Below are 115,343 nucleotides of genomic sequence, written 5' to 3' on the forward strand. Positions count from 1 at the left end.
TGGCGGGGTAGTCGTGGTCGCAAGTTTTTTGAACAATGAGTGCTTGTATAAACAGCAAAGTTTCGACTACAATGCACATAAATTTCGAAACGAAACTTATGTGAATATTAGATGACAAAACGAAACACGCAACAGCGCCGACATACCATCGTCTCACGTGTAAATAGTGAGGGAGAGGTGAGTGTTGACGCTTTAGCAAGCGAGTTTGCAACATCAGAAGTTACGATTCGAAAGGATTTAACCGCGCTGGAAAAAAGCGGATTGCTACTGCGTCGATATGGTGGTGCCGTGGCGCTACCAAAAGAAATTGTGGCGACCGACACCGATAAACAGGATCCGCAGCGCAAAGTGGCCATTGCCAAAGCCGCAGCGGCACTTATCCGTGATCACAACCGTATCATTATCGACAGTGGTCGAACAACGGCTGCGATGATCCCTGAGCTTGCCAACAAACGCGGATTAGTGGTGATGACCAATGCGATCAACATCGCCAATCGACTCCTGTCGTTGGAAAATGAACCTACCTTATTGATGACCGGCGGCACGTGGGACCCCCACTCTGAGTCGTTTCAAGGCCAAGTTGCCGAACAGGTGCTACGCTCTTATGACTTCGATCAGCTATTTATTGGCGCCGACGGCATTGACGTGGCACGTGGTACAACAACGTTTAACGAATTAATTGGTTTGAGTAAGGTGATGTCAGAGTCTGCCAGAGAAGTCATTGTGCTGGTGGAGTCTGAAAAAATTGGTCGCAAAATACCGAATTTAGAGCTGCCTTGGCAGCAAGTCACGACCTTGATCACCGACAACACCTTGGCGTTAGACATGCGTCAAGCGATCGAGGCCCATGGCGTAAACGTGATCTGTGCAGAGATCACACAAGATTAAACACACAAACGTGCAAAAAATGGAGAGATTATGTGTGGAATCGTAGGAGCTGTGGCAGAGCGCCCAGTTAACCGAATCTTAATTGAAGGTTTAAAACGTTTAGAATACCGTGGATATGATTCAGCAGGTGTTGCGTTAAGCGATGCTGGCACTTTGAATACCGTTAAAGCGGTCGGTAAAGTGGCTAACCTTGAAAGCGCATTGGACAGCGCAAACGTAAAAGGCACAACTGGTATTGCACACACACGTTGGGCAACACATGGTGGTGTAACCGAAGCGAACGCTCACCCACATTTATCAAATGAGCAAATCGCGCTCGTTCATAATGGCATCATTGAAAACCACGAAGCACTGCGCGTTGCACTGCGTGATGATGGTTATACGTTCTTATCGGATACAGATACAGAAGTGATGGTGCACTTAATTCACCAACTACGCCAACAGCACAAAACATTGTTAGAAGCTGTTCAAGCTGCGACGAAACAGTTAGAAGGTGCGTACGGTACGGTTGTTTTTGATAAAGAAAACGACAACGAGATCATCGTCGCGCGCTCTGGTAGCCCTTTGGTTATTGGTTTAGGCCTAGGCGAAAACTTTATTGCTTCTGATCAGTTGGCACTTTTACCTGTAACGCGTAGCTTTATCTTCTTGGAAGAAGGCGACGTTGCACGTATTACACGTGATACGGTTGAAATCTTTGACGTTGACGGTAACCCGGTTGAGCGTGAAGTCGTTGAGTCAAACATCACGCAAGATGCTTCCGGTAAAGGTGAATACCGCCACTACATGCTAAAAGAGATTTACGAGCAACCACTGGCGGTACGTAATACGCTAGAAGGCCGCCTTGAAAATGACAAAGTGGCGATTGACGCGTTTGGTGACAGCGCCAATCAAATCTTCAAAGATGTGAAACATGTTCAAATCATTGCATGTGGTACGTCGTATCACTCAGGCATGGTTGCGCGCTACTGGCTTGAGCAATTTGCTGGTGTGAGTTGTAATGTAGAAATCGCGTCAGAGTTCCGCTATCGTGAGTCGTTCGTTCATGAAAATAGCCTATTAGTGACAATTTCACAGTCAGGTGAAACTGCAGATACACTGGCTGCGCTTCGTCTTGCCAAAGAGCAGGGCTACATGGCTTCAATGACCATTTGTAATGTCCCTGGTTCATCGTTAGTCCGCGAGTCAGATTTGGCATTTATGACCAAGGCTGGTGCAGAGATTGGGGTTGCGTCAACCAAAGCGTTTACTACTCAACTAGTTGGTTTATTAATGCTAACGGCTTCGATCGCGCAAGAGAAAGGCCGTGATCAGAGTGCCATTGTTAATGCTATTAAGACGCTACCAAACAAGCTGGAAGAAGCACTCAGCATGGCCGATGGCATTGAAGCATTGGCTGAAGAGTTTGCCGACAAGCATCACTCGCTCTTTTTAGGTCGTGGTTCTCAATACCCAATTGCAATGGAAGGTGCGTTGAAGCTGAAAGAGATCTCTTATATTCACGCAGAAGCTTATGCGGCGGGTGAATTAAAGCACGGTCCTTTGGCACTGATTGACGCAGATATGCCTATCATTGTTGTGGCGCCCAACAACGAACTGCTTGAAAAGCTCAAGTCAAACGTTGAAGAAGTACGTGCGCGTGGCGGCATTATTTATGTCTTCGCTGACAAAGACTCTGCATTCTCATCAGACGACACAATGCGTGTTATGAATGTGAACCACGTCGAAGACATCATTGCGCCAGTTGTCTATACAATCCCATTACAGCTACTGTCATACTACGTTGCTGTGATTAAAGGCACTGATGTTGACCAACCACGTAACCTAGCGAAATCGGTAACGGTTGAGTAAGTGGATTGCACGAACATAAAAAGTTGTGGCTTAGGAATAAAGATTCATACTAAGTATTAAAGTGTCATCCTAAGTAATAAAGTTTCATACTAAAATAAACTGAAAAGCCGACAAAAAGTCGGCTTTTTAATAATCTCTTACAGGTAGTCGAAGAGCATTTGTCTGTTCTTGAGTAGAAAATTGTAATACCTGTTTTTATTCTGGCCGGATTCCTCATCGCTTTTGTCAATGAGCCACTGACTACACAACAACCAGATTAATGCACCTCTCTCGGTTAATATAATTTCGTCTTGATTATCTGCCATCCCATAGTCTCGTCTTACAGAGGCTTTTAGATCATCATTTAAGCTAGGGTGCAATTCTAATAGAAGCGGAAGCATCGTGTTCCACTTTACGTCATGAGCTAATAGCTCATATGGCTGCGCATCTTTTTCGACAACATTAAGGTTAATATTACAAGCTCGAGCGAAGTTGAAATTCTTAAAGCTATAGCTATTACTAGATCTATCGTAAGCTCTAAAAAGCCAGTTTTTACCGTCTGATATTAGAGTTAAAGGGACTAATTCTCTGCAGCTATGGTTGCAACTATTCGCGGAGATATATTCGCAATTAATGGCTTGCTGGTTAAACATAGCTCTGGTGATTTTTGACACCTGATCAATGTTTAATTGTTCTGGCACTTTCCCGACTCGTGCATAATTTAATATTGGCTTACCTATTAACCTGTTTTTGTTAAAGCCGTGCGAAAGCATTCCTAAAGCAGTGTCAGCATCCATAGCTATAATAGGCTCATAGGAGTCTTCACAGATCACATTAACCTTCCTGCTCCTATCATATTGCATATTATTTGGTTTTAGCTTGTGATACAGAGATAAAAGTCTTGAAGATGAAGCTTCTGCTAAGTTGAAAGCTTCGGCCAAGTCCGTTCTTTGTATCGAGCCTGTAAATCGAAGTTTAAAGTCTACAAATGCTAGACGCTCTGCATTCGACCCATATTCTTCACTCAATTTAGCGTAGTCATAAGTTGTTGCCATAACACTTTCACTCTTATTTTTTTAATGATATTAGCAGTAGTTTTCATGAATTACACGAATCATTTTGATATGTGATATTTGTTTTTATATAAAAAAGCAGAGATCATTATTTGATCTTTCATAAACACAGGTGTAGTATGTATTTTGTTCGATAGCGAACATGTTTTAATCATTACAATTAATTGGAGGTAAAAATGGCAAAAAATGCACCTTATGGCGATGGTAAGAGAATTGGTGCTGTAAAAGAGCGTTCTCAATTCCAGACTCCGTCAGGACTATGGGCAAAAAGAGATACAAATACAGGAAGAATCATGGATGTAAAAATGGATGGAGAACCATTTAAGGGGGTGAGAAGAGAGAAGAAGTGAAAGACCTATCGAAATAGGTCTCCATACAAATTGGCAGTTCAGGGCGGCCACCCTGTTCTAATTTTATAGAAAACAACCAATGTCCTTGACTATAAATCTAACTTATATGATTCGTCAAGGGCTGTGGTCCCAGGAAAAATTATGAGTAAAAACGATTCTAAGAAAGAATCATCAGAAGACGTTGAGTATATATACAGACCTTATGTAACTACCCCATAAGCTGAAACAGTTCATAAGTAGAATTTTCCATTAACTAAAATAGGAAAATTTACGATGAGAAAAAGTAAGTTCACCGAAACCCAAATTGTCGGCATGATAAAAGAAGTAGAGTCAGGTTAAGACGTAAAGGAAAGCGCCGTGTACCAACGAGAACACCTGAACCATTAACTGCACCAACACAACATAATGAGTCGTGGTCAATGGATTTTATGAGTGATGCGTTAAGCTATGGGCATCGTTTTAGAACATTTAATGTACTCGATGACTTCAATCGACAAGCATTAGCCATTGAAGTTGATACCAGTTTAACGGCTGAAAGGTTTATTAGGACACTAAAACAGCTCATTGCTTGGCGCGGTAAACCAAAGCAAATTAGAGTAGATAACGGCCCTGAATTTACCTCAACTGCACTGGACTCTTGGACAGTGGAAAACAACATCAAGTTGGAATTTATAAAATCTGGCAGCCTTTATCAAAATGGCTTTGCGGAAAGGTTTAACCGAAGCTATCGTGAAGAGGTATTAGATTTATACTTGTTTGAGTCACTACAAGAAGTACATGACACCACAGATAAGTGATTAGATACTTATAATTATGAGCGGCCTCATGATTCACTTGGCTATATGACACCAATTGGTTATCTTGAGGCTGCATAAAGTTCTACGAAAGTGCTGTACTAAATTGGGTGGAGTTACACAGGAGCACTATAAATAATCACAGTTCAATGAAAAGGATAGCTTTAGTCTAACAATAAATCCTGCTATTTCCCCTCAAAAACACCTTATGGGGAGACAAATTTGTCCTCACCTCTATTATCATAGTATGTACTGTTCCTATTCGTCTAATTGGCGATTAGTCTGATTAGCAATACGTCTACTTTGGTAGTCAACTGAGTCCTCATGAGTAGAGACATAAAGATCTATACTATCGAGATCATAAGGTCCCCACCTCAAGGCATAAACGTCTCCCCTATAAAGGTTACATGTCATAATTATTGTGCTGTAATTATGACATGATTCAAGTGGAGCGACGTACATGTCTACAGCAAAAACAAAAGAAATTACAGCAGAAAAAGCTGTTCAAACAAATGAAAAAAAATGGGGAAAAACTCTTATGGAATCTGGATGGACTGCCTTTCCCAGTATTATTTTGGAAAAGCAGCATGCTCTAGGTTTAAGCGCCATGGACGTTAATATCATATTGTACTTGTCTACCTTCTGGTGGGAAGCGGAAAATAAGCCTCATCCATCGAAAAAAACTATAGCTGAAGCGTTGAATGTAGATCCGAGAACTATTCAAAGAAGGATTTCAGCTTTAGAGAAGGCGGGATTTATACGTCGAGAATATAGGCCCGATAAAGACAAGGGAAATAAATCAAATATTTATCATTTTGATGGGTTGATCAGTGAGGCAGAACCATTTGCTCTTGAGAAAATCGAGGCTAATAAAGCCAGGGCGGAAGAGGCAAAAGCTCGCAGAACAAGGAAGAAACCGAAGAAAACAGTATTTACTGCAATAGATGGCGGTAAATCTGACTAAATAAATCGAGTGCTATATGTGGGAAAGTTGAAAATTTTGGTGTTTTAGCTGGTTGGACCACTTAGGTGTAAATGTGTGTTATATTATAAGTTGGGCGCTATATTTATTTCAGTGTTTTCGTTGTGTTAAAATCGTGGTAGAATAATCATATATAAGAGAATTTTGCATATTGAGGAGTTATATAAGTAAGGATGATTTTATAAGAAGAAATTAATTGTCGTGAGGGAGCGCCTCGACCTATGCCCTGATATTGCATATTGGCGTATGCATTGGGAAAGGCCGAGAAGCTGAGCATTTCTATGCGGCGGAATTGCACGCAGAGAGACACTGTTTATTTGACACCATTCAGTATATCTCCTGCACAGCTTTAGCGCAATCATGTGTATTTATACAGGAGATGTACCTATGCTTATGTGTAGCTACCCTATGCCTGTGCGTGTACGAGAGTACAAGCGTTTCCGTTATGGACGCTGGGAAATTGTATGTTCACACTGTCGGAGCCTGCCTAACGGCTAAGGCTTACTATGGGAGCTGCTCTTTAAATAGAGTGGCTTTCATTCTATCGTATTTTCTTTATGCCTTTACCTATGCCTATGACGTTTAGTTGTGCTTATGAAGCAGAACCGCCAGGGGAAACATAGGCAGTTTGCGATTTGGCATGCCAAATTGAGTCACTTTCAAATTATTTATAAAGTGCTTTTAAAATACTTTATAAGTACTTTAGAAGTTTAATTAATCTTATTTAATGGGTGATTCATAAAGTGATCACCGAAAGTCTTTATTAGAGCTTTATTCTTTGAGTTTTTTATTTTTGCAGAGACGTCTTTGTAGTCTCTGTACACAACTTCATATTGTTTTGTGTTTTCCTTAGCTGTATTTAGCTTCGTGATTGCTTCATCTGAAAACGTACTTGATGTCCAGAATTCAAAAACTAGATGTCGATCTCTCCAATCTGGATGGGCCAGGGCAAAGGCTCGAAATATTGGTACCTGTTCAGTGAGCCAGTATTTGGCATCTTCACCAGATACTTGTTTGTTAAATCCATATCCTTTTCCCTCGATGAACCTGACTTCCCGATGGTTGGAGCATATAACATCAGCTTCTTTGATTCCTTTTGGGGTTTGGCAAAGTCGATTCAGCTCTACAGGGTTAGAATACTCAGATCGCATAGTTTCAGCTATTATGTATTCAAATAACGCCCCCCTTAACCTACTAGCGGCACCTTCAATTTTTCCCAATAAGTTGAATATGATATCGATTTTTTCAGGCTCAATAGAGCGGATAGCAACCTCTGAAAGTATGTCCGTTAGTTCTTTTAAGCCTCGTGCTGTTTCGTTATCAAAAATTACTGAGGTCGTTGAGGGAGAAATACCTTGTGACTTAAGTTTCTTGAATGCTGCATCGCTGAAAGAGTGGGCAAAAAAGAAGCAGAGTTGCTTACCCACATTTTTTAAACCTCTAAGTGCGTTTAGCTTTTGTAAAAATGGAGCAATTCCAGACTCGCTAACTTCATGATTAAGCAGAATGTCACATACAACAAACCCTGGGTTGGGTTTTGAGCTGTTGTTCGGGAAAGTTACAAGAGGGCTTAGATAAGATGGGCCTGCCAAGTCCCAGGCTGTGGTGCTTACCGTAGGGTTTTTTTCCAAGGAACGAACAGAAACTTGGTTGTATGAGATAAATCCAAGTTTTCGCATCCAGCTTTTAACCCCACGAAGAACAAGTTCTTCGGTAAATAACCTTGCTTTCATTGCCGGTATTAATGTTTCAACATGATTTACATGAAGCCCTAGGTATATGCAGGGTCCTATGCCTTCGACGTGTATTTCTTTAAATAGATTTGCAGACTTTAATTTATTGAGTACAACTTCTGCCGCTAGATGTTTCTTTTGTCTAATGGGAGCGCCGCAGGCTATTTCAAAATGGCGCCTTGGCATAATGCCGCCCCTTTCCTTCAATGCTGTTATAGCAAAACCATAGGCAGAGTTAGTTGACAGTAAAGCTAGTTCGAGGCGAACCCAATACAAATTGCTACCGGCTTGTTCCTTTAGAAAAAGGAACTTGGCTCGTCTCGGAAATGACAGGTCTAATCGTAAAATGTCCTCGCCAGCTCTGGACACTCTTTGTCTAGCAGCGTCCGGAGTTAGCTCCAACGTGTTAACTAGGTACTCAGTTATTTCAGAGCTCAAAGCAGGTCCGGATTTTTTTAGGTATTTATGAACCAAGTTATTCATGTCACACTGCGCTATATATACAAGATAAATTCATAATGGGCCCAAAAAAAAGGTCGAGTGAACAGCCCTTTAAAATTGGGTGATACAGAGGTGTTCTTTTTTGTCTTTAACTAAGAGTGTCACAGTCGCCGGGAAAAGGCTATAAAATATGCCTGTAGAGAGCGGGAAATCCACATTGGCATACCAAATTGAGAAGAAAGCAAATGAGTATAATGACACTTGAAAAGTACTTTTAAAGTGCTTTGAATGCTTTAACCTCTTTGCGATTTTTGCTTCTCTATGGCTATTATCGCTTGCAGCCTTATGAAAACCGCAACTGGAACCCCAACGGCTGATCTGCTTCTTATATTAACTTATATCCAGCGTAAGAGAACATGCGAGTTGAGGTACAAAAGTGCGTAACTTAAGAACGGGTACTGAAATAGTACTGTTTATTTGTAGAGAATCACTTCTTTCTTGGCTTTGGTTCATTTCTGCGTACAGTAAGTAGTTTGTTACGCGGGGTGATAATTGTATATTGCAAAGGAGTAGTTATGGGGAAGAGTGCTTTCTCGTATTGTAGAATTCTGACTGGTATCCAACATCGAGATTTGGTTTGATCCAATTGATGGGATAGTTGAGAAGTTTGAGAGAGTTTTCTCAGGTTGTGGTAAGAGAAAGGGCTTTTTGTTGAGGAAGCTGTGAATCAATTGAGATTACTGACTTCTCTCAGGATTCATAAATACAAAAATTAATTCATGGGGCTAACAAGGACGCGTATGTGAAATAAACGCAGATCATATAGCAGATAACATAATAGTTATGTTAGAAGGTGGAGGGTTAGTAGCATTCATAAATCAAGATTTTGATTTGGAAGATTGGTTTGAGAACTTTTGGCTGATAATTGAGAAACAGTTGAGAGTATGACTCTCATTAAAAGCTGTTAATAGGCGAAAGTGAGATAGAAAATACCCTTAATATATTTACTGTACTTGCCTAGAAGGTCCCTTTGTGGCACATATGCGAATGTCAGTATGATACTTTATTACTCGAAATTTATTTAAACTAATCGGTAAACATGCACTCAGTATGAAGTTTTATTTTTGGAATTATTGAACCTTAACACAAGTTCAATACCTTCAGTGCAAGCTGGTATGAAACTATATTCCTCACCCACAAAAGTTTGTGGCTTAGAAATTAAGATTTACCGACAAAAAAGGCGCGATAGCGCCTTTTTTAATGGGTCACTATTGGCGCTGTTATCAGGCTTTGTGTTACTGGCCATGAGTGTGTCGGTGTTGAGCAATCGCTTTTGGTTTATGAAGTTTGTTAAAGCACTCATTTATTTAGACGCTCAGCTCAGGTTCCTTTTGATGGCGTATACAAGCAGCGTATGCCCAGTTGATATGTGTATGCTGGTAAACACAGTGCGGTGTCCGCTTGCATCTGTAGTTCATTCGTGGGCTGCAACCAAGTGGATGTGGTAGCGTATTTTGCCTTAAAAATTAGGGCTGCTGCGGTAAACTTTCAGTTGTCAAAAATGAAATGGCCCAACCTAAAGTTGGGCACACTAAATGGCGACTGTTAATTAAGACTTTTTACAGCGAAATAGCACAAATGGCGCCCAGTGCTTACCTGAAAGCTGTTCGAGTTCGATACGTTCAACGACATCAATACTCTCAAAACCAGCCTCACGCAATACACTGATGTAGGTCTGTTTATCCCAGTGGGTGTCTATGATTTTAAACACATTGCCATCGGGTAAGTCCAAATATACCGGCCGTTTATCACCATCCTGGTACTCAACATCAGCGTCACCATTTTTAAAGTTACTGAACTTTACCCCAGTTGAGTCAGGGTTGGTGTCTAAGATATAGAAGTAACCGCCACTTTGTATGGCTCTATGTGCTTCTTTGGCGATTTTTAATAACTCTGCTTTTTCATCGTTATTAATAAATACGTAGCAACACACAGCGGCATTAAAGCTGGCATCATCAAACGGCAGTTCGCCAGATGTCACCTGCTGATAGCGAGAGTTTCCTCTATCAGCATGTGTACTGGCTTTGTCAATCATCACATTGGAGATATCAACCCCTGTGACCTGCTCGATACCGCGCGCAACAAGTCGACGTGATACTTTGCCACCACCACAGCCGTAGTCTAGGACACTTATTTGCGTGCCAAGTCGCGCAATTAGGTCATCGATGAGGGGTTGGTATCCCAATTGGTTTTCCAAATAATCATCATAGAAATCAAATTGATGAGATACTTCCTCAATCATCCAATCAGTGCTCATATCAAAGCTCCTTCTTGTTCACAAACGACGGCTTTGTTGGTATGTCGATTCGTTAAAAATAGGCGGTGGAAAGGGTGAAGCTGGTTCATTAGCTCAGTATCAATAGGGCATTGCTGACGTATATAGGTGTTGGCTTTAAACAAACGTAAAATGTCTCGCCAATAGTCGTCTAACGCAACCGCATTGATGTCATGCAATGACATATGACCACTTCGGATCTGTTTTTCATACTCAAGTACAGACGTGATGACGCCAAAGTCCGAACGAGGCATGACAGGCAGTGACTGCTCAGATAACATGTTCTGAGCACTGTTTTGTAGCAATGACGCGACTTTCTCAAGGTTATTTTCGTAGATATGGATCGAACCGACTTGGTGCGTATACGTGCCAACGTCACAACCGATGAGTGATGCGATAAACTCTTGGACAAAGGTAAACGAGAAAATGTCACTAAGCATACCAACATACGCATCATTGGCACGCATGTAGCCCACCATATGCAGTTTGTTCTCTCGCAGCAATAACTGCAATCCGAGGGTGCAAGATACGTCTATATTATGCTTGTAAATGTCTTCATCTGCGCTAAAAATCTGCAAAAATGTGCGTTTACTGTCTGCGTCATCGTTTTTTAAAATATCGACAACACGGGCAATTTGGTTGAGGTTTTGAGTGCCAAAATGCAGCAGTTTTTTACCGTACCCAGTGCCAGGCAGCGTTGCGCCATCAGCTGAAAATCGGGCCATGGATGGGGCATACCATTGAATAAAGTCCAAGTCATTTTTACCGGACAAGTACCACAAAGCTTCAGCGTAGTTAAAAATGATATTTTGCCGCCTTTGTGGGTGATAACAGAATCGATTTTTCGGGTTGTCGAGCTTGCCACAAAACCCTAAAATTTCTCTCTCAGCAAACCCTCTTGGGCTATTTTCAAACTCGTACAGATTGTAGACTTCATCTAACGTGTTTAAATAAAGCTGATTTAAGTTGTTATACCGCTTCTGCATGACGCTGCGACTCCAGCTCTTCGATCAAGGCTTCGACTTGTTTTACGTCTACACCTTTTGCTTTGTTATAGCGCAACTCTTTAACAGTTGATATTTCGCCAAGACCTTGTACCAAGTAGGCGTATTCTTCACCTTCCTCCAATAGCAGGATCATTGGCTTTTTCATCGCAGACGCCCAACCAAGCTCAATATGTGTGCCGGGAGATGCTGGTGCTCCAGGAAACGCGACAAAATAGTCACACTTTGCAATTTCGTCGTAATCAATCTTGGTACACTGTGCTGGCGTCATAAACTCTCTTCCCCAGCTTTCACGTTTATGTGCGCAATGTACAGACCAATTTTGCTGTTCAAAGTGGTCGATAATATCTGAAAATTGTGCAATGTGTGCCTCAGACATGACTTGCGTTTCTTTTGATACAAGTGCCTTAAACGGCCCTGCTAAAAACATTTTTTTCATAAGTGTCCTTTTATATTTTTTAGGTTAAATTAGTTCTTTACTCGTTGGGTGATTATTTTTGCTGCGCGTTTTGCAACATCCCCCACATGCTCAATCAGTGCGGTTTGCCCTGACATGATCTGTGCCATAGACATCCACTGGCAATCCATCGCATCGTCAGACGCAATGGCATCACCAGATTCGTAGCGGCACAGTACCGCGATCAAAATAAAATGGTGGTGCTCACCGCTGGGATCAAATTCATTGACCTCGATAACATCGAACGTCTGTTCCGGAGAGCCTTGAATCTGCGTTTCTTCAAAGAGTTCTCTGCGCGCTGCATCATGCAGCGATTCTCCGGGGTTAACGGATCCTCCGGGGTAACCCCAGCCGTATTTTTGGGGCTCCTTTGCTCGTTGTACCAATAACAGTTCATCGCCTCGGTAGGTGACAGCCAGTGCGGCAACGGCTGGTACTTTCAATGTTCCGTTTGCTTTGTCCATATTCTTAGTGCCTGCTCTTATCAAATAAGTGAACAAGGAAGTTTAGCCCATTGCGACCAGCGCGATCTCTCCTGGCCAATTGCGTCGTAGCGCATCTGCGGCACGCCATGCTCTAATGCCCGAGCGACAACACATTACGGCTCTGGACGTATGGTTTGGTGGCACGCAACCTTGCTCAAAGTCTTGTACTGCTGCGCGCTTAGCATGAGGTGTGATTGGCAAGCTAGCCTCTTGTTCATTTCTGAGTTCAACCACATAGTCATGCTCACGAATATCTTCGTGGCTGATAAATGAAAAGGCGGCGTGCTGAGGCTCTGGTGCACCGTCAAATCTAAAGCTGCTCATTGCAAATGAATCGAGCGGTACATTCACGAGCATACCCAGCACCGAAGGCGATGCATCGAGCAACACATTTAATGCCATGTGTGCTTGCAATGATCCTATCACCCCCACTACAGGGCCCAAAACACCAGCGCTGGCACACGTGGCTGTGTTGTTGGGAAGTGCAGGGAAAAGAGCACGCAGTGACGGTGCACCGCCACAAAAACCGCCCACATAACCGGTCACTCCCAGCGCCGAGGCACTGATAAACGGTGTATTTAATTCACAGCAAAGGTCGGATAAGGTGTAGCTGACCGCATAGCTATCAGCGCAGTCGAGTACCACATCAGCTTGTGATACCCAGTCACGCGCGTTACTTGGTGTCAGCCTGACGTCATGTGCCGTGACAGTTATGTCTTGATTTAACGCCGTTAATACCTGTTTTGCACTCTGTGCTTTCGATTTGCCTTGCATATGCTCTGAATAAAGAGGCTGGCGATGAAGGTTGGAGCATTCAATAACGTCATGATCAACAACAATGATATGGCCGATGCCGGCACCTGCTAAGTATTGCAATACTGGGCAACCAAGCCCGCCGGCCCCCACAACCAGTACCGTTGCTTGTGTGAGGCGCGTTTGTCCTTGCTCGCCCACTTGCGGCAGTATCATTTGTCTGTCGTAGCGACTCATACGGTTTCTCCTGTCGCCGTCAGCCACTGCTTAACACGTTGCTCTGGGTTATCATGCAATAGGATGTCGGTGACAACGGCAACGCTGTCTGCCCCTGCAGCTAAAACACTGGGCGCAAGTTCAGCTTTCATGCCACCGATCGCGACAAGTGGGATATCTCCCACTGCTTTTTTCCACTGTGTAACACGTGACAACCCCTGGGGGGCCCACTTCATTTTCTTTAAAATGGTAGGGTATACAGGACCTAGCGCAATATAGGTTGGATTAAGATCCAGCGCAGTTTGCAACTCGGTTTCATCATGGCTGCTGATACCGAGTCTGACGCCGGATCGTGTGATGATATCTAAATCAGCGGCCTGCAGATCTTCTTGGCCTAAATGAATGTAATCACATCCCAACTCAAGCGCCAATGCCCAATGATCATTAATAATCAGGTCACAGTTGTGGTCTTGGCAGATTTGTTGCGCGGCGATAATCTCTGCTTTCAATTGGGCAGAAGAGGCTTCTTTTATACGTAGTTGGATCTGTTTTGCCCCAAGAGGCACAATACGTTCAATCCAATTTGCACTGTCAACGATTGGGTAAAAAGTACTTAAACTCATACTAAATATGCCTTACCGAGCACCGGCGTAGATGGCTCTGCCATGTCTCGTTTTTCTATTGGGCCTGCTTCATATGCGCTTCTGCCGGCCTCAATCGCTTGCGCAAACGCGCCTGCCATTTTCGCCGGATCTCCCGCTTTTGCGACTGCGGTGTTTAATAAAATCATGTCGTAACCCAATTCCATGGCTTGTGCGGCATGAGAAGGCAAGCCTATCCCTGCATCAATCACCAAAGGCACATCAGGAAAGTGTGCGCGCAGTGTACGTAGTCCGTATGGATTATTGAGTCCTCGCCCAGACCCTATGGGCGCCCCCCAAGGCATCAATACTTCGCAGCCAACGTCCAGTAATTTACCCGCAACAGATAAATCTTCTGTACAGTAGGGGAATACTTTGAATCCATCTTGGACTAGCAGCCTTGCTGCATCGACTAACGCATAAACATCGGGTTGAAGGGTGTCTTGTTCGCCAATCACCTCTAACTTTATCCAATCTGTTTTAAACACTTCTCGCGCCATATGCGCTGTGGTCACGGCCTCTTTCACCGTGTGGCAGCCTGCGGTATTGGGTAGCACATGGACATTTAAACTTTGGATCATTTGCCAAAAATGTTGCCCAGCAAGGCTATCACCAGATTCGCGGCGCAGCGACACCGTCACAATTTGTGTGTTCGATGTTTTGACTGATTCTGCCAGCGATGCCGGTGATGGATATTGAGATGTACCTAGCATAAGCCTGCTTTGCAGGGCAGTACCATACATATTCAGCATCTTATCCCCCTTGCATCGGCGCAAGTACTTCGACTTTGTCGCCTTCTTTTAATTGTATTTGTTGACGATTTGGCTCACTGACGAAGTGTCCATTTAGTGCGGTCACAATGACTTTATTTTGATAGCCCAGCTCATGTAACACATCTTGTAGTCCCTCGGTGTGTACTACTTTGGGCTCACCATTAATAACAATATTCATCCATTAACTCCGGTATTTGGTATCCTTCAAAAATGGCATTGGCTGCTACACGCGCCATTACTGGTGCAAGTAAAAAACCGTGCCGATACATGCCATTGACGGTCAAGACTTTGCCCCGCCAATTTACTTTAGGTAGGTTGTTCAAATATGCAGGACGTGCATCAACCCCAATTTCTACAATTTCAGCTTCGCTAAAAGCTGGGTGCAAGGCAAAGGCTGAACCCAGCATCTCAAAGACTGAACGTGCTGAAACGCGAGTGCGCTCCGTGTTTTCTATCATGGTCGCTCCGACCATAAATAACCCATTACCACGCGGCACGACATATAAAGGGATCCGTGGGTGGAGTAAGCGAATAGAGCGCTGCAATGTGACATCACGACTGCGAAGCAACAGCATTTCCCCTTTCACCCCTCTAAGTTCAGGAATAGCATCCTGTGCAGCAAGGCCCGTGCAGTCAACAACACACTCAAATCCACTCAAGGTGCCAGGCTCGACTTCACAGTTAAATTTAAAAATGACACCTGCGCTCACTAATTGATCAAACAGTGACAAGATGGATTTTCTGGGGTCTATATGCGCTTCTTCGGGAAAAAATAAACCTTGAGAAAATCGCTCACCCAAATCAGGCTCGAGTTGCGCGATCTCTTGCGCTCCCACGCTTTGGTAGTCTGTGGTTCTTTTGGCGAAGGTGCGAAGCTCACTTAAATCGCGATCCAATGCAAAAACCAACGTGCCATTTTCTTGCACTTGTGCTGTATGGGTTTTCCACCATGACTTTGCATGTTGGCCCAATTTTACAACGCTGGATTCTGCGGTTTCTCCTTCACACCATGGTGCCAGCATGCCCCCGGCCCACCAAGAACAGGCTTGCTCACCAATCGACGGGCCTTTTTCGTAGATCGTCACCTTGGCACCTCTGGCCACAAATTCAGTGGCACATGTCAAACCCGCAACACCTGCACCGATAATTGCAATGTTCATGTTTACTCCTGCCACTGACGATAAAAGTGGTGAACGGGACCATGACCATGGCCAATTGCGAGTTCATCTGACTGTTGGATCGCGCTATATAGGTATGACTTTGCTTGTTCTACCGCCTTTTTTAGAGGCACTCCTTGGCTTATCAAGGCTGTAATCGCAGAAGAGAGAGTACATCCGGTACCGTGTGTATTGTTTGTTTTGATCCGTTGAGCACTCAGCTTAAAAGGCGCCTCATGGCGGTTCATCAATACATCGATACAGGTTTGAGAGGCTAAATGGCCTCCTTTCATTAATACCGCTTTGACGCCTAAATCTAATAGGGCTTGCCCTTGTTGAGTAATTTCGTCTTCTGTATTGGCTTCGGGTTGGCCAAGTAACACAGCAGCTTCTGGCAGGTTTGGGGTGAGTAAGGTTGCCAGTGGTAAAAGTTCACTTTTTAATGTGGCAACGGCCTCATTTTGCAATAACAAGTCGCCTGATTTGGCGACCATGACAGGGTCCAATATGATCGGAACATTGCGCCCTTGCAAACATGACGCAACGGTGGCAATGATCTCAGATGAACTGAGCATGCCTATTTTAACTGCATCGACTTGAATGTCATCGAAAACGGCATCTATCTGTGCTTTTACGATGTCTCTAGGTATGTCATGTACAGCACTGACGGTTTGCGTGTTTTGGGCTGTAATGGCTGTTAAAACGCTGGTGGCGTAAGTGCCCAGTGCAGAAAATGTCTTGATATCAGCTTGAATGCCAGCACCACCGCCACTGTCGGAACCTGCAATCGTTAAGGCGACCGAAGCACGACTATTTACCGAATCAACGGCTGCATTCGTCTCTTGAATAACCATAAAACGCTCTAACCCTCCTTGGGTTGTTTATATTGGAGCTTGCACTAAAAATCATAATGATCTTTGTTTTAATTATTTATAATTTAACAATTAACCCTGGTGGTGCAATATTCTAATTTTACTAAGTTATTGCCAATCAATGTATTGGCGTGATATAAAAAACGGTATCTTTTGTACTCATTAGTCAATGAATAGGTAATTTAATTTTTATTATAATAGACGGTTTTTCTTTCTATAAGTTTAACAGTACTTTAATTTTATAATAAAATAAATACTTTGTTATTTAGTAAAATTAAAAAGTGAAAGGATATGTCTAGCTACACAAGCTCACAGGTGCAACATCAATGGGACCAAAAAATATCGGGTATATTTTTGGCCATCTTGGCCACCTGTTTATACGCAACCAAAGGCATATTTGTAAAACTCATGTATAGCTTAGGCGTAGATACAGTTAGCGTCATGGCCTTGAGGACGCTAATTGCATTCCCTATTTATTTGTTTATCGGTGTGTGGCTTTATAAACGCTTGGCGCCTGCTAACCCCCACGCTCTAAAGCAAACTTGGTTGCACTGTGCCGCCGTTGGTGTCTTTGGCTATTACTTAGCAACCTATTTGGATTTGCAAGGCTTAAATTATATGAGTGCACAGCTGTCTGGCCTGGTATCATTTGCGTACCCAACATTTGTTGTTTTACTCAATCGGTTTCTGTTTAAAGTGCCGGTTACGCCAATCATGATTGTGTCCCTAATAATGACTTACTGTGGCATCTTTACCTTGTTTTCTCACGAGCTCACGCTAGAGGGGGATAATGTCATATTGGGCTTGGCTTTGGGGTTATCAGGGGCAGCCTGTTTTGCGGGGTATATGTTATTTAGCAAACCGATTACGGCTAAAATATCCAGTGGCTTGTTCACGAGTATCGCGATGAGTGCGGCGAGTCTGTTTATTTTTATACACTTCCTATCTTCTGGGAGTTGGTACACGTTAACGATCACCCCGCAGGTTGCGATTTTGTCTGTTTGCATGGCAATCGGTTGTACCATTGCACCTTCCTATTTGATTGCTGAGGCAATCAAGCGTGTGGGAGCCAATAATACCGCATTGCTGGGTGGGCTTGGTCCAGTTATGACCGCTGTGATGGCGATTTTAATCTTGAGTGAGTCATTTACCTCTGCGCACTTGGTAGGTATGTTATTGGTGATTTTTGCTATCATATTAGATCCTGTCAAAACATACTTCTTTGGGAAAGCCAAAAAGTAATTGCGCCTTCATGACCTCTGCTCAAATTAGGGGAGCGGTATTGATTGGGCATTAAAATAGTCCTGCCTAACCGGTTTTAATAAAGAATCAAAGTTGCGCTTTATTTTTGCAGTGTTTAATTTCTATTATTGAGTCGTGGAGTTATTAAGGGGGTAAGTCAGCATGATTAAGTTTTAATTGCAAATTTTTGAATTTATATAAAATAAAACTCATGATTCCACAGTGCTTAAACGTAACATTAATCTATAACTTTAATATTATTTTTATACGTTTCTTGTGTCTTTTTATTTAAAAAATCGCAGTATAATATGCCGCAGTAGTGGTATGTTCAGTATGTATGCCTGACAACGAGAGGTGAAAGGCGCCATATTGCCCCTTTCACTTTATGGCTAGGCTAGGATGTTCCAACCTCGTGTTTTGGTCTAACCGCGAATTAATTGCGCCAATGAATGGTTACTGTGAAGTTTGATAGACGCGTGTTTCTGGTACGGCAGGTATCTCGAGAGATGTATTGTGGGCAGTCATTATTAACTGCGGGGTTATTGACGCGTGCGCGTAACTCCATTTCAATGTCTTTCAAAAATTGACCGTTGGCCACTGCCGTTGTATCTATGTTGTTTAGTGGAATGCCAGAACCTCTGCGGTTGCCACCACCGCGTTTTAGGGTGGAATCAAACTTGTTGGTTGGGCCCATAAAACCCATCAGTATTTCGTAGTCTGCAACTAAGACCGCTTCTTGGAAAGTGTAATCAACACTGATCGAGTTTATCTTAGCATTCGCCGGTACGTTGTAATGGGTGATGCAATTGCTGAAGGGGAGTCTTGGTTTTGGCTGCGTGCTAGTCCAAGGGTTGGGGTAAAATCCATCCGTGTATGGAATGGTGACATTATAGGTTACTCGATTACCGTGGCCATAATCACCCGGTAAAAAGTTACCGTCTTCTTTGACAAGGTTTAATTTACATTCCCCTTGGCCAGCCAGTGCTGATGCTGATACAAACAGAGATAATGCAAGTGCGGTCAATCTATATGCTTTTTTCATCGTAATGTTTCCTTTTACAAATTAATGTTTATTTTCAGTTGCTTAGAGTTTTCTTTTATCTTTCTTGCGCCATCGCCTAACGCGCCGTGAGACCTTTCTAACATAACCTAAAAAATTGCCTTAGCAAGCAGTGAGATCAATAAAAATCAAAATTTAAAAAACAATTTACTAACATTGTAGGGGAGAGGTTATTTAGGTTGATAATACGCGTATGTGCTTCGTTTTATTTTTGGTATTCACAGCAATCAACTTGAATTTTGCATGTATAGCGATGTATAAAAAACAACCTAACCTAGGCGGGAACGCGTAAATACATGGAAATAAATTAAGGAAAAAGTATGAAATTAGCATTGAGTAAGAAAAAAATAAAAGCACTGTCGAATGATACTATGCGCATGCCGTCGGGTGTGACGCCAAAAGTTGCCGGTGGTGCATATACTGAAGAAACGTGTGCCAGTAATTGCAATAACTGTGGTGGCGGCACCACCAACCGCACGGGTGGTAATTATACGTGTTACACGTGCCGAGTGACCGATGCTTGCCCTACAGCGCTTTGCTAAGAGTTCGCAAATATAAAAAGGGTTGGATAGAGCCAACCCTTAACAACAATATGGATTAAAAAGCACGATATTGGTTAGTCTGTCTGCGTTAATTTTGTTGTTGCTAATCCGGTCACATTAAGGACATCTTGCCAGCTCACATATTTAAAGTTTTGAGGCTCATCAGGTAAGCGATTTCGACCATCTTGGATGACTAACAAGCCGTTTGGATAGTCTTTCGAACGTAACGTGGTAGAGAGTGCCAGTCCATCGGTTTCCGATGAACCGTCAATCCCGTTAAATCCATCTAATCCCACACGAAAGCCAGCGAGGTGATTGTATGGTGGTGTTGCTTGGTAAAGTTGATAGCTGTTGTTGCCTTGACTCGACACAATGAGGATGGGGGACGCACTATGGGACAAGGCAAGGCCCTCCACATCATCCACTAAGTGTGTGCCAACTGTGGCGATAGAATGTGGCTGGCTGTTGTCCGCAGGGTTCAAACTGGTGACCCAAATACCCACATCTTCTTCTCCAATAAACAGACGTTCGTGTACATCATCTGCCACACAGCCCTCAGGTTGTGAGCCTAATTGAATTTTACGTACCACGGGGGCAACTAAATTACTGTTATTTGCTTGCACTTCGTATTGCAGTGTCAGGCCGTCTTTGTTGTTTGCAAACACGTAATGTTTACCTTGGTAGGTGGCCATACAAAGACCGTAAATTCCGGTCAATTGAGCTGGTGTAGTGCCTAAGCGCCTAACCTGACCATCGGCTTCTATACCGTAAAATGCCAAGCTATCATCATCACGTTTACTGGCTGTCACTAAACTGATGATGCGCCCTTGCCAGTTAAAACCAGTGCGTACATCGACGTTATTGAGTCGCCCATCTTCAAATTTTTGTAGCAGGTTTCCCTGTAAGTCATAAACTTGAAGCCCCTGTTTTTTGTGTGTGCCTAGCACTCGTGACTGTTCTGGGTCAGTTGGGTGAACCCAGATCGCAGGGTCATCCATGGCGTCCCCAAACTGCTCAGCAGGCTGACTCTGTGCAATTGGACGGACTACTTTTAACTTGGGGCTTTGAGCGACAGAGTTGAGTTTTACCTGCGTGACGCCATAATGACCCGTTTCTTCACTCGTAAAACTCAGTTGCACACTGTGCTGGTTTGCTGTGTGCGTTAAGTTCAACATCGTTGCGGTCAGCCCTGTTAACGCATAGCTTTTGGCGGGTTGCCAGCTATCTACTTTTTCTGGGGCATCCCAGTAAAGTAATTTGTCACCGCTTTCAAGCAGCGCGAATAGTTCGCCAGAATCGCTGGTGGCAAGGCTTGAAGCTGGCTCTGCTTGTTCACCATAGGGGGCAACTAAAGAGACAGGGTAATACTCTGGGTTGTCTTCAATGCGTGCAGGGTAGCGCCAAATACCAAGTGGTTCACTGACATAGAGGAAACCTCGATTTGGGTCTACTGCGCACGAATCGGCATCATAAGGTAGAGCTAGTTCACGCAGTAATAATGGCGTTGCCAACCAGCTTTGCTGCTGACGCAGTAACCATTGCTCTGCTCGGCCGCGACCATCAGACAAAAAGATGGACAGTGTTTCATTTGCTGGGTCGGCAAACAAGCAAAGATTGTCTACCAGTAACCCTGTTTGTGAGAGCGAAAATTGTGGCGTCAGTGTGGCTGTTTCGGCGTTCAATGTGCCGATAAACACGCTGTCATTGCTGGCTTCTAGTGCTGCGTACAGCCACTGATGGGTACTGATCGGACTGAGCCGCACTTGCTTGAATTCGCCTTTTTGTTGTGACTTTCGCGTATCGCCTTGATGTAAGCTCAGCCCTATTTTTTCAGATACCACCAAAACTTGCTCCGCATTGGGTACTTGCCAGCTATCTACGGTGCCAGCGGTCGATGTTGTGATCGACAGTGACAGCGATTGCGATGTTTGAGTTGGTTGAATATCGTGACTTTGGCAGGCACCCAATGTGCCCACCAAGCCAAGCATCAGCGCCGTTTTATATAATTGTGATTTATTCATAGTTAAATTCCGACATAACTAAAATTCATTTTGAAAATACAACCTCCGTTTCCACACTGCGCATGCTGACGTGAGCTTGGCGTCTGTTTTCAAACCGACAGAGTGTAAATCTGTGAGCGTATGTATCTGCTGAGAGGCTACCTTAGAAACCCTGTGTTGCAGTTTTATTTCAACGTGTAGAGGTGTGGTATTAGGGCGCGCATTTTAGCGTCAGTTCGAACCATTTCTCTGCATGTTATGAGCTAATTTGTCGTGAACACTCGGGTACTAACGGAGCTAAGGGCGGCTGTGTAACGCACAAAAGCAGAGATCATCAAAGGAATACGAGCAGAGGCCGAGCCATTTTGTCTGGGTCTAAATAGCTCATACATTAAACGCTTCGCGCCTTAAAAGTGTCATAAAGCACGTCTACGATGTGGACATGACCAGATTATTCCGCAAACAAAAACAGCATGTTGTCAGTTTATCTGCCACTTTGATCGCGGGTGTGTTACTGACGCTACTCGCTTTTATCATTGGTGATTTAGCGCCAATGCATGACATCGATTGGATGGATGTCGCCGGCGAAGCGGCCGCCACAATCATGGCAGCCATTTGGTTTGTGTTACTGATGTTATGCCGTCCCAGAGGCTGGGTAACGATATTATTACTCATAGGGTCTGGTACTTATTGGCTAACAACTTGGCTAGATTTGCTAGATGAACTTCTTGCTTATCCACCAGACAACCGCTTACTTGCCTGGCTTGAATCCTTGCCAGCCCCCATCAGTATGTTCTTACTCACTTGGGGGCTAGTCGTTTGGTTTAATGAGCAGCAAGCCGTGAATCGTCAGCTTAAGCAGCGAGAGCATTTTCATCGCGAACATAGCCTTATTGATCCCGTGACACAGTTATATAGTTTGCGTTATTTATTAGTACAGCTCAGTCGCGAGGCGCTACTGCATGATAAGCGAGATCAACCGTTATCCGTGATGATGGTCGATATTGATGGCTTTGCTCACTACAACCGAATACACGGTCCGCGCCAAGGCGATCAAGCCTTAAATGCGGTTGCTGCGGCCCTTGAAGTGGCCTTGAGAGAGACCGACCTTGCGTGTCGCTATACCAGCGATCGATTTATTGTACTACTGCCAGATACGCCACCGCACGAAGTGAGCGTATTCAGTCAATTGATTGAAGATTGCTGCAATAACGCTTTAAAAGGTAAGTTAAATGTCACGACCGTACAGCTAACACGGCAAAAAGCCGAGCCAGAGCAAGCTTTGTTTGAGCGTTTAAATCAATTATTGGCCAGTGCTAAGCGCAGCCATTCCCATCCAGAGGTCGCCTGATGCTTCGTAGTTTCGCGTGTCTAAATGACAAACGCATGCCCGCACACTTCCTCATCACTATGTTGGAATTGGCTGAGCAATATCGTGTTGAACCAGAGTGGCTACTGCGAGGCTCTCAGTTATTTTTGGATGATTTGGCGTTTCCGGCGGCACAAGTTGCGCCTGAGCAGGCACTTTATGTGCTTAAAAAACTGAAAAGAGAGCTTGCCGATCAGCCACAGCTGGCGATGGAGTTAGGTCAACGCATTGCCAGCGGTCATGGTCATGTGTTATTTGATCTGTGGCGTTATGCCCCCAATCTAAACGAGGCCCTTGCAGCATGGGCAAGGTCGCAAAATCATATCGAAACACTGCTGCAACTCAATGTGCAGCGCCATCAGGGTGAAATTTATATTCGGCTGACCGAATCAGCATCTTTAAGCACACAGCAAAGAAGCGTATTTGAACTGGCACTGTCTGCATGCCGCTTGTTGCTCAAGGAGCAATTGGGGGCGCAGACTTGGCTCAAAGTTGAGCTCCCGTGGGCACAGCCGAGTCATAACTTTCATTACCCGGTTTACCTTGGTGAGCATATTGAGTTTAATGCGCCGCGTTGTGCCATTATTCTTTCTGAGCAGGTGTTGTATCAACCTTTTAAAGAGGCCAGTGCACTGCGCTTTGCACAAACTAAGCGCGCCGTTAAATTGCACCGCCAAGCACCGTGTTTGTTACAAGCGCATCTGCGTAGATTGATTCGACGCCGCCTGAGCGATCCTTGGAACTTAGACATGACAGCACGCTCTTTGGGGATGAGTCCAGCTACGTTAAAGCGACGTCTTAAGCAAGATGGTACTCATTTCAAATTATTGGTTGATGAAGTGAAAGGGCAAGAAGCACTGCACTTAATGGCGCTAAACCAATGGAATAACAGTCAACTTGCCAGCACGATGGCTTTTTCTGACGAGCACAGTTTTCGTAGGGCTTTTAAGCGTTGGACAGGGGCGGTGCCGAGTGCTTTTCGTTGTAACTAATTTACAGTTTTAATTGTATATACAAGAAGCTAAGTGCATATAACTATTTAGATTCATTGACATTCGAATAGGCTATTTCAGAAATCACTTCAGGTGTTACTTCGTCTAAATCCCCCAGTTTATCAAGAATTTCACACACTTCGCGTGAAGATTGATTCAGCGCCTCTATGACTTCCTCTCCTAAGTCATGTTTCAGGTTTGGTGAATGGTTGATAATTAAGAAATTGCTTTGTAAATTCCGCACCAGATGATTAACGCCAGAAATGGTCTCTCTATATACCGAGATTTTTTCTAGCTCTTTTTCTAACGCAGTATGTTTGATGAGCTCGTTAAAATACTTAATGGTGAGTAAAGCGCAGGACCAAATGGCGAGGAGCGCAATACCACGGTTAAACAGCACCTTCCAGAGTTCTCCACCACTGGGGGAGCTGAAATAAGCAATAACTGTGAATAATGAACAGAGCACGGCCAAAATTAACGTGAATCTTATGTTTTTGGCCCACAAAGAGATCAGAATTGGAATGATATGGGGGACGCCGCCCGCAACCCCCAACGGAATATGTGAGTCGACAGCAAAAACAACGCACATGGCCAAAATAGAGATCAGCATCACGAGGTTACTATTAGCATGTTGAGTGGTCATTTTTGACATCTTTCCTTACAGATTTTTGCCATAGCAGGCGCGACAGCACAACACGCAATGAGAAACTTGAATGACTATGGTGAATCGAGTGGTGTTATTAGACATGTTAGCTTAATTCTAGAGCGATGGTGGATAATTGGTGTAATGTGAGAGGCATAGTGAGGTTTGCAAGCAACACTTCTTAGCATGAAAATAGGCAGAGGCTTTGTAATTCAGCAATGTTTGAGCGTGTATTGATTAATGCCAAAAGCATAACTGACAGTGATATGAGCCAGTATGCACTGGCTCGTTAAATATTAAGTGTTACTTTCTTGACTCAAGTGCATAGGGATCTATGGGTTTCCACGGGCCTGCCCCCATCACTGCATCACATTGTGTTTGGCATAGTTTGATGTGCTTTTGTTGCTTTGTTTTAGATGACTTCTGACACAAAATTTTCTTCATATTAGTTCCTTGATATTTTCCTTTGTGTAACTCATTAATATGCAATATTTATATTCTAGAAATTAAAAAATGACTACTAAGTAAGCTGCTTATTTTTCACCTTTAAGATCAGCATCGTTAGCAACAGACGACGGGCTATGGCCATTAATGCATAGCCATATATCTCATCGGTGTCGTAGAGAAACGTCAGTGAGTGCCAGCCCAATGCATTTCTTAATGCATTTTCAATTAAGGCCAAAACATTCACAACCCCTGCGGCTATAAAAAGCCAATGAAACAAGCCATCAAAGTCTGTGAGTATGATTTTACTAGAGCTTGAGAACAAAAGAGAAATTTGAACTCTAAACATAAACAACAAAACAGCTAGTAAATTTATTAAGATCTGCAACCAAAAAACAATAGTGCCAATAGGTAGCTATTGTCTTGTTGCCCTAAATCTATTACCCCAGTTGCAAATAGACTATATTCAGCCACCGCTATAAAAGCGATCATGAGCGAGATATGGCATATGCTTGGCTCTCTGTTTATTGCACCAAAAACAAATCTTTGGCGCCACGATGCATAACCTAATCAATGTGCCACTCCCCAAATAAGCGCGACGACGATTGTCATTAAAATTAATATCATATTCATTTGTTTTTCGCGTGAGCGATTTGCATGCTCGCCTTCTTCACTGGGTTTGGCAAATAAGTAATTACAGATAAATGCGAACAAAATGAGCAGAGCGACCTGTAGCCAACCAAATGACAGTGTCATGCCAGAAATGACCAAGCTTACCGCCATGCTGATGGCGGCAAAGTACTTGGCTTTTTTGGGCACTATGCGCCGTGTTTGCCAGTTGCTGAGGGTTTTACCAAACTTTGGGTGTGTGAGTAGCCAGTTTTCAAGTTTGTTGGATGATTGAGAAAAGCACCACAGTGCGATAATCAAAAAGACCGTGGTTGGCATCACCGGCAAGATGGCCCCAATGAAGGCCAAACCAAGCGAAAAAAAGCCACCCAGTAGGTAGCTATATTTTACAGCAGTACGCTTTAAATTATGCGGCATGGGGGCTCGGAGCTTGTGTGTAGCTCAGCTCAACCAGCTGATTGGCAAATTTAAAGGCGGCTTGTGCGCCCGCTAACATGGCTTGCTCTTGTTGCTCATTAAGCGGCGCATCTTCAATGCCCTGCATAAACTGACGCCAGTGATAGCCTCTGCCGATATCTGAGCCCGCTAAAAAGCGTGCGCCAAACTCACCATTTAGCCCTAGTTTTTCAGCCTCTTTGGCGAGCACGGCCGCGCCAAGCTTAGAGCCTTCGATAACGTATAACCAGCCTAAACTTTCATATTGAGATGCGGTGATGGTTTCGAGATTTTGAATCGGCTCTGGGTGCGATAGTTCGAGGTCTTGAAAGTCTAAAGTGAGTTGTTGAGTACGATCTCTGGCTGCTAAGTCCGGAATCAGTTCGGCTAACTTTACATCTTGATACAGAGACTCGACATGTTTTATGAGGTGGTAGTGGTAATGCAAAAACTGACCATAGTTTGCTTTACTCTCAAACGGCGATTGCGCCATGATTTTTTTATCAAGTTGATCGTGCACACTGGATGTTGAGGTTCTCAGTTTGCTCATTCTAGGGTAGTTGGCGGCTCTTAAATTACTCATCTGTTTTAAAACTCGTTGGCTTTTATAAATAAGAACGAACGAGTTTTGAAAACCCTCAAAGTATTCTTGAAATAAATCCCCAATAGGGTCAATGACAAGGCATTTATTTCTTAATAAAGAAGGCAATAGGAACCGCCATCGTAATGGGGTTACCCTCTATGCTATCTGGTGGGGGAGGCAATGGTTGAGCACGTTTAACCAAAGCGACCGCTTCTTTATCGAGTGCCGTGATACCGCTGGCCTTGTATAAGCTCACACTGAGCACTTCGCCTTGGCGATTAATACTAAATTTAACCCAAGGGGCGCCTTGTTGTGCCCGTATTTTGGCGCTGCGCGGATAGCGTTTTTTGCGCTCTAAATGAGCCTGAACTCGCCCTTTCCACACCATTTGAGTTTGAATATGGCTGTTACTATGGGCCCCCTTATGCGCTGTTGAGGTATTTTGTGTCGCTTTTTGCGGGGCACTGTCTGGCTGACTTGCCTGGCTGCTTGTTTGACTTTCTGACGGGCGTTTTTTCGTGGTCACTTTGGCCGGATTGACTTCCTCGGGCTGACTTTTAACTTCGGTAGGTTTGGGAGTCTCTTTTTTAGGCTCTTTTGGTTTTGGCTTCTCGCTAGGTTTGGCAACCTTCACTTTGGACTGCGTGTGCTTTATCGGTTTAATCGTCGCTTTAGGCTGTGCCTCTGGGGGTGTTTGTGGCGCAACTTGCTGCGGCTGGGCAGCTGTTGAAGCCTGTTGTTCAGGACCGACAGGTTGCTTGCTTGGTTCATATTTTGAGGCGGCAACAATACTGACTTCAAATGCGTTAGGGCTGGAGGCTGGTGGTGGCGTCAGAGATTGCGGTGCTTGCCACATCAGCACCGCTGCAATTGCGATATGCAGCGCGAATGCGGCGAGGAGCGCAAGCACCCATTTTCTACGAGCGTGCTTGCGTGTGGTGTGGTTTGGACCTGCGAGAAGGCTCATTGGGCGGTGTCTACCTGCTCAGTGCCGACGAGGGCTACTTTGTTATATCCTGCGGTTGCCAACTGATTCATCAGTTCGATAAAGTCGCCATAAGGTACTGCTTTGTCGGCGCGGATCATGATGGTTTTGTTTTTTTCAATCCCTTGGTTTTGCAAGGTATTTATCAGCTGTGATTGAGCCAGCTTGATATCATCCCCCAGTGTTAAAGAGAGATCTTTTTGCAAAGTGAGGTATATTGGTTTGTCTTCTTGCGGTTTTGCCTCCTCAGCAATCGCGGGCAGATTGACAGGCACATTGACCGTTGCAAGCGGTGCGGCAACCATAAAAATAATCAGCAATACCAGCATGACATCGATAAAGGGGGTGACATTGATTTCATGTTGTTCACTGGGCACCGATGGATTTTGATTTGTGCTTGAAAAGGCCATTAGCTTGCTGCCTTCATCTTAGTTTGGCCTTTGCAGGTGTCTGGCGTCAGTTGGCTAGAGAGCGCTTTAGCATGGGGGTGATCGCGGTCCAAATCACGGCTAATAAGCACCATAAGCGCAGTCACAATATCGGCGGTTTGAGCTGTGTAGCTGGCAATCGAGCGTGAAAAGTGGTTGTAGATCACCACCGCTGGAATAGCCGCAACTAACCCTATGGCAGTGGCGAGTAGTGCTTCGGCAATACCCGGCGCAACAACCGCCAAGTTGGTTGTTTGCGTTTTGGCGATGCCAATAAAGCTATTCATGATCCCCCACACGGTGCCGAATAGGCCGACAAAGGGGGCGACCGAACCAATGGTTGCGAGTACACCAGTGCCTTGGTTCATATTTGCACTTAGGGCGGCTTGAACACGCTCTAATCGAGCAATAATACGTTCCTTGAGGCCTTCATCTGAAACTGCACCGGCAGCTGAAAGTTCTAGCTCGTGTTTGGTCGCGTGTACTAACAGCATGACCTCGTGTTCCGTGCTTGCGGTGGCCTGATCGGCATCACTAAAGCTTTGGCTATTTACAAGGTGAGTAAGCAGTTGATGGGCGCTATTTTTGGCCTTGGTAATTTGAATGGTTTTGTATAGCCAAATCCCCCATGTGGCAACGGATGCCAACAACAACCCTATCATTACGCTTTTAACAATAATATCCGCAGCTAGATACATCCCCCAAGGAGACAGATCATGGCCAGAAAAAGCGCTTTCTGTCTCGCCTGCAAGTGCTGGAGTCGCTGCGAGTAAACTCACTAGTAAAAACCACAGAGAGGGACGAAGAGGCATGGGTAACTCCTAAAGAAAGGTGGTATTGATTTTTTATTATATAAAATCAATGTTTTAAATTTTTGTGCTGGTTTTACTGATGCTCGACAGTAGATAATTTTACAGCTTCTACCTTTATAGACGGGTGAGATCCGTAAACCCGTAAAAGAAAATGAAAATATTTTTAAAAGAATAAATTATTAGAATTTACGCTTTAAATGAGATTGAATATCATTTACACTTTTGCGATTTCCAGCATACAGTACGGGTAGAACACTTTTGTCTAGTAACACCTCAAACAGTTTAAATAGCTTATACCAAGCGCACTACGAGTGGTTGGTAAAGTGGATCGCGCGCCGTACTCAAAACTGGGGAGACGCACAAGATTTAGCGCAAGACACCTTCGTCAAACTATTAGGTCGACCTGATAAGACCGAAGGGATTAAAAGTACCAAAGCATGGCTTGCCAAAATTGCTGACAACCTCGTTATTGATCAAGCGCGTCGTCAAATTTTAGAAAGAAACTATTTAGCCATGTTGGCGAACATGCCAGAAGCGATGGCCCCGTCAGCTGAACAAAAGTGGGAAACACTGGAACTGCTGGATCAGATCGATAAACTATTAAATGGGCTAAAACCAAAAGAAAAGCTCGCCTTTTTAATGGTGCGCTTAGAAGGCTTAGCATACAAAGAAGTGGCGAAGCAGCTCGGTGTCAGTTTGTCTTCTACCGAAAAGTATGTCGCCAAGGCGATGATGACTTGTTACATGAATACCTATGGTTTGGATGAGTAAGCGCGATGAATTCAAGTCAACGTTCCTCCGTCGCGATACCCGAAGAGGTGGTCCGCCAAGCAATTGCGTGGCGTATTAAGCTGGAATCTGGCGGCCAAGATGGCGCAACTTTACAAGCTTGCGAGCGCTGGCGTTTGGCTCAACCAGAGCATGAACTGGCTTGGCAAAGGCTCTGTAATTTAGACTCGACGTTTAACAAGGTTGCCCAAGCCGCCCCAACACTTGCCAAACAAACCATCATGGAAACCGACTCTGAGTTAGAGAGTCTGTCTCGCCGACACGCTTTAAAAAATATGGGTGGATCCCTGTGTGGCATATTGGCTGTAAGCTGGATATCGTACGAGCAAGGTTGGCTCGATCCTATCTATGCCGATCATGTTACGGATGGCCGTAAAGCGTTGGTCAAGCTTGCTGATAGCAGTCAGCTGTGGCTCAATCAGCGCTCTAGTGTGCAAGTTGAATTTACCGATACCAAGCGTGCAATCAAGGCTGCGAGGGGCGAAATACATCTGACGGCGGCGTCCGACCACCGGCCTTTTGAAGTGACCGTGAGCCAAGGTGTACTCAAAACCCAGCAAGCGACGTTCAATCTCAGAGAAGAAGATGATTACTCACTGTTGCAAGTGGATGACGGTGAAGTATGGATGCATGCTAATAGCGGCTATTCACGTCAGATCAATGCTGGTGAGGTGGTAAAGCTTGCTGATTTGGCAGCAAACAGCATGAATGCTGAGCGGTTTGATTACAGTGCTTGGGTCGATGGCGTGTTGTCAGTCAGAGATATTCCACTTAAAACCTTGTTATTAGAGTTGTCTCGTTACCGAACGGGACTGCTTCGCAGCGACCCCACGCTTGAAAATCATGTGATCTCCGGTGTATTTCAACTCAATGACCACGACCTTATTTTAAAAACACTCGCACGTACCGTGGACGCTGAACTTCAATATCGCACGCGTTTTTGGGTACAACTTAAAGCAAAATCAATCGCTTAATTCCAAATTTCCGGTATTTCTAAACCCTCAAAATACTTAAATGATAATAAATTTCATTTTTCTTTACGGGTTTTGAGGGTTGGTTCGGCTTTATAAGTGAGAAACAAAAAACTGGAACCAAAACGCAATGCATAATCGCACTAATTTACCTTTTGTCCCAACTGTATTAGCGGTGGCTTTAAATTGTATTTGTTTACCTGCCTACGCCAGCGATGCTGTGATGGCACCAAACGCAATCGAGTTTCAGCTGCCAGCGGGTAAGTTAGGCGATGTGCTCAATATGTACTCTCGTCAGGCGCGTGTGACGCTATCTTTTGAAGAGCACCTTGTAGAAGGGGTGACGGTACCAGCGATATCAGGCGTATTTGATAGCCAAACAATGTTGCTGACGTTATTGAGCAACACCAATTTACAGGCGATCCCTGTGGGGGCAGGCGCGTGGATCATTCAAGCCAGTTCCAGTAAAGATGTGATGACACTCGACACCATTCAGGTGCAAACACACAGCGACAGTGCGAAAGCCAAAACCTATCAAAGTTCATCGTCAGTGAATGTGGTAACGCGCGAAAATATTGAGCGATTTAGAGGCACCAGTATCGGTGATATCTTTCAGGGTGTGGCAGGTGTACTAGTGAGTGAAAATCGAAACTCCGGCGGTCTGGACATCAATATTCGCGGTATGCAGGGACAGGGGCGAGTGCCTGTTGTGGTTGATGGCAGCCGGCAGGAGACCACGGTTTATCGTGGTTACGCTGGCGTGTCTAGTCGTAGCTATATTGACCCAGATCTGATTGGTTCTATGCAAATTAATAAAGGGCCAACCATGTCGGCAGCGGGCACCGGCGCAACAGGCGGTCTAGTGACGGTTAAAACGCTGCGTGCGGATGACATTGTCAAAGAGGGTGAGCTCAGTGGTTTTAGAGCGCGTGTAAGTGGCATTGGCAATAGCAGTGTACAGCCACAGCCGGGCACTTATGCTGGCTACTACTTACCCCATAAGGTATATATTACAGACTGCCGATTTGAGAACAGTGTTAACTGTCCAGAAAACCGCAAATTGCCAGAGCGCTTTGCGCCTGTTGAAGGCATGGATAGGCCTGGTCTATTTGACTTTTCGAGCTATGCGGGCAGCTTTGCTGGGGCACAGCGTTTTGATTGGGGCGATCTGGTGATTGCCTATGCGAAGCGTAAACAAGGCAACTATTATGCGGGCACAAATGGCCCAGCGCCGACGCTGACTTATAGCGAACCTAAACAGGCGGCTTGGTATAAGGAGACGACGGTCGAAAGAGATGGGGTGTCGCGATTTCGCGCAGGAGAGCGCATTCCCAATACCAATTTTGAGAGCACGTCATGGCTGGTGAGTTCAACCGTATTGATGCCTGCAGATCAGAGTTTAGAGTTGAGCTATATTCGCTACAACAGTGAGTATGGTGAGATGATGCCATCGCAAGTGAAATCGTTTGGCCAATCGAGGCAGTGGCTAAACAGTGAGGTGCTTAACCAAACCTTTACCTTGGCTTATGGGTGGCAGCCTGTAGATCTCGACAATATAGATTTGGCAGCCAATCTGTGGCATACCAACTCTGTGACAGATCTAAATACCCCGGGCGTTGGATCAGTTGACCTTGAAAGCAACACGGCGAGAACCGATGATTATCAGCGTTTAGGCGCAGATGTCTCTAACACTATGCTGTTCTATCCAATGGGTGAATTAAAATGGCAATACGGTATTGCTGCCCAGTGGGAAGAGGTGGACACCAATACGCCGGCTTCAGAGGGATTTTACGCAGGTTCAAGAAGCGGTAATAAAGATGAGTATAGCGCGTTTTCCAACCTGACTTGGCGGCCATGGCAAGATTGGATCTTTGAAGCGGGACTGCGTTACGTCCGTTTTTCATCAAAAGACAACAACCCCCTACCACTGGCAAAAGGCAATGCAGCATGCATTTCGGATGGGGCTGACGGCTGCTTACCAGTTTACTACCGTAATAAGGACTCCGGTGGTGCGCCAATGGTGTCTGCGACCTGGGCCTTTGCCAAAAACACTCAAGTCTATTTGCGTTATGCCGAGGCGCTCAGAATGCCCAGCTTGTTTGAAAATACCTCTGGGTTTTCTGTCAGCCCTGCGCTCGATATTCCGCTTAAGGCTGAGCGCGCTTTAAATAGAGAAATCGGGATTAATTACTTTAATGAAAACACGTTCGATGCGGGTCATGTTTTTGGTGCAAAGTTGGCGCTATTTAGCAACCATGTAGATGATTACTTAACGCGAACACAGCGTAATGCCTTCGAAGAAAAACGCAGTGCGTTAGATGAATTTCGCCTGAGAAATATTGATAGCGTTGATTTAAATGGCGTGGAAATCAATCTGAGCTATGACGCAACTGATTGGATATTTGAATTCAGTGGTACCCATTACGGTAAAATAGAGGTATGTAACAAGGGAAGCTTTGTACGATACCACTGTACCGACTGGGGTATACCAAACAGCTACTTCAACAATATGGTGCCCCCTAAGTGGCACGCGAGTGCGCACGTTGGCTACAAATTGCTTGAGCAAAAACTTGAACTTGGCCTGCGCGGTACGTTAATGGGTAAACGAAATCCGATTCCAAAGTACAACGATGATTTTGGTTTTCTGGAGCCCGTGGAATGGCACAGTTACCGCGTCATTGACTTTTACACTCGATACAAATTTAACGACATGATGTCTGTGGACCTCACCTTAGACAATATCACCGATCGTTACTATTTAGATGCCCTGAGTTTAGGTTTAGTGCCTGCTCCTGGCAGAACCGCAAAACTCAGCTTAACGCTCGCGTTTTAGACCAATCCAACTCTGAACAACGGAGAATCGCATGAATCGTGCTCTCAGTATTTTGGCTGCATTAGGGGTGTCAGTCACACTCACTGCCTGTGGTGGCAGTTCTGATAACAATACTACAACCCCAACGACTACGCCTACAGCACCAACGACGCCATCAACAGGCACAGGCACTACGACCGAAAAGCCAGTGGCAGCAATTAATGTTACATCGAGCGAAGGCAATTCATTCTCTGTTGAGCAAGGGGATGTCACCGTCACACTCAGTGGCGCAGAAAGTAAAGGCAGTGCAGACAGTACATTAACGTACGACTGGGAAATCACAACTTTACCGCCGTTTAGCAAAGCGGTGCTAACTAGCGAGAGTGATGTAGATACACACTTTACGGCGGATCTACCCGGTGACTATGTGGTTCGCCTGATAGTTAAAGACGGTGAAAAAGAGAGTGAAGCGTCAACTGTTCAGTTTACTGCAACAAATACAAAGCCCGTTGCGGTGACAAAAACCAGCTATGAAGAGCCTCTTGGTACCACTACAGTCGATTTAGATGCCAGCAACAGTATCTTGCCGACCGGTGCTGAAGGCGCATTAACCTACAGCTGGATCTTAGTAGAAAAGCCACAAGACAGTGCTGCAAAGCTGAATGATAGCGATCAAGCACACGCTAAGCTGGACGTTGATGTCGTTGGTGAATACAAGATGCAGCTGGTCGTAAGCTTTGGAGATAATCGTGCTGAGCCAGTGGATGTGGTGGTAAAAATATATACTGCCAATGTTGCCCCTGTGGCCAAAGTGGAAGACTTAACCATCACACTAGGTCAACAAGCTGTGTTAGATGCTGGCGAAAGCTTCGACGCTGAAGGTGAAGCATTGCAATACCGCTGGCAGTGGGCGTACAGCCCGGTTGAACCTGATAATGTGCCATTGCCTGCGCTAGAAGGTGACAAAACCAGTACATTAAAATTCACGCCAGTGGCAGCGGGCGAATATGCCTTGACTATGTTTGTGTTTGATGGCGACAAAAAGAGCGATATAGCCGACGTTAAAGTAACCGTTGAAAAAGATCCTGACACCACTACCAATGCTGCACCAATCGGTATGCTGCAGGCGACGGGTTACTACCCGTCATACAGTATTGGTGAGCAAGAAGTGGGTTTAAGGGCTGAGTTCAACTTTATTGGTTATGATCCAGAAGCCGATGACATTTCTATCGTTGATGCCGAGCTTATTCAAAAACCTGAAGGCAGCACGGTTGAATTGGTGGATATTGGATCATGGAAACCGCTTGGCAAAAAGATCCAAAAGTTGGATGTAGAAGGGACCTATGTTGTCCGTATGACGGTGACTGATGGTGTCAATCAAATTACCAAAGAAGCGTCAATGGAAGCTAAAATTGGTAACGTAAATGGTCAGCCTTCAACCCGTGGGGTCGATGCCCAATCGAAATCGGTGATTGTCGGTAACGACCTAGTTTTTGATGCGTCGAGTAAAGATCCAAACAATGACCCAATGACATTCCATTGGGAGTTAGTAGATAAGCCGGACGGCAGCAATGCGATAATTGAAGCTGTGATTGAGCCAGAAAGCCAAGAGTACCGCCGTGCTAAAGTAAAAACAGATGTGCCGGGTTCTTACACCGCGCGTTTGATTGTTGAAGATGACCGTGGCTTGATGGCGAAGTCATATTCACAAGACACTGGGTTTGCGAAAGTGGCGAATACCGTACCTGAGATCCGCTCCGTGGTTTGGGCAAGGAGTTGGGGCAGATTGAGCCAAGGCGAAAACTATTATCAAATCTTGCCATGTATGTCGTTGCTACATCGCCCAGTGATTGTGGATGCTGATGGCGACGAAGTACATTGGCACCAAGAGCTAGTGAGCACACCGGCAAGCGGTGGTACGTTTACCAGCTACCCAGACAAAGCGGATTGCCCAGATAGCCGAGGCCAAGTATTTAGCAAGCCGGGCACTTACGTATTCCGTTACTACGCGACTGACTTAATCAATGACGCCGAGAACTACGACTTTGTGGTTAATGTCGACTCTATGGAAGATGCCAAAGGGGTGAGATTGCGTAGCCTAAACGCAGATGGTGAGAGCCTATGGCACCCATTACCGTACGAGAACAAACCGCCTTTCGCCAGCGACTTTTACTCTAGCTCTAAACCGTATTTAGAAGAAGGCGCTACACAGTGGTCCATGACAGCAGTAGACGGTGATTACACCATCGAGAATGTCAAAGTAAGCCACATTAATGGTGGGTTAGACGATTTAACACCGCGCTTTGAAGGGTTGAGTGAAGGCTTAGTGATTGCCAAAGGGGATGCATTAAACTTCCAGACCATCTACCCGAAAGTACCGTGTATCCGTACGGATGACAAAGCGGAAGGTTTCCATTTCTCGTTTAACATTAAAGAGATCCCAGAAGTGACCTTCGTACTAGAAAACTGGCGTGCTGCGAATGATGGCATTCTGAGTGAATGGCGTGAATGTGAGGCAGGCGAGCTAAAATAAGTTCAACGCCTGACAATTAAAAATTTGTATTTGCAAAGCCCTACAAGCTCTTTAGCTTGCAGGGCTTTTTTAATGTTTTGCGGTACTGCTGTCACTTAATACCGCTTGTATAGCCGCTAGCATAGGTTGTGCTATTTGCTCGCTATAACCTGCTTGTGCATAGGTGATTTTGCCTTGTTTATCGATCACCATGGTATAGGGGAGGCCGGGCTTGTTGAGTGTGTTGTATAAGGCATGTTTTTTATCAAACACAAACTCCAGTTGCAGGCCTTTATTCTCAAATTGTTTCACAAGTTTTTTGTATGTGCGTCTTGTTTGTCTGAGCGTGCCCTCTTCTCGGGTATTAACGACGATAATACGCATCTTATCTGTGCCCAGCTTACGTTGCAGTCCCTCTAGTAACGGCAATATTTTTTTGCAATACGGGCACCAAGAAGCTCAAAAAGTAACGACCGTTGGGGTATCAAGGCTACGAACAACCGGCGTCCCTTGTTTGTTTAGGCCAATGATTTGTTCGCTGCCAAAGTGTGTTATTGCGGCTTGTGTGGAGGCTGTGAAGCACAGTGCCCACAGTAGTAAAAGGAATTTATTTAACATGTACTTTTATCCTGTTTATGCGCCATGACAAAGAAAGCTGCGCCCTATTAATGAATAAACGTAGTTTATTTGAAGAGATAACAGCCGTGACAGCTTCTAGCTCTGAAAGTTAAGCGCGTGCGCTTAAATTAAGTTGTCTATACAAGAGTGCTGAAGGGGGGTTTTGACCTTCAGCCATGGAGGTTGCTCGTCATTTTTGAACTTTGTATCCCCCCTAATCCTTAAACATATCACGCTAATTTTAATACTTTGCGATCAAAACCACGCTCAGCGCTAAGCATTTTGTGCACAACCGTGTATATCCTTATTGGGAACTAAAAAGTAAACAACATGTAAAGGAAACAAAATGAAATCGATTTATCTAAGCGCCATCTCTTTGGTTGTTGGGTTAGGGTGTAGTCAGGTATACGCGCTAAGTTGTGATGGCGTAAATGTCTACCCAAATTGGCCGCAACTGGATTGGCAGGGTAAACCAAGTCATGCCAATACGGGTGACAAAATGCAGCATGATAATAAGCTTTATCAGGCGAATTGGTGGACCAAATCTGAGCCCGGCAGCAATGCATCATGGCAATACCTAGGGCGGTGCAGTGATGGCACGCAAGTATCCCCGATTGAAAAGTATGGCCGTTTAAAGGTGTGCGGTACAGGGCTGTGTAGTGAACACAACGCGCGCATTCAGCTGCGAGGCATGAGCAGCCATGGATTGCAGTGGTATGGGCTTGGTAAGTGTATGACGGATGTGAGCTTAGATGTTTTAGCATATGATTGGCAGGCCGATATTGTGCGTTTGAGTTTGTATGTACAAGAAGGCGGCTATGAAAATGATCCTGTAGGGTTCACTGCGCAAATGAATACCCTCATTGAAAAAGCTAGCCAGCGAGGAATGTATGTCTTGGTGGATTGGCATCAACTGAACCCAGGCGATCCAAATTTTAATTTGGAGTTAGCCAAACAGTTTTTCACTGACATTGTCGCCAGTAATAAACATCGCACAAACGTCATTTATGATATTGCCAACGAGCCAAACAATGTTGAGTGGCCACAGATCCGCCACTATGCAGAGCAAGTCATTCCGGTCATCAGAAACATCCAGCCCGATGCCTTGATTTTACTGGGCACACACGGCTGGTCTACGTTTGGTGCGTCTTCAGGGGGCAGTGTGCAAGATGTGCTCAACGATCCGGTGAGATTCGACAACATTATGTATACCTTTCATTTTTATGCGGCCTCACATACCGCATACTACCGCACGGTGCTAGACGAAGCATCAGACGTCTTGCCCGTGTTTGTAAGTGAGTGGGGTACGCAAAACTATGATGGTGATGGCCCCAATGATTTTGTGAGTGCGCAGCAATACATTGATCTAATGGCACGAAAGAAAATCAGTTGGACAAACTGGAATTACTCGGACGATTTTCGCAGTGGTGCCGTATTCAAGCGGGGTGCCTGTTCAAGTCAAAACTTTGCTGATAGTCAGCTTAAAGAGGCGGGGGCGTGGGTAAAAGCACGGATCGGTGAAGGTAGATAAATAAAGTCATTAAATTTGGGCATATTTGCAATAGCGTGGGGACACCGTAAATATGCCTTGTATCGCACCACGGTGATGAAAGTCATTTTACATGAGTATTGCACAAAATATCGTCTACCTTTTTAGAGTAAAAAGCCAAATAAAGGCGATATTTTCCCTTAATTGGGTATAAGAAAAAAGTTTTAGTTATTTATTTTAGTGTTTTCATTTATTTAACTAGAAAATAATGATTTTTTCTGTAAGAGTGTGGGCTGTAAATTATTTACAGTCGTATAAGTTGTGTTGAATAAAATATAGTGGTGCAGTGATGTTACAAGCAATTGCTCGATACGTATCTAGTCATATGACTACCGTTGTGTTACTACCGTGCTTACTGCTAGGAGCGGTAATTTTTTATGATGTATCAGTGTCGGCGAAGCGGATGAATGACGCCTATGATGCAGAATATAATGCGTTTTTAAGTCATGCCGTGCTGAGCGTGATCCATGAAACGCAAAAGGAGCGCGGGGCATCCGCAGGCTTTATCGGTTCAAATGGGGTTAAGTTCAAAGGCAACTTACGCCAACAGCGTAGCCAAACCGATAGGCTGTTAGCTTCGTTAAAAGAAAAACAAAAACATTGGGATTTGATGCCCGAAATGGCCAAAGAGCTCGATGAATTTGAGCGTAAGTTCAGCCGCCTAGCCACGGTGCGTGGGCAAGTTGACAACCTGTCTATCCCCCTCTCTGAAGCGCTAAAGTACTACACCGATATTAATCTCAAAGCGCTGCATATCGTGATCACCGCATCGCGATTAAGTAACGATCACACCATCGCCTCAGAGTTGGTGGCCATTTATAATTTTTCTAGTGCGAAAGAGTCGGCGGGCATAGAGCGGGCGGTATTGTCGAACGTGTTTAGTCGAGATAGCTTCACACCTGCGCTTAAAGAAAAATACGTGGCGCTGATAACCAAACAACACGTGTATCTTGAGGAAGCTCTGGAAGCCTCGCCTTTGGTTATGAAACGGATGTTTGAACGAGCATTGGACAACCCGTCTATGCGTGAAGTTGAGCGATTTCGTCGGGGTGTAGTCGATAAGGACGCTGGGTTTGGCCTCGATGCGGAGGCGTGGTTCAGAGCGGCAACAGATCGCATCAATGTGTTAAAAGAAGCAGAAGAACAAGCACTCAACCTGGTGGATGAAACCGCGATCAAAATTCAGCAACAGGCAGTACTTGTACTCGTCATTGAGCTGATGATTTTGGTGATCGGGCTGGTGGTTACCGCCGCATTATTCTTTGCGATTCGACTGCGTCGTCGTCAGTCGAGCATGATTGCTGAGGGTATTGATATCGCGCGCTTACATAAAAACTTGGGCCATGAGATAGATGTGATCTCCAAAGATGATTTAGGCAGTTCTGCCTTGAACATTAATAACTTAACGAAGCAATTTGAAGATGACTTGGTGGAGTTTGCTCGGGTATCGGCGCAGATTGCAGGATCGTCTCAAGAAACGGCAGCGGCTATCCAGCAGAGTCAAGAAAACTTAATAAGCCAGCAAACGGGTATACAGACGATAGCGTCGGCATCTGAGCAGATGAGCGCCAATATTCAAGTGATAGCAAACTCAATGAATGAAAATGCCGCAGCGGCTAAAACCGTCACGCAGGAGTCTTTACAAGGACAGCAAGTGGTTGCGGATGCGGTGCAGGTTATCCAGCAGGCGTCCGATGATATGGCGCGTTCTGCAACCACTGTCGATGCGTTAAACGAGCGCGTGGGCAGCATTTCGTCTATGGTTGAGATGATCAAGAGTATCGCAGAGCAAACTAACTTATTGGCATTGAATGCCGCGATTGAGGCTGCTCGAGCGGGTGAGCAGGGCAGAGGTTTTGCGGTGGTTGCTGATGAGGTGCGCAGTTTGGCCAGTCGGACCCAAAAATCTACAGAAGAAATTTCCGCATTGGTTTCAGAGCTGCAAACAAGTTCATCCGAAGCATCGAGTGTGATCACCCAAGGCAAAGAAAATGCGCTGGAAGCGGCTGAGCGCGCTGAGGCTATTAAACAAGCGCTGGAGCAAATAGTGGAGCAGGCGCAGCAAGTAGAACTCGTGACAGAGTCGGTCTCGAGTAATACTCAGCAGCAAAGCAATGCCATTGATGAAGTGAGCCAGAATATTACTGCGATTTTTCAAAAAGCGACAGAAAACGTCACCGGTGCCGAGCAGATCAGCGTGGCTGCGACCGACATTGCGAGCGCAGCCAAAGTAATGGACAAACTGATTTCGCAATACTCGGTCAGTCAAGCGGGTCGCTAATGGGGTGTGTAGACAAAGCGGTCATTGATCCCTTTACACTGATCGTGTTTTAGGCGTGGCGCGTAACAAGTAAAAAAGCACACAGGCACTGGTTATGCAACACGCCATTACTCCCAAAAAATTGCTCAACAGCAAATGGACATCCGTGAGTCCAAAGGATAAAGAGAAGCACTTTATCGTGACTGGCGTTGAATTTGACGAAGAGGGTCGCGTTGTCGAATGTGTTATTGAAGCGGTGATGACTCAACGTGAACAGGATATAAATTGGCGCGATCTGAAAGATCCTAAAGTATGGAAAATGGGCTGGAAATAGCTGTTCGTAAAATGGCTTGTGGATACCCTCGCGCAGTTTGTCACCGGCAATCAATTGGCTTCAACTCAAAAGTATGTCGCCATGGTGAATGTCTCAGTGCCGGGGATGCCCATGCACGTAAGCTGCTGTGTAAATGTGTTATCCAGCTCAGTCAATGCTGCGCTCGAGCAAAACGCAAAAAAATAAACACCCCGTGGTTTGAATAGGCGTTTCGAGCCTCACTACCTGCCAATGAAATGCACTGGGCATCCTGCATCTTTATAGGTTAAGGCGCATCAGCGTTTTGCTGTTTTTTTGTATTGGTTAGGTGTCAGCGAGGTATGCTTTTTAAATGCGGTATAAAATGCTGATTTAGAGTTAAAGCCGACCGCCATCGCAATATCAAGGACCGTTCTATCGGTACTTTGCAAATAGTTCGTTGCCTCGTCGATGCGATATTTATTTACGTAGTCAAAAAAGCGTACTCCCAGTGTTTCGTTTAGTGTTTGGGAAATATAATTGGGGGAAGTGTGGATGTGTTTGGCAAGTTTGGGCAATGAAAGGGCTGCATCCAAGTAGAGTTTATCAACTTGCATCGCCTGCTCTATTTTTTGACCAATGCGGATCGCTTGCTCGGTACTCAATGCGCTGCGGCGATATTTTTGTTCATCATCGGCTTGATTGCCCTCGGGGTCATTGAGTGATTCTGGATTGCAACAGGCCGTTGTCGGCGTATACAACTCAGCGAAACCTGGCTTCTGTCTCAGCCCCCAAAGAGCCAAGCTGTAAACGACGACTAATTGCATGAGCGGGTAAATTCGGTCATCAAAATGAATGGGTGCAAAGACGTTATCGAGTACTAGGTTTACGGCGGTAAAGAGCCAAGCGCCTCCGACACACAGCAATAACCAACTTAACCAACGCAACTCTTTTTGTTCTGTAGAGGCAAATACATCTTGCAACTGGCCGCGATAGGTCCTCAATCGTTCGATGATTTTGATGATATAAAATGCAGATTGCAGCACCCATCCCAGCACGCTGATAAACGTCAATATCAACAAACAGTAAATGCTGTAACGGATTAATTTGGGTGCTTGCTCAATGACATCGAGTTGCTCTGTGACTAATATGGCGTTGATGTAGTGTGTGGGCAAAAAAAAGGCACTGAGCGCAATGGTGCAACCAAAGAGTGCGGGTAAAAAATGCGTGAACTCTGATTGTTTTAGCTGCCAGGGTGTTTGGCTCGTGAGCCCTTTGGTGTAAAGCCATAAACTGGGTGAGATCAACAATAACGCCGGTAAAGCGAGCAGTAAACTGGTGACCTGAAATTGCGGCAACAAGTGTTGCATAGTTGGTAAACATATCACGGTGCCAATGGAAAGTAAGCAGAGGCTAAGTAGCCCGTGCACTTGTCTATTTTGTGTGCGTAATAATAGCAGGTGTGTGCTAAACAAGATGATACAGAGCGTAGCTATATTGAGCGCAAAGAGTATCGGCTGCGCATTTATCATAATCTTCCCCTTGCATCGGTTTAAAAAAATAAGATTTAATATCAGTAATTTACTTTTTTATTGTTTGCTATTTGCCCATTTCTACATGCTCAAATAGGTCCTTGCCAATAGTGATGGACGATTTTTTTAGGTGGATGCTCATACTCAACTCACATGTTATTAATCAACACAAAGAGTAAAAAATGACAGCACCTTTGCAGCATACTAAACAAGGCATTAAATTCAACTGGCCGGCCGTGATCAGCCTGTTGATACTCACTGCAATTCCAGGTATACCCGCAATTATTATTGTTATTCTGGTGCTTTTGGGCAGCGGGGCCGTTGCTGGTGTCTCGGAGGCCATCAATGCACAGTACTTTTTAACGCCTGCTGCCATACTGACACATGGTATTGCTGGTGGACTGTTCTTTTTAACAATGCCTTGGCAATTCTCAGATCGTATCAGAGCATACCACCTTCGTTGGCATCAAATAACGGGTCGGGTGGCGGTAATGTCAGGATGCGTGATGGCCTTGTCGGGGGTGTGGATGCACTTAATGCTTTCTCCCCATGATCTCGGAAGCCGGTTTATGTCTCTGATCATTTTAAGTGTGGCGATTTGTGGCGCGTTTATTGTGGCTGTGGTTCAAGTTATAAAGGGGCGCATAGAGCAACATCGAGCATGGATGATGCGGGCGGTGGCATTGGCCCTCGCGGCAATTACACCTATTTTCACTGGTGCAGTATTACAGCTCGTATTTAGTGCATGGACAGGCGGGAGTGAAATCTTGGCGGCGTTACATCATGACTACGATCGACTCATTGCGATGGCTGTCAATTTAGTGGTGGTGGAGTGGATGTTACGGACAAAGCTACGCTCTGCGAGGGAAAACTCGGTGCTGGCACAATGAGGGGATTTTTATTTTCAAAAATATATTGAAACTGATTTAGCATTAAAAGTTATTATCAAAAGTTTGCTAACAACATAGAGTATCTTTTCAGTAGATATAATCATGAGACAGCACGTGAGGGTGACCATGAAAAAGACGATTTTAATTACCGGTTCGACGGATGGTATAGGGCTTGCGACAGCAGTTACCTTACTGGAAAATGGTCATCGAGTGCTGCTTCATGGCCGTAATCAAAGTAAGTTAGACAAAGTGTCTGATGCGTTAAGGGCACAGTTTGGACAGCGTGCTGTGTTTAGTTATTGCGCCGATTTATCCTCTGCAAAAGCCGTGTACATGTTGGCAAAAGCCGTGCGAGACGAGCACCCGCATTTGGATGTACTGATAAATAATGCCGGTGTGTTTAACCTTGAGCAACCTCGTTCGGTTGATAATTTAGATGTACGGTTTATGGTGAATACCATAGCCCCTTTTATATTGACACAAGAATTACTCATATGCCTCACGCCTCACGGTAGAGTCGTGAATCTCTCGTCGGCGGCACAGGCCCCCTTTAATGCCGATGAATTGAGTGCATTGAGCACCCTGTCTGATAGTGCGGTGTACGCCAAAAGCAAGCTGGCGCTGACGATGTGGTCTCAGTCACTGGGTGAAAAGTACAAAGAGACAGGCCCGATGATTGTCGCGGTAAATCCGAAATCATTTTTAGCGAGTAAAATGGTCCATGAAGCCTATGGCATGCAAGGTGGCAATCTTCAGCAGGGGGCTGATATTGTCGTATCAGCGGCGCTTTGTGCGTCTTTCTCTGATGCGGGTGGGCGCTATTTTGACAATGATATCGGGCGCTTTACCACACCTCACAATGCTGCGTCAGACACGGCGCGGATGGATGAGCTGATTGCAGTATTAAATGCCTTGTTTACCAAGTTAAGGGAGCAATCTCACTCCCAATAGGGCACATCCCCGATATACGCTTTAAGATAATCGATAAATACACGTACTTTGGGCGCGAGCAAGCGTGAGTTAGGATACACAGCCCAAAGCGCCGTGTCGTTCACCAAGGGACTATCTTTGAGCACTTGAACGAGTTTACCTTCTTGTAGCGCTTGGTAGGCGCACCACATCGAGCAAAGTGTGATCCCCATGCCTCTGATACAGGCATCTCTGATTGCCTCTCCATTGTCTATTTGCAATCCATTACTGGGTCGAAATTTGATATTACCCTCAGCGTTGGCAAACACCCAGTGCTCAATCCCTGTAAGGTTAATCGTAGGGTGAGCGTGGAGGGTTTGTGGTGAGCTGGGCAACCCATGCGTGGCAATATATTCAGGGGAAGCGCATAAAATACGCGTGTCACTGGCCAATTTACTGGCCACTAATGTTGAATCGCTCAGCGCAGCATTGCGAATCGCAATATCAAACCCACCTTCTACCATGTCGACGATGGTATCGCTCAAACGAAGATCAATATTTAAATCAGGGTAAAGCTGCGTAAACTCGGCCAGCGCTGGCACGATATGCATTCGCCCAAAAGAGGCGGGGGCGGTTATCCTCAATGTCCCCTGAGGTGTGTGGCTACCAGCCCCAATGGCGGCCTTCGCGCCTTCAATGCTTTCCAGTACAGACTCGGCATGCGGCAAAAAAGCCAGTCCTTCTTCGGTCAGTGATACTTTACGCGTTGTGCGATATAGCAGTTTAGTGCCCAATGTTTCTTCTAATTTATTGATATGGGCACTGGCAACCGCGGCGGAGAGCCCCAATTCCTTGCCAGCTAAACTGATATTATGTGTGGCGGCGATGCGTGTAAATAGCTTTAAGTGTGCGATGTTCATTATCAATAAAATCTTAAAACTGATTGTTATTTTTTGGGTATTATCAAAACTATAGCTGGAAAATATACTTAATCCAATCAATCAGTGAGGATTAAATCATGAAAGCAATGACGATAAATGCATTTGGTGGCAGCGACGTATTCACCGAAACTGAGGTAGAAAAACCAGCAGTAAAAGCAGGCCATGTCTTGATAAAGGTAATGGCAAGTAGTGTGAATACGGTCGACACGATGATCCGCGAAATGGGCCCTGCACTGCCACTTTCTCCTGCCTTACCTGCGATATTGGGCATGGACTTTGCTGGCGTCATTGAGTCTGTGGGCGACGGTGTCGATGGGTATCAAATTGGTGATGAAGTGTATGGGTGTGCAGGTGGCCTGGCTGATCTACCTGGTACGCTGAGTGAATTTATGCTCGCAGATGCAAACTTAATTGCGCACAAGCCAAAGCGCTTGAGTATGGCACAAGCGGCAGCACTTCCTTTGGTGGGGATCACCGCTTATGAAGGGTTGCAGCGTGCAGGTATCTCTCATGGCCAAACTGTGCTAGTGCACGGAGGGGCTGGAGGTGTGGGCCATGTTGCGTTGCAGTTAGCGAAGTATTTTGGTGGGGATGTTTACGCAACAGGCAGTAAAGATGCGCAATTGGCATTGATAAACAAACTTGGTGCGACACCGATTAATTATCAAACAGAGTCTGTGGCTGATTATGTGACGACGCACACGGATGGAGTTGGGTTCGATGTCGTCTATGACTCTGTCGGTGGGAAGAATTTGCTTAACTCATTTGACGCAGCAGCATTAAATGGTCATGTGGCGACGACGGTGTCGTTGGCAGAGATTGATTTATCAGTGGCGCATTTTAAGGGGTTGTCACTGCATGTTGTGTTTATGTTGATCCCAATGCTACATAACGTGAAACGCGCAGAACATCACAAGATCCTAGCCTCGATGGCCTCCATTGTAGATGCAGGCCATTTGACGCCTATTTTAGATGACAGCACCTTGGCTTTTTCAGAGATTGGTCAGGCACACGATCGGCTTGCCAGTGGTCAGGCGATGGGTAAGGTGGTGGTGAGTAACACATGGTAGTGAACTCGGTCATCACCTGACAGGTTTAGAATATTGCATAGATCAAAATAGGTGCGCTTTTTAGGCACTGCCGCTATTATAAATTTATGGTTCTAAGTTTATGAGTTGTCAGTGTCTTTTTATTTGTTATCACTATTATTGATTTTTGCATTATTTGGCGTGGCATCGACCTACTTATTGCGCTTTATGTACAGTTATTGGATCCAAAAGCGCTTGGTCTTAAAGTATTTAGGGCTGGCAGGTCTGTGTGTTGTTTGCGTCGTACCATTGGTGGTACTGAACTACTTTTTAGCTGGGTAGACAGTAGCCTTTTGGCTACTGTCTGGGAGACTATTTCAATACAATAGATTGGCAGGTATTGCTAATACACAGAGCTTGGATAGGTAACACAGGCTCGCATATTTCACTGGCAATGGCATTTCGGTTGTTGGCTTTTTCAACGGCAGTAATACGTTGGGCTGCGCGCGCAACGTGCTCTTCATCGACATTGCGAGACGAATATACTAAGTATTTACTTGGCCCACCACAGGTCAGACGCTCACCAACAGCGATGACTTTGCATTGGAAACTGGCATCGCAGCCTTTGTTTGCAATCAATTGTTCAAGTGAATTGTTGCCTTCACTTTGTTGCGGTTGTGTTTCTGTGTAAGTGGCTTCGCACCCAGCTAACAGCATAAGTGATAAGCCAACAAGCGTACCGGCCTTTCGCTTCATCGATAATCCCTAGTTGGTGATTTATTTGTGCCTTCTAGTTTAACACAAGTATTTTCAACACATTGTGTTGCAGGCTGACGTAAATGTTCACAAATGCTGATCATACCGTGTTTGGCATTATATTGTGCCTCGCTATCGGTGAGTTTTTTAGCCAGTTTATAGACTTTTTCTTGGTCCGCTGTTTTGGTGGAAAACACCAAGTAGCTAGAAGGGCCGCCACAAGCGCGGCTCCCTACCGGAATAGCCTGACACTGACTATGACTATCACAGCTTTTATCTTTGGTGATAAAATCTAAATATGCGTGTTGATTTTTAATCGTGGCTTCGTCAATAGCATCTTGGTCATATTTGGCGATGGGTTCTGCTTTAGTCACCATTTTGGCTGGTGTGGGTTTGCTCATCCCTACATCATGACGCGTTGCAGACTTGGTTTGCAGCGAGGCTGGTGCAATAGGCTTTTTGCTTGGCGTGGCTTGTTGTTGTGGTTTTTCAGGCTGCGTTTGCGATTGTGTTTGCTCTGAGCCGGCTTCTGTACTGGAACATCCTGATATTATCACTAGGCTAGCTAGTGTTAGCTTAAGTGCGTTCATAATCTATCCTGTTTTTTTTACACAGTGTGCCGCGCTTTTACCTCAGATACAAGGGAAAGCGCTTAAGGGTATGCGAACAGATCTTTGACAAAATCTGCACAAATTATATTAACTTAGTACGTTGGCACTGCTCACCTTTATTGTCGCTGAATGGCGTGATGAGCAGCATATTTGTGTTGTTTCGTTCACATACCCTTTAAGATTAGAGCGCTTTTGGTTTACAGGCCACCTTCTGTGAGTTTTTGCGGATCAAGTAAGGTTTTAAGTGCTTGCTCACTGAGGTCGGTATTTTCGGCGGCGACTTCGATGATTGGACGCCCTTCTTTGTATGCCAGCTTGGCAATGGCTGCGGCTTTTTCATATCCGATCACCGGATTCAAGGCTGTTACTAAAATAGGGTTACGAGACAGTGCCTGTTGAATACTTTGTTCATTAACCTTAAATGTTGCGATGGCTTTGTCAGCAACCAGACGAGAAATGTTCGCCAATAGTTCAATACTTTGCAATATGTTGTAAGCAATGACCGGCAGCATCACATTGAGTTCAAAGTTGCCCGACTGACCCCCTACAGTAATCGTTGCATCGTTGCCAATCACTTGCGCGCTCACCATAGCGGCGGCCTCTGGGATCACAGGGTTCACTTTACCAGGCATTATCGATGAACCAGGCTGCAGTGCTTGCAATTCAATTTCAGACAATCCTGCAAGTGGGCCCGAGTTCATCCAGCGCAGATCGTTGGCGATTTTCATATTGGCAACCGCTAAGGTCTTAAGTTGGCCAGATAACGCAACAATGGCATCTTGAGAGCCAATGTTATAGAAGAAGTTTGGGCTCGGGTTGAATCGAATTCCCACATTGCTACTGAGGTAACCATTAAAGGTTGCGGCAAATTGTTTATCGGCATTTACGCCAGTGCCAACAGCCGTGCCTCCTTGGCCCAGTTGATAGACCTTATCAAGAGAAGCCAAGATGCCTTCGTAGGCTGAGTCCACTTGTTGTTGCCAGCTGCTCAGTGTTTGCGAAAAGGTCACCGGCATCGCATCCATTAAATGGGTGCGCCCAGTCTTGACGTGATGGCCCACTTCTTTGCTTTTTTTCTCAATGGTTTGTGATAGGTGTTTCAGTGCCGGTAGCAACTCATAAACCGCAGAGGTTGCGCTGCTGACGTGAATGGCGGTTGGGATCACATCATTGGAGCTCTGGCCCATATTGACATCATCATTTGGGTGGATCGAGAGGCCACTTTGTTGGCTTGCTAACGTGGCGATCACTTCATTGGCATTCATATTTGAGCTGGTGCCTGAGCCGGTTTGAAACACGTCAACAGGAAACTGATCTAAATGCGCACCGTCAATCAAAGCCTGACACGCTGTGGTAATGGCTTTTGCTTTGTCTTTGTCTAGATGACCCAATTCTGCATTGGCTTCTGCTGCGGCTTGTTTGATGTATGCAAGCGCACGAATGAAGCTGACTGGCATGTTAAGCCCACTAACGGGGAAGTTGTTAACGGCACGTTGTGTCTGCGCTTGGTAAAGTGCGGTTTCGGGAACTTCTAAAGTGCCCATGCTATCAGATGCGGTACGGTAAGTGGTCATACTGACTCCTAATTAAAAGGATTGAATTCGTGACTAATGATCCGAGCTTCTCGCTCTAGGCGATAAAAAGGCGCCATAGAACGATGTTGTTTTTTATAAAATCGTTTTAATGCGAGAAGGGGCTTATGGAGTTGCTCAAAACATTGCTGCCGGAAGCTCTGATGAGTCAAAGGGTCCGCGATGTGATTAAGCAATTCAAAAAAGACACGTCGTAAATAGAGCTCTTGCAATAACACGCAGGGCTTTCTCTCGTACCACTTGGCCAAATTAAAACCGTCCTCAATAAACTGCGCCACATAAACGGGAGCATCTAAATGAGGTCTTTGGCATTTTGTATCTAAGCGAGGCTGAAATTGGCAAAGTACTTGAGGTGTAACCATAGCGCATTATATTTTAGTGTAACGATAATTATTATCATTACACTAAAATAGGAGATTAGCAACCCTTGCTGACGGGATCGTATTTGCTTGGCGAGAACTCAGTTATAACCGAGAATAAATTGCTCTGTGGTTTGTTCTTTCTCTTGTTCTTTGCTGCTGAGTAAGTCTGCAACCTCTTGCTGGTACGTAGGTTCTGATTCTGGTGTGTTGGACTCAGGAATATGGCCAAGACTTAAATTAGGCATATGTGTCACTTTAGAATACTTCATGGTGGTATCTCCAATTAAGGTATTTGAACGGGCTATACATAAATACTTATAGCCAATACCAAAGTTTTTTGCATACCATATACCAAAATTTTTTTCTTTTTAATTATCAAGTTAATAATTAATTATTACCGATAAAAGTTTGCATTATTCACAGAAAGTTGCATCAATTAGGCGCGTATTTGATCAATTTAGGTGCAAAATGACAAAACCCTTCTCCCAAGCATGTGAAAACAATAAAGATCCCATATTGCAAAAACTGCGTCCGTTCTTTGCTGACGCTGCATATGTGTTGGAAATAGGCTCTGGTACAGGACAGCATGCAGTGCACTTCGCAGCATCGATGCCGTCTCTTCAGTGGCAAACTTCTGATTTGGCGCACAACCACGATGGGATTACCTGTTGGTGTAAAGAAGCCAGCCTCAGTAATTTGAAATTGCCGCTTGTTCTGGATCTCAATATGGCGCACTGGCCCATCACGGAAGTACCTGCAATATATACTGCAAATACGTTGCACATTGTGTCGACAAGACTGGTGGCACGCTTTTTCACTGGGGTGTCGCAACACTTAGCGCCGCATGGCAAATTAGCGATCTATGGACCGTTTAATTATCACGGTCAGTTTACGTCCCAGAGTAACGCCCAGTTTGATACTTTTTTAAAAACACGAGACCCTGACAGCGGTATTAGAGATATTGAATGGATATGTGAATTGGCTGCAGCAGCAGAGCTGACATTGGTGACCGATCACGCGATGCCAGCGAATAATCGTTTATTGTTCTTTAAACGGCAGTAGGGCTTGGCATTGTTGATAATACTGTGCCAGTTGGGCGCGTTCGGTATGGATGAACTCAGCAACCGCTTGCTTAAATAGCGGATGAACAAGGGTATGATATGAGTGAGTATACACAGGCTCAAACCCACGTAATAGCTTATGCTCACCTTGCGCCCCTGCATCAAACCGCTGCAAGCCCTGGAAGATCGCGTACTCTATGCCCTGGTAGTAACATAATTCAAAATGTAAGTGCTCACTTTCTTCTAGTGCGCCCCAATATCTGCCATACAGTGTGTTTTCGTCTATTAAGTATAAACTGGCGGCGATGAAGGCGCTGGGATCATGTTGATGGTTAGCCCGATAAGCGCAGCATAAGGCGGTATTGTCCGGTAAATTGGCAAACAGCAAGGTAAAAAACTGTTGGGTTAAATAACCATTATGCCCCGAACGCTTGCGATAAGTTTGGCAGTAACAAAGGTAAAACTGGGCAATTACTTCAGGCGTAATTTGCGCTTTATGTAGCCACCGGATTTGCAAGTTGCTGTGATTCACTTGGGCACGCTCTTTTTTGATCATTTTTCGCTTACGTGCTTTTAATGATACTAGAAATGCATCGAAATCGGCGTAGTTGCGGTTATGCCAGTGAAATTGGACGCCATGGCGTTTCATCAACTGCTCGGCCGGCCAGTCCTCATTGTTGTGGGGAAAATTAATATGAAATCCAGACCAGCTATGTTGGGACGCTGCGTCGTTGAGCACTGTTAAAATATACTGATGTAGTGTGTCGGTTGGCGTTTGACACAGCAACCGAGAGCCCACAACAGGGGTAAAGGGTACTGCACTGAGCCATTTCGGGTAATACGTTATATTGTGGCGTTCATAGGCTTCCGCCCATGCCCAATCAAATACGTATTCACCATAAGAATGGCTCTTTAGGTAGCCTGGTAAAATGGCAATCGGCCTAGCTTTACCTGTTTGATATATCACCAAATGATGAGGCTGCCATCCCGAGTGGCCACCTACCGAGCGGCTTTGCTCTAATGCATCGAGCCATTCATAACTGGTGAACAGCGCGGTGCCTGCCAATTGTTGCCAATCAGATTTAGGGACTTTCGCGACGGCATCGATAAATCGGTGCTCAAAATCATGACTTGTCAATATGGGACTCCAAAAACGCCATTAGTTGCGCGCGAAGGCCTGCGTAATCTGGGTTAAAGGTGACGCGTGCCAATGGTTGGTGCATTGCTTTGTTGTTGTCATGGTGCTCGCCAAAGGTGATATTTGGGGCTGTTTTACAAACCTTAAAGGCCGCCTCGTTTTCAAAGTAACTACCGCAGTGGCGGTAACTACCGTGTCTACCGTAATAAGGGTGGTTTTGCGGTAGCAGTAAGCCTACATGTGACATATCAACGACATTTTCTAGCTGACTGATTTGCGTCACGTTGATACGCTCGTCAACTGCCATACCATTTTGTGAGTAGAGCCGTAAATCGATAGGGGCGGTGTGGTTTTTGGCCCACCGGTTAAGTAAACGCAGCGTTGCTTGACTGTTTATGGTGGCATCAACATCACTCATGATGGTTAATATTGGCAGATCATCCGGCAGCGTCGTATCCATCATTTCAACCATCACATTATGTACCAGTGCAGCGGCAGCAAGCGGGAACGACTCATATTTGGCGAAGTCTAAATCAGCGTCTTGATCAAGCCAGTCCATCCATGGTACCCAATCTACCCATTGTGCCATCCAACTTTTTTTATTATGTGATGCTGTCGCTGGGGCAACTAAAACCAAGGCTGTCAGGTTTTTCGGCTGAGTGTGAGCAACCTCAATGGTGGCCAGTGCTGCACCGGTTGAAAACCCCATAATCGCAAACTGCTTAAAGTCGGCGGCTGTACGGGCAATGGCATATTGCACATGTGTGTGCCAGTCTTTATTACTCACCCTTCGCAGGTCATCTGCTGCTGTGGCATGACCAGGCAGCAGCATGGAGCGCACATTGAAACCTTGTCTATACAAGTCATTTGCAATGGCATTGAAAATGTAAGGAGAATCTGTGAGGCCGTGGATCAACAGCACGGCCTTTTCATTATTTGCCTGTCGCATCTGATAGGGGGCAAGGTGATCGACAACCCTTGTAGCATCGTGTTGCATATTCACCAAGCCAGGTAATGGGCAAGGCAGCTGAGCGCGTTTGTTGCGTGCAGAGATTAAAGCTCTGGACTTTTTGACATACTGCGCAAAGGTCAGGTTATCGCTGACTGTGATGCTCACATCGCCGAGATCATGGGCGACACGATACTCACCAGACTGTTTACCTTCAATAAATAGCTGGTGGTTAGCTGGCAGTGTTGTGCAATCTTGTGCTGTGGCCCCTGCTGCACTGACAATTGCAATTAAGCCGATGAATTTTTTGAGCATAATTTTGCGTAGTAATCTAAACATGCTCCTAGCTTATCGCGATCAAGGGGTTTTGCAAGGTGGCTGTTAAAGCCGATGGCAATTGCATATGCTTTATCCTCAGGCATGACATCAGCAGTTAATGCGACAATGGGTAAGCGACTTTGGTCATGCGTTTGGCGAATCGTGGAGGTGGCTTGATAACCATCTAGCACCGGCATTTGGCAGTCCATCAACACTAAGTCAAATTGCTGTTCTTGAATACGTGCCACGGCTTGTTGGCCATTTGGGACCAATTGATAGTGCACGTTAAATGAGTCCAACATGGATTTAATGACAATTTGGTTAACCGGGTTATCCTCCGCCACTAAAATGTTGAGTTTACTGATGCGTTCAAGATCAAATTGCGGAATCTGTGCATTGGATGCATCGCCAAACGGGCATCGTAAGTTAAAGCTAAACTGGCTTCCTGCCCCCGGTGTACTGTTGACACTCAGGGTCCCTGACATTAATTCGCACAACTCTTTGCAAATGGCCAGTCCTAACCCGGTGCCGCCATAGCGTCGCGATGTCGAACTATCTGCTTGAGAAAACGGTGCAAAAACCCGTTGTAATTGGCTTTGCTCGATACCAATTCCAGTGTCGGTGACACTAAATTGTACGCGGTAATCTGAGGCACTTTCGACTATTTCACAATGCAGTGAAACTTGGCCTGATTCGGTGAACTTAATGGCATTGCTGCATAGATTAATAAGTATTTGTTCAATGCGTAATTCATCCCCTTTTAACCATACGGCATGCGCAACATTGGTATGGAGTTTCCAGCTGAGGTTTTTCGCTTGTGCACTTGTGGCAAAGAGACTATCCATGCGTTTAAGTAAGTCTTGAAGGTTAAAGTTATGATGGGCTAGTTGCAGCTTATTCGACTCAATTTTTGTGATGTCGAGAATATCATTGACCAAGTGAAGCAGTGTCTTGGCGGCCATATTGATATTGTTGACGTAGCCTTGCAAGACATCTAACGACTCTGTGGTGCGTGTCAATGAAGCAAATCCAATTACGGCATTGAGCGGCGTGCGAATTTCGTGGCTCATATTGGCAAGAAAGCGACTTTTTGCCTTATTTGCTTGTTGCGCATCTTGTAAGGCTTGGTTTAATGACTCGGTACGTTTTGCCACTAAGTGATTGAGGGCATTGTTTTGATAATTATACAGCAGCACAATAAAAGTGATTAACGCACAAATACTGAGTTGCAAGGTCAATAGCCAAATTGTTTGTTGATGATTCAGTGCACTGATGAAGCTATCTTTAATCGCCAGCGTGAGTCGCCATGTTTGGCCTGCAAATTGGATCTGTGTGTAATAATGGGTATTAGCATGGTACGGTTTTTGTGTCGTATCGTGATTGCTAAAAAAGGGGATGTCGCTGTTGCCATCAAAGAAGGCTAAGTCATAGTTGTTGGCCTGTGTGGTTTTTAATACCGAGTTCAGTAGTACATCGGTTTGTACCACACCCATGGCATATCCGGTAATGTCAGCATGGCTATCTTGCTGCCCAGAACTTGGTTGAAATACAGGTGAAAACAACACATAAGCGGATTGAGCTGGCGTCGTCTGGATTAATTTGACGACATTAGTGGCGCGGGGTTGCAAGATGATTTCAGGGTCTTCCAGCGCAGCTTTGCGATTCGCTCGCGAGTAAACATTAAACCCCAACGAGGTGAAATTCTCCGCTTGAGGGGATACGTATTTGACGATAACGAGGGGATCGGTTGGATTCAGGGGGACTCCTTTGATTTTTACTTCATTTCGGTAAAGCTGATCAAGCGCAACTTGCATCTGTTGAAGCTGTGATTGTGCAGCTCTTTGTCCCCAAGAAAGCGCAAATAAAAAGGGGTAGCGTTGACGCTGCTGCTCGGCAACTTGTTGAAACTTGTTTGAGTCAAATTCTGGTAACGACTGCAATTTAGCAGCCATCCCTTGTACCGCTAACATACTGAGATTGACGTGGCGCAACACTAAGTTTTCAATGATGTTGATTTCGCGCTGAGCTTCTCGTTTTGCCGCATTCAAATTGCCTAAGTTATACAAGTGGGTGGTCGCTGTGACCGACATAAATAATATGGCACAGGTCGCAAACATAATGCGCTTGTGTTGATAGGGGCGCTGAGCAAAGACGGTTAAGTTGAGTAGCATCAATAGCAGGGGGGTAAAGATCAAAATACCCAAACTATCACCTAACCACCATGCTATGACGTTTTGCCAGTGTTGTGAAAAGGCATACAGAGGATTAAATAGGCTCAGTGAGAGCATTCCGATATTGGCCGACACGAGATTAACCAAAATACCCACCAGTAACACATAGTAGGCAATGTACTTCCGAGAGCGCATTAACAGTGGATCACCCAGCCAGAGACGCATTAAGTAACCACCTATCATGCCCTGCAGAACCGCGCCTGTTGCGACAATGATGACTTGTAAAACATCGGTGTAATTGTTAATCGGCGCTTGAAAGCCAAAATAGGTGGTCCAATTGAAAAGCACTGATGCGCCAAATATGGCTGGGGCAAATCGCCAACCCCAGAGGCTGCACCCAATTAACGCGATGCCAGCAGGTAACCAAATTGGCAATACTTGATTTTGAAAGGCGAATGATGTGAAGAGCTTACCAAACCCAAAATAACCCAAAGTCAGTAGGACATAGGCGGCAAAATTATGGGCGGGTGAGCGAAATTGAACTTGCATGAATTAATGGCCTTTCAAGGTCATAACGGCACTCCACGTTTATTGAAGGTCTGCTTTAATACGATGGTTGACTCAACCGCCGCGATATAGTCTAAATTCGCCAAACTATGCTTCACAAAGTGCTCATAGCTCGGTAAGTCAGCTGCGATAATTTCGAGCAAATAATCATGACTACCAGAGACCACAGAGCAGCTGCGCACTTCTTTTAGTACATCCACATGTTGTTCAAAACACTCTGCAGCTTGTACAGAGTTTTTGGTGAGACGGATAAATGCATAAACTAGAACTGAATAGCCTACCGCTTGCGGTGAGATATCTGCATGATACCCCAAAATCACGCCATCTTGCTGGAGTTTTTTAACTCGTCTTAGGCACGGTGTATCGGACAAGCTGGCTTGCTCAGCCAAGGCGGCATTGCTCAAGCGCGCATTGTTTTGTAGTGCGCTTAGCAAAATACGATCTTTGTTATCGATATCAGGCATATTAGTTAAATCTGCTACTTTTAAGAATAAAAAATTGATAATCCACTCATTGAGTTTAATGATTAATCAATAATTGGCAAATATCCCTCTTGCACTTTTGTTAGTATGACAATGATGTATTTTTTAGGATTTTGACAATGACGCAACTAACAAAAGATTTTGATATCTGGATAAGAAATGATTTTGTCGAACTCAATGATCAGCTAGAAGCGCTCTATCGCACCCAGTCTGATCGTGCCAATGTTGAAGGGGTCGGTGACGACATAAAACAACAATTGTTGCGACAAGGCGAGCAGTATATTGAAGCGTTGCTCGCTGAAGGAAACACCGACGAAGGCTTTGACAGTGCATTTGATTTGCTTGGGAATGTTGGATTGTATATGGCAGCCTGTCGTCGACATGAAATTACAGAGCCCAGCAGGGAGCGATGTTCGCCTTTAAAGGCCGCGTCGGCCTTGGCGATGCACATTGGTTCTTCCATTGGGGTAACGCCGCGCTTTGCTACTGCACACCTCACCACGCATAATACCGCTATTGACGGGGTATACAAACGCTTTACCAGCGACCCCGCAGAACAACTTTTTATCGACTATAACACCCGTGGCATTTTAGCCTACAAACGGGCGGCAGAAGCTTTGCTAAAAATACAGCCGCTCGGTATCTCGCACCCAATGACCCCCATGTTATTTGAGGAGGTCAAGCGTGCGTTACTTGATGTGATTGGCTCTAATCAAGTGTTGTTTAAAAAATTGGATACTGCGTCATTTTTCTATGTCGTGCGACCTTATTACAAACCATATCGAGTCGGTAAAGAGGTCTATCGGGGGGCCAATGCAGGGGACTTTGCTGGGATTAATGTCATCGATATGATGCTGGGGCTATGCCGTGCCAATGACGTCGACTATGCACAGATTTTGGTCGAAAAATTACTGTATATGATGCCTGAAGATCAGGCGACGCTGCGTGAGTGCATGCGTTTGCCTAATCTTATGGATGCATTTTTAGAGGCGCAGACCGCTCGCGATCAGACTTGGTATCAGGATGCCCTGCGTGTTTTTTTGCAAGCATGCAAGTTGCACGGGGATACGGCTATCCAACACCACAATCAACTGGTTGAAAAATATATTTGTTACCCTGCTAAGTCGATGGCCAGTACTCATCTAGACAAAGTCACCGCCAGCGGTCCACCACTTGAGGTGTTACTCGAACAATTAGCCACACTCAGGGATAAACGCGCTGCGGCAAAACGAGATGATCTGGACACTCGGTTTGAGGACATTCAACAACTGAGAAGCACGTTATACGAGCGAGGTAGCTATGAAAGCGAGTGACTTTCACTTACCAACGCAAGATTATCTGCTGAGTCATTCTGTAGGCCGCATGATGAAAACGGCGCAGCGTGACTTTGACAACCAATTTATGGCGCCATGGCAGCAGCTAAATCAAGAGCCTTGGGCGCAGTGGTTAGAAGGTGTTGAACGCTTTCGCACTGCCTTGGCGAATTTACTAGGCAGTCAGGCTAGCCATTTTTGCCCACAGACCAACTTGTCTAGTGGATTGACCAAATGGCTGATGAGTTTGCCACAGTGTCATCAACGCCGGGTTAAGGTCCTGTTGAGTGAACATGATTTCCCGAGTATGGGGTTTGTACTACAACGGGCCATGAGTGAGGTTGAATTAACCTTTATCCCAGACACGGAAGATATGAGCTGTTTCGACACTTGGCAGCGTTATGTCACAGCTGAGCATGATTTGGTGTTCATTAGTCATGTTTATTCAAATACAGGCCAACAAGCACCTGTACAGCCGATCATTGAGCATGCTAAGAGGTTAGGATGTCGGGTTGTGGTAGATATTGCGCAAGCTGCGGGTATTTTACCCATTGATTTGCATCAGTGGCAGGCTGACTGTGTAGTTGGCTCAAGTGTAAAATGGCTGTGTGGTGGCCCAGGTGCAGGGTTTCTATGGGTTAATCCTGAGCACATTACACAATATCAGCCTAAGGATGTCGGTTGGTTTTCACATCAAGATCCGTTTGAGTTTGACATACATCACTTTGCGCCGCACGACAGTGCACTGCGCTTTTGGGGGGGGACACCATCGGTAGCACCCTATATTTTAGCGGGCCATAGTATCGGGGCGTTTGCACAAGTGGGCATTGAGGAGGTGAGAGCCCACAATATAAAATTGCTGGAGGAAATATGGCAAGGGTTAACACCTTGGTGCGTCTCACCAAGGAAACCAGAGCACTGTTCTGGCACCGCCATTATTAATCCTGGTGAGCAGCTGCCTGCATGCATTCAGGCCTTGCAAAATGCAGGGATTGCGGTGGATGCGAGAAAGTATGGGATACGCGTCTCTCCGCACATTTATAACGACCGTGCGCAAATACTGCGCTTCATTGATGTTGTGCAGCGTTTCGTCGATTAGGGTGATTGGATTATTTAACCAAGCCTAGCGCCCGTTTGGTTTTGGCTTTGACGGAGCGCCAATGTGTGACTGGCACACTGGGAGCAAGTGATTCTAACTTGGTGAAGTTGACATCGTGAAAATCAATTTCACCTTGATGGGCCAAAATAATGGTTTTGGGGTGTAGGTTTTTCACTAACTCGAGGGAATGACGGTATCGATTGGGATAAAACACCGGATAAGGGGGAATAAACTGCCCCCTCACTTTGACAAATAAGTCAGCAACATAAATACAATTGCGTTTCTGATGGTAGAGGGACAAGTCCCGGTCAGTGTGTCCTGGCGTATACCTTGCTTGCCAGTCTTCAAAGCCTGGTAACACATCGCCGTCTTCAATGTAAAAGTCTGCATGCAGCTTACGCGCATACCACAGATTCTTGCGTACTTTCTTCTTTCTACCAGCAACCCACAATGCCAAAATCATGTCAGACCAATGCATCAACATGCCATCTAACCCACTATACCAGTGACCAGCAATATTGGCAGTGGCGATCTGTGCCCCTGTTTTCTTTCTAATTAGATGTGCGCCGCCGGCATGATCTGGGTGCATATGGGTGACAACGACTAATTTTAAATCAGCCAATGGACGCCTAAGCGTATCAGTAATAAAGCAACAAATGGTCTCCACATCTGCTCTACAACAGCCATCAAGTAACAGGATTTTGTCAGGGTATTCAACTAAATAAATTTGTTGAATGTAACCTTCTAGGAAGTGGATTTGCATGGTTGTCTTTGCTGGTATAGGTTCATAATTATTATTGTTAACACATCTGACCAGTTGTTGGGAAGAGAAAAATGTTGCCGCAGAGACTTCAGAGGACACGTTAAAGCGAGAAGAAGAAGATTTTAGGCATAAAAAAACCGTCCAAAGGACGGTTTCTTCACAAAGAACTGGCGGAGGGGGAGGGATTCGAACCCTCGATAGGGCTACAAACCCTATACTCCCTTAGCAGGGGAGCGCCTTCAGCCACTCGGCCACCTCTCCGACGCAAAACTTTTTAAAATGGCGGAGAGATAGGGATTTGAACCCTAGATACGCTATTAACGTATGCCGGTTTTCAAGACCGGTGCTTTCAACCACTCAGCCATCTCTCCATGGGCACAGATAATACTTATCGAATTGGGTGCTGTAAATAGTTTTTTAATCGTTTGCTGAAAATTTAAACAAAAAACCGAAGTTATTGAATTTTTTGCCCGAAATTTATACTTTTTGATAATCTAAGAAGGAAATGCAAGCGCGTTGTACGCTATTGGGGCGTGCATGTGGCATCGATTCATGATGCCACATGGTAGAAGTCAACAGATTTACTTATGCATGACCACATAGCTTAATTGTAAAGATTGACCAATTTTGCTCAACCATCTCATCCATTGAACACGTGGGGCTGGGATGTTTTTTAAGGTTGGGTTAGTCGTGGTTTGCGTGTTGCTGCACGCAGCAGCTGTATTAAGCATATCGCTGTCTCCTAAGACGAATTGTTGATTGGTTACATGGTTATTTTGCATGCATTTTGCACAAAATTAAAACGATAAAAATTGCTGTCGTGGCATTAGAAAATCTAATGAATTTGCTTTTTGTTTAGATTTTTTATTGATTTAATGAATAGTTATTCACCTTGCGTTCGTTGCCTTTAATGCTTTTTTTGTATTTTATTTTATCTAGTGAATATTTATTCAGATAATATTATTTTGGGGTTTTTGTTTGTTAGTCATTTATAGACCGCAACGCGGGAAAAAGTTTTCGGCCCATGCCCAGTGGCTGAAGTTAGAAGCAAAAAAGCATGCTATTCAGCTGTACTGGTACGCCACTTCCGGCCATTTTGAAACAGATCTTGAGCGACTTAAGCATCTCGCTTCGCGATCTACGCAGGTGGTTGTGCTAGGAGGAGATGGCACACTCAATTTAGCGGTGAATGCCATTGCCGGTACCGACGTTGTGCTGTCACTATTGCCGTGTGGGACAGGGAATGACTTTAGCCGACAGTTTGGTTATTCCAGTCGGCACTGGCGCGATACCATATTTTCAGGCAAAGCACGTAAAATTGATGTGGGCCAAGTCGGCCATCGCTATTTCATTAATATAGCTGGCATCGGCTTTAACGCGGACGTGGTATCAACAATGGGTGGGAAGAAGCCCTTTGGAAAACTGAGTTATGGTTTAACTGGGGCGTTAAAGTTGGTCCGATACAAAGGGGTGGTGATTGATTATGGGCACGGCTCACACGCTACGATGATGTGTCTTTTTAGTAATGGCCGTCATTTTGCTGCTGGTTTAACACCTGCGCCAAATGCCAGCATCGATGATGGTATGCTGCAAGTAATGACCATCTCGATGGTTGCTTGGTATAAAAGGTTAGTGTGCTTTACACTGATGTTGTTTGGACTGCATACTCGCCTGCCTTGGGTAACGGTACAACAGTGCCAACAACTAGAAGTGAAAACGCCTGGCCTACCTGTTGAAGCCGATGGCGATTTAATTGCAACAACCCCAGTTAATGTGCGGTGCAAAGCGGCGTTGTTGCAATTTAAAGTCCTTAATTCGCCTTGATGGGGTGTGGTGTAGGGCGTCGTATAAATTTGGTAACAACGTGTTTTGGTAGCAATACTAGCAAGTTGCCGAGGCAAATTAACCCAAATCCGATGAAAGTGTTGGCTTGCCAAGTAAACCCCTCAAACCATGTGCTAAGCAAGACTGCCACGACAGGAAATAGTACGATGATGTAGCTGGCACGCTCTGGTCCTATGTTCTTCAGCAATGAAAAGTAGCATGCGAACGCAATCACGGTGCCAAAAATGGCCAAATAGAGTAACGAGCTCCAGTAGCTTATGTCCGCGTGAACGACGAATGACAGTGGGCTAAATAACACGTATATCCCGAGTAGCAGACTACTATAGAGCATCCCCCATGCATTCCCCTCAAGCACACCAATTGCGCGATTAGAGTTTCGAATACTGACCATATTGCCCAATGACGCGATAAAAGTGCCCGTGAGTGCGAGTACTAGGCCAACAAAGGTAGCAGATGAAAAACTCGCGGCATTGAGGTCTTGCCAAAATAGTGCAACGATACCAGATACCCCGAGTAGCGCACCAAAATAGGTTTTTAATGCAATGGGCTTGGCAAAGAACAGTCGGGTATTCAAGATATTTAGCACCAACATAAATGAGAACGCTATCGATGCCATTGCAGAGGTAAGGCTGCCTTGTGCCCAGTAGAGTAAGAGATAGTTCAATCCAAAATTACCGACAGCTAATAACATGAAAAAGCCATGATCAGCCCAAGTAAACTGCATCATAGGTCGCTTTTGCCAGATCACAAATCCCCACATACACAGTGCTGAAATAGCAAAACGGTAAAACAGAGATACCACCTCATTAACTTGGCCTAGTTGAAATTCGATTGCCAGCCAAGTTGAGCCCCAGATAAGAACCGTAACGATGTATAGCAGCCAGTTTCTCATGGTTGTTCCTTTATTAATTGACGTGATTATTGCAGCGAATAGCAGTTTACTCCGTTGTTCTGTGTATAATAGACACAGAAAAATGATTTTTTGACCTATACAGATTTCGATTGGAGACAGTGATGCATCATGGCCAATTCCTTTATCAGCAGGTGATAGATGTGATCAATGAAATGGTGACCAATGAACTGTTGACGCCCGGTTCAAAGTTGCCTTCATTGCGAAAATTAGCGCAACAACTTTCGGTCAGTATTCCGACGGTCAAGCAAGCCTACTATCAGCTAGAGGCGCAAGGGCGTATTTATTCCAAAGAAAAGTCAGGATACTTTTTATCTGATCAGGAAAAGAGTGCCTTACCCAAACGTTGCAAGTTGTCTGTTGCACCCACAGAAGTCAACAAACAAACCCTGATAGAGCAAGTTTATGAAGGCATTCACTCTCCTCATTGTGCGCCTTTTGGTATCGCAAATCCGGTGGCAGCGATGAGCAATGAGCGTGTACTCGCGAAAATGATGCGCCACGCACTCAAGCAGGCGGGTAGTCAAATTTTGGAATATGGTGCGATGGATGGGTTGGAGCGATTGAAGCGACAAATTGCACAGCGTTATTTACATATGGGCATGTCGGTTTCAATGGATGACATTGTCATTACCAACGGAGCACAAGAGGCATTGGCGATCGCGTTACAGTGTGTGACCAAACCGGGTGAAGTTGTCGCCATCGAATCGCCCTGTTACTTCGGGATTATAGAATTAATTGAAAATCTAGGACTGCGAGCATTGGAGATCCCGGTATGCCCGGACGATGGCTTGTGGCTTGAAGATCTAGAAAAAGCACTGAATGATCATGATGTGCGCGCTTGTATTTGTTCAACCAGTATCAATAACCCACTGGGTAGCGTTATGCCAGAGTATAGACGTCAGCTGTTGTTGGATATCTTAGTGGCAAAGGGAGTGACCCTAATTGAAGATGATGTGTACGGTGATCTGCATTTTTCTAAACATCGTGGCAAGCCCGCGCAATATTATGCATCCGCGGGGCAGGTGATCACCTGTGATTCCTTTTCAAAAACAGCGGCACCTAGCTACCGAGTTGGTTGGATACTTGCCCCCGGTTTTGCGGCACAAGCGCGGCGCTTTAAACGCGCGTTGAGTTGTTCCTCATCTTTGATTAATCAATGGGTATTAGCGGATTACCTTGCATCTGGAGACTATGAAAGACACTTGCGCAAATTACGACAGCGATTAATGGAAAACAAACAGAAAATGCTCACATGCATTCGTACCTTTTTCCCTAAAGACGTCCGCGTGAGCGATCCGGGTGGGGGCTGTGTCGTGTGGCTCGAGCTTGGTTCTAATGTGGATGGGGGCATGTTGTTTAAGCTCGCCATGGCACAGGGCATCAGTATTACGCCAGGGAAATTATTTAGTGTGTCTGAGCGCTTTCTGAACTGTGTTCGCATCAGTTATGGTTTACCATGGAATGATGAAGTCGAAGCGCATATAAAACAGCTAGGGACTCTTGTTGCAACGTTGAAAAGTGGTGAGCAAGATGTTGCCGATCACCACTAAGTTGGTTGGAAACATTGTCTATTCAGCGCTATAGCGCATGAGACGATAGCCCGAGACTGCTGGAATGGCTTGTGATAGCGTAGACTCTTGTAACGCGATTTGCTCAAAATTATGACACAGTGCAGTCGCTTGTTGCTCAAGGCGCTCGGCCTGTGCGGTGACTTTTTCTTCTATTTGTTGGCCCATTTGCGCCATACGCTGTTCAAATGAGGACATATCACCATTGGCATTGGTCATTTCAGAACCAATTGTGACAAGCAGCGAGCCAATGGATTGAAACATAGCACTTTTTACGGCATCTTCCATGCGTGATTCAAACTGATGCTCAAAGTGCTCGCTAAATTCATGGAATGTTTGCTCTCCCATAACAAAACTTCCTTGTTGATAAAATGTGCCCTGTATCTCACGGCTCAGTTCATCCAGCACCATTGATAAGTTGTCGAGGCCTTGTAAGTTAAAGGTCGTGGCAACCTCATTGAGTGCCACCTCTGCGACTTCAATGGCATCCGTAGCCATGGTTGCTACTTTCGGCAGTTCTACGCGCAGTGTGTCTGCATAGCGTATGAGCGCGCGTTGCTGGTGTGCGTCGACGTCAATAGGCTCACCATTTATAAAAGCGTGTCCAGTTGCATCAATGGTCAGAGCGTGATCATTCGGGGTTGTAATCGCCACTTCGTTTGGTGTTATTGCGACATTATTCTTGAATTCAATTTGGCAAGTGTCGTTTGAAAAAGAAAGACCATGGTCAGAGTGTGCCAAAACCGAGGTTGACGACAAAAGGGCGGTGATGAGTAGCGCGTTTTTCATTGTAGGTTCCTTATTCGCTGATGACGTTTAAGGTAAATCAAATAAGATGCCAAAATTAATAGTTTAAACTAATCAATGGTTTAGGTTTTATGAACGTATTTCAACGATATTCTGAATCAGCCCTTTGCCTAATAGTTGGCTATATTGGCTAACTATTAGCCTAATCAATTTAATAAATCGTGACGATAAAAATCATTCACTGTCCAAGTCGCTAATTTAAGGCTAAATAACGTATGTGTATTAACGCGATGATGACAGGCGAGTGTGTGAGTTGTGGTTTGCATTGTGTGCGTAAAAAAGTGGAAATTTTGTCCGCGCTGGGGTGGCACAGTTTACGTTGAATAGGAGTTTCTCATGGGTAAAACATATTCCTATGATCCATTGGACGATGAATACCAAGATGACTTTGGTACATTAGGTGATAAGGATACCAATACGCAGCGACAAAAAGTGCGAAAGAAATTAGATGAGTATCTAGAGCAAAAACGTTTGAGACGTAATTTAGGAGAGGACGATTTTGATTACTTTGACGATTAGTTATCATCGTCGTAAGTAGAGAGCATCATGGCGTATTAAGTGCTCTCTACATGATTTTTCCTGTTGTCGCAAAGTTGTATTAATCTTTGAAGGAGTTGTGGCAGTCTTTACAACCTTTTGCCCAGTTTCTAAACGCTTTACCTATGATTTTTTTGTCTCCAGACTCAGAGGCTTTTGCTAACGCCTCTGCATATTTTGCAAAGTCAGCAGCCTTTTTGTCGAAGGTTGCTCTGTCGCTCCAAATGGCCGGTAGTGCACTGGTGTCACCTTTATCTGACCCAGAAATAAATGCTTCCCAAGGCATCTTTGAGAGTTGAGCTGCATTGTGCGCTCGTTCTGCAAAGCGTTTTGCATCAAACGGCACCTTGCCTTTTAACATGTCACCCATATCACCAATTTGATAACGAATAAGTTGGAAACTCGCTTTACGATATTCAATTGCATCTTCACTGTCTTCAAACATCGTGCTTGCGTGTGTCTGACAGCTCATCCCTACCAGCAGTGCTATAAATGTTAATGACTTCTTCATAATTGCCCCTAAAAATAAAAAATTCACTACCTTTGTAAGGGTTTCTATATGAATTAGCAAGGGAAATGGGGTTAACAAATGGTAATAAAAATTAGGTCAGTAATTTGAATGTTGCACATATGGGTCCAAATAGACACGCCATTTACAGTTAATTTAATTTATGTTCATTTACTTTCTTTTACATTGACTTTTGTTTATTTAAAACAATGGTTTATGTATTTGTTAAAAGTAAAACTGAAATATTTGTAACTTTATTGTATTTCTATTATTGCAATTAACCATGTAGTCACATTATATTGATGAATGATTCTACTCTCTAAATATAAATAAACACCAAATTAAACAACAAGTCCTAGGGGAAACTATGGCCAAGTATTCATTTAAAGCGACAGCGGTAGCTATGGCTGTCTCAGGTGCTCTTACAGCAGCATCGGCAAGTGCTGCAACATTAGAGACCAATACACGTTTAGTTAACACACAAGCAACTAAAGTAGAGCAATCAGCTAAGCAAGAACATAGAGCTGAGGCATTTCTAGTTGTACTTAAGCAAGAAACTGCAGCGGACCTAATGGCTCGCGGCAACTACTCTACAAATGATGCACGTGAGACAGTTGCTTCTGTAGAAGCGATTCAATCAACGGTTAAACGTGAGTTTGCGCAGTTAAACGCAGACATTAACGTTGTTGGTTCAACTAAATTACTTGCATCAACACTTATTGTTGAAGCATCAGATGCTGCACTAGAGCAAATTAAGCAAAACGCAAATGTTGCTCGCGTACTACCTCTTTATGATTACGAGCTACATGTTGCTGACGCAAATGATTACATTAAGGGCGCGCCTGTAAACTTGGCGGGTTTCACTGGTAAAGGTCAAAAAGTAGCAGTATTAGATACTGGTATTGACTATACACACAAAGTATTCAACCCAGACGCAGGTACAAAAGAAGCGTATGAAGCAGCTCAGGCAGATCCAAGAGCTGTTGAATGGCCACAAGGTCAAGTGAAAGGCGGTTACGACTTTATGCGTAACGACCCGGATCCAATTGAAAGCGATCCTAATTTCCCAGATCCAACAAGCCCAGATGACGGTGCGTCTTCGCACGGTACATCGGTATCTCACTCAGTAACAGGTATTGCACCAGATGTTGAGCTTTATGTTTACTCTGTATGTGGTGGTGGTTGTCCATTCGCTGCACAGCTAGGTGCACTAGAAGCGGCAATGGATCCGAATGGCGATGGTGATATCAGTGACCGTGTAGACGTTATCAACATGTCTCTTGGTGGCGAATTTGGTTCTACAGATCGTGTAGACGGCACTCAATTCCTAATTCATCAAGCTGTGAAAATGGGCACTAACGTCGTTATTTCAGCTGGTAACGATGGTAACCACCCATTCCGTATCGGCGGACCAAGCACAACACCTAACGCATTATCTGTTGGTGCAATGGGTCACCCTACAATTAACGAGTTGTACGCATTGGGTACTATCGATGGCAAGTCTGTTGAAGTTGGTACGGCTGGTTTCGGTCCACAAGACCCGTTCTCATTCTCTAATGCAGATACTGAGCTTGTATACCCTGATGCAAACCAAAATGGCTGTGAAGCGTTTGGTGACGATGTAGACTTCACTGACAAAGCTGTACTTATCGACCGTGGTGCGTGTGCGTTCGTAACTAAAGCGCTAAATGCACAAGCGAAAGGTGCTAAGTATGTCATCATCGCTAACAACGTAGCTGGTGGTGCACCTGGTCTTGGTGGTACAAGTGACGAAGTGACAGTACCAACTATCTCAGTGACACTAGACGATGGCGCAGCACTTAAAGCGACATTAGCGGCAGGTCAACAACCAGTATTTACATTTGGTATTGAGTCTCACCTAGCTATCGACACAGTTGCTGACTTCTCTTCACGTGGTCCTTCAATGGATGGTCTACTGAAGCCAGAAATTACTGCACCTGGTGTTAACATTCAGGTTGCGGCGACTGGTACTCAAGATCAGCTAGCTGGTGCTACGGGTACTTCTTTCTCAGGTCCAATCACAGCGGGTGCTGTTGCACTTGTTCGTGAAGCTCGTCCTGAACTAAGTGCTGCACAAGTTAAAGCAGTACTAATGAATACAGCAAACCTAGATGTATTCATGGAGCCAAAATCAATTAATGCAGACGCTGAATTAGCGCCAATCAGCTTAATTGGTGCAGGTCTTGTTGACGTTGAAAAAGCAGTTGCATCACAAACTGTTGCGTGGGTACACCACGGTGATTACGATACAACACAAGCTGCACTTTCATTTGGTTTTGACGTATTAGAAGAAACAACAACTTACACTAAAGTTGTCTTTGTTAAGAACTTCTCTACTGACGAAAAAACGTATAACCTTCGTACAGCAGATCGTTATGCAAGCGATACAGCGCTTGGCGCAACAAGCTGGGAAATCCCTGCTTCTGTAACGGTTGGCGCAGGTCAAACGGCTTCTTTCGAAGTTAAACTAACTATTGACCCAAGCAAGCTTCCTGAGTGGAGCCTGGCTAACCCACAAAACGCAAATGACCTTGCTGCACGTGCAGCGTCACTAACGCTTTCTGAGCTAGATGGTGCGTTAATCTTTGACGACCAATCTACAGCGGATACTGATCACGACATTCACATGGTATACCACGTTCTACCTCGTGCAAACGAAGGTGTAGAAGTGACAGTACTTGAAGAAGGCGACAAGCGTATCCAAGTAACGAACAACGGTTTCACAACGTTCAATGTTGTTACTGATCAACTTGTAGCTGTAGGCCAAGAAGTATCTGCAGAAGACAAGCAGTTCAATATCCTAAGCACTTCATTCAACGTATACGGCAGCAGCACGTGTGATTCTGGCGCATTCTTCACAGCGTCAATGGCGCTACGTGACGAGCTAACAATGCACCGTCAAGCTGGTTACCGTATGACGCTAGATATTAACTACGATGGCGTATATGACTACTTCTTACAAAACTACAGCGATGTAGGTCGTAGCGCAGCTGTTATCGGTCGTGCACGTACACTAAGTGGTCCAATCGTAGATGGTGAAGACCAATGGAGATTCCTAAGTGCAATGTTCCACGAAGGTGGTACTAACACAATCACATTCTCTGGTTGTACTGACTTAATCGGTCTTGATACTTCTAACCTTGGTGATGACATCATGATCCAAGCACAAGCAGGTATCGGTAACTACCAGTCTGGTATCTTCGAAGTAACAGACACAGTAACGGGCCATACAACATTCGCAACGGCACCTGCGTCTCTAGTTGATGCAGACGGTAACGCGGTTGAGTCTCTAGCTCCAGGTGCATCTGCGTTTGTAGATAGCTACAAGCCATTTGCATTAGCTTCAGATGACCAAATCCTAGCGAACATCACTGCTGACATGTTACCTGCAGTAGTAGTACCAGTCATTGCTGATGCTGACCTAGAAGTATCTGAAGACGCACCAGTTGGTCATGTAATTGGTCAACTAGCGTTAACTGAGCAAGAAGGTGGCGCAGCACTATCTGCATTTGAGGTAGTTGCACAGTCTCATGATGGCATCGCAGTATCTAGAACAGGTGAAGTAACTGTTTCTGAAGCAGGTGCACCTGATTATGACGCTGGTGTTATGTCTGTAGAGCTAACAGTGGTTGCTTACGATGCGAAGGGCTTCAAGTCAGAAGCAACAAATATCATCGTTGACGTAATGAATGCGGTTGACGAAGAAGCAGAGAAAACGCCAGTTGTTGCTGATGGCCAAGAGTTCGACGTGGCTGAAAACGCAGAAGCAGGCACTGTCATTGGTATGCTTGAGTTCATGGACCAAGATAACAATGTTGCTTCGTTCAAAGTTGAAGGCTCAAGTGTTGTAGCTATCGATGCTGAAGGTAAAATCACGGTTGCTGGTGAAGTTGACTTCGACCAAGGTGCTTCTTTTGAAGTATCAGTAACAGCGGTTGATGCTGATGGCCATGAGTCAAAAGCTGTATCAGTTGTATTCAACGTTGAAGAAGACGAGCTAGAAGGCAAGCCGATGATTGAAGAAGGTCAAAGCTTCAACATCGAAGAAAACAGCCCAGTAGGTACTGCGATTGGTACAATTGCATTCTCAGACTTCGATAACGACGTTACTGAGTTTGTTATTACTGGTACTTCACTTGTATCTGTTAATGCAGAAGGTCAACTTTCTGTTGCTGGTAACCTAGACTTCGAATTTGACCGTCAGTTCAGCTTCGACATCATGGCGAAAGACGCGAAAGGCAAGTACTCAGAAAAAGTACGTGTTGAAATTCGTCTAATCGATGTTCAAGAAGACAATGGCGATGACGATGACTCAGGTTCATTAGCTTGGTTGACGCTACTTGCTGCGCCATTTGCTGCACTACGTCGCCGTAAGCAAAAATAATTTAGCGAATACGCTATAAAAGATAAAAACACCGGCAGTTGCCGGTGTTTTTTTATGTCTAAAACTTAGAGCATGAGCGTCACTGGAGGTTATTTTTTCATTGTCGGCGTGAGATTTTGAGACCACGTGTTGTGTTTTGGACAGGGCGGCGCCCGATGGGGGGCCGCGTGACAAGCGTACTCATGGAGAGCGAAAAACGGTTTGCTTGACTATGGTATGTCTAAATTGCCAGACTGACTTGTTTACCGAGCATTGTGCGCTGGCGTGCCTATCCATGAGCGTTGTAAGGCTTTGTTCGGTTATCCTATATCTTTAAAGATCATGCCTCGTCTCATACTACGCGTTGCTAACATAACTTCCGCAAGGAGTGACACAAAAGCACCAATGAGGAGTAACATTGCAGCGATAAAGCAACTAGATACAGTAATGCCCAATGGCCAAGTGTAGAGATGGGAGACAAACAACAACACCACCACTGCACATACCATGAGGGCACTCAGTACGCTCATGCTAAAAGCGATATGAATACAGCGGGAGCGTTTCAGTAGTGCACGCATTTCTTGGGTGAGTGTAAAATGTAACGTTTCCTCATTGTTGGCATTGAGTTTTCTATCAAGCAATCGGGCTCTGTCGGTGATGCGTGCAAGGCGATTTGACAGTACGCCTAAAAAAGCAGCAATCCCCGTTAGCAAAAAGACCGGCGCCACGGCTGTTTGGATCACTTTTGCCATGGTGAGTATGTTCACGACATCTGAAGTTAATTCCACGTTACTTGCTCAATAATGTTTTCAGTTTCACCAATGAGAGTTTTAACCACTCAGTTGTTTTCATCAAGTAGAATGAGCCGAGGTATCCCTTTATTGGCGTATTGGTTATAAATATGCCGGTTTTCATCGGCAATAAGAGGAAATTCAATACGGTAATTTTTTGCAAACTCACCGAGTGTTTCCGCATTTTCTTCTCGTCCAATCGCCAAAATAGTTAGGTCTTTGCTGTGTATGAGCGCGGACTGATTTAACGCGCGAAATGTGCGCTTTGAATCAGTGCACCATGTCGCAAATAAAATGATCAATTTATTGCCTGGAGTGTTTGCTAAATCGATAGAGTGACCAGAAATATCCTTAAATTGAGTGTGTTTAAAAGTGTCTCCGCTACTGATATAGGTGTCATAGTTGGGAGTAGAGACGATTGACTCAGTCGTACCGCATGCAGACAGTGACAGGCCAATTGCACTTATTAGTGCAATTTTTGTGTGGCGTGTGATCATTGTTATTTTCCTTGTGTTAGGCTGGCACTATTTACGCGTATTTTGTAGTTCAAGGCAAGCTTTGTTATGTACGTAGAGTGAGCAAGGCTTATCTTAAGATTATGGTCTATTTGAGTATTTTTTTTAGTGCGTTGATATCTGCGACGCTATTACCTGCATCATCTGAGCTGCTACTGTCAGGTATGATTGCGCAACAGGTGGGATCGGTCTTTATTTTGTGGCTGTGTGCGACAATGGGTAATGTGCTGGGGAGTTGCGTGAATTATTATCTAGGCACTCGAGTGGAGGTGTTAAGTCATTACCGTTGGTTTCCCGTTTCTGAACATAGCTTGGCAAAAGCAAGACGACACTATCAACGGTTTGGTCCATGGAGTTTATTGTTTGCGTGGCTACCTATTGTGGGTGATCCACTGACCTTAGCGGCGGGCATTTTTAACGTGCGACTGAGTGTATTTTTATTGTTGGTAACGCTCGGCAAAGGGCTACGGTATGCCTTGGTTATTGCGTTGGCAATGGGGTTATTTTAGTACGACGAATCCATCGGTTCGTCGTACTAGTGAACTACTGATTCAGTGCTTTTGTCCATTCGAGCGTGAGTGACACTGAATCGGCGAAGCGCAGTGCATGAGGCTTATCAACACGCACTCTCGCAAAGCTGACATCTGGATGTTTGTGGCACTGTGCTAAGACGTCTGCGACTAGCTTCTCCAATAGTAAAAAATGCCCATCCTCAACCAGTTTTATCACTGCTTTGGTGATGGTTTTATAATTGAGGGCATGGTCGACTTCATCCTGCTGCAAGCATTCGGTATCAGCCGGGTAGTGGATTTCAATATTGATGACCACATCTTGTTTCTTTTCACGCTCCTCTTCATTAAATCCAATAAAGGTTCTTAATCTAAGGTTGGTGATATTGATGATCGCGTTATGCATCATGGCATATCCTTGCAATTTAGCCGTTTTTTACCAGTTGTAAAAACTCGTTTCTTGTTTTCGCATCTTCTCTAAAGTTGCCCAGCATGACGGATGTGCGCATCTGGGAATTTTGTTTTTCAACACCGCGCATCATCATACACATATGTTTGGCTTCTACGATTACGCCAACACCGCGAGCGCCAGTGACCTCTTCAACCGCCTTTGCGATTTGATGTGTCAACTGCTCTTGAATTTGAAAGCGACGAGCAAACATGTCAACGATGCGAGCAAACTTAGATAAGCCTAACACCTTACCATTGGGAATGTAAGCAATATGACAGCGACCGACAAAGGGCAGTAAATGGTGCTCACACATTGAGTACAGCTCGATATCTTGGATCAATACCATGTCATCTGCATCGGAAGTAAAGACGGCATTGTTGGTGATTTCAGACAGTGTCTGTCGATAACCTTGGGTTAAATATTCCATCGCTTTGGCTGCGCGTTTTGGCGTGTCTAATAAGCCTTCCCTATCAATGTCTTCACCAACCGCGTTGATGATCTGTTTATAACTGTTCTTTAATTCATCATGCATAATATGACTCGCAATTCATTGTGAGAGCACTAGACAGCGGTTGATTTGCTGCCGCACTCCAATATTTACTTTAAGTGTCTGCCGCCATCGACGGCAAGTGTTCTACCTGTTATATAGCTGCTGTTTAGTAAAAGCTCTATACTGGAAATCACTTCTTGGCACCCAGGTTCTATGCCCATCAAGGATTTTTTGAGGGTCTTTTCTCTGTAGGCTGCGTCATCGTGCTCGTTAAATATAATTAATGAGGGCGCGATTGAGTTAACTTTAATATGTGGGGCATACTTGGCTGCGAAAGAGCGGCTTAAGTTATCCAGTGCGGCTTTACTGGCTGCATAAGCGATGTGTTTCGGGCTGCCTTTTTCTGCCACATAGTCGGTTATATGAATGATATCGCTCACGTTAGAACAAGCCTCAAGCAAAGGTGCTAAGGCTAAATTCAATAGATAAGGTACTTTTGCGTGGATACGCATCATATTGTCAAATAGCGCGCTGTGATCAGGGTTGAGCTTTTCACAGTCCCAGCTTGATGCGTTGTGGATCACTGCACGCAACTGTGGTGTATGGGCTTTAACTTGTTCTGCCAGCAACGAGACTGCATTTGGGTGATCAAAATCGATCTGAATACAGTGAGCACCTTGTGCTTCGAGTGTTGCAACCGCATCATGCTTTGTTCTGTATGTGATGATGACCGGAATATCTCGATCTATAAAATAATTTGCGATGGCTAGGCCGATGCGCTGTGCACCACCCGTGATTAAAATAGGGGCATTCATGGAGTTTCCTTTAAATAATGGCACTTTTTAGTGGCCTTTCGCCTACAGTTTTTTGAGATATGCAGGGGATATTTTCCATTTTTTCATTCTTTCTTCACCGTTACATACGAGTAAAAAAGACTTTGTGATCACTAAATTAGCATGAGTGTTCAGTGGCTGTATACAGCTGTTGTTACGAATCTGTTAATTCAACAAAGCGGAAGACCTCTAACTACCTTAATAGTGATATTTAGAGGTCACGAAATAATTATTCTTCGTCGTAAATGGTAGGAATTGGCTGACGCTTATGTTGCGTTCGTTGGTAGATAGTGATTAATTTATCAGTCACTTCTTGGGAAACGGTTTTTCCTTCTAGGAAATCATCGATATTATCATAGCTAAGCCCTAGCGCAGCTTCATCCGCAAGTCCTGGCCTATCACACTCAAGATCCGCCGTGGGTACTTTGTGTACCAGTTGTGCTGGCGCACCCAAATACTCAGCCAATGCTCTCACTTGGCGTTTAGACAAACCGAACAGTGGGGCTAAGTCGCACGCGCCATCACCAAATTTGGTATAAAACCCTGTGATGTTTTCTGCACTGTGGTCGGTACCTACAACCAAGCCTTGGCTCAACCCTGCAATTTCATACTGTGCCACCATTCTCTGTCGAGCTTTCACATTGCCTTTAACAAAGTCTATTTGTGCCTGCTCTGGTAAGTTTAGCTGAGCGTCTTGCATGGCCTGCATCGCTTGCTCATGCAATGCATCTGCTGCGGGTTTTATATTCACTGTCAACCTTTGGCTTGGTTTAATAAAATCCATAGCGAGCTGTGCTTCGTCTTCATCCGCTTGTATACCATACGGTAAGCGCATAGCAATAAATTGAAAAGTTCTATCGCTGTGTTCTTGGTTTAATTCATCTATTGCTAATTGGCACAGGCGTCCACACGTTGAAGAATCAACACCACCGCTGATCCCGAGTACCAAACTGGTGCAGTGAGCTAGTAATAAGCGTTGCTTTATAAATTGGACACGACGTGCTACTTCTGCGGCAACATCAATTGTGGGTTGAACTTTCATTTCGGCAATGATTGCTTCGCGCATTGGAAATCCTCTGGCCTGATTTTTATCTATACAGTGCAGTTTAAATGATCCTCAAGTCTCGGAGCAATGAGGTTTTACAAGTTATCTTAATCAAAGCCCAAGATGTTGCTTAATTGCCTGCAATTCCGCTTTTAATTGATTTATTTCATCAAGTAATGCGCTCAGCTCTTGGGGCTCGTTCAGTGGTACTTCCGAGTCTTGGGCTTGGGCCACATCCGCTTCACCAAAGAGATGTTGATAACGACTTTCTCGTTTGCCTGGCTCTCGAGGGAGTTTGACAAGTAACTCTTGTGCTTGTAGTTCAGCGAGTGCCTGTTCAACTTCTGTCACATTGCTGAAGGTGGCTAAACGACCACTGCGGGTTCTTAATTCACCAGGTGTTTGAGGGCCTCTCAGTAGCAATAAACAAACGATAGCACGTTGTTGATCATTCAGTTGTAAACTGCTGAATTCAGTATTACAAAAACGGTGGGTGTATTTTGAAACTCGCCCTGAGAGTGCTTCATCACACATCACCAGTCTGCGTGATTGTAACTGGTCAAGTCCATCCATGACTTCGGCTTCGCTCAACGCAAGCACAGGGTCTCGGTTAGACTTTTGATTGCAGGCATTGGTTAGTGCATTAACCGATAGCGGGTATTGATCTGGGGTGGTGGTCTCTTTTTCAAGCAGGCACCCAATTAGCCTTTGCTCAATCGTGCTGAGTTTCATAGATTTCCTTTTTTCATGTGTACTACAAATTGAAACACGTTTCAGTTTCGTCACCTTCATGCCAATGCACGAATTCGTTGGTGGACGTGCCTAAAAGTGTACTTACTCTATGCTATTTATGGATATTTTCCTAGCGCTACTGGTCCATTCATGGAGTGCTTTTGTCAGTAACTCAAAGTTAATTGGTTTGCTCAAGTAGGCATCCATACCAGCCGCCAAACATTTTTCTTTGTCTCCTTCCATGGCGTTGGCTGTCAGGGCGATGATCACAGAATCTTGGTGTTGCTCGCCGCATACGCCCTTACGGATCTCTTGTGTTGCGGTGTAGCCATCCATTTCTGGCATTTGGCAGTCCATGAGAATTACGTCATACATGGTTTGCGTACTGTTTAACATATCGAGTGCCACGCTACCGTTAATTGCACAGTCTACTTGCGCGCCCAGTTTGCTTAAAAAACTTAGTGCAACCGTTTGATTAATCTTGTTATCTTCGACTAATAATACTTTGCAACCGAGCTTAATATCCGGTGTGTTCGAGCTTTCAGTGATATTGTTTTGTAAAAGGGCAAGCGCATTCGCTGGGGTCAATGGTGCTAACAAGGTGTTGCTGCTATTGAATTGCGGATGACTTGATAGCTCATCCAAGGTATGACATAAAATCGCATATTTTAGATTATGTTTCTTGATTAAGTTTAATAGGGCTTGCGAGTCGAGTTCTGAGCATTGCGTTAAGATAGATGCGGTAATTATAAAGGCCGGCTGCATATTGTGTTGTGACTCGATAAAGTCGAGTGCTTCAGGCACGCTGATAAAGTGCTCAGTAGGGATCCGCCATGCGTTTAGCATATGTCGGGCGCTCAGTTCTGTTTGAGGATGCTGGTCGATGATAATCAGGCTATTACTGTTGCTATCAATGGCTTCAATTGGTTTTGCTTCTTGCAATTCAATATAAAAAGTAAAGGTACTGCCCACGTCTAATTTACTGTACGCATGCAGTGCGCCACCGAGCAACTCGCATAGCTGTTTGGCGATGGTTAAACCGAGCCCGGTCCCTCCGAATTTGCGGGTGGTTGAGAGATCAGCCTGTGTAAATGACTCAAAAATTTTGTCTAGCTGAGCCTTACTGATACCAATGCCAGTATCTTCGACACTGCACCACAATCGGGTGTTTGAGTTGGTCTGCTCGGTATAACAGGTGAGCGTAATTTTCCCGTTTTCAGTAAACTTAATGGCATTGCTAATGAGGTTATTAAGTATTTGTTTCAGGCGGTGGGGATCCGTCTTCGCGAACTGGCATTGCATATTGCGGCTATCTAAGAATAGTTCGGTATGTTGCTCAATGGCCTTGGGGGCAAAAGCGGCAAAGCAGTCACTGATAATTTGCACAAGATCGGTTTGCACTAGATCGACGTTCATTTTGCCGGCTTCGATTTTAGAAAAATCTAAAATATCGTTAATGATAGTCAATAATGACTCAGCCGAACTCTGAGCAAGCCCAAGGTGGCGCTTTTGTCCATCATTGAGGTTGGAGCTCGCCAGCACGTCGAGCATACCGAGTATGCCATTCATCGGGGTGCGTATTTCATGGCTCATACTGGCTAAAAATGTGGCTTTCACTTTCGCTGATTGTTCAGCGAGTTCCTTGTCCATGATCGCTTTATTTTGCGCTTGCTGTTGTTGTTGGCTGCTATACAAACTGGCAATCATTGCAGCAATGGCTTTGAGGAAACGTTGATCACTTTGGGTCCATTGTGGATACGAGGTATTAAACTCTGCACTGAGCACACCAAAAATATTGTCTTTAAACAGGATTGGCATAAACACAATTGCATCAATCTCAAAAGGTGACAGGTATTGCTCAGCGATCGATCGGGTAATGTTATGGCTGGTTGCCGCCCATGCTTCGACTGGTTTTTTTTCTAAAAGGGCATTGAATAACGCCGATTGTGACGCTTTTCGCCAGGGTGGAAAGTGTTGCAAACGGTCTTTTTTGGTATTACTGAAACAGACGGGGTATAAATGCGTTTGTTCGTGATTAAACAACCAAATACTTGCCCTATTTGCGCCGACGCCTTGGCACACCGTATCGATACAAAGCTCCTGAGCACGGTCTAAGTGGTTATTTAGGATTGCCTCATGGGTACTCAATTGAACGAGCAACTCGTTATTTTTAGCCACTTTTTCATGTTCGACTTCCATGGTTTTACGATCATGAATATTTTGAATTGAGCCAAAGACTTCCAATGTTCTTGAACCTGAACGGTTCGTTTGTGCCTTGATGAGCACCCAGCAAGGAGGCTTGTCTCTGGGCACAATTAAAAATTCGCCTTCAAATGCGGTGCCTTTTCGAATCGCTAGTCCCATCTCGTCTTGGAACTTTTTACGCTGTATACCCCCTTTAAAAAACTCAGTACTGCCCATCCATGAAGGTTGATAGTGGCGAGGCACATTAAATATTTGTTGTGTCACACTGGACCAGCTAATTTTGTGGCTGTTTAAGTCCACAGACCAGGCACCCACCTGCGCGAGCGAGCCCATGCTAGTTAAAGAGTTGGCTTGGTCTTCGAGTTGCTTTAACAGGCGTGTGAAAAAAACAAATGCGATGACAAAAAACAGCACGATGGTCAACAGTGCCAAGCGAAATGGCCACAGTGCCGATGCTTCGCCAGACCAGCCAAATCGCGGTGCGGCATACAGCACCCAAGATCCAGAGGGCACACTGATATTAAACGCAAGTGGGTTAAGTTGATGGATATCAGAGGAACCATAAAAGTAGGCACCTTGCTCGCCTTGTGCATGTTGTCCTCGAATGGCAATTTGGTAATTGTCCTCGAGCTCTGTGAGGCGCGCACTGGCATACAGTTTGTCCATATCAATCACAACCGAAAGCAGACCCCAAAAAGACTTATCTGCTGTGAAAACGGGAACTCTGGCAATGAGCGCTTCTCCACCTTGCATTAATTCGAGTGGTCCCGCGAGTACGATTTTCCCACTTTCTTTGGCTTGCAATGCTTCTTTTCGTTGGGTGGGGTGAGTGAGATAGTTAAGTCCCAATGCACTTTCGTTCCCTTTTAACGGATAGGTAAACTGCAAGATCATATCGGGCGCGGCACCCAAATTTCGCAATATGTCTTCTGACTCAAACAAAGGAGCGGCAATACGCGCAAACTCTGTTTGCGTCAGTGTGCCTTTATTGCCGAGGGCAATGGCTAACCCTCGAACCAATTGAATGTTGGCCGCAAGTTTGCCTTCTATGCGTGTGCGGTAAACATTAATATGCTCGTACGCACTGTTTTTTTGCACTTCAATCATATGTTTATGATTAACACGATCGATGTACCAGCCAGTCGCAACGATGACCGCGAGTAATAGCATTACGCTAAATTTTGAGAGAAATGCTTTCCTTTGCGGCACAACCGTCTCTGTTTGCATGTCTTTTCAATAGATTCCGTGAATAAGTTAACTATAGTTGCCCCTGCTTAATGTCGCCAAATCAAGAAGTGTTTTATGTTGTTTTAAACTTGATGAAACCTTATGGTTTTAGAGTGGCTGTATGATGATTGGATTTTGATTGTCTGTTAATGCATTGCTATATATCAGCAGGTAAACTGGCCGAGTGCGGCACAGTATAAAATTAGGTCTCTCTAAAGTAAGGAAAGTATATGCTGAAATGGTTAAAAGTTTTAATAGCCGTTGGGGTACTGGGTAGTTTATTACTGACCGCAATTGTTTATGGGGTGCTGTCACTTAGCCTGCCAGCATTGGATGGTCGCGGTTATTCCAACGCCCTTGAAGCACCGACCAAATTAAGTCGAGATACGCTTGGGCATGCAGTGATCAGTGCGCAAAATAGGACCGATGCCGCTTTTGTCATGGGGTATGCACACGGCCAAGATCGCTTTTTTCAAATGGATCTGTTGCGTCGTAACGCCGCAGGAGAGTTGAGCGAGTTATTTGGTGAAGCGGCGATACCTTTGGATAAGTCGATGCGATTTCATCAGTTTCGCCAACGCAGTGAGCAAATCGTTGCAGCGATGACACCACAAGAGCGACAACTACTTGAAACCTATGCCCAAGGGGTTAATGAAGGACGCATACAATCAGGGATGCCAAGTTTTGAGTATGTGTTGCTGAGCGCCGATGCAAAGCCATGGCAGCCAGCCGATTCTTTGTTAGTCATTTACAGCATGTATTTGGACTTGCAAAGTGCGACATTTCGTCGCGATAAAACCCTGATTCACATCGCGGCATTGTACGGTCAAGACATGGTCAATTTCATACTGCAACCCAGTCGTTTCCAAGCCGCGTTAGATGGCAGCCAACTGAATCGCCCTGCTTTGAATATTCCGACGCTGCCTGCTGTGGACAAACTGGGAGCTGTACAACATATTGAGCCTGAACCACTGTATGGCAGTAATAATTGGGCAGTGACTGGCGACCTTACTCACAGTGGGGCTGCCATGGTGTCTGATGATATGCATTTAGGGTTAAATGTGCCGTCGATTTGGTATCGTGCGCAGCTTAATTATCGCAGCCAATCAGGCGAAGCTGTTCAGGTGACGGGGGTTAGTTTACCTGGGGTGCCAGCGATTGTGGTTGGTAGTAATGATCACATAGCGTGGGGGTTTACCAACGGCTACTTGGATACGGCTGACTGGGTTGAATTAACCGTCAACGATAAAGTCGCGCCAGTCACAGAAACCATTCAATTGCCCAATGAACAAACGCATCACTATGAACTGTTGATCAGTGAGTTTGGCCCAGTCAAGTCGTTTAATGGCAAACAGTATGCGTTGCAATGGGTAGCCCACCAGCCATATGCCGTCAATTTGAACCTACTCAAATTTGAGACCTCGCACTCTGTTGAACAGGCACTCTCTGTGGCGAGCAACATTGGCATTCCGGTTCAAAATCTAATGGTGGTAGATAGACAAGGCAATGCGGCTTGGCAGCCCACGGGGGCGTTACCAGCTCGGGTATTTCCAAATGATTTAGCGGTGCCCTCATCACGGGCAGAAGAAGCGCATTGGAAAGTCAATGAGATTCAGCGCCCATATGTCTTGAATCCCACGAGTGGAAAATTGTGGACGGCGAATGCCCGAGTGATGTCTGCGCTCGATCATCGCCGCTTTGGCGATGGGGGCTATGCACTTGGTGCGCGCGCGCAACAGATACGAGACCGTCTATTGGCACAGCAGCAATTTACAGAAGCTGACTTTAATACGCTGCAATTGGATAACGAAGCCCTATTTTTAAAGCCTTGGCATGGTTTGTTAACGCGGACACTTAACGCTGCTCAATCACGAGGTGAAGATCACAAGCAGGCACTCGCTTATTTACAGGATTGGCAAGCATGCGCATGTAGTGAGTCGGTTGGGTATACGCTAGTCAGGGCTTTTCGCTCTCAAGTAATCGACATTGTATTTGCTCAGGTTGAACAGCGGCTAAAGTCACATGATGAAACATTGCGTCATCTCACACGGTATTTTGAACCCGCTTTATGGCAACTACTTGACCAGCAACCTCGAAGTTGGCTCGGCGACCATGCTTCCTGGCCTGAGTTATTAGTACAAGCTCATGTTCTAAGTAAGCAATCATTACGTGCGCAGTACGGCCCTCAAATGGCGAATTGGCAGTGGGGTGTCGTCAATGCGTTAACCGTGCAGCATCCATTTAGTAAACAGATGCCAATCCTAAGTCGCTTTTTAGATATGCCAACAGTACCGGGATTCGGAGACAAATTTATGCCCGCGGTGCAAGGCAGAGAGTTTGGTGCATCACAGCGTTTCATTGCCCAGCCGGGACATTTGAATAACGCCGTGATGACTGTGGCTGGGGGGCAGAGTGGTCACCCGCTATCGCCATACTACAGAAGCGGCTTTAAAGCCTATGCTGAAGGTAAGCTGACGCCACTATTACCTAGCGACGTCGCTCACACGATTGAACTGCTACCACGGCAAATTAAATAGCCGCACTTTATGGGTTAATTGAGATCGGATGTTTGGCTTGGTGTGGTTGTGGTGGTGCAGTTACGCCCTTTGGCTTTACTCGCGTATAGCGCGTCATCGGCAAGCTGCACTGCCACGCTAAAAGGCAGTGCAGGATGCCATTGGGCGATGCCAAAGCTCATTGTGACTTTAAGTGTATCGCCATAAAACCCTTGTGTTGCGATATCTCGGCGAATACTTTCGGCGCGCGCTTGCGCCTGTTCAAGGTCGCAATTGACGAGTACCAGTAAAAACTCTTCACCACCCCAGCGCACTGCAATGTCTGAGTTGAGCGCAAAGCGCGTAAGCCGCAGCGCAACTTCCACCAATACTTCATCCCCGGTGTCATGACCAAATTTGTCATTGACCGCTTTAAAGTGGTCAATGTCGGCCATGATGACACACATCTGTCGTGAAGTTGCGAGGCAGTCTTCTTGAGCGTTATTGATAAGCTCTTTGGCATAACGTCGATTAAATAAATTAGTGAGTGGGTCTTTGGCTGCCAGAGTTGCTAATTGGTAGCGGTGTGAAAAAGTGATTTCACGAATATGGCCAATAGTATAGATCGAAGGCAAACCGCAAATGAGTACATTTATAAAATGAATATAAGGTGCCAATTCACTGAATATAAATGTGTTTGGGACTTTGTCGAAGAGTTCGAATAAAATGGCAAAGGCCGTTATCAGGCCCAATGCGAGAAGGGAAGCCAATTTTAGTTTGAGTCGATAATCAAGTAAGATCAAACTGGCTATGGTCCAAAGGTAGTATTGAAACCCGTATGCCATTCCTAGGGTGGCACATACTAAGATGGAGTGTAGCGTGACCTCTAAACAAAACAGCCGCAGAGAGAGGTGGCTTTTTTGTTGATGTAAATAATAAATGCCCAGCAACCACAGCGCGACGCTGCCAACATTGATGATTGCCAAAAAGTACACATCGCAATACCAAAAAAAGAAAATCAAAAATGTGTGAAGCGCACAGCAATAGTTGGCTAGCTGTTTAAAAAGTCTGTTTTTTACCTGTTCAACCGCATCGGGTTTACTGAAGTAATGTTGACTCGTTGGCACGCAAATCCTAACTAATTTAGATGGGTATATTCCAGTATAGGTTAAGGATCCCACCGTGAAAAATAACGCAGATCGTTTTGCTTTGTGCCGGGTTGTCAGCTTGCCATGACCAAAATGGCGGCGATGGCGATTAGGAATAAGCCAAGTGTATCACGCTTTTTAGGTGGGGATTTAAGCCAGAATGTGGCAATGAGTATCGTAAAAAAGACTTCGATCTGCCCCAATGTTTTAACATAAGCCACGTGCTGTAAGCTCATTGCACTAAACCAACCAATGGACCCGATACAGCTTGTTAAGCTAACTAATAGGGTTAAGGGTAAGTGTTGTCGGATGACGCGCCAAGAGCTTGGTTCTTTAATCGTCAAGTACAGGCTCAGTATGAAAGTTTGACAACCAAGCACCCAAAAGAGCACCCATCCTGCACTGTGAGGAAAGGGAAGGGCGCTGGCAAGGCTGGCTTCTCTAACCCACAAAGAGGTGAGGGCAAAACAGGTACCACACGCCAGGCCTAAAGTGGCTGTTTTCAAGTTGAAATTTTGCAGGCTAAACCCACTCAGAATGAGGACCGCGCCCCCCCCGATAAGTACACCCAGCCAGCCTAATAAGGTGAGCGCTGAACCAAAAAAGATCATGCCCAAAATCGCCGCAACCAACGCTTCACTTTTAGCAAGGCCAGCACCAATCGCAAAGCTTTTTTGCTTAAACAAGATGACCATCAGTGCAGTCGCAATAATTTGCATCATACTCGCAGCAACAATATAGCTGACTAAAGTATTACTGTATTCGAGTGCTGGAGCTGGTTGAAACGCGTAGAGTAAATATACATATAAGCCGGCCAATGGGAGGGCAAAAAGAAAGCGAGCGAGCGTGACAGTAGCGACACTGGCGTGTGTGCTTAACCGACTTTGTAACGCATTGCGCCATGCCTGACTAAACGCAGCTAGGCAGGTAAAAAAGATCCATCCCATAATTGACTCTAAACGTGAAGTTTAAGTACTAAGTTACTATTTAAGTTAATAGTTTTCGAATGAAAAATAGTGATGTTGGGCATATATCTGAGCAATAAACGCATGTGCGACACTCGGTCACAGGGCGACATGAAACAAATTAATCGCCGCTTTGCAATAAAACTCGTCAGGCCTCCTGATGGTATTCGGTGGCTTTACACATTTTTATAAGCTTGTTTTCTGCTCTTTTATCACATGCCAAAATACGCTTTAATAACTGACAATATAATCAAAAGGACCTGTCATGGATGTGATCATTAGCTGCGCTTTAGTCGGTATGTTATTACCTTACTTTGCGAAAATCCCCGTTATTATTGAGATGCACAAGGCGGGAGGCTATAACAATAAGCAGCCTAGGGTACAGCAACACCAGCTAACGGGACGAGGCGCGCGTGCGGTTGCTGCCCACTACAACTGTTTTGAATCACTCGCTGTTTTTACGGTTGCCCTTGTTGTTGTACTGGGGACAAACCACACAGCCGAAGTTGTTCAGTGGCTAGCGATAGGCCATATTGTCGCACGCGTACTTTATTGTGTTTTTTACTGGTATGATTTGGATTTACTGCGCTCGATAACTTGGTTGATAGGGCTCATGAGTCCTATCACAATGGTGGTTTTAAGCTTGCAAGCCCTCTAATTTCAATGCATCCAAAGAGATTTGACGGACCTCACCTTCTGCGAGGGTATTGGGGTCAAGTGCGAGATTGGCAATACGGGTACGGTTAAGGTCAACGACACGTCTTCCGCAAAACTTCGCCATTTTTCTAATCTGGCGATTGAGTCCTTGCTTTAAAATGATAGAAAAGGTGTTGGGGGAGACTAGCCTTACGACACAAGGCAGCGTGAGTTGGCCATCCACAGGCACCCCTTGCGCCATTTGTTGGCAAAATTTTGCGTCAATCTCGCAGTCTACAGTGACGACATACTCTTTCTCTTGGTGGTTATCAGGGTGGATCAAGGCGTGGCATAGCTCACCGTCATTGGTCAGTAAAAGTAACCCTCGGCTATCTTTGTCGAGTCTTCCTATTGGGTATACCCTTGGACCACTGGGCAGCTGGTGGAACAAACTCGCTGGGTCATCTTCATTGAGTTTGCAGTCGATGCCCATGGGTTTATGGTACAAGTAGAGCAACTTTTCAGCTAGCCCCAATACCCGTTCGCCACACACATAGATGTCGTCTTGATCATTAACGTGGTCTATGTGGTTGGCTGGGTGGCCGTTAACCTGCACTTGCCCCTGATCAATGAGTCTCGATGCCTGACGTCGTGAGCAGACACCGCAATGGCTGAGGTACTTAGCAAGGCGCATAGGAGGACTAGCAATTGATCTAGACATAAACATCACATTTCAGTGTATCGAATGGAGATTATATCAGATCAGAACGTTTTGAGTCACAGATTAGAATCCAGGCGTGCATGAGTTTCGTATGACAATTAATTTGGAGTATTGTTATGAAAATAACCTTATCTGCGCTGCGTGATAGACAACCGATCAAGAAGATTGTCGCAAACTCATTGGATGTTGCCTTATATAACTTAATAGCCTGTGTGGGCGATGCAGAATATATTGTGGTGGACAGCAATGGCGAAGCCATTCGCGCGCGAAATCCCCTTGAACTGCAAAAGCTGGTGCAACATATCGACTACCAGAAAATGACCATTCGCCATCAAAGTGCCTATGATGAAATGATAGGCCAACCGACTCGTCAAGGCAGTAATCAATTGGAAGTGCCTTTTGGTGACAATAAATTGTACTAGGGCACAAGCATTGAATTATCGACGTGAAGATGTTTAGTATTGTGCGGAACTTATTGATTCGTGGGCCGTCAACTGAGATAACTTAGAAAGTTAGGCTAATGTGGGCGTGTTAGCGAAATAGATGCAACATCGGAGGGAATTTGAAAAAGGCAATATTCACTTTGGCAATTGGTGATAATCCCATGTATCAGGCTGCGATACACAGCTTCAGGCATTACGCGGCCAAAGTTGGGGCTGATCTGATCGTCGCGGATACATTAACGTTTAAAGTGCACATTGAGTCACCAAAGTTTGGGGCCAATCCAGCATGGGCTGAAAAGCTGCGCATCGGTCAGCTGTTGGATGAGTACGATCGGGTACTGTATCTTGATGCAGATATTTTAGTGCACCCTGATACCCCTAATATCTTCCAAAAATATGATGATTTAGACACGGTTTATATGCTTAATGAGGGCGCTACGTGTGTACGGGAGAATGAAAAGTCGTTAATAGAACAGACTCTAGGGGGAATTGATTGGCCTTATTTTGACAATAAACCTATTTACTATAATGTCGGTGTTATTCTGATCTCGAAGGGATGCCGTTTATTCGATTTTGCAACGCTTTCTAGGTTACAACAGGTGTGTAACGAGGTGCGGTTTTACGAGCAAACACTCTTTAATTATGAGTTGTTTCGAAACCAAATTAAGCATCAGGCACTCAGCGAAGACTTTAATCGAATGGATATGTTTGGCAAACAAAACTATTGTCGCGCAGGCTTTATTCACTACGCTGGCAAAGGGTATGCAAAAAACAACCGCCGACGAGATGTACAATTTTTAAAAGATTTTGCTCAGTTGTATCAAGGGCTCGTGCCAGAGCAAGAAATTGCGAGACTTAAGCAAGCTGCGTGGCATCAGTTTTTAATTAAAGTAAATAAAAAGTATCCTTTACCAAGTGTATTGATCAACACGCTTTGTGTCTTGTTTGTACCCAGATAGTTGATGATCAAAATAAACTCAGCAATTTTTTTAATTAAATTCACACTTTATTAAAACAATCATAGATACTACAGTTACACTTAAACTAACTTAGGTTAAATTGGTGTTACTTGTTGTGGAGATCAATAAATTACAGCTGGAACTAAACCAGTGTACCGATCTCGTGCGAGTAGGTGAGCAACATGAGCGTGGTCACCTGATCCCCGCACGTGCGATCGCGAAAACAAAAACATTACTGTCTTTAGGGGCACATGATAATTGGGCTTTTGACAAAGCTTTTCAACAGCTTAATCCAGATTGTAAAGTGATTGGTGTTGACTACCAATTGAGCCTGTCTTCTATTGTCAGTGGTGCGTTTAGGAGTGGCGTTAAGTCATTGCAAAGCGTGTTGTTTGGCCAATTAAAGCAAAGTAAAGCGCATGTAAAAGCATTACTAAATCGAGTATTGCTGTACACTTTTTATAGAAGTGGTAACCGATTACTACGTCGTAGAGTCAGTGGCCACACGAATGAAGATGAAATTAGCTTAGAAACACTGATTGCGGTATATGGCACCATTGAAGACAATGCCACAATGCTCAACATCAGCATGTCGTGTGATGATTACCAGATGGTGGAAGATATTATTCGGCTAGAGAGTATGTTGAGTGTAGTGACGATAGAACTGGCGCCCGTACCTGAATGTATGTCAGAAGTGAACCTGTTTATTGAGCGCATGTCAGAGTCGTTTGAGGTTGTGCATATATCGGGTGGAGAAATTAATCGCGCTGAGCAAACACCGCTGGAGCTGACCTTTATGAATCGTAGGCTGTCGTCCTCGAAGTGACCCCCGTCTAATTAAGCGCTTATGAGCCTGTTATTTACTCCCTTGGTTTGAGAATTAATTGTGCATTTTGCTGATCTATTTCAAACTTGAAATGGCGTAAGAAGTTCATACCAAGTAACCCCGGCCCTTGCCCAGATGTTGTCATCACACCAAACTCAAATGGTGTCTGTTGTTTTGAGCCTATTTGGATACCAGGGCTTTGATAAAAAGGAATTTCTACGATGCCATTGGCTGTGCTGACGCGTCGTGCGGTTAAAAAATTTACATCATAGGCAAGCAAGTCAAACTGAGCGGCGGTGAGCGCAGTGATACTTGCACCGGTATCGATCATCAGTTCAATGTGCTGGCCTGCAATTTTCGCCTGCAACATATAGTGCTCGCCACGCCGTGTTAGTGGAATTATTTCAATCTGCTGATACTTACTGTTCAATATTTCAAGCAAGGGCGCAATGAGTTGGTGCCGTTGCTGTTGAGGCGTTAGCTGTGTCAACAACAGTTCCGCTTCTAGGTTATTTTCTAACGCTAAATGTGCGTGTGCAATACGTGCCACGAGGGTCAGGTTATCAGGCAGTTCCCCGAGCCAAACTTGGCCCCTATCAATTAATTCATGCCAGTGGTTATGTGCTGTTAGTTCTTCGAGTTCCGTATTTATTAGCGTGACCAAGGTGCTCACGAGGTGAGGGTGTTCCGGAAATTGCCGCGACAATTGAATATATCGATAAATGGCTTCTATGCGTTCACCACGGGCTAAAAAAACCGCTGCTTCAAACTGTAATGCGATTAAATCATCGGGCACAACTGCTAAATATTTTTGCACAAATAGCAAGTAATCAGCCAGTGTATTTGATGAGGCTGTATCCAAGGTGTTATGCAAGGTATTGACCCAAGTGTGGATGGTTTGAGCTGAGCGACTCTCTAGTGGCAGCGTTTGCCACTGTTCGAATGCCGTAAACAGTTGTCCTGCGGCAAATGCTTGTTCCATTACAACATGCGCTGTGGGTGTGTGGGAAGGTGCTGATGAATACGCAGTGACATCTTGGGGCGCAGTGCTAGTGTCGTTTTGGGCAGTATTACCAGATAGCTGTTCAGCGATAAAAACTTGTTTTAACAGTGAATTGGGACGATGCCAATCAAAGTAAATATTGAGTGTAAGGGAGCAAAATAACAATAGATTAAGCATGTGTTTCATTATTTCTAATCTCCCTTATGCCATAAATTATTGGTCAATATGAGGCTGTACCGCTTGTTTAATGGCAGCTGCAAAGTCACGTGTAAAGGCTATGCCCAAAGCTGTCAGTCGAGCGTCTGCAAGCGCGCAGTTATATGGCCTCGTCGCACTTTGCGTTGGCTCTGGAAGCGCAATAAGGTTATCAGGGTTTTGTCCCAGCGCATCGGCAATATGCCTAGCCATTTGGTATTTGGTCATTGATTGGTTGTCAGAAATATGAAAGATCCCACCTGTCGTGGAGTGGGGGTGCTGTAACAGCGCTTGTAAAGTTAGTGCAATGTCTTCGACATGGGTTGGGAATCGCACTGCCCAATCGTCATGCGCACTGTTCGTTTGTGCGAGGATTTGCTGTGCAATCATTGTCACGGCAGATTCAGCCAGATGTTCAACCTCTCCATATAAAACAGGTACACGAATAACAGTATGCAATGCACTGTTTGCCAGTATCGCTTGTTCTGCGAGGGCTTTACTCTGGCCATAGAAATTAACCGGTGACCGTGTTGCATTCTCTAAATAAGGGGCTGATTTACCATCAAACACATAGTCGGTGCTAATAAAGATAAAATGAATATGGCGTGCCCGACATTGACTAGCCAAAAATTCAGCGGCTTTGACATTTAGTGCAATGGTGGCGTCATGATCGTTTTCGCATACATCGGGTTTTCGTTCGGCCGCAGCATGGATCATGACATCGGGTTGGTGCTTGTCTAAAAAGTGAATGATGGCAGCTTCTTGATTTAAATCGAGTTGCTCAATGGGTGGCTTTGCCCTACTGAAACCTGTACCAATCACTGTGTGCGAGTGTGCGAGTACTTTGAAAAGTGTACGGCCTAGCAGACCTGTCGCACCTGTAACAACAATTTTGCGCATAAACTGAATTTTACCTTGGCATGTGTGTATTCATCTTAACGCTGCTCGGGTCGATTTAAAAAGTATTATCGATATATTAACCACTAAAAAGCCGTACTCTTTGTTGGTTCGGTTGTTGTATGTACAAAAGAAAAGAACATAGTATGCGGTAAAGCAGAAGGCGCATTGTGGTATGGAAAAGGTGTTCGAATGCCCTCATTGAAGGCGATATCACGAGTATGTTGTACTTTTGCTTAGTAAGACTGAATACCATGATAGGTAGCGCCACCTGCCATGACATTGCGGGCGCCAGCCCGCGCATAGTCAGACGTTAAACGCGGTTTAGCTTAATCGCGACAGCTGGAGAATATCACTGATTTCGATATCTGCCAGTCCTTTGTATGTATAGGCTGTGGATTGGTTATTGAGCCATACACTTTGGCATCCAGCTAAGTTTGCGCCTTGTACGTCCGTGTCCAAACTATCTCCAATATGGAGGATCTGCTGTGGTTTGACACCTAGGTCCTGACATGCACGTTGGAATAATGCGGCATCAGGTTTCGCTTTACCATCAGGGCCAGCAAGGTAAACTCGCTCAAAAACACCCGCTAAGTTGAACTTTTCAACGTCAACGTTGCCATTCGTAATGGCAATGAGCGTATATTTCTTTGCCAGCTGTTGTAGCATGGCAAGAACAGAGTCGGACACCGTGATATTACTACGGGCTTGTGCAAATGCTTGATATGCATTGTTTGAATGTCTTTCAATTTCGTCTTTGGTAAGGTTCAGTTGAGACATACCATACCTTAACGCTACTTGCCTCCAAGTTGTGACATCATCCTGCAAGTGCGGCTGTGTATTGCCAATATGACGCCTGCATTCAAGCCAATAGTCCCCTTGTTTATTGGCCCACGCAGGAATTGACTGTAAATAATCCTGCATTGCTCGGATGGCGTTTAGGATAATTGGGTGGTTGTTATACAGCGTGTCATCTAAATCAAAGCTTAATACTCTAACGGGGGTAATGGCTCGGTTAAATCGCATCATACTCAGTCTGGTTTGTACTATTAAAGCTTATTGTACGCGAAAAGCGGGCTGACGGCGCAAACTGAAAGCATCTTTAATGGACTATTTTTTTTGTCTCGCGCGAGGGTGAGCTTGATCGTACACTTTGGCAAGGTGTTGAAAGTCAACATGGGTATAGACTTGGGTTGCCGATAAACTGCTGTGGCCGAGCATTTCTTGTATCGCACGCAGATCTCCGCTGGACTCTAGGAGGTGGCTGGCAAATGAGTGGCGCAGTTTATGTGGGTGAACATTGGCAGAGATCCCTTGTTTTATTCCCCACTCTTTCATTCGAGCACGCACATGACGTATTGAGATACGCGTTTTGCGCTTGCTGACAAACATGGCTGGTTCATCTTCATGGGCAAAAAGTGGCCGCAGTTTAAGCCACGCACCAATGGCGTCCAAGGCTTTTGAACCAACGGGAATTACCCGCTCTTTATTACCTTTACCGAGTACCCTAATTTCGCCTTCCCTAATGTCATTTAGATTGGTATTGACCAATTCACTCACACGCAACCCACTGGAGTACATTAGTTCCATCATGGCTTTGTCACGCACAGCTAAGGCATCATCCGCATTGATTTCTAGTAGTTGTAGCATCTGATCAACATCAAGGTTTTTTGGCAGAGGCTTTTGAAATTTTGGGCCTTTTTGTCCTGCGGCTGGGTTATGTAAGCTTGTACTATGCGCGTGTTTAGTTTTTAAAAATTTATATAAGCTGCGGATACAGCTGAGTTTTAAATTGATGCTTCTGGGGTTGTATTGTTTGCTGCGTAGTGACATCGAAAAGCGCCGAATTTGCTCACTACTGACTGAAAACCAATCATCACTTTGCGTCGCAAAAAAATGGGCTGCTAACTGCAACTGTGTTTGGTATTGGCGTACTGTGTGAGCAGAATATTGCTTTTCATACTGTAAGTACGCCATAAAGTCAGTGATTGGCTGCTGCCATTGTGGGGTAAGTGTATTGGCGTCATTGCCGCTCATGCGAGCTCTTTCAAACGCAGCTGTAAGGAGGATACCAACTCGTTGACAAACAAGTTGCCGTTGTCAGGAGAGAAGTGGTCGGCACAATCACTTGCAAAGGCCAGTATAGCGGTTGGATCGCTGCTGGGACCAAGCAGGTAAAGTGCGACTGAGCGGCAATCAAAGCCACTAAATAGTAACTTTTGTTCTTGTTTATCCAAGCGACCAAGATAACGAGGCAATTTGTTCAAGCGTCTGTTGATCAGGCCATCTAATGTCGTGTCGTATTGAATGAGCTGACACACATTGATTTTGGGTGATTGGGTTAAGGTATCCGCTAATATGTCAGCAAGTTCTTGAAAGCTTTGGCAATACCATAACGCACGTTGGCAGTCATTAAAGAGCTTAAAAATAAGCTCATTTTCTCTTGCGGATGCCATCATGCGTTCTATTTGTGCGTGCAATTTGGCGTTTTCTTCACGCAAGAGACGCTGCTGCATCAACGCTAGGTTTGGCGCGCCCTGTTGCTGAATATGCAAATTGAGATCGAGTAACAAGTATGGGTGTTCTATCAGAAAGTCAGGATTTTTTTGTAAAAAGGTCATCACTTCTGTGTCAGATACTGGTGTTTTTTTCTCACTCATATTGCTACCTGTCCATCAAAAACATGTTCAGCTGGGCCGGTCATTTTTACCGGCTTACTACCGCCATTCCAACGTATCTGCAAGGTGCCACCAGGCAGATCAACACGTACGGTATCTGCCAATTTGCCCTGTTTGATACCAATGGCAACCGCACCACACGCACCGCTGCCACACGCTAAGGTCTCATTTGCGCCACGCTCCCAAACTCGCAGCTTAATGTGTTCACGGTTAATGATCTGCATAAAACCTACATTAGCGCGTTTTGGAAAACGTTCATGGTGCTCTAGCAGCGGTCCTAACGTGTCGACTTCTGCGGTATCAATGTCATCCACTTCTAGCACACAATGCGGGTTCCCCATTGAAACTACCCCACAAAAGACCGTGTGTTCGCCAGCCCTTAGAATATAGGTTAGTTCGCTTTGTTGCGCTTTAAATGGAATATCTTGTGGTGCAAATTGTGGAGTGCCCATATTAACAGTGACTTGGCCGTCTTTCTCTGTGTAGAGCGTGATATCACCGCCCTTTGTTGAAACGCTAACTTTGTGTTTGTTCGTTAGCCCTTTCATTCGGACAAAACGGGCAAAACAGCGTGCTCCATTGCCACATTGCTCTACTTCTGTGCCATCGCTATTAAAGATACGGTAATGGAAATCCAAATCAGGTGAATAAGGCGGCTCAACCAGCAGTAACTGATCGAAACCGATACCAAAGTGTCGATCGGCAAGCTTGCGGATCTGATCTCGGGATAGAAAGACATTTTGTGTGACATTATCTATCACCACAAAGTCATTTCCTAAGCCGTGCATCTTTGAAAAATTTACAAACATATTACCTTACTATTGAGTCACTAAATGCGCTTTTTATACGCACATTATTATTCTGAAAGCAACGCTTCACCTTGCCATAGAGATTCAAGGGTTTCACGTGCTCTAACTAAGTGCGCAGTGTCGCCATCCACCATTATCTCAGCCACTCTAGGTCGAGAGTTATAGTTGGAGCTCATGGTAAACCCGTATGCGCCAGCGCTACGTTGTGCTAGCAGGTCTCCAGGTTGAATGGCCAACACTCTGTCTTTGCCAATAAAGTCACCCGTTTCACATACAGGACCAACTACGTCATAGGTATGTTCAGGGGTGTTATCGGTCCTAGGGCTAACGGCAATAATTTCCTGCCATGCTTGATACAACGAGGGGCGCAACATGTCATTCATACCTGCGTCTACAATTGCAAAGTGTTTGTCAGCCGTCGGTTTTAAATATTCAACTTTCGTTACCAGTAATCCCGCATTTGCAGCAATTGCTCGGCCTGGCTCAAAAATGAGTTCAAGGTTGGAGTAGTCACCCAGACGCTCAATGACTTGCGCCGCATAGGCACTCGGGTGTGGCGGTTTTTCACCCTCATAAGGGACGCCTAATCCACCACCAATATCTAGGTGGTGTAAAATAATCCCAGCCTTTTTTAATGTATCAACCAGCGCCAACACTTTATCAAGTGCAGCCAAAAAGGGCTCAACTTCGGTGAGTTGAGAACCAATGTGAAAATCTACGCCAACGACTTGAATGCCGGGCAGTGCACAAGCCAATTGATAGACGTCAAATGCTTGTTTGATGTCGATACCAAACTTATTCTCTTTCAGGCCTGTGGAAATATATGGGTGTGTTTTCGCATCAATATCCGGATTGACTCGGATGGACACGGGGGCGCTTGTTTGCATTTGCGTTGCAATGGCAGAAATACGCTCAAGTTCGGCTTTTGACTCAACATTAAAACACTTAATTTGCTTACTAATAGCAAACGCGATTTCTTCGTTGGTTTTGGCCACACCAGAAAATACCACTTTGCTGGGGTCGCCACCTGCCTTAAGGACCCTAGCCAGCTCCCCCTGTGATACGATATCAAAGCCAGCCCCCATTTTAGCCAGCACATTCAGTACCGCTAAATTACTGTTGGCTTTGACGGCATAACATACCAAGTGAGTGTGCGCGGCTGCGGCATCTGTAAATGCACGATAATGACGCTCTAACGTTTTTCGCGAGTAGACATAACACGGCGTGCCATATTTTTTGGCGATGTCTTGCACCGAAACTTGCTCGGCAAAGAGTTCATTGTTTTGATACTGAAAAAAGTCCATTTATCACTCCTTTTCGTCAGTTTTTGCTTTATCCTGTGCTGCAGGTGTTGACTGTGTAGTACGGTTTTTATCTGCATCTTCAGGTAAATACAGTGGACCACGTTGCCCGCAAGCTGATAACGTTAAGGTGCTAGTTAATACTAGTGCCAGTAAGCTAAATTGAGTGTATGTCGCTTTCATTAGATTAATGATGTCAGTGCCTTTATAATCGCAGAGTAACAGAATTCGCGAAAAAAGCAGCTTTTGCGGTTGAAATTTATTCCCTAATTGGGGGAATGTTTGGCCTTTGTTGCCGTAATTTAGGAGTTAGCCATGACAGATCACGAATATCATCAACTAGCTGAAGCGCTGATGCTGACGATCGAGGAACAGATTGACGATTGTGATGCAGATTTAGACTATGAATCTGCCTCTGGTATTCTCGAAATCATCTTTGCCGATCAATCAAAAATTATCATCAACAAACAAGCACCCCTGCACCAGGTATGGGTTGCGACAAAATTTAATGGGCATCACTTTGAACTACGTGATGACAAATGGATAGACAACCGCTCGGGTGCTGAGTTTTGGCAGTTTATGTCTGATGCTGCGACTCGACAAGCGGGCCAACCAATAGAGTGGCAACACGACTGATGTTAGAATTTGTAGAATACGCTGCGAAGCAGCAGCACAAGGCAACGGTTATTTGGTTGCACGGACTAGGAGATTCTGGAAACGGTTTCTTGCCAATTGCACCTGAACTTGCTTTACCCGATGAACTGGGGGTTCGATTCGTATTTCCACATGCTCCAATTCGACCGGTAACCGTGAATGGTGGGATGGAAATGCGCGCTTGGTACGACATCAAAAGTATGGACCTTGAAAATCGTGCTGATGAGACCGGTGTAAGAGAGTCTGCCGCATTGGTGACGGATTTAATTGAAAAAGAAATAGCGGCGGGCATTCCAGCAGATAAAATTATACTTGCTGGGTTTTCACAAGGTGGTGTGATCAGTGTGCATTTGGCACCGAGGTTGCCGTTTCAAGTAGCCGGTGTAATGGCGTTGTCGACTTACATGTGCGCGCCGCAAAAATTGGCAGACGAAGCACAGCAAAATGCACTCAATATTTTTATGGCGCATGGTAGCCATGACCCGGTTGTGCCAATGTCAGCAGGTCAAACAGCGTATGAAGCACTGGTGCATCAAGGGTATGATGTAAGTTGGCAAGATTATCCCATGGAGCACCAAGTATGCTTGGAAGAGCTCAAGGCGATTAGAGCGTGGTTAATATCGCGCTTGTCATAGTGAATTTAGGACAGACGAATGACTCAACGTATCGTGATTAAAACCAAAGTGACTGATGCCCAGTCGCAGCCAAAAACAGCAAACTCAGTGAGTTATCAATACCATTGGCGGCGAATTATTACCGTACTGGCCATGATGAGTTTTGGTGTTATGGCGTTGTCATATGGCTTATTTAAGTCAGTCTATGCCGATGATTCAGCTGCACCTGTCAGTGAGCCGGTCGTGTTGGCGTCGTCGGCCACTGAGGTACCCGTCAACAAAATACCTGAGTTACAGATATCACCCAGTAGCCAAGCAGAAGCACACATTGACAGCGCCTCCATCGTGGTCAATGAGGCGCCGTCGGCTGTTGCCGAGCCTGAACCTCCTGTCATAGCCGTTGTGAGTGTGGCGGATGAGATGGAGAATCCGTCAAACGAGATGTCAACGGACACTGAACATCAGACGGCACAACCAGAGCTAGAACAAAGTGTGTCTACGACGACTCGGTTTGCAGATGACGCCCAAGTTGCCAGTGTTGCGCTCAATGCCAAAGTAGACACAAGTCATATCAGTCGCGCAGTACTGACATCTGGTATCGAGAACCGTGAGCCCGTGAATGTACTGAAACACCTCGTTGAACGAAATCGATTTGAGGAAAAGCTGTATTTCTTTACCGAGATCAAAGGACTTCAAGGAGAAGTGGTGCAACATTTGTGGTTTCACCAAGAGCAACTAATGGCTGAAATTACATTGCCTATTAGTGCGCCTAGGTTCCGTACTTACTCAAGTAAAAATATTATGCCAAGTCAAACCGGACAGTGGCGTGTAGAAGTTATCACGCAAAATGGACAGTTATTGGCACAAAAATCATTTCGAATTTTAGCAAAGGCTCCCTAGGAGCTGACAAGGCAAAACATGACAGAAACAAAAAAGACAGTGCGCATCGCCACACGTAAAAGTGCATTGGCACTTTGGCAGGCAGAGTATGTAAAAGCGCAACTAGAGCACTTTCATCCCGAGCTTGTGGTTGAATTGGTGCCGATGTCCACCAAAGGCGATAAAATTTTAGATACGCCTCTGGCCAAAATTGGTGGTAAAGGTCTGTTTGTAAAAGAGCTGGAACAAGCCATGCTAGAGGGGCGTGCAGATATTGCTGTACATTCTATGAAAGATGTTCCAGTGGATTTTCCTGAGGGACTCATGTTGCATACAATTTGCGAACGCGAAGATCCACGTGATGCTTTTGTTTCTAATCAATACCAGCAACTTGCGCAGCTGCCCGCAGGCGCAGTGGTCGGTACCTCTAGCTTACGTCGACAGTGTCAAATACGTGAGATGAGACCAGACCTACAGATCAAAGATTTGCGCGGTAATGTTAATACGCGACTCGCTAAACTTGATGCGGGTGAGTTTGATGCGATAATTTTGGCTGCTGCGGGTTTAATCCGCCTAGAAATGGCTGAGCGTATAGCGAGTTATGTCTCAGTTGAACAGTCTTTACCAGCAAATGGCCAAGGTGCTGTCGGCATTGAATGTCGCAGCGATGATACGCGTGTACAAGATTTACTTGCGCCATTGGAACATGCGCCAACGCGTGCTCGAGTCATGGCTGAGCGCGCGATGAATCGTCGCTTAGAAGGTGGGTGTCAGGTGCCAATTGGTGCATATGCACAGTTGCAAGGTGATCAAATCTATCTTAGAGGCCTGGTGGGGGCTGTTGATGGCAGCACCATTTTACGTGCAGAGACAACCGGGCCTGTGCAACAGGCTGAAGCTTTGGGGGTCAAATTAGCAGACTCATTGCTTGAGCAGGGCGCTGATAAGATTTTAGCTGAGGTATATAGAGACGCTTAATGTGAAATTTGCCATAACTCGGCCGCAGGGAAAAGGGGATGAATTAGCCACTGAGTTGGCAAAAAACGGGATTTCAGCGCTGTGTTCACCAGTGCTGAAACTCGAGCATGTCAAGGTATCACAGGCGCAGTTGGTGGCGGTGTGTGAGGCCGAGATTATCATCTTTATTTCACAGGATGCAGTACTCAACTTTGCTGCGCAACTTCAAAAGGCAGCCATTCCACTCTCAACCCACGCTCAACTTGTCGCTGTAGGTCTGCAAACGGCGGATGCGATTACTCAACATTTTGCGCGAGATGCGATTGTGCCCGAACGGCAAGACTCTGAAGGGCTGGTTGCGTTACCCGTTTTGCAGCATGTTGCGCAAACGAGGGTGGCCTTAGTTAAAGGACGTGGTGGACGAGCGCATATTGCGAAGGTGCTTAAAACACGAAACGCTTTACTCACCACTTGCAGTGTGTATGAGCGAGGCCCAATAAGTGAATGTGCAAGTGACTGGTTAGACCACTGGAAGCAAGAGAAAATTGACGGTATAGTGGTAACCAGTAATACAGCGGTAGATGCGATATTCAATAGTGTTCAGCCAGCGCAATTGCGCTGGCTGGGGACACGGCACTTTGTCGTTGTGAGTGCGCGTACTGCGCAACATTTAAAAATACAGTTTAAAATAACCGATGAGCAGATCACTTTAAGTGATGGTGCAAGCAATGAGTCCCTTTTTAAGGCGATCTGTAAATTAACTTCCCAACAGGGCAGCGCAATGACGGAAACAAACCAACAAACAACCTCGTCTGAATCAAAACAGAATACGGAAGTCGCAGCAGACAACATTGAACGCAGTCCCAAAGCAAAATTGAGCAAGACCGCGGTGGTGGCTCTGTTTTTCGCGCTCGCAGGCGTGGGAGCGACATCAGGCCTGTTTTATTATGCTCAACAGCAAGATGCTCAAAAACAGGCATCACTGACGGCACTTCAACAGCAAAATCAGCAACTACAAACCCAGTTGAGCAATGTCGTATCCTCTCTTAACCAATTGCGGTCACAGTGGCCAAAGCAAGAGCAGTTTGTCGCCGAGCAACTGGCGACGCAGCAAGCTCAGGTCGCTGATAGCCTTCAACAGGCACTGTCAAAAGCACGCCAGCAAGTGGGGGGAGCGTTAAGCTCAGAGCTGCGGTCATTGGCACGCTATGCTGAGTTTAAGGCACTGAGTGAGGGAGACTATTCAGGCGCTGTATTGGTGTTAAAACGTCTACAAGACGCGTTAGCCGAAGAGACGGGTACGGATGCACTGCAGTTGGCTATCAGTACAGATATTGCCAAATTACAAGCCCAACCAAAACCCAATACCGAAGCGTTGTATATGGAGCTGGCTGGACTGCTGTCTCAGGTAGATAATTTACCACTCAAGACCTTTGAAAAGCCAACGGTCTCTCAACCGGACGCCACAGAGCTAAGCAATGACATCAGTGAATGGCGTGAAAATTTCATCCGCAGTTTAAAGCAGATCAGTGCCGAGTTTTTAACCGTTGAGCGACATGACAAGCCCGTTATTGATCCGTTACTTGATGCCCAAGAGCAGCAGCTTATTCGCAGCCAGTTACGTAGCTATTTACAGCAAGCACAAACGGCTTTGTTAGATGGTCAAATGAGTATTTACTTTAATGCCATTGAAGGCGCGCAAGAGACGCTGACGCGTTATTTCAGAGTCGAGCAGTCGGCGACAAATAGCATGCTTGTGGCTTTGAAAGTGATGCAGCGCGCTGAGTTCAGCACATCGAAAGCGCTGACATTGACTACCCCGGCAGCATTGAAGGAGTGGCTGCAATGAGGCACTTTATCAAACGAACGGTATTAATTTTAGCGGTGATACTGCTATTTTGCGCGGTGTTAGCAGGATCTCATTTGCTCATTGATGAAAAAGGGTATGTGCTGGTTTCTTTTGGCCAGTACACCATCGAAAGTACGCTTGTCTCTTTGGTGTTTATTGTCGCCATCGTCTTGTGCGTTATTTGGCTGTCATCGAAAGTCGTCAAAGCGATTTGGCGGGGAGTCGGGGGGATCGCTACACGCAGAGCAAAAAAACGTCAACAACGTGAAGAGGATGCATTTACTCAAAGTGTTTGGGCACTGATTAACAATCAACCGGACAGTCTGGGTTACACATTACAATTGTCTGAGTTTCCTGAAAAGTGGCGCGATCAGCAGCTTGCTATTCAAGCCAAAGCTGCGTTACATGTCGGTAAAAAGGTGGTGGCGCGCGAGTATCTACAACAACTTTCTGAGCCTGCCCAAAGCAAAGTGAGTGAACTGTGGTTAGCGGCTGAGCAGGATTCACAAGCGCTTACGAGTCTCGCCCCACAAGCGCAAATGAAAAAAGCCACGCCGACTGAGCTGAATGCCTATGTGAGCGCGTTGCTTCAGGCAAAAGATTGGGACACCTTGCAGTCAACCATTGAGCAACGTCATAAACAGTTACAGTGGTCTGGTACACAGTGGTCGCAATTTTTTACAGCCTACTTTGAAGCGATTTTGCGTCACAGTGACAAAGACATTCATGTAATTTATGGGGCTTTACCGAGGGCGCTTCGTGGGCAGAGCCACACCGCATACGTGCATACTTGCGTGCGTTTTGGTCATATCATGGTGGTTCGCAAAGAATTACTCAAGATGCTTAAAAAATCACAGTTTCAAGAATTGGCGACGATTTTACAATTTGCCAATGGGGGTGATATTGAGTTGCGCAAAGCGATTCAAGCCCAACTCAAAAAACAGCCAGAGCAAACAGAGCTGTTGTTTTGCCTTGCGAGTATGGCGAATGGTGAGGGAGATCATGGTCTCGCAGCGAAAATATTCGATTCACTATCAAGTGCACCATGGCAGGCGCTATGGCAGCATCAGGCTGAAGTCGCATTCGCCAAAACTGGCCAGTTTGAAAAAGCCTACTTATTGCTGAGCAACACACACCGCTAATAAAATAAGCCAGTGTTTGAATACACTGGCTATTTTACACACCATACCCATCGCTTTTCATTGTTCATTGCGTGATCAATTGCATGTTAGTCAACAGAGGTCTGTTGAGTTATATTTTGCGGATAATTGTCCTTGTATCTAAACTTGATCTGCGTATGATCTGAAAAATTTTATCTGCAAACCGAGTGTCTTATGATCAATACCAAACTACCTTTACTTGATTTACACCGTCACTTAGACGGCAACGTGCGTGCTGAGACGATATTAGAACTCGGTCAAAAATTTAACATGCCTTTGCCGGCCAACGATATAGAAGGCTTGCGCCCCCATGTGCAAGTTATCGACAACGCGCCCAACTTAATGGCATTTCTCGCCAAGCTGGATTGGGGAGTAAAGGTGCTGGGGGATTATGATGCTTGTCGTCGAATTGCAGTTGAAAATGTTGAAGATGCCATTGCACAAAATATGGATTATACCGAGCTGCGTTTTAGTCCATACTACATGGCCAAGACACACAATTTACACCCACAAGGCGTCGTTGAAGCGGTTGTTGATGGCATTGAGTGTGCAGCTCGAGGCCAAGATATCAAAGTGAACTTGATTGGTATTATGTCGCGCACGTTTGGTGTTGAGAAATGTCAGCATGAACTGGATGCATTGCTCGCGTTTAAAGAAAGCCTTGTTGCTGTCGATTTGGCTGGCGATGAACTGGGTTTTCCGGGTGAACTGTTTATCGAACATTTCAAGCAAGTGCGTGATGCTTATTTGGGTGCCACAATTCACGCTGGTGAAGCCGAGGGCGCAGTGAGCATATGGCAAGCGATTAACGAACTCGGTGCATCGCGTATCGGTCACGGTGTTAAGGCCATCGAAGATCCAAAACTCATGGACTTCTTAAGAGATAACCGCATCGGCATTGAATCTTGCTTGACCAGTAATCTGCAAACTAGCACGGTGGCCAGCATCGAAACACACCCACTGAAACAGTTTTTAGATCATGGTATTTTAGCGACTATCAACACCGATGATCCAGCCGTGCAGGGAGTTGAGTTGGACAATGAATTCATGAAGGCTGCGCCTCTTGCGGGTCTGAGTGCGGCGGATATCCAAAAAGCGCAACGTAATGCCGTCGAGATTGCCTTCTTAAGTGATGCTGATAAACAGGCATTACTCCTAAAGTACGCCTAATGTACACGTTGAGCTGCTCAGTGTTTTGAGCAGCTCAAGTAATCTTCTCTCAGCGCATTGATCACATGGCTTCTTGTGACAATTGCGATCACTTTATCCGCTTGTACGACAGGGTAAATCTTCGGTTTGTTTTGTTGCATTTGCGTGGCCAAATCTATCACCGTTGTATTTTTTCTTACCGACAATGGCTCTGTGGTCATAAGATCCGCGACAAGTGTTGCGCCATCACAGAAATAACTGCTTTGCAGTAAGGGAGCGAGTAGCTGTTGCTCTGAAATAAAGCCGACTAAAGCGCCGTGTTTGTCTTGCACGGGAGCGCCAAATAAATCAAATTTGTGCAGTTGCTCAATGGCCTCGGTGATTTCGGTTTCTGGGGTAATCACCGGAAACTGGAATGACATAATGTCTTCAATAAATTGGTTTGCCATAGGGTGTCTCCTGTTTTGTCTTAGGAGTAGTATGGGCAAATTCAAGTTATTTTTAAAATTGATTATTTATATTGTTTTGATTTGTTTTTTAGATGGAACGCGCAAGGAGTGACCTGCGCGTTGGTATGATGTTTACTTGATAAACGCAAAGGCATCAGCATACATAAAGTCACGATGTGCGCCATGGCTGATAAAGTCATCGCGTACAATACCAATCATGTTAAACCGACCAGCCATGTATACGCTGTAAGGTTCAAGAGAGATAATGTCTTTCATCACTGCTTGGTGTACATAGCCAGTATGTCCTTGCCAGGCTTCTGACGCATTTTCTACAACCGGGATAAACTGGAAGTTTTTTTGACTCGCTGCCCACGCTTCCATTTCTGCTTTTGCGTAAAGTGCAGACTCTTCCTTAACGCCCCAGTAAAATAATACCGGCTGCTCATAATTGATCTCAGCAAGGTGATCTGCCATAGATTTTACGTAAGAGAACCCGGTCCCGCCAGCTAGCAGGACTATCGGTCTCGCCTGCTCTGGACGCACTTGAGAGACACCTAAACCCACTTCTAAATCGACTTCTGTCCCATCAATGTGTGCTGTTTTTAAGTGTTCTAGCGCTTGCATCGCATATGAATCAGCACCAGAAGCACCAATGTGCAGCTCCAATTGCTGCTTATTAGAGGGGCTACTGGCAATCGAAAATGCACGTTTGTCTTTCTCACCAAGTACCAGCTGTAAATAGTGGCCTGCGGAAAACTCTGCATCTTGCTGTGGCTTTAACAGCACCTTGTAAACAAATTCTGTGAGAGGTGAAATGTCCTCAACACGCGCTTTTAATATTTGCATTTCAAACCTTTTAATTAAGCACCTTGGCGAAAGTATGCGCACTGTAACATATTTAATTGTGACTTTGTTATATCGCCTTTATTGACGTTTACCCGAAATTCAAACAAATTTTTATGAAAGTGCACAATACTTATTAGTTATTTCTTATCCATAATGCCTAAGCTATCCCAGATGTCGTCGACTTTTCGTTTGGTATCGTCGTCCATTACGATCGGCTCACCCCACTCACGGTCGGTCTCTCCCGGCCACTTATTGGTTGCGTCCATACCCATTTTAGAGCCTAATCCAGATACGGGTGAGGCAAAGTCAAGGTAGTCTATCGGTGTGTTTTCTATCATGGTGGTATCCCTTGCAGGATCCATGCGCGTTGTTATGGCCCAGATCACATCATTCCAATCTCGTGCATTTACATCGTCATCGCAAACAATGACAAATTTGGTGTACATAAACTGGCGCAAGAACGACCATACTCCCATCATCACGCGCTTGGCGTGTCCTGGGTATTGCTTTTTCATGGTCACGACCGCCATACGATACGAACAGCCTTCGGGAGGGAGATAAAAATCTACGATCTCCGGGAACTGCTTTTGCAGTATGGGTACGAAGACCTCATTGAGCGCGACACCTAAAATTGCCGGTTCGTCTGGTGGACGGCCTGTGTAGGTACTGTGATAAATCGGATTTTCACGATGTGTAACATGGGTGACGGTCATCACTGGAAAGTCATCGACTTCGTTGTAATATCCAGTGTGGTCGCCATACGGGCCTTCTGGTGCTGTTTCACCCTGTTCAATGTAACCTTCAAGCACGATCTCTGCACTTGCTGGCACTTGCAAATCATTGGAGATGGACTTAACCACTTCGGTTTTGCTGCCACGCAGCAGACCAGCAAAGGCATATTCGCTGAGCGTATCCGGCACAGGCGTTACCGCACCTAAAATGGTGGCAGGATCGGCGCCCAATGCAACAGATACTGGATATGGTTTACCAGGATGCTCTTTACACCACTCTTGGAAGTCAAGTGCGCCTCCACGATGGGATAACCAGCGCATAATAATTTTGTTTTTGCCCAATAGTTGCTGGCGATATATTCCAAGGTTTTGACGTTTTTTATGTGGCCCTTTGGTCACTGTAAGGCCCCATGTAATGAGGGGAGCGGCATCCCCTGGCCAGCAATGCTGGATAGGAAGCTTAGTTAAATCTACTTGGTCACCGCTCAATATGACTTTCTGACAGGGTGCCTTTTTGACTTCCTTGGCTGGCATATTCAGCACTTGTTTAAAGACTGGAATTTGACCCAATGCTTCTTTGATGCCTTTTGGTGGCTCAGGTTCCTTGAGGAATGCCAGAAGTTTACCGACTTCACGTAGTTCACTGACATCAGTCTGACCCATGCCCATCGCGACGCGTTTTGGGGTGCCAAATAAGTTAGCAAGCACGGGAATGTCAAACCCTTCTGGGTTTTCAAATAAAATGGCAGGACCACCGGCACGTAAGGTGCGATCTGCTATTTCAGTCATTTCTAATTTGGTAGAGATGGGTTGACTGACGCGGACAAGTTCACCTTGCTTTTCAAGGAGTTCTATAAACTCTCTTAAGTCTTTATATTTCATTTTAGCCTATTACGCAGTGAGTAAGCCTATCTGTGGCAGCAAGTATATCAATTCCCCACACGCTGAACATACTCTAAGCGAGGAAAGGCGGATTTAATTCGCTAAAATAGCTGCGACCACGAGATGGCCAGTTAACTAAAGTAAGTAATTTTATGTACGAGCTTGGCGACTTGGCAGATTGGTTGGGACTTAGCTTTTTCAGCGAGTTTTACAGTCAATTGTTTCCTTGGTTTAGGCTTTGGGCTATAGTCTGAATGAGTCGACGGGTATCTATTGGAGGCGGCTTGAAGACAATAACAACAATAGTTTACCTCATATTAACTGCGATGGTGATGACTTACACCCCTTGTTCAGCGGCACAGAGTTTGCCCGCGGAGGTGTTTGATAACCACAGCGCTGTCATGCTGCTCATTGAGCCTGATAGCGGCAAAATTGTGCGCGCAAATCAATCCGCAGCAAATTTTTATGGTTACAGTAAAACCCAGTTAGAAAATCTTTATATTCAAGAAATTAATCAGTTTACGCCTCAGCAAGTCGAAAAAGAGCGGCTTGCGGCATTAAATGAAGGGCGTAACTATTTTATTTTTCAACACCGATTGGCCAATGGTGAAAATCGCACGGTATCTGTTTATTCTTCGCCATTTATGAATAGTGATGGGGGCGCCTTACTGTTTTCGGTGATCCAAGATGTCAGCGCAAGAAGAAAGCTGGAACATGCGTTATGGCACTACCAAAGTAATTTAGAGCAACAAGTGGCGTTGCAGACAAAAGAAATCAAGCACGCAAGTACGGTACAGGTTTTTCTGTTGAGCAGCGTTATTGCCATTCTCGTCGGAACCACGGTGATTCTTGGTTGGGGGTTCTTGCGTTTGCGCAAAACAAAACGCCGATTGGAATATCAAAGAGCAAGGCTCAATGCGATTTTTGATGCCATTGGTGACTATCTTATCTTTACTGATCCGAACGAAAAGGTGTTGTCAGCGAACCGAGCTGCTTATCAAGATTTAGGTGATTTGGATGATAAAATGATCACCGACGCATTAGGCAACGGTGTGTGTATGGAAGTGACCCAATTTGAGCCTCAGGCGTGTCGTTTGGACACCAATTTTGGGGCCTTGGATGTCGAAATAAGTAAGACGGATGTTTTAGATGACAATGGCGGGCTGTATGGTCATATCTACCTGTTGCAAAATATCACACAGCGCCTTATCGATGAGCAAGAGCAGCGCCTTGCGAGCACGGTATTTTCTACCACCAGTGAAGGGGTTTTAGTATCTGACAAAAACAACTGTATCCAGATGGTCAATAAGGCGTTTACTGAAATCACCGGATTCAGTGGGCCAGAAGTTATGGGCAAAACCCCTGCTATATTTAATTCTGGACGCCATGACGCGGCTTACTTTACCCAGCTTTACGATGCATTAAGCTCACGCGGGCATTGGGAAGGTGAAATATGGAATAAGCGCAAAAGTGGTGAGGTATATCCAAGTTGGCTGCAAGTATCCGCGGTGTTTGATCAGCATGGCCATATCGACATGTACGTTGCGTTATTCAATGACATCACCTCGCGCAAGCGCAATGAGCAATTAATGTGGCAACAGGCAAACTTTGACAATCTGACGGGGCTGGCGAATCGACATCATTACCACGCTAAATTTGATATTGCGTTGACGCAAGCAGAGCGCAAGCAATCTCGAGTTGCGGTCTGTTTTATTGATCTGGATCGCTTTAAAGCAGTGAATGACACGCTCGGCCACCATATTGGCGACTTACTGCTGATTGAAGCGGCAAATCGGATTCGTGAATGCACGCGCAATTCGGATACGGTGGCGAGATTGGGGGGAGATGAGTTTGCATTGCTACTCCCTGAAATGGAAATGATTGGCGACATGGAACGTGTGGCCGAAAAGATTCTTACCGCGTTGAGCGCGCCGTTTCATTTAGAAGGACATGAAGCGTATGTATCGGGCAGCATGGGGATCACATTCTACCCAGATGATGGGGAAGACAGGAAGGTCCTGTTACGCAATGCCGACAGCGCCATGTACAAAGCCAAAGAGAATGGCCGCAATTGTTTCCAATTTTTTACCGCTGCAATGCATGAACATGCTAAGGCGCGTAGCCAATTAGAGGGAGCATTGCATCGCGCGCTATCGAATCAAGAGTTGAGGGTGGTATATCAACCGATTGTAGGCAAAGACAAAGAATTGGGTTGTGAGGCATTGCTACGCTGGCACAATGACGCGTTGGGCGAGGTATCTCCCGCAGACTTCATTCCGATTAGCGAAGAGTTGGGTCTTATTTTGGCGATAGGTGAGTGGGTGCTTTATCAGGCGTGTGCGCAAGCACGCTCTTGGTTGACTAAAACGGACGAGCCTTTCTTTGTGTCAGTCAATGTATCTAGTACCCAGTTTAAGCGCCAAGACATTGTGAGTTTAGTACGTAAAGTACTTAAAGATACGGGGCTACCGGCAACATGTCTTACGCTTGAAATTACGGAAACCGTACTGGCCGATAACTCCGATGGCATCGAACAGCAATTAGAGCAACTCCGTCAAATGGGGGTAGGGTTAGCCATAGATGACTTTGGAACCGGGTATTCATCGCTGGGATACTTGAAGCGTTTCCCGTTGTCGAAACTTAAAATTGATAGGGCGTTTATTAAGGACTTACCAGATGATGAAGAAGATAAGACCCTGATCAGTGCGATTGTATCTATGGCCAGCAAGCTCAATCTAACAGTCATTGCTGAAGGTGTGGAAACATCAGAACAGTTAGCTCTGTTGCAACAGCTGGGGTGTGATTATACGCAAGGGTACTTGCACGCAAAGCCCAGTGGTGCCAGTGAGTTTGAACAGTTTCTGGTCGCGCATGCAAACAGCGCAGTTCACTCACAAACTTGATGTATTTCGCACAGAGACTTGAGCGCTTCTATGGCCTTGAGGTTACCCTGCGCCTTCGCGGCTGTGAGTAACGTTAAGGCGCGAGGTAAGTCTTGTTTACCACCTTCCGCAGCAATTAACATGGTTGCAAGATTGTACATGCCCCATTGATCTTGGGTTGCAATGGCATCTTCAAAAGCTTGGCGGGCTGCTTCAAAATCGCCTTGTTGATAAAAGCTAATGCCTTGATTATTTTGTGGCGAAAAATGTGCGCGTTGATGTTTAGGAAAATAAGCGATGGCACGTTTTTTCACGATGCCGCCCAAGACATAGATGTCATTGGGACGATATGCCGCATAAATACTGCCATTTTGATAATAGTCAGACACGGTTGTACGTGATAGCCGCCAAGGTTGCGATTTAAAGTAGTCATCGAGCATCAGGTTGTCTAGCTGAATTGCCCGTTTGGCGTCACGCTTTCTTGCGTAGGTATAGCGTCCCTCTTTCAATGTGATTTGATGTTCATCGACAGCAATGACCTGGGTTATTCTAAATTGAGGCTGATAGACTCGGTCGGTTTGAATCCGACCAAAATCAACCATGATGACATCGTCGACTTTGGGACTACTTATCCACATAGATTGTTGGGTTTGGCTTTGCTGATGTTTAACTATCCAGTAACCGCAAAAACCGACCACCAAGAAAGCAATAATAATGGCTTTATATCGACTGACGGAAGCTGAAATCACGTCATGTGTACGAAATAGGGTGCTCTTTAACATTGCCATCTCCGTGGTTGGTTACACTGTTTTGGTTATTTTGTGTGTCAAAGCTAAGATAACATGGCTTAGCTTTGACACAAGGGTAGGTTATTTGCCCGACATTGCGGTTTCAGCATTGGCGGCCATTAAAGCAAATACGGCGTAGGCGGCAGTATTTTGCTTGAGTTTGTCTGGATCAACTTTATCCAATGTATCATCGGCCGTGTGGTGATAATCAAAGTAGTCGGTGCCTACTTGATGTAAATCGAATATCGGGGCAGAAGTCATTTGTTTAAATGGGATAAGGTCCGGTCCCCCGCGAGCGGCATTTTTACGAATGTACTTAATACCGAGCGGTTTTAACTGTTTAGCGATTTCGCGTACCACGGGCAGAGACGCGGCGTTGACGTTGGATTCAAACGCATATACTACATCGGCCCCGAAATCTGACTCAGCTGCGGCAACAATGTTCCCTAATCGCGATTCATAATGCTTAAAATAGGCTTTGGCGCCCCATAACCCTAGCTCTTCAGCGGCAAATAAGACAACGCGAATGCTGCGTTCTGGCTGAGTATGTTCGGCAATGTGCTTTGCTGCGGCCATGGTAAGTGCTACCCCAGCGCCGTCATCTAATGCACCTGTGCCTAAGTCCCATGAATCGAGGTGGCTGCCTAGCAAAACATATTGTTCTGGATATTTTGAGCCAGTGATTTCACCAATTACGTTGTAGCTCGTGCCTTCTCCCAAGTCTTCAGTTTGAATATTAAGCTCAACTTTTACGGGCTTGCCGAGTGCAATAAGACGCGCGAGCTGATCCGCATCTGGGTTGGCAACGGCAGTCGTTGGTATTTTACTGACCCCTTCAGTGTAGTGACTGCCCCCGGTGTGGGCAAATCGGTGGTGACTGGTGCTCACAGAGCGCATCATATAAGCAATCGCCCCTTTCTTGGCGGCTTCTACAGCCCCTTTATTACGCGCTTTAACGGCTGGGCCATAGCCATTGCCGTCAATATCCCTATTCATACGATAATTAATAAACGCAATTTTGCCATTTAAACTGTCTGCTGGGGCGGCCACCAATTCGTCAAAGGTTTCGAATAAGACAACTTCACCGGATAGCCCTTCTTTCGGTGTGCTAATACTGTTTCCCAGTGCTGTTAAATGAAGGGGCTGTTTGCTGGGGGTTAAAATAAACCCAGATTCATGATAGCGTCGCCATTCTGGGAATTTGGAAGGTTCCAACCACACCTTATCAAAACCAAGTTGAGTAAACTTTTGCTTCGCCCAAGCTACCGCCATTTTGTCGTTTTCGGTACCTGGTAAACGGGGGCCGACTTCCGTGGTCAATGATTCAACGAGTTGCCAGCTCAAATCGCTATTTCGTGCATGTTCGCGTACGGCAGCCACGGTGTCTAATTCGAGCTGAGTAAATTCTTGGGCCACGGCGGTATAGCTGCTGCAAAGCGCGACGATCGGCAAAAGGCTGGTTTTAATCAAAGTACGAAATGTGAGCTTCATAATTTTCCTTAGTCGGTAGTAATGTGGTTATTTTGACACCAAAAGAAATACATTAAAATGTTATTAAGATGAAATGCATGATGTTTGGCTGTTACGAACTGATTCAGAAAACGTAAAGCCAAATACTGCATATATCATTGAATGGACGTATGCAGTATTTTCTAGAGTATACCTAGGGGGTCGATCTTTGATAAAATTACAGCAATTTGATTTGTCAGGAAAACCACGTGAACCCGCTTTTTACTCAATTATCACTGCGCGCAGAATTGCATTTAGCACTCAGTAAAGCTGGATTCAGCCGCATGACACCCATTCAATCAGAAAGTTTACCCGAATTGTTAGCTGGGAAGGATGTGGTTGCACAGGCAAAAACTGGCTCGGGAAAAACATTGGCTTTCAGCTTAGCCATGCTGCAAAACTTGGTGTTGTCGGCACAGCATATTCAAGGCTTGATCTTAGCCCCGACTCGAGAGTTGGCGAATCAAGTCGCTGAAGAAGTGAGAAAGCTGGCCAGGGAGCTTGGGAATGTTAAAGTACTGACAATTTGTGGCGGGGAAGCCATTGGGCCACAAATGAGCTCTTTAGAGCATGGCGCGCATATTGTTGTTGGCACGCCGGGCCGTGTCGAGGAGCATTTGTTTAAAGGGACGTTGGACTTAACGCAGGTGACACACTTTATTCTTGACGAAGCTGACCAAATGTTGGACATGGGCTTTGTGGATGCCATTGAGAATATTGCCGTATATTTGCCGCCTACACGTCAAACGATGATGTTTAGTGCAACCTATCCCAAAGATATTGAGCAGTTGTCCGCGCGTTTTATGCAATCGCCAATGTTAGTGAAAGGTGAGACAGAATCGCTCAATAGACAAATAAAACAGCAGTTTTTTCCGCTTAAAAACAACAAACTTAGATTTAATACACTGAGATTGCTACTGCTTCAGCACAAACCACAAAGCTGTATTGTTTTTTGTAACACTAAAGTGGAAACCAAAAAACTCTTTTTGGAGCTTCAACAGACGGGTTTACAGGTTGCTGTATTACACGGCGATTTAGCACAGATTGAACGCCAAAGAATGTTACTTCGGTTTGCGAATAAAAGCGCATCGATACTGGTTGCAACGGATGTTGCCGCTCGTGGCTTAGACATTGAAGACATCGATATGGTTGTAAATTATCATATGGCGCTGGACCCACAAACGCATGTACATCGTGTTGGACGAACAGGGCGGGGGGGTAAAAAAGGGTTCGCTTGTTCACTGTATGGGGAAAACGAAACATTTAAAGTGACGCAGCTCAGCGAACTATATGAACGCGAGTTTAATCCCTCCCCAACGCCGCCATTGAGTTTACTAGATAAACCGGCGTATAAGCCGACGATGGTCACCGTCATGATTGATGCAGGTAAAAAGCAAAAGGTGCGCGCTGGTGATATCGTTGGCTGTCTGACCGGAGAAAATGGCATTGGTTCGGCGCAGATTGGCAACATTACGGTACAAGATAATCAAGCGTACATTGCTATATTTAGGGAAGCGGTGAAACCTGCAATGCGAAAATTAAACGCCGAAAAAATCAAAGGCAAACGGATTAAAGCAAAGCGGCTTGTGTAGAGCGTGAGTCATCGAACAGCACAGAGCATCGCTTTGAGCTGTTCATATTCATGTTTGATTTGGTTAAATGCCGCGGCACATCCCCCCTTATCAGGGTGGTTTGACAAAGCGAGCTTCCGCCACGCTTTTTGTAAGGTAGGTAAGTCATAGTGGGCAGGTAATTGCCATTTGTGTGCTAAAGCGGTCCAATCTTGCTGAGTGAGTACGGCATTTGAACCTGTTAAATAACGTTGCCAAAATTGTGCTAATAACGATTCAATTTCTTCTGTACTGGTATCATAATTGTGCCAATCTAAATAATAGGCTTTGAGTGGGTCATCGATTTGCGGGGAGTCTGACTTACAGCGCGCTGACGGAGCAGGTGGTGCTACGATATAAATATCTAACGCTGAAATATGCACATCATGATGGGTATCTCTTAACTCATTTTGCAATTGATACAGCCCATTCATAATTAAAAAGTTTCTTTTAAACAGATCTTTACTGGGGTCGTCGTCCAATGCAGTAAAGTCAGTTTGGTTTTTTAACTGTGCTGCCAGCTCATGCACTTTCAGATGTGGGGTAGCCGAGATGATGTCAAAAATAATATTGATAATGGGGTTGATCATTGTTCGACCTGTAAACATAGTGTATCTTCATGACCTTAGATATTGTCGATGAAATATTACGCTATTGCAAATTGGGACGGCATGGATGGCATTGATAAACAAGTGCTGGATAGTAATTTTTACTTTAGGATTGAGTATCTTCAGTTATGCGTCTGAGCAACACAGCGAAGTACAATCACTGGCGCAACAAATACAAAATATTGCACAACTCAAAAGCTGGCAAGAGCAGCAAATGGTTGGCGAGCAATTATTAAACCACCCTAAGCTTTCCCAGCATCAAAGCATTACCTTACTTCAAACACTTGGAAAATCCGCTTTTCAAAATGGTGAGCTCCGTAAAGGCGTACATTTTTTTAAACGCATGGAGGTGGCACTGGGTGATACTCCTGACCTTGACCGTCTATTTATGGCGATTAAAATGCAGGGGATTGGCTGGTATCACTCGGGAGAGTTTGCGGCTTCTGAGAGGGATTACACACGCGCCTTAGTGCTTGCAAAAAACCATCAACCGCCAATCGAAGTGGCGCATATTCAAAATAATTTAGGTCTAGCCTATGTTAAAATGCATGACCTAATGAGTGCCTTGTCCCATTACTTAGATGCTTACGAGCTTTATAAGCTACACGGTAACGAGCAGGATCAAGCAGATATTATTCTCAATATCGCAGGCGTTTATATTCGCCTATTAAGATACGAAAAAGCAGAAGAATTACTTCAAAAAGCCATCACACTCTTCGAACAGCTTGGTGATAGTTACGGGATCGCGCTCTCGCAAGCTAATTTGGGGGTGCTATACACTCAAACTTCACGCTTTGAAGAGGCCGCTACCTATTTACAAAATGCCATCGACTATTATGAAGCTGTCAATGACGTAAAGCACTTATCATACGAATACAGCAACTTAGCTAAAGTCAGTATTTCGACGGGTGATATGGCAATGGCTGAAACATATGTCAATTTTGCGATCTATTATGCTGAAAAAGCAGAAAATGATTCAAATATGTCAGAAGCATTATATGTGCAAGCGCAAGTCTTTCTCGTGAAAGGCCAAATAGCACAAGCTCAAGACGCGGCGCAGCGTAGTTTAGAAATGAATCAATCACTGGGTGCCGAGTTACGTGAAAAGCGGGCGCTGTCGATTATCGCACTGACACAAGCCGCGCAGAGTAATACCGCTGAAGCGTTACAGACATTAACGGATTACGATCAGGCAATGTTTAAATTATTAAATCAAGCGCTGTTAGAAAAAGCAGAAAAATACCAAAAACGCTTTGAAGAAAGCGAGTTAAGTCAGGAACTCGCGCAGCTCAAACAAGCTCAGCAACTTCAGGAACTGAAATCAAAGCAACAACAACAATTAATGTGGATGAGCGGCTTAGTCGTTGGATTCGCTTTGTTGGCGCTTGTGGCTTGGTATCGCCGTACGATTGAACGAAAAGCCAAGCTGGATCTCAGTAATGAAGTGGCAGAGCGTACCGCCGAGTTACAAAAAACAGCGGATCAATTACGCCATGCCAATCAAATTAAGAGCCAGTTTCTTGCCAATATCAGTCATGAAATTCGTACGCCACTCACCGCCATTCTTGGTTACAGTGAAAATATGTTGCATGAGCATCATGACAATGAACGACTGAAAGAGTCGCTGACGGTGCTGATGCGCCAAGGTAGGCACCTAAAAGAGCTTATTAGTGATGTGTTAGATCTTAGCAAAATTGAAGCGGAACAACTTGAGCTCGAACTGACCGAATTTAAAGTGGAGTCACTGCTGTCTGATGTCACCGATATGTTCCATCACCCCTGTTTGGAAAAGTCATTGGAGCTGATCGTTGAGCACCGCTTGGAGACACCTTACCGAGTGTGTCTTGATTATGTCAGGGTGAAGCAAGTGCTGATCAATTTGTTGAGCAATGCAATTAAGTTTACCCATCATGGTCAGGTTGAATTATTAGCAGAGTCTCAAGATGATGGGATTCTGTTTAGTGTAACCGATACTGGAATAGGGATGTCAGCCGCTCAACTTGAGAAAATCTTTGAACATTTCCAGCAAGGAGATAACAGCATAACACGTCGCTTTGGTGGTTCTGGATTGGGTCTGAGCTTATCTCAACAATTGGCTGCCATGATGGGGGGAGTAATAAAAGTCACCAGTGAACCTCATGTGGGCAGTCGTTTTTCTTTTTGGGTGCCCTGTACACCACTGCTAGATCAAAGAGAAGATATCGGGCCCCTTATACAACCTAGCTCCTCTCCAAGAGCGATGTTTGATGGGCAAGTTTTATTGGCGGAGGATCATGATGATAATCGAGTGTTGTTCGAGCGCATTCTCTGTCAGTTGGGTGTGCAAGTGGAATCGGCATTGGATGGTAAGCAGGCCGTAGAGAAGTGCTTAAGCAGCTATCCTGATTTGGTGTTAATGGATATCCAAATGCCACATATGGATGGACTAGAAGCATTGCGTTTATTGCGCCAGGCAGGCTATGAAGGGCCCATTTATGCTTTAACTGCCAATGTGATGGAGCATGAAATCAAGTATTATTTGGACAATGGTTTTGATGGCCATTTGAGTAAACCGTTAGAGCAAGACAAATTAATTACCGTATTGCAATCAACATTGGGTAAGGGCTATCAAGCGGCGGTCGATGAAGAGATGAGTCTCGATATGACGGACTTAAAGCTGAGCTTTGCATCAACACTTGAACAAGAAAGATATAAGTTAATTGACTTATGGCAAGAAGAGGATTATTCGGGACTACAATATCATTGCCATAAGCTTGCAGGCGCTGCTGCTGTGTTTGGCTTTTTTCCAATTGCAGACATTGCAAAACAATTTGAAGCTGCGCTCAAGGCACACAATACCGACCAGTACCAAGATCTATTTTTAATCCTTTGTGATGAACTCAAAGTACAAGCGTGCTCAGAACAGTTCGATATCTCCTGAATCTGCTGCATCGTCATCAGAGGGGGGATGGGGCTGTTCAATTTTAGATTCATGGTGATGGGTGCGACTTTTATCAACTCTAGGGTCTAAGTCTGGTTCTGGTGTTTCTGTTTTAAAAATACTTAATTTTTCGTGGATACTGGTTGAAAGGTTTATCAGATCTTTACTGGATACAGCTTGAATCTTGGAACTAGACAGTGCATCTGAGTTTAACTCAACCATGGATTCAATACTCGACTGCGCTTCATCTGAAACGGCTTTTTGTTGCTTAACTTGACCATGAATACTGTGTGACATTGCATTGATGTCTAGCATGGCATGCTCTATTTGATCGACTTCTTTTGTCGATTCATCAGACAAGCTCACTGTGCGATCGGTCTCTTCTAACGCAAGTAACATGAGCGCGTGTGCACTGTCTGTACCAGCTTGAATCTTACTCACCATGGTTCGTACTTCTTGTGTGGACTGGCTGGTTCTCGCTGCCAAGCTACGTACTTCATCGGCGACAACGGCAAACCCTCTTCCTTGCTCTCCGGCTCTGGCTGCCTCTATGGCTGCATTTAAAGCCAATAAATTCGTCTGTTCAGCAATAGAATTGATCACATCGATCACAGCGCTTATGGCATCACTGTCAGCTTTTAACGCTTCAATTTGTTTGCTGGTTTGTCGGATATGTTCAGCAAGGCTGATTAAACTCTCTTGACTCTTGTCGGTGTCGATACGGGTTTTTTTCACCGCCACAGTGGCTTCCTCAACAGAGCAATAAATTTTGTCTAAATTATCATCCAACTCGCGAGAGACAATGAGCATACGGTTGATTGAACTAGCCAGATCCTCACCATGGGCATGTTGAATTGTGGCTTTTTGTGTCATCGAAGCGTAGGTATCTCTGAGGTCATCTGCCATTGGGGCCAGTCTTGCAGAACAGGTATAGACCTCACAAATAATATGCTCAATGGTCGCAATGCCAGCATTGAGCGCGAGACACGCATTTGGCAGCTGCTTATCTTGTTCGTCAAAACGGTATGTTAGATCGATATTGGTATCGGCAAGCAAAGCCGTGACTAAGTTATCGAGATAAGTGCCTTTGTGGCTAAACTTTGAAATAAGTAAATAAACCGAAAGCCCACTGAAAATGATCAGGCCACATAATATCAGTGTTGCAGTGAGGGTGAATTCAAAATAC

Annotated in this window: 106 protein-coding genes, 2 tRNA genes and 2 pseudogenes (1 of these 110 only partly in view); 43 read left to right on the forward strand and 67 right to left on the reverse strand. The window is 45.1% G+C overall.

From position 1 onward, the window contains the following. Positions 1 to 111: 111 nt before the first annotated feature. On the forward strand, positions 112 to 888 hold the full coding sequence (locus L1286_RS13395; protein WP_235407557.1) for a DeoR/GlpR family DNA-binding transcription regulator: 777 nt from the start codon (positions 112 to 114) through the stop codon (positions 886 to 888). A gap of 30 nt (positions 889 to 918) precedes the next feature. Next, on the forward strand, positions 919 to 2,739 hold the full coding sequence (gene glmS, locus L1286_RS13400; protein ID WP_235407558.1) for a glutamine--fructose-6-phosphate transaminase (isomerizing): 1,821 nt from the start codon (positions 919 to 921) through the stop codon (positions 2,737 to 2,739). A gap of 137 nt (positions 2,740 to 2,876) precedes the next feature. Here glmS and L1286_RS13405 read toward each other — a convergent pair whose 3' ends face one another. After that, complete coding sequence (locus tag L1286_RS13405; protein ID WP_235407559.1) at positions 2,877 to 3,773, reverse strand: WYL domain-containing protein; 897 nt, start codon at positions 3,771 to 3,773, stop codon at positions 2,877 to 2,879. A gap of 194 nt (positions 3,774 to 3,967) precedes the next feature. Between L1286_RS13405 and L1286_RS13410 the strand changes: the two genes are divergently transcribed. The 3 genes and pseudogenes from L1286_RS13410 (at position 3,968) to L1286_RS13420 (ending at position 5,899) form a co-directional block, all read left to right on the forward strand. After that, positions 3,968 to 4,141, forward strand: a complete 174-nt coding sequence (locus L1286_RS13410; RefSeq protein ID WP_235368545.1) for a hypothetical protein — start codon at positions 3,968 to 3,970, stop codon at positions 4,139 to 4,141. Positions 4,142 to 4,548: 407 nt separating this feature from the next. Beyond that, a pseudogene (locus L1286_RS13415) lies at positions 4,549 to 5,016 on the forward strand (integrase core domain-containing protein); the annotation flags it as partial. 379 nt (positions 5,017 to 5,395) lie between these two features. Further along, entirely contained in the window at positions 5,396 to 5,899 is a 504-nt protein-coding gene (locus tag L1286_RS13420) for a helix-turn-helix domain-containing protein (protein WP_235407561.1), read from the forward strand. 728 nt (positions 5,900 to 6,627) lie between these two features. Here L1286_RS13420 and L1286_RS13425 read toward each other — a convergent pair. Next, positions 6,628 to 8,133 (reverse strand): hypothetical protein, encoded by a 1,506-nt coding sequence (locus L1286_RS13425; RefSeq protein WP_235407562.1) that lies wholly within the window; start codon positions 8,131 to 8,133, stop codon positions 6,628 to 6,630. Positions 8,134 to 9,266: 1,133 nt separating this feature from the next. Here L1286_RS13425 and L1286_RS13430 point away from each other — a divergent pair. Continuing rightward, on the forward strand, positions 9,267 to 9,599 hold the full coding sequence (locus tag L1286_RS13430; RefSeq protein WP_235407563.1) for a hypothetical protein: 333 nt from the start codon (positions 9,267 to 9,269) through the stop codon (positions 9,597 to 9,599). A gap of 101 nt (positions 9,600 to 9,700) precedes the next feature. On the opposite strand, the gene L1286_RS13435 is transcribed toward L1286_RS13430, so the two are convergent. Genes L1286_RS13435 through thiD form a run of 10 tightly spaced genes read right to left on the reverse strand, consistent with a single transcriptional unit; the run spans position 9,701 to position 16,766 of the window. Further along, positions 9,701 to 10,408: a class I SAM-dependent methyltransferase gene (locus L1286_RS13435; protein WP_235407564.1), complete on the reverse strand. Its 708-nt coding sequence runs from the start codon at positions 10,406 to 10,408 to the stop codon at positions 9,701 to 9,703. Next, positions 10,405 to 11,412, reverse strand: coding sequence for a thymidylate synthase (locus tag L1286_RS13440; RefSeq protein ID WP_235407565.1), 1,008 nt, complete (start codon positions 11,410 to 11,412; stop codon positions 10,405 to 10,407). The genes L1286_RS13435 and L1286_RS13440 overlap by 4 nt, the downstream gene beginning before the upstream one ends. Then, positions 11,396 to 11,869: a nucleoside 2-deoxyribosyltransferase gene (locus L1286_RS13445; RefSeq protein WP_235407566.1), complete on the reverse strand. Its 474-nt coding sequence runs from the start codon at positions 11,867 to 11,869 to the stop codon at positions 11,396 to 11,398. Before L1286_RS13445 ends, L1286_RS13440 begins: the two co-directional genes overlap by 17 nt. Positions 11,870 to 11,898: 29 nt before the next feature. Next, positions 11,899 to 12,351, reverse strand: a complete 453-nt coding sequence (locus L1286_RS13450) for an NUDIX hydrolase (RefSeq protein WP_235407567.1) — start codon at positions 12,349 to 12,351, stop codon at positions 11,899 to 11,901. 42 nt (positions 12,352 to 12,393) lie between these two features. Continuing rightward, positions 12,394 to 13,362, reverse strand: coding sequence for a HesA/MoeB/ThiF family protein (locus L1286_RS13455; protein WP_235407568.1), 969 nt, complete (start codon positions 13,360 to 13,362; stop codon positions 12,394 to 12,396). Continuing rightward, the gene (locus tag L1286_RS13460) at positions 13,359 to 13,964 is read right to left on the reverse strand and encodes a thiamine phosphate synthase (protein WP_235407569.1); all 606 of its coding nucleotides are present in this window, start codon (positions 13,962 to 13,964) and stop codon (positions 13,359 to 13,361) included. The genes L1286_RS13455 and L1286_RS13460 overlap by 4 nt, the downstream gene beginning before the upstream one ends. Then, complete coding sequence (locus L1286_RS13465; protein ID WP_235407570.1) at positions 13,961 to 14,734, reverse strand: thiazole synthase; 774 nt, start codon at positions 14,732 to 14,734, stop codon at positions 13,961 to 13,963. Before L1286_RS13465 ends, L1286_RS13460 begins: the two co-directional genes overlap by 4 nt. 1 nt (position 14,735) lies before the next feature. Next, complete coding sequence (thiS, locus tag L1286_RS13470) at positions 14,736 to 14,933, reverse strand: sulfur carrier protein ThiS (protein ID WP_235407571.1); 198 nt, start codon at positions 14,931 to 14,933, stop codon at positions 14,736 to 14,738. Beyond that, positions 14,917 to 15,915 carry an FAD-dependent oxidoreductase gene (locus L1286_RS13475; protein WP_235407572.1) on the reverse strand — a complete coding sequence of 333 codons (999 nt, stop codon included), beginning with the start codon at positions 15,913 to 15,915 and terminating at the stop codon, positions 14,917 to 14,919. The genes thiS and L1286_RS13475 overlap by 17 nt, the downstream gene beginning before the upstream one ends. Positions 15,916 to 15,917: 2 nt before the next feature. Then, positions 15,918 to 16,766: a bifunctional hydroxymethylpyrimidine kinase/phosphomethylpyrimidine kinase gene (gene thiD / locus L1286_RS13480; RefSeq protein WP_235407573.1), complete on the reverse strand. Its 849-nt coding sequence runs from the start codon at positions 16,764 to 16,766 to the stop codon at positions 15,918 to 15,920. Positions 16,767 to 17,075: 309 nt separating this feature from the next. Between thiD and L1286_RS13485 the strand changes: the two genes are divergently transcribed. After that, positions 17,076 to 18,026 carry a DMT family transporter gene (locus tag L1286_RS13485; protein WP_235407574.1) on the forward strand — a complete coding sequence of 317 codons (951 nt, stop codon included), beginning with the start codon at positions 17,076 to 17,078 and terminating at the stop codon, positions 18,024 to 18,026. A 433-nt stretch (positions 18,027 to 18,459) separates the two neighbouring features. On the opposite strand, the gene L1286_RS13490 is transcribed toward L1286_RS13485, so the two are convergent. Continuing rightward, positions 18,460 to 19,068, reverse strand: a complete 609-nt coding sequence (locus tag L1286_RS13490) for a hypothetical protein (RefSeq protein WP_235407575.1) — start codon at positions 19,066 to 19,068, stop codon at positions 18,460 to 18,462. A gap of 338 nt (positions 19,069 to 19,406) precedes the next feature. Here L1286_RS13490 and L1286_RS13495 point away from each other — a divergent pair, with 338 nt between their 5' ends. Further along, positions 19,407 to 19,628: a hypothetical protein gene (locus L1286_RS13495; protein ID WP_235407576.1), complete on the forward strand. Its 222-nt coding sequence runs from the start codon at positions 19,407 to 19,409 to the stop codon at positions 19,626 to 19,628. Between the two features lie 74 nt (positions 19,629 to 19,702). Here L1286_RS13495 and L1286_RS13500 read toward each other — a convergent pair whose 3' ends face one another. Further along, a complete protein-coding gene (locus tag L1286_RS13500; protein ID WP_235407577.1) occupies positions 19,703 to 21,649 on the reverse strand; it encodes a phytase in 1,947 nt (648 codons plus the stop codon). A 421-nt stretch (positions 21,650 to 22,070) separates the two neighbouring features. Between L1286_RS13500 and L1286_RS13505 the strand changes: the two genes are divergently transcribed. Next, complete coding sequence (locus L1286_RS13505) at positions 22,071 to 22,979, forward strand: GGDEF domain-containing protein (protein ID WP_235407578.1); 909 nt, start codon at positions 22,071 to 22,073, stop codon at positions 22,977 to 22,979. Beyond that, positions 22,979 to 23,989 (forward strand): AraC family transcriptional regulator ligand-binding domain-containing protein, encoded by a 1,011-nt coding sequence (locus tag L1286_RS13510; RefSeq protein ID WP_235407579.1) that lies wholly within the window; start codon positions 22,979 to 22,981, stop codon positions 23,987 to 23,989. Before L1286_RS13505 ends, L1286_RS13510 begins: the two co-directional genes overlap by 1 nt. A 43-nt stretch (positions 23,990 to 24,032) precedes the next feature. On the opposite strand, the gene L1286_RS13515 is transcribed toward L1286_RS13510, so the two are convergent. The 8 genes from L1286_RS13515 to exbB all read right to left on the reverse strand — a co-directional run bounded on the left by L1286_RS13515 (position 24,033) and on the right by exbB (position 28,949). Beyond that, positions 24,033 to 24,632 (reverse strand): hypothetical protein, encoded by a 600-nt coding sequence (locus L1286_RS13515; RefSeq protein ID WP_235407580.1) that lies wholly within the window; start codon positions 24,630 to 24,632, stop codon positions 24,033 to 24,035. 303 nt (positions 24,633 to 24,935) lie between these two features. Next, positions 24,936 to 25,076: a hypothetical protein gene (locus tag L1286_RS13520; RefSeq protein WP_235407581.1), complete on the reverse strand. Its 141-nt coding sequence runs from the start codon at positions 25,074 to 25,076 to the stop codon at positions 24,936 to 24,938. A 76-nt stretch (positions 25,077 to 25,152) separates the two neighbouring features. After that, entirely contained in the window at positions 25,153 to 25,425 is a 273-nt protein-coding gene (locus tag L1286_RS13525; protein WP_235407582.1) for a hypothetical protein, read from the reverse strand. A 221-nt stretch (positions 25,426 to 25,646) separates the two neighbouring features. Continuing rightward, entirely contained in the window at positions 25,647 to 26,123 is a 477-nt protein-coding gene (locus tag L1286_RS13530) for a YbaN family protein (protein WP_235407583.1), read from the reverse strand. After that, positions 26,113 to 26,724 carry a biliverdin-producing heme oxygenase gene (locus L1286_RS13535; protein WP_235407584.1) on the reverse strand — a complete coding sequence of 204 codons (612 nt, stop codon included), beginning with the start codon at positions 26,722 to 26,724 and terminating at the stop codon, positions 26,113 to 26,115. The genes L1286_RS13530 and L1286_RS13535 overlap by 11 nt, the downstream gene beginning before the upstream one ends. Before the next feature lie 103 nt (positions 26,725 to 26,827). Beyond that, positions 26,828 to 27,691, reverse strand: coding sequence for an energy transducer TonB (locus L1286_RS13540; protein ID WP_235407585.1), 864 nt, complete (start codon positions 27,689 to 27,691; stop codon positions 26,828 to 26,830). After that, the gene (gene exbD, locus L1286_RS13545; RefSeq protein WP_235407586.1) at positions 27,688 to 28,119 is read right to left on the reverse strand and encodes a TonB system transport protein ExbD; all 432 of its coding nucleotides are present in this window, start codon (positions 28,117 to 28,119) and stop codon (positions 27,688 to 27,690) included. The genes L1286_RS13540 and exbD overlap by 4 nt, the downstream gene beginning before the upstream one ends. After that, a complete protein-coding gene (gene exbB, locus L1286_RS13550) occupies positions 28,119 to 28,949 on the reverse strand; it encodes a tonB-system energizer ExbB (RefSeq protein ID WP_235407587.1) in 831 nt (276 codons plus the stop codon). The genes exbD and exbB overlap by 1 nt, the downstream gene beginning before the upstream one ends. A gap of 258 nt (positions 28,950 to 29,207) precedes the next feature. On the opposite strand from exbB, the gene L1286_RS13555 reads away from it, so the two are divergent. From L1286_RS13555 to L1286_RS13570, 4 genes are all read left to right on the forward strand, one after another. Then, positions 29,208 to 29,720, forward strand: a complete 513-nt coding sequence (locus L1286_RS13555; RefSeq protein ID WP_235407588.1) for a sigma-70 family RNA polymerase sigma factor — start codon at positions 29,208 to 29,210, stop codon at positions 29,718 to 29,720. 5 nt (positions 29,721 to 29,725) lie between these two features. Next, positions 29,726 to 30,712, forward strand: a complete 987-nt coding sequence (locus tag L1286_RS13560; protein WP_235407589.1) for a FecR domain-containing protein — start codon at positions 29,726 to 29,728, stop codon at positions 30,710 to 30,712. Positions 30,713 to 30,839: 127 nt separating this feature from the next. Further along, positions 30,840 to 33,542 carry a TonB-dependent receptor domain-containing protein gene (locus L1286_RS13565; protein WP_235407590.1) on the forward strand — a complete coding sequence of 901 codons (2,703 nt, stop codon included), beginning with the start codon at positions 30,840 to 30,842 and terminating at the stop codon, positions 33,540 to 33,542. A gap of 31 nt (positions 33,543 to 33,573) precedes the next feature. Further along, on the forward strand, positions 33,574 to 36,054 hold the full coding sequence (locus L1286_RS13570) for a PKD domain-containing protein (protein WP_235407591.1): 2,481 nt from the start codon (positions 33,574 to 33,576) through the stop codon (positions 36,052 to 36,054). A gap of 69 nt (positions 36,055 to 36,123) precedes the next feature. Here the strand turns inward: L1286_RS13570 and L1286_RS13575 are convergent. Beyond that, positions 36,124 to 36,480, reverse strand: a pseudogene (locus L1286_RS13575) (TlpA disulfide reductase family protein); the annotation flags it as partial. A 12-nt stretch (positions 36,481 to 36,492) separates the two neighbouring features. Then, entirely contained in the window at positions 36,493 to 36,651 is a 159-nt protein-coding gene (locus tag L1286_RS13580; RefSeq protein ID WP_235407593.1) for a hypothetical protein, read from the reverse strand. A gap of 346 nt (positions 36,652 to 36,997) precedes the next feature. On the opposite strand from L1286_RS13580, the gene L1286_RS13585 reads away from it, so the two are divergent. From L1286_RS13585 to L1286_RS13595, 3 genes are all read left to right on the forward strand, one after another. Continuing rightward, positions 36,998 to 38,182, forward strand: coding sequence for a cellulase family glycosylhydrolase (locus L1286_RS13585; protein ID WP_235407594.1), 1,185 nt, complete (start codon positions 36,998 to 37,000; stop codon positions 38,180 to 38,182). 307 nt (positions 38,183 to 38,489) lie between these two features. Beyond that, a complete protein-coding gene (locus tag L1286_RS13590; RefSeq protein WP_235407595.1) occupies positions 38,490 to 40,481 on the forward strand; it encodes a methyl-accepting chemotaxis protein in 1,992 nt (663 codons plus the stop codon). A 94-nt stretch (positions 40,482 to 40,575) separates the two neighbouring features. Then, on the forward strand, positions 40,576 to 40,794 hold the full coding sequence (locus tag L1286_RS13595) for a TIGR02450 family Trp-rich protein (protein ID WP_235407596.1): 219 nt from the start codon (positions 40,576 to 40,578) through the stop codon (positions 40,792 to 40,794). Positions 40,795 to 41,069: 275 nt separating this feature from the next. Here the strand turns inward: L1286_RS13595 and L1286_RS13600 are convergent, their stop codons facing one another. Continuing rightward, positions 41,070 to 42,284 (reverse strand): helix-turn-helix domain-containing protein, encoded by a 1,215-nt coding sequence (locus tag L1286_RS13600; protein WP_235407597.1) that lies wholly within the window; start codon positions 42,282 to 42,284, stop codon positions 41,070 to 41,072. 182 nt (positions 42,285 to 42,466) lie between these two features. On the opposite strand from L1286_RS13600, the gene L1286_RS13605 reads away from it, so the two are divergent. After that, positions 42,467 to 43,174 (forward strand): DUF2306 domain-containing protein, encoded by a 708-nt coding sequence (locus tag L1286_RS13605; RefSeq protein WP_235407598.1) that lies wholly within the window; start codon positions 42,467 to 42,469, stop codon positions 43,172 to 43,174. Positions 43,175 to 43,300: 126 nt separating this feature from the next. Then, complete coding sequence (locus L1286_RS13610) at positions 43,301 to 44,125, forward strand: SDR family NAD(P)-dependent oxidoreductase (RefSeq protein ID WP_235407599.1); 825 nt, start codon at positions 43,301 to 43,303, stop codon at positions 44,123 to 44,125. Here the strand turns inward: L1286_RS13610 and L1286_RS13615 are convergent. Next, positions 44,113 to 45,003 (reverse strand): LysR family transcriptional regulator, encoded by an 891-nt coding sequence (locus L1286_RS13615; RefSeq protein ID WP_235407600.1) that lies wholly within the window; start codon positions 45,001 to 45,003, stop codon positions 44,113 to 44,115. The two genes, L1286_RS13610 and L1286_RS13615, sit on opposite strands and share 13 nt — an antisense overlap. Positions 45,004 to 45,101: 98 nt before the next feature. On the opposite strand from L1286_RS13615, the gene L1286_RS13620 reads away from it, so the two are divergent. Continuing rightward, complete coding sequence (locus L1286_RS13620) at positions 45,102 to 46,094, forward strand: zinc-dependent alcohol dehydrogenase family protein (protein WP_235407601.1); 993 nt, start codon at positions 45,102 to 45,104, stop codon at positions 46,092 to 46,094. Positions 46,095 to 46,424: 330 nt separating this feature from the next. Here L1286_RS13620 and L1286_RS13625 read toward each other — a convergent pair whose 3' ends face one another. From L1286_RS13625 to L1286_RS13640, 4 genes are all read right to left on the reverse strand, one after another. Next, positions 46,425 to 46,808 (reverse strand): hypothetical protein, encoded by a 384-nt coding sequence (locus L1286_RS13625; RefSeq protein ID WP_235407602.1) that lies wholly within the window; start codon positions 46,806 to 46,808, stop codon positions 46,425 to 46,427. Next, the gene (locus L1286_RS13630) at positions 46,805 to 47,398 is read right to left on the reverse strand and encodes a hypothetical protein (protein WP_235407603.1); all 594 of its coding nucleotides are present in this window, start codon (positions 47,396 to 47,398) and stop codon (positions 46,805 to 46,807) included. Before L1286_RS13630 ends, L1286_RS13625 begins: the two co-directional genes overlap by 4 nt. 218 nt (positions 47,399 to 47,616) lie before the next feature. Then, positions 47,617 to 48,993, reverse strand: a complete 1,377-nt coding sequence (locus L1286_RS13635) for a class II fumarate hydratase (RefSeq protein WP_235407604.1) — start codon at positions 48,991 to 48,993, stop codon at positions 47,617 to 47,619. A 478-nt stretch (positions 48,994 to 49,471) separates the two neighbouring features. After that, on the reverse strand, positions 49,472 to 49,642 hold the full coding sequence (locus L1286_RS13640) for a hypothetical protein (protein ID WP_235407605.1): 171 nt from the start codon (positions 49,640 to 49,642) through the stop codon (positions 49,472 to 49,474). A 199-nt stretch (positions 49,643 to 49,841) separates the two neighbouring features. On the opposite strand from L1286_RS13640, the gene L1286_RS13645 reads away from it, so the two are divergent. Beyond that, the gene (locus L1286_RS13645; protein ID WP_235407606.1) at positions 49,842 to 50,435 is read left to right on the forward strand and encodes a DUF938 domain-containing protein; all 594 of its coding nucleotides are present in this window, start codon (positions 49,842 to 49,844) and stop codon (positions 50,433 to 50,435) included. Here the strand turns inward: L1286_RS13645 and L1286_RS13650 are convergent. The 4 genes from L1286_RS13650 to L1286_RS13665 are packed head-to-tail and all read right to left on the reverse strand — an operon-like array spanning position 50,412 to position 56,041. Next, positions 50,412 to 51,572 carry a GNAT family N-acetyltransferase gene (locus L1286_RS13650; RefSeq protein WP_235407607.1) on the reverse strand — a complete coding sequence of 387 codons (1,161 nt, stop codon included), beginning with the start codon at positions 51,570 to 51,572 and terminating at the stop codon, positions 50,412 to 50,414. The genes L1286_RS13645 and L1286_RS13650 overlap by 24 nt on opposite strands. Further along, the gene (locus L1286_RS13655) at positions 51,559 to 52,860 is read right to left on the reverse strand and encodes an alpha/beta hydrolase (protein ID WP_235407608.1); all 1,302 of its coding nucleotides are present in this window, start codon (positions 52,858 to 52,860) and stop codon (positions 51,559 to 51,561) included. Before L1286_RS13655 ends, L1286_RS13650 begins: the two co-directional genes overlap by 14 nt. Continuing rightward, entirely contained in the window at positions 52,812 to 55,559 is a 2,748-nt protein-coding gene (locus tag L1286_RS13660; protein ID WP_235407609.1) for an ATP-binding protein, read from the reverse strand. The genes L1286_RS13655 and L1286_RS13660 overlap by 49 nt, the downstream gene beginning before the upstream one ends. Positions 55,560 to 55,579: 20 nt before the next feature. Continuing rightward, positions 55,580 to 56,041: an Lrp/AsnC family transcriptional regulator gene (locus tag L1286_RS13665; protein ID WP_235407610.1), complete on the reverse strand. Its 462-nt coding sequence runs from the start codon at positions 56,039 to 56,041 to the stop codon at positions 55,580 to 55,582. A gap of 137 nt (positions 56,042 to 56,178) precedes the next feature. On the opposite strand from L1286_RS13665, the gene L1286_RS13670 reads away from it, so the two are divergent. Both L1286_RS13670 and L1286_RS13675 read left to right on the forward strand, forming a co-directional pair. Continuing rightward, positions 56,179 to 57,372 carry a PrnB family protein gene (locus L1286_RS13670; RefSeq protein ID WP_235407611.1) on the forward strand — a complete coding sequence of 398 codons (1,194 nt, stop codon included), beginning with the start codon at positions 56,179 to 56,181 and terminating at the stop codon, positions 57,370 to 57,372. Continuing rightward, positions 57,359 to 58,471: an aminotransferase class V-fold PLP-dependent enzyme gene (locus L1286_RS13675; RefSeq protein ID WP_235407612.1), complete on the forward strand. Its 1,113-nt coding sequence runs from the start codon at positions 57,359 to 57,361 to the stop codon at positions 58,469 to 58,471. The genes L1286_RS13670 and L1286_RS13675 overlap by 14 nt, the downstream gene beginning before the upstream one ends. Positions 58,472 to 58,481: 10 nt before the next feature. Here the strand turns inward: L1286_RS13675 and L1286_RS13680 are convergent, their stop codons facing one another. The 4 genes from L1286_RS13680 to L1286_RS13695 all read right to left on the reverse strand — a co-directional run bounded on the left by L1286_RS13680 (position 58,482) and on the right by L1286_RS13695 (position 59,965). Beyond that, entirely contained in the window at positions 58,482 to 59,234 is a 753-nt protein-coding gene (locus tag L1286_RS13680) for an MBL fold metallo-hydrolase (RefSeq protein ID WP_235407613.1), read from the reverse strand. 168 nt (positions 59,235 to 59,402) lie between these two features. Further along, positions 59,403 to 59,495: transfer RNA gene (locus tag L1286_RS13685), tRNA-Ser, on the reverse strand. Positions 59,496 to 59,514: 19 nt separating this feature from the next. Next, positions 59,515 to 59,605, reverse strand: a tRNA-Ser gene (locus L1286_RS13690). Between the two features lie 210 nt (positions 59,606 to 59,815). Then, the gene (locus tag L1286_RS13695) at positions 59,816 to 59,965 is read right to left on the reverse strand and encodes a hypothetical protein (RefSeq protein WP_235407614.1); all 150 of its coding nucleotides are present in this window, start codon (positions 59,963 to 59,965) and stop codon (positions 59,816 to 59,818) included. A gap of 247 nt (positions 59,966 to 60,212) precedes the next feature. Here L1286_RS13695 and L1286_RS13700 point away from each other — a divergent pair, with 247 nt between their 5' ends. After that, positions 60,213 to 61,058, forward strand: a complete 846-nt coding sequence (locus L1286_RS13700) for a diacylglycerol/lipid kinase family protein (protein ID WP_235407615.1) — start codon at positions 60,213 to 60,215, stop codon at positions 61,056 to 61,058. Here the strand turns inward: L1286_RS13700 and L1286_RS13705 are convergent. Continuing rightward, a complete protein-coding gene (locus tag L1286_RS13705; RefSeq protein ID WP_235407616.1) occupies positions 61,045 to 61,971 on the reverse strand; it encodes a DMT family transporter in 927 nt (308 codons plus the stop codon). The genes L1286_RS13700 and L1286_RS13705 overlap by 14 nt on opposite strands. 122 nt (positions 61,972 to 62,093) lie before the next feature. Here L1286_RS13705 and L1286_RS13710 point away from each other — a divergent pair, with 122 nt between their 5' ends. Continuing rightward, on the forward strand, positions 62,094 to 63,542 hold the full coding sequence (locus L1286_RS13710) for an aminotransferase-like domain-containing protein (protein WP_235407617.1): 1,449 nt from the start codon (positions 62,094 to 62,096) through the stop codon (positions 63,540 to 63,542). Positions 63,543 to 63,560: 18 nt separating this feature from the next. Here L1286_RS13710 and L1286_RS13715 read toward each other — a convergent pair whose 3' ends face one another. After that, the gene (locus L1286_RS13715; RefSeq protein WP_235407618.1) at positions 63,561 to 64,349 is read right to left on the reverse strand and encodes a DUF2884 family protein; all 789 of its coding nucleotides are present in this window, start codon (positions 64,347 to 64,349) and stop codon (positions 63,561 to 63,563) included. A 354-nt stretch (positions 64,350 to 64,703) separates the two neighbouring features. On the opposite strand from L1286_RS13715, the gene L1286_RS13720 reads away from it, so the two are divergent. Then, complete coding sequence (locus L1286_RS13720; protein ID WP_235407619.1) at positions 64,704 to 64,886, forward strand: PA3496 family putative envelope integrity protein; 183 nt, start codon at positions 64,704 to 64,706, stop codon at positions 64,884 to 64,886. Positions 64,887 to 64,965: 79 nt separating this feature from the next. Here L1286_RS13720 and L1286_RS13725 read toward each other — a convergent pair whose 3' ends face one another. Continuing rightward, a complete protein-coding gene (locus tag L1286_RS13725; RefSeq protein ID WP_235407620.1) occupies positions 64,966 to 65,415 on the reverse strand; it encodes a c-type cytochrome in 450 nt (149 codons plus the stop codon). Positions 65,416 to 65,779: 364 nt separating this feature from the next. Here L1286_RS13725 and L1286_RS13730 point away from each other — a divergent pair, with 364 nt between their 5' ends. Further along, a complete protein-coding gene (locus L1286_RS13730) occupies positions 65,780 to 69,817 on the forward strand; it encodes a S8 family serine peptidase (protein ID WP_235407621.1) in 4,038 nt (1,345 codons plus the stop codon). A 299-nt stretch (positions 69,818 to 70,116) separates the two neighbouring features. Here L1286_RS13730 and L1286_RS13735 read toward each other — a convergent pair whose 3' ends face one another. Together L1286_RS13735 and L1286_RS13740 are read right to left on the reverse strand one after the other, a co-directional pair. Continuing rightward, positions 70,117 to 70,548, reverse strand: a complete 432-nt coding sequence (locus L1286_RS13735) for a DUF2721 domain-containing protein (RefSeq protein ID WP_235407667.1) — start codon at positions 70,546 to 70,548, stop codon at positions 70,117 to 70,119. 86 nt (positions 70,549 to 70,634) lie between these two features. Beyond that, positions 70,635 to 71,084 (reverse strand): TlpA family protein disulfide reductase, encoded by a 450-nt coding sequence (locus L1286_RS13740; RefSeq protein ID WP_235407622.1) that lies wholly within the window; start codon positions 71,082 to 71,084, stop codon positions 70,635 to 70,637. A gap of 101 nt (positions 71,085 to 71,185) precedes the next feature. Between L1286_RS13740 and L1286_RS13745 the strand changes: the two genes are divergently transcribed. Then, positions 71,186 to 71,611, forward strand: a complete 426-nt coding sequence (locus L1286_RS13745; RefSeq protein WP_235407668.1) for a YqaA family protein — start codon at positions 71,186 to 71,188, stop codon at positions 71,609 to 71,611. 34 nt (positions 71,612 to 71,645) lie between these two features. Here the strand turns inward: L1286_RS13745 and folX are convergent, their stop codons facing one another. The 6 genes from folX to L1286_RS13775 all read right to left on the reverse strand — a co-directional run bounded on the left by folX (position 71,646) and on the right by L1286_RS13775 (position 78,594). Beyond that, positions 71,646 to 72,017 (reverse strand): dihydroneopterin triphosphate 2'-epimerase, encoded by a 372-nt coding sequence (folX, locus tag L1286_RS13750; RefSeq protein WP_235407669.1) that lies wholly within the window; start codon positions 72,015 to 72,017, stop codon positions 71,646 to 71,648. A 19-nt stretch (positions 72,018 to 72,036) separates the two neighbouring features. Continuing rightward, entirely contained in the window at positions 72,037 to 72,594 is a 558-nt protein-coding gene (folE, locus tag L1286_RS13755; protein WP_235407623.1) for a GTP cyclohydrolase I FolE, read from the reverse strand. A gap of 65 nt (positions 72,595 to 72,659) precedes the next feature. Continuing rightward, a complete protein-coding gene (gene folM, locus L1286_RS13760; protein WP_235407624.1) occupies positions 72,660 to 73,367 on the reverse strand; it encodes a dihydromonapterin reductase in 708 nt (235 codons plus the stop codon). A 247-nt stretch (positions 73,368 to 73,614) separates the two neighbouring features. Beyond that, positions 73,615 to 74,451 carry an ammonia-dependent NAD(+) synthetase gene (nadE, locus tag L1286_RS13765; protein WP_235407625.1) on the reverse strand — a complete coding sequence of 279 codons (837 nt, stop codon included), beginning with the start codon at positions 74,449 to 74,451 and terminating at the stop codon, positions 73,615 to 73,617. Between the two features lie 90 nt (positions 74,452 to 74,541). Further along, positions 74,542 to 75,162, reverse strand: a complete 621-nt coding sequence (locus L1286_RS13770; protein WP_235407626.1) for a YceH family protein — start codon at positions 75,160 to 75,162, stop codon at positions 74,542 to 74,544. A gap of 102 nt (positions 75,163 to 75,264) precedes the next feature. Beyond that, positions 75,265 to 78,594 carry an ATP-binding protein gene (locus L1286_RS13775; RefSeq protein WP_235407627.1) on the reverse strand — a complete coding sequence of 1,110 codons (3,330 nt, stop codon included), beginning with the start codon at positions 78,592 to 78,594 and terminating at the stop codon, positions 75,265 to 75,267. 230 nt (positions 78,595 to 78,824) lie between these two features. On the opposite strand from L1286_RS13775, the gene L1286_RS13780 reads away from it, so the two are divergent. After that, positions 78,825 to 81,131, forward strand: coding sequence for a penicillin acylase family protein (locus tag L1286_RS13780; RefSeq protein WP_235407628.1), 2,307 nt, complete (start codon positions 78,825 to 78,827; stop codon positions 81,129 to 81,131). A 14-nt stretch (positions 81,132 to 81,145) separates the two neighbouring features. Here L1286_RS13780 and L1286_RS13785 read toward each other — a convergent pair whose 3' ends face one another. Further along, positions 81,146 to 82,216 carry a GGDEF domain-containing protein gene (locus L1286_RS13785; RefSeq protein WP_235407629.1) on the reverse strand — a complete coding sequence of 357 codons (1,071 nt, stop codon included), beginning with the start codon at positions 82,214 to 82,216 and terminating at the stop codon, positions 81,146 to 81,148. Positions 82,217 to 82,311: 95 nt separating this feature from the next. Further along, complete coding sequence (locus L1286_RS13790) at positions 82,312 to 83,184, reverse strand: DMT family transporter (protein ID WP_235407630.1); 873 nt, start codon at positions 83,182 to 83,184, stop codon at positions 82,312 to 82,314. Between the two features lie 283 nt (positions 83,185 to 83,467). On the opposite strand from L1286_RS13790, the gene L1286_RS13795 reads away from it, so the two are divergent. Beyond that, positions 83,468 to 83,860 (forward strand): MAPEG family protein, encoded by a 393-nt coding sequence (locus tag L1286_RS13795; RefSeq protein WP_235407631.1) that lies wholly within the window; start codon positions 83,468 to 83,470, stop codon positions 83,858 to 83,860. Here L1286_RS13795 and L1286_RS13800 read toward each other — a convergent pair. Next, on the reverse strand, positions 83,840 to 84,559 hold the full coding sequence (locus L1286_RS13800) for a pseudouridine synthase (protein ID WP_235407632.1): 720 nt from the start codon (positions 84,557 to 84,559) through the stop codon (positions 83,840 to 83,842). The genes L1286_RS13795 and L1286_RS13800 overlap by 21 nt on opposite strands. Positions 84,560 to 84,675: 116 nt before the next feature. On the opposite strand from L1286_RS13800, the gene L1286_RS13805 reads away from it, so the two are divergent. The 3 genes from L1286_RS13805 (at position 84,676) to L1286_RS13815 (ending at position 86,787) form a co-directional block, all read left to right on the forward strand. Further along, on the forward strand, positions 84,676 to 84,981 hold the full coding sequence (locus L1286_RS13805; protein ID WP_235407633.1) for a DUF6482 family protein: 306 nt from the start codon (positions 84,676 to 84,678) through the stop codon (positions 84,979 to 84,981). A 140-nt stretch (positions 84,982 to 85,121) separates the two neighbouring features. Further along, a complete protein-coding gene (locus tag L1286_RS13810; protein WP_235407634.1) occupies positions 85,122 to 85,961 on the forward strand; it encodes a glycosyltransferase family 8 protein in 840 nt (279 codons plus the stop codon). Between the two features lie 115 nt (positions 85,962 to 86,076). Further along, positions 86,077 to 86,787: a hypothetical protein gene (locus tag L1286_RS13815; RefSeq protein ID WP_235407635.1), complete on the forward strand. Its 711-nt coding sequence runs from the start codon at positions 86,077 to 86,079 to the stop codon at positions 86,785 to 86,787. Between the two features lie 34 nt (positions 86,788 to 86,821). On the opposite strand, the gene L1286_RS13820 is transcribed toward L1286_RS13815, so the two are convergent. The 8 genes from L1286_RS13820 to lptM all read right to left on the reverse strand — a co-directional run bounded on the left by L1286_RS13820 (position 86,822) and on the right by lptM (position 93,853). Further along, complete coding sequence (locus tag L1286_RS13820) at positions 86,822 to 87,976, reverse strand: retropepsin-like aspartic protease family protein (protein ID WP_235407636.1); 1,155 nt, start codon at positions 87,974 to 87,976, stop codon at positions 86,822 to 86,824. A gap of 27 nt (positions 87,977 to 88,003) precedes the next feature. Beyond that, positions 88,004 to 88,885, reverse strand: a complete 882-nt coding sequence (locus L1286_RS13825; RefSeq protein WP_235407637.1) for a dTDP-4-dehydrorhamnose reductase family protein — start codon at positions 88,883 to 88,885, stop codon at positions 88,004 to 88,006. 321 nt (positions 88,886 to 89,206) lie between these two features. After that, on the reverse strand, positions 89,207 to 89,911 hold the full coding sequence (locus L1286_RS13830) for an HAD-IA family hydrolase (protein ID WP_235407638.1): 705 nt from the start codon (positions 89,909 to 89,911) through the stop codon (positions 89,207 to 89,209). 81 nt (positions 89,912 to 89,992) lie between these two features. Continuing rightward, positions 89,993 to 90,919 carry a tyrosine recombinase XerC gene (xerC, locus tag L1286_RS13835; protein WP_235407639.1) on the reverse strand — a complete coding sequence of 309 codons (927 nt, stop codon included), beginning with the start codon at positions 90,917 to 90,919 and terminating at the stop codon, positions 89,993 to 89,995. Further along, positions 90,916 to 91,542, reverse strand: coding sequence for a DUF484 family protein (locus L1286_RS13840; protein WP_235407640.1), 627 nt, complete (start codon positions 91,540 to 91,542; stop codon positions 90,916 to 90,918). The genes xerC and L1286_RS13840 overlap by 4 nt, the downstream gene beginning before the upstream one ends. Beyond that, positions 91,539 to 92,369 (reverse strand): diaminopimelate epimerase, encoded by an 831-nt coding sequence (gene dapF, locus L1286_RS13845; RefSeq protein ID WP_235407641.1) that lies wholly within the window; start codon positions 92,367 to 92,369, stop codon positions 91,539 to 91,541. The genes L1286_RS13840 and dapF overlap by 4 nt, the downstream gene beginning before the upstream one ends. Positions 92,370 to 92,416: 47 nt before the next feature. Then, entirely contained in the window at positions 92,417 to 93,673 is a 1,257-nt protein-coding gene (lysA, locus tag L1286_RS13850) for a diaminopimelate decarboxylase (protein ID WP_235407642.1), read from the reverse strand. 3 nt (positions 93,674 to 93,676) lie between these two features. After that, the gene (gene lptM, locus L1286_RS13855) at positions 93,677 to 93,853 is read right to left on the reverse strand and encodes an LPS translocon maturation chaperone LptM (RefSeq protein ID WP_235407643.1); all 177 of its coding nucleotides are present in this window, start codon (positions 93,851 to 93,853) and stop codon (positions 93,677 to 93,679) included. A 132-nt stretch (positions 93,854 to 93,985) separates the two neighbouring features. Here lptM and cyaY point away from each other — a divergent pair, with 132 nt between their 5' ends. From cyaY to add, 7 genes are all read left to right on the forward strand, one after another. Then, a complete protein-coding gene (gene cyaY, locus L1286_RS13860; RefSeq protein ID WP_235407644.1) occupies positions 93,986 to 94,306 on the forward strand; it encodes an iron donor protein CyaY in 321 nt (106 codons plus the stop codon). Continuing rightward, positions 94,306 to 94,959: an alpha/beta hydrolase gene (locus L1286_RS13865; RefSeq protein ID WP_235407645.1), complete on the forward strand. Its 654-nt coding sequence runs from the start codon at positions 94,306 to 94,308 to the stop codon at positions 94,957 to 94,959. The genes cyaY and L1286_RS13865 overlap by 1 nt, the downstream gene beginning before the upstream one ends. 18 nt (positions 94,960 to 94,977) lie before the next feature. Continuing rightward, positions 94,978 to 95,838, forward strand: coding sequence for a DUF2914 domain-containing protein (locus L1286_RS13870; protein WP_235407646.1), 861 nt, complete (start codon positions 94,978 to 94,980; stop codon positions 95,836 to 95,838). Between the two features lie 18 nt (positions 95,839 to 95,856). Continuing rightward, complete coding sequence (gene hemC, locus L1286_RS13875; RefSeq protein ID WP_235407647.1) at positions 95,857 to 96,795, forward strand: hydroxymethylbilane synthase; 939 nt, start codon at positions 95,857 to 95,859, stop codon at positions 96,793 to 96,795. A 1-nt stretch (position 96,796) separates the two neighbouring features. Beyond that, positions 96,797 to 98,623 carry a uroporphyrinogen-III C-methyltransferase gene (locus tag L1286_RS13880; protein WP_235407648.1) on the forward strand — a complete coding sequence of 609 codons (1,827 nt, stop codon included), beginning with the start codon at positions 96,797 to 96,799 and terminating at the stop codon, positions 98,621 to 98,623. After that, positions 98,620 to 99,765: a heme biosynthesis HemY N-terminal domain-containing protein gene (locus tag L1286_RS13885; RefSeq protein WP_235407649.1), complete on the forward strand. Its 1,146-nt coding sequence runs from the start codon at positions 98,620 to 98,622 to the stop codon at positions 99,763 to 99,765. Before L1286_RS13880 ends, L1286_RS13885 begins: the two co-directional genes overlap by 4 nt. A 192-nt stretch (positions 99,766 to 99,957) precedes the next feature. Continuing rightward, complete coding sequence (add, locus tag L1286_RS13890; protein ID WP_235407650.1) at positions 99,958 to 100,953, forward strand: adenosine deaminase; 996 nt, start codon at positions 99,958 to 99,960, stop codon at positions 100,951 to 100,953. A 17-nt stretch (positions 100,954 to 100,970) separates the two neighbouring features. Here the strand turns inward: add and L1286_RS13895 are convergent, their stop codons facing one another. The 3 genes from L1286_RS13895 to ubiD all read right to left on the reverse strand — a co-directional run bounded on the left by L1286_RS13895 (position 100,971) and on the right by ubiD (position 103,840). Next, positions 100,971 to 101,381: a CBS domain-containing protein gene (locus L1286_RS13895; RefSeq protein ID WP_235407651.1), complete on the reverse strand. Its 411-nt coding sequence runs from the start codon at positions 101,379 to 101,381 to the stop codon at positions 100,971 to 100,973. Between the two features lie 132 nt (positions 101,382 to 101,513). Then, positions 101,514 to 102,227, reverse strand: coding sequence for an NAD(P)H-flavin reductase (fre, locus tag L1286_RS13900; protein WP_235407652.1), 714 nt, complete (start codon positions 102,225 to 102,227; stop codon positions 101,514 to 101,516). Between the two features lie 137 nt (positions 102,228 to 102,364). Continuing rightward, entirely contained in the window at positions 102,365 to 103,840 is a 1,476-nt protein-coding gene (gene ubiD, locus L1286_RS13905) for a 4-hydroxy-3-polyprenylbenzoate decarboxylase (protein ID WP_235407653.1), read from the reverse strand. A 284-nt stretch (positions 103,841 to 104,124) separates the two neighbouring features. Between ubiD and L1286_RS13910 the strand changes: the two genes are divergently transcribed. Continuing rightward, complete coding sequence (locus tag L1286_RS13910; RefSeq protein WP_235407654.1) at positions 104,125 to 106,743, forward strand: EAL domain-containing protein; 2,619 nt, start codon at positions 104,125 to 104,127, stop codon at positions 106,741 to 106,743. Here L1286_RS13910 and L1286_RS13915 read toward each other — a convergent pair. Together L1286_RS13915 and L1286_RS13920 are read right to left on the reverse strand one after the other, a co-directional pair. Continuing rightward, positions 106,728 to 107,504 carry a hypothetical protein gene (locus L1286_RS13915; protein ID WP_235407655.1) on the reverse strand — a complete coding sequence of 259 codons (777 nt, stop codon included), beginning with the start codon at positions 107,502 to 107,504 and terminating at the stop codon, positions 106,728 to 106,730. The genes L1286_RS13910 and L1286_RS13915 overlap by 16 nt on opposite strands. 87 nt (positions 107,505 to 107,591) lie before the next feature. Next, a complete protein-coding gene (locus tag L1286_RS13920) occupies positions 107,592 to 109,001 on the reverse strand; it encodes a M20/M25/M40 family metallo-hydrolase (protein ID WP_235407656.1) in 1,410 nt (469 codons plus the stop codon). Between the two features lie 227 nt (positions 109,002 to 109,228). Here L1286_RS13920 and dbpA point away from each other — a divergent pair, with 227 nt between their 5' ends. Continuing rightward, positions 109,229 to 110,611, forward strand: a complete 1,383-nt coding sequence (gene dbpA / locus L1286_RS13925) for an ATP-dependent RNA helicase DbpA (RefSeq protein WP_235407657.1) — start codon at positions 109,229 to 109,231, stop codon at positions 110,609 to 110,611. Between the two features lie 8 nt (positions 110,612 to 110,619). Here dbpA and L1286_RS13930 read toward each other — a convergent pair whose 3' ends face one another. Beyond that, the gene (locus L1286_RS13930) at positions 110,620 to 111,237 is read right to left on the reverse strand and encodes a DNA-J related domain-containing protein (protein ID WP_235407659.1); all 618 of its coding nucleotides are present in this window, start codon (positions 111,235 to 111,237) and stop codon (positions 110,620 to 110,622) included. A 67-nt stretch (positions 111,238 to 111,304) separates the two neighbouring features. Between L1286_RS13930 and L1286_RS13935 the strand changes: the two genes are divergently transcribed. Continuing rightward, positions 111,305 to 114,157 carry an ATP-binding protein gene (locus tag L1286_RS13935; RefSeq protein ID WP_235407660.1) on the forward strand — a complete coding sequence of 951 codons (2,853 nt, stop codon included), beginning with the start codon at positions 111,305 to 111,307 and terminating at the stop codon, positions 114,155 to 114,157. Here L1286_RS13935 and L1286_RS13940 read toward each other — a convergent pair. Further along, positions 114,134 to 115,343: the 3' portion of a methyl-accepting chemotaxis protein gene (locus L1286_RS13940; protein WP_235407661.1), read on the reverse strand. Its footprint extends 68 nt past the window's final position; 1,210 of the gene's 1,278 nt are visible here — the last part of the coding sequence; its start codon lies off the right edge, out of view — the gene reads right to left on this strand; the stop codon is at positions 114,134 to 114,136. The genes L1286_RS13935 and L1286_RS13940 overlap by 24 nt on opposite strands.

The sequence above is a fragment of the Pseudoalteromonas sp. SMS1 genome, from assembly GCF_021530565.1.
Taxonomy (GTDB): Bacteria; Pseudomonadota; Gammaproteobacteria; order Enterobacterales; family Alteromonadaceae; genus Pseudoalteromonas.

Bases quoted from the DNA above. Each gene is read 5' to 3' on its own strand.
- L1286_RS13395 (WP_235407557.1), top strand. From the start codon at position 112: ATGACAAAACGAAACACGCAACAGCGCCGACATACCATCGTCTCACGT.
- glmS (WP_235407558.1), top strand. From the start codon at position 919: ATGTGTGGAATCGTAGGAGCTGTGGCAGAGCGCCCAGTTAACCGAATC.
- L1286_RS13405 (WP_235407559.1), bottom strand. From the start codon at position 3,773: ATGGCAACAACTTATGACTACGCTAAATTGAGTGAAGAATATGGGTCG.
- L1286_RS13410 (WP_235368545.1), top strand. From the start codon at position 3,968: ATGGCAAAAAATGCACCTTATGGCGATGGTAAGAGAATTGGTGCTGTA.
- L1286_RS13420 (WP_235407561.1), top strand. From the start codon at position 5,396: ATGTCTACAGCAAAAACAAAAGAAATTACAGCAGAAAAAGCTGTTCAA.
- L1286_RS13425 (WP_235407562.1), bottom strand. From the start codon at position 8,133: ATGAATAACTTGGTTCATAAATACCTAAAAAAATCCGGACCTGCTTTG.
- L1286_RS13430 (WP_235407563.1), top strand. From the start codon at position 9,267: ATGAAACTATATTCCTCACCCACAAAAGTTTGTGGCTTAGAAATTAAG.
- L1286_RS13435 (WP_235407564.1), bottom strand. From the start codon at position 10,408: ATGAGCACTGATTGGATGATTGAGGAAGTATCTCATCAATTTGATTTC.
- L1286_RS13440 (WP_235407565.1), bottom strand. From the start codon at position 11,412: ATGCAGAAGCGGTATAACAACTTAAATCAGCTTTATTTAAACACGTTA.
- L1286_RS13445 (WP_235407566.1), bottom strand. From the start codon at position 11,869: ATGAAAAAAATGTTTTTAGCAGGGCCGTTTAAGGCACTTGTATCAAAA.
- L1286_RS13450 (WP_235407567.1), bottom strand. From the start codon at position 12,351: ATGGACAAAGCAAACGGAACATTGAAAGTACCAGCCGTTGCCGCACTG.
- L1286_RS13455 (WP_235407568.1), bottom strand. From the start codon at position 13,362: ATGAGTCGCTACGACAGACAAATGATACTGCCGCAAGTGGGCGAGCAA.
- L1286_RS13460 (WP_235407569.1), bottom strand. From the start codon at position 13,964: ATGAGTTTAAGTACTTTTTACCCAATCGTTGACAGTGCAAATTGGATT.
- L1286_RS13465 (WP_235407570.1), bottom strand. From the start codon at position 14,734: ATGCTGAATATGTATGGTACTGCCCTGCAAAGCAGGCTTATGCTAGGT.
- thiS (WP_235407571.1), bottom strand. From the start codon at position 14,933: ATGAATATTGTTATTAATGGTGAGCCCAAAGTAGTACACACCGAGGGA.
- L1286_RS13475 (WP_235407572.1), bottom strand. From the start codon at position 15,915: ATGAACATTGCAATTATCGGTGCAGGTGTTGCGGGTTTGACATGTGCC.
- thiD (WP_235407573.1), bottom strand. From the start codon at position 16,766: ATGGTTATTCAAGAGACGAATGCAGCCGTTGATTCGGTAAATAGTCGT.
- L1286_RS13485 (WP_235407574.1), top strand. From the start codon at position 17,076: ATGTCTAGCTACACAAGCTCACAGGTGCAACATCAATGGGACCAAAAA.
- L1286_RS13490 (WP_235407575.1), bottom strand. From the start codon at position 19,068: ATGAAAAAAGCATATAGATTGACCGCACTTGCATTATCTCTGTTTGTA.
- L1286_RS13495 (WP_235407576.1), top strand. From the start codon at position 19,407: ATGAAATTAGCATTGAGTAAGAAAAAAATAAAAGCACTGTCGAATGAT.
- L1286_RS13500 (WP_235407577.1), bottom strand. From the start codon at position 21,649: ATGAATAAATCACAATTATATAAAACGGCGCTGATGCTTGGCTTGGTG.
- L1286_RS13505 (WP_235407578.1), top strand. From the start codon at position 22,071: ATGACCAGATTATTCCGCAAACAAAAACAGCATGTTGTCAGTTTATCT.
- L1286_RS13510 (WP_235407579.1), top strand. From the start codon at position 22,979: ATGCTTCGTAGTTTCGCGTGTCTAAATGACAAACGCATGCCCGCACAC.
- L1286_RS13515 (WP_235407580.1), bottom strand. From the start codon at position 24,632: ATGACCACTCAACATGCTAATAGTAACCTCGTGATGCTGATCTCTATT.
- L1286_RS13520 (WP_235407581.1), bottom strand. From the start codon at position 25,076: ATGAAGAAAATTTTGTGTCAGAAGTCATCTAAAACAAAGCAACAAAAG.
- L1286_RS13525 (WP_235407582.1), bottom strand. From the start codon at position 25,425: ATGTTTAGAGTTCAAATTTCTCTTTTGTTCTCAAGCTCTAGTAAAATC.
- L1286_RS13530 (WP_235407583.1), bottom strand. From the start codon at position 26,123: ATGCCGCATAATTTAAAGCGTACTGCTGTAAAATATAGCTACCTACTG.
- L1286_RS13535 (WP_235407584.1), bottom strand. From the start codon at position 26,724: ATGAGTAATTTAAGAGCCGCCAACTACCCTAGAATGAGCAAACTGAGA.
- L1286_RS13540 (WP_235407585.1), bottom strand. From the start codon at position 27,691: ATGAGCCTTCTCGCAGGTCCAAACCACACCACACGCAAGCACGCTCGT.
- exbD (WP_235407586.1), bottom strand. From the start codon at position 28,119: ATGGCCTTTTCAAGCACAAATCAAAATCCATCGGTGCCCAGTGAACAA.
- exbB (WP_235407587.1), bottom strand. From the start codon at position 28,949: ATGCCTCTTCGTCCCTCTCTGTGGTTTTTACTAGTGAGTTTACTCGCA.
- L1286_RS13560 (WP_235407589.1), top strand. From the start codon at position 29,726: ATGAATTCAAGTCAACGTTCCTCCGTCGCGATACCCGAAGAGGTGGTC.
- L1286_RS13565 (WP_235407590.1), top strand. From the start codon at position 30,840: ATGCATAATCGCACTAATTTACCTTTTGTCCCAACTGTATTAGCGGTG.
- L1286_RS13570 (WP_235407591.1), top strand. From the start codon at position 33,574: ATGAATCGTGCTCTCAGTATTTTGGCTGCATTAGGGGTGTCAGTCACA.
- L1286_RS13580 (WP_235407593.1), bottom strand. From the start codon at position 36,651: ATGTTAAATAAATTCCTTTTACTACTGTGGGCACTGTGCTTCACAGCC.
- L1286_RS13585 (WP_235407594.1), top strand. From the start codon at position 36,998: ATGAAATCGATTTATCTAAGCGCCATCTCTTTGGTTGTTGGGTTAGGG.
- L1286_RS13590 (WP_235407595.1), top strand. From the start codon at position 38,490: ATGTTACAAGCAATTGCTCGATACGTATCTAGTCATATGACTACCGTT.
- L1286_RS13595 (WP_235407596.1), top strand. From the start codon at position 40,576: ATGCAACACGCCATTACTCCCAAAAAATTGCTCAACAGCAAATGGACA.
- L1286_RS13600 (WP_235407597.1), bottom strand. From the start codon at position 42,284: ATGATAAATGCGCAGCCGATACTCTTTGCGCTCAATATAGCTACGCTC.
- L1286_RS13605 (WP_235407598.1), top strand. From the start codon at position 42,467: ATGACAGCACCTTTGCAGCATACTAAACAAGGCATTAAATTCAACTGG.
- L1286_RS13610 (WP_235407599.1), top strand. From the start codon at position 43,301: ATGAAAAAGACGATTTTAATTACCGGTTCGACGGATGGTATAGGGCTT.
- L1286_RS13615 (WP_235407600.1), bottom strand. From the start codon at position 45,003: ATGAACATCGCACACTTAAAGCTATTTACACGCATCGCCGCCACACAT.
- L1286_RS13620 (WP_235407601.1), top strand. From the start codon at position 45,102: ATGAAAGCAATGACGATAAATGCATTTGGTGGCAGCGACGTATTCACC.
- L1286_RS13625 (WP_235407602.1), bottom strand. From the start codon at position 46,808: ATGAAGCGAAAGGCCGGTACGCTTGTTGGCTTATCACTTATGCTGTTA.
- L1286_RS13630 (WP_235407603.1), bottom strand. From the start codon at position 47,398: ATGAACGCACTTAAGCTAACACTAGCTAGCCTAGTGATAATATCAGGA.
- L1286_RS13635 (WP_235407604.1), bottom strand. From the start codon at position 48,993: ATGACCACTTACCGTACCGCATCTGATAGCATGGGCACTTTAGAAGTT.
- L1286_RS13640 (WP_235407605.1), bottom strand. From the start codon at position 49,642: ATGAAGTATTCTAAAGTGACACATATGCCTAATTTAAGTCTTGGCCAT.
- L1286_RS13645 (WP_235407606.1), top strand. From the start codon at position 49,842: ATGACAAAACCCTTCTCCCAAGCATGTGAAAACAATAAAGATCCCATA.
- L1286_RS13655 (WP_235407608.1), bottom strand. From the start codon at position 52,860: ATGTTTAGATTACTACGCAAAATTATGCTCAAAAAATTCATCGGCTTA.
- L1286_RS13660 (WP_235407609.1), bottom strand. From the start codon at position 55,559: ATGCAAGTTCAATTTCGCTCACCCGCCCATAATTTTGCCGCCTATGTC.
- L1286_RS13665 (WP_235407610.1), bottom strand. From the start codon at position 56,041: ATGCCTGATATCGATAACAAAGATCGTATTTTGCTAAGCGCACTACAA.
- L1286_RS13670 (WP_235407611.1), top strand. From the start codon at position 56,179: ATGACGCAACTAACAAAAGATTTTGATATCTGGATAAGAAATGATTTT.
- L1286_RS13675 (WP_235407612.1), top strand. From the start codon at position 57,359: ATGAAAGCGAGTGACTTTCACTTACCAACGCAAGATTATCTGCTGAGT.
- L1286_RS13680 (WP_235407613.1), bottom strand. From the start codon at position 59,234: ATGCAAATCCACTTCCTAGAAGGTTACATTCAACAAATTTATTTAGTT.
- L1286_RS13695 (WP_235407614.1), bottom strand. From the start codon at position 59,965: ATGCTTAATACAGCTGCTGCGTGCAGCAACACGCAAACCACGACTAAC.
- L1286_RS13705 (WP_235407616.1), bottom strand. From the start codon at position 61,971: ATGAGAAACTGGCTGCTATACATCGTTACGGTTCTTATCTGGGGCTCA.
- L1286_RS13710 (WP_235407617.1), top strand. From the start codon at position 62,094: ATGCATCATGGCCAATTCCTTTATCAGCAGGTGATAGATGTGATCAAT.
- L1286_RS13715 (WP_235407618.1), bottom strand. From the start codon at position 64,349: ATGAAAAACGCGCTACTCATCACCGCCCTTTTGTCGTCAACCTCGGTT.
- L1286_RS13720 (WP_235407619.1), top strand. From the start codon at position 64,704: ATGGGTAAAACATATTCCTATGATCCATTGGACGATGAATACCAAGAT.
- L1286_RS13725 (WP_235407620.1), bottom strand. From the start codon at position 65,415: ATGAAGAAGTCATTAACATTTATAGCACTGCTGGTAGGGATGAGCTGT.
- L1286_RS13730 (WP_235407621.1), top strand. From the start codon at position 65,780: ATGGCCAAGTATTCATTTAAAGCGACAGCGGTAGCTATGGCTGTCTCA.
- L1286_RS13735 (WP_235407667.1), bottom strand. From the start codon at position 70,548: ATGGCAAAAGTGATCCAAACAGCCGTGGCGCCGGTCTTTTTGCTAACG.
- L1286_RS13740 (WP_235407622.1), bottom strand. From the start codon at position 71,084: ATGATCACACGCCACACAAAAATTGCACTAATAAGTGCAATTGGCCTG.
- L1286_RS13745 (WP_235407668.1), top strand. From the start codon at position 71,186: ATGGTCTATTTGAGTATTTTTTTTAGTGCGTTGATATCTGCGACGCTA.
- folX (WP_235407669.1), bottom strand. From the start codon at position 72,017: ATGCATAACGCGATCATCAATATCACCAACCTTAGATTAAGAACCTTT.
- folE (WP_235407623.1), bottom strand. From the start codon at position 72,594: ATGCATGATGAATTAAAGAACAGTTATAAACAGATCATCAACGCGGTT.
- folM (WP_235407624.1), bottom strand. From the start codon at position 73,367: ATGAATGCCCCTATTTTAATCACGGGTGGTGCACAGCGCATCGGCCTA.
- nadE (WP_235407625.1), bottom strand. From the start codon at position 74,451: ATGCGCGAAGCAATCATTGCCGAAATGAAAGTTCAACCCACAATTGAT.
- L1286_RS13770 (WP_235407626.1), bottom strand. From the start codon at position 75,162: ATGAAACTCAGCACGATTGAGCAAAGGCTAATTGGGTGCCTGCTTGAA.
- L1286_RS13775 (WP_235407627.1), bottom strand. From the start codon at position 78,594: ATGCAAACAGAGACGGTTGTGCCGCAAAGGAAAGCATTTCTCTCAAAA.
- L1286_RS13780 (WP_235407628.1), top strand. From the start codon at position 78,825: ATGCTGAAATGGTTAAAAGTTTTAATAGCCGTTGGGGTACTGGGTAGT.
- L1286_RS13790 (WP_235407630.1), bottom strand. From the start codon at position 83,184: ATGGGATGGATCTTTTTTACCTGCCTAGCTGCGTTTAGTCAGGCATGG.
- L1286_RS13795 (WP_235407631.1), top strand. From the start codon at position 83,468: ATGGATGTGATCATTAGCTGCGCTTTAGTCGGTATGTTATTACCTTAC.
- L1286_RS13800 (WP_235407632.1), bottom strand. From the start codon at position 84,559: ATGTCTAGATCAATTGCTAGTCCTCCTATGCGCCTTGCTAAGTACCTC.
- L1286_RS13805 (WP_235407633.1), top strand. From the start codon at position 84,676: ATGAAAATAACCTTATCTGCGCTGCGTGATAGACAACCGATCAAGAAG.
- L1286_RS13820 (WP_235407636.1), bottom strand. From the start codon at position 87,976: ATGAAACACATGCTTAATCTATTGTTATTTTGCTCCCTTACACTCAAT.
- L1286_RS13825 (WP_235407637.1), bottom strand. From the start codon at position 88,885: ATGCGCAAAATTGTTGTTACAGGTGCGACAGGTCTGCTAGGCCGTACA.
- L1286_RS13830 (WP_235407638.1), bottom strand. From the start codon at position 89,911: ATGATGCGATTTAACCGAGCCATTACCCCCGTTAGAGTATTAAGCTTT.
- xerC (WP_235407639.1), bottom strand. From the start codon at position 90,919: ATGAGCGGCAATGACGCCAATACACTTACCCCACAATGGCAGCAGCCA.
- L1286_RS13840 (WP_235407640.1), bottom strand. From the start codon at position 91,542: ATGAGTGAGAAAAAAACACCAGTATCTGACACAGAAGTGATGACCTTT.
- dapF (WP_235407641.1), bottom strand. From the start codon at position 92,369: ATGTTTGTAAATTTTTCAAAGATGCACGGCTTAGGAAATGACTTTGTG.
- lysA (WP_235407642.1), bottom strand. From the start codon at position 93,673: ATGGACTTTTTTCAGTATCAAAACAATGAACTCTTTGCCGAGCAAGTT.
- lptM (WP_235407643.1), bottom strand. From the start codon at position 93,853: ATGAAAGCGACATACACTCAATTTAGCTTACTGGCACTAGTATTAACT.
- cyaY (WP_235407644.1), top strand. From the start codon at position 93,986: ATGACAGATCACGAATATCATCAACTAGCTGAAGCGCTGATGCTGACG.
- L1286_RS13865 (WP_235407645.1), top strand. From the start codon at position 94,306: ATGTTAGAATTTGTAGAATACGCTGCGAAGCAGCAGCACAAGGCAACG.
- L1286_RS13870 (WP_235407646.1), top strand. From the start codon at position 94,978: ATGACTCAACGTATCGTGATTAAAACCAAAGTGACTGATGCCCAGTCG.
- hemC (WP_235407647.1), top strand. From the start codon at position 95,857: ATGACAGAAACAAAAAAGACAGTGCGCATCGCCACACGTAAAAGTGCA.
- L1286_RS13885 (WP_235407649.1), top strand. From the start codon at position 98,620: ATGAGGCACTTTATCAAACGAACGGTATTAATTTTAGCGGTGATACTG.
- add (WP_235407650.1), top strand. From the start codon at position 99,958: ATGATCAATACCAAACTACCTTTACTTGATTTACACCGTCACTTAGAC.
- L1286_RS13895 (WP_235407651.1), bottom strand. From the start codon at position 101,381: ATGGCAAACCAATTTATTGAAGACATTATGTCATTCCAGTTTCCGGTG.
- fre (WP_235407652.1), bottom strand. From the start codon at position 102,227: ATGCAAATATTAAAAGCGCGTGTTGAGGACATTTCACCTCTCACAGAA.
- ubiD (WP_235407653.1), bottom strand. From the start codon at position 103,840: ATGAAATATAAAGACTTAAGAGAGTTTATAGAACTCCTTGAAAAGCAA.
- L1286_RS13915 (WP_235407655.1), bottom strand. From the start codon at position 107,504: ATGTTAAAGAGCACCCTATTTCGTACACATGACGTGATTTCAGCTTCC.
- L1286_RS13920 (WP_235407656.1), bottom strand. From the start codon at position 109,001: ATGAAGCTCACATTTCGTACTTTGATTAAAACCAGCCTTTTGCCGATC.
- L1286_RS13930 (WP_235407659.1), bottom strand. From the start codon at position 111,237: ATGTTTACAGGTCGAACAATGATCAACCCCATTATCAATATTATTTTT.
- L1286_RS13935 (WP_235407660.1), top strand. From the start codon at position 111,305: ATGGCATTGATAAACAAGTGCTGGATAGTAATTTTTACTTTAGGATTG.